Below are 115,343 nucleotides of genomic sequence, written 5' to 3'. Positions count from 1 at the left end.
TAATGTACCGTCAATGCGCCAACCTTTACCTTCTACAAGTTTCACTTTTATTTCGTGCACTTCATAGTTATCTGAACCTCCTAACGGAACTTTCAATGAATATGTTTTTTGAGTGTTCCCGTCCTTGATTAATGTGGCTATGGATGCATTCCAATCCCTATTGCTTCCACCATCGGCATTTGGTTGCGACAGTTTGCCCTTGATTTCGCGTAACATTCCGTTTTCGATTTCTTTTTTCCAATAAGCCGCTGATTGTTCTGGTGAAGTAACTTCTTCTAGATACGTAATTAACTTTTCTTTGGAATCCAAATCGCTACCCATCCACCGATAACTGTTATCTTCTACTTTAAAACCTCTTTCAACTAATTCAACGCCCGAACCACCATTTGCTATATGCCAGTAATGTCTTTGCGCAGCACCGGCTAATTGAACCGCTGCTTTTTCGTTCATTAGCTGATTATAAATTTCACTCTCAACAATGACGGTATTATTTCCTTGATCCCATATAACTTCCGCGCCAAGAGCTTCAGCCAAAGCACGTGCGGGGATCATGGTGCTTCCGTCTATAATTTGAGGCGGTACTTCAGAAGTGATTACCTTTCCGTTAACAATCATTTTTACAATTGCAGGAGCAGCAAAAGAAACGCTTGAGAATAGAGCAGAACCTACAATCATACCACATACAAATGTTTTCCAATTCATTTTCAATAGAATACCACCTTTAGTTTATAGTTACGTCCAATAAAAAAATGCGTTGGCATCCCAATTAAATAGTCTAACTCTTCAGGTCACAAGTACTGCAGTTATTGCAATTTATCCGAACCTCTAGAAGCACCTTTGTTTATTGCTAAAGCACTTTAAATGGCTCTTCTTCCAGTTCATTCGTTGTCGACTAGATACATCTTACTCCTTAAAGTCAACTCTAAGTCAAGCAGACAATACTATATTAAAATTTCGTTTACAATTTCGTGTTTTCTAAATTTTTACAACACAAGTTTGTACAGTTGGAATCAGTCGTTTGGCTTTAGATAACATCATTTGGTAATAGTAAATTAATGAGCAGTTCTGCCTTTTCATCTGCCCATATCTAAATCACCTCTAATCTATCATAATCAAACTTTTCTTTCAGGGGACTCGCTTCCTTAACCAACTTTTTGAAAAAAAGCCGCGAATGTGCATATTGACTTAACGTTATCTTCTAACTAAAACGTTGCTTTAAAATAATCAAAAATTATCATTTATACTAAGCGGTATGAATGATTTAATTAGGCGTGCTGTCCTACTTTTGCTTTGATTATCGTTGTGTGCTTCTAGTAGTTAAGAAATAATAGAAGAGATTCCCTAAATTATTACGATTTAATCGGACAACTTGACGATTCCCTATTTCTAGGCCTCTTCACAAGTTCTCCTCGACAATTTGGACATACATAATTCGTACTTTCTTTACTTCATGCGTACAAATATAATCTACCGAATTTTTATGAAGTTCTTTTGTACAGTTTTCACAGTCTCATTTCTAAAGCCATAAATAATTCCTCCCCTATACTACTACTTTGTTATTTTGTTCATTAGTGACCCCAGATAACAACACTAAGAACCAAGTTCAATGTTTCTTACTATTTGCCCAACGATATCAACATCTAAAGCTTCATTTATTATAATTATCTATCATCTGGTTCATCATATGCTTCCCTGTAATACCAGTTCGTAAATAACGATTGCTTCTTCTTTATAAATGCCAGTTAACAAATCCCATCAATCGTTCTAAAACTTCATCTTCTCAGTCTACAACTTTTTTAATTTATTTAGTTCTATGACCTTATTTTCGGAAGCCAACTGCATATGAAGAAGAAAAAAAGTTATCTCAATGATGCTAACATTTTCAATTACAATTAATAAATAATAGTATCCCCCGGAATAATATCATAAACAATAAGATCATGTACATCGGATAGTAAACTTAAAAGGTCGCTAGGTCTACCAGTTAAAAAATCTAGCACTCCAAAGTGCGTCGGTATTACTTTCTTTACGTTCAAAAGCCGTACAGCTTTAGCAGCTTCACGAGGAGACATTGTATACGCATCACCAATTGGTATTAAAGCGATCTCAGGCTCAGAGTAGCATATCCCAGAGCGGTTAATGCTGCAACAGTTGCGATTTCACGTGACTTTAGATCTAATCCTGGACGGCTATAAATGTCCCCAAACGGAAATTCTACTAACATTTTTTCGAATTCGGGGGCAATCTCCTTCAAAGATTCACGCGTATGACTGCCCAATTCCCCAACTACCTTATTCATAATATCTAGCCCGACTTCATACCTATTCTTGCACATTTTGTTCACTCTCCTCCACGATTTCATCTTCAGACTCCATGTAATGCTCGTAAAATGAGATTTTTTTATTAACGGAATGAAGCAATAACTCAATTTCGCGCTGTTGCTCCACTATGTGGTTCCGATGATTCTTTAAGATGCGAAGTCGGTCTTTTAACGGTGCCTTCGGCATTTCTCCCGACTCTATTCTTTCGAGAATACATCCATCTTTCGTGAAGTCTGCGATATCGTCCAAAGACATACCCGTTTTTTTTAGTGCAACCAAGAACATTAAAAAGCTAATGTCAGTGTCTGTAAATTCACGAATCCCGCTTTTGGTTCTTCTTATTTTTGGGAACAAACCACTTTTTTCTTAAAATCTAAGGGTATGTGCAGATATCCCGGTTTTCTCCGCTGCTTCTTTGATATTCATAATTATTTGGAGCTCCTTCTATTGTCGAATGGGTACATCTTACACCTTAGATTCAACTCTAAGTCAAGTCCATTTTTAAGTTAAATTAGCATACGGAGAAGACGAAATTATTCTGAAGGCCGAACGTCTATTAAATACCCCATCTATAACAATTTTCTAATATAGTTAGAATTTATTAGTCTTCTTCCAGAGGATTTAATTTTTTTGGATCCGCTTTCTTGTCCATTTTACCAAAAATGTCGACCGTAAGTTTTTACATGCGTAGTGATTTCCTCAGCAGGAGGTAGATGCCCCTCAAGCTCCCACGTTAAAAAATAGGACTGTACTTTTTCACTATAAAATACCCAGCTAAAAAATCTTCGTGTAATATTGTGGAAGCCTTTGGTCCTGAATTTATTCATACGCTTGCCATCTTTCATGACGGTCGTCGTTTGACCAACGCCTCCCTGTATTAGTCAATTCAGCATATAGAAGGTCTTCATTTTTAGTCATTGCTTTCATAATAAATTGATTTAACATCCCTTTTATCATCAATCGTGGAATATTAAAAAGTTCTCCTCTTGTTACAGAAATCACTGCACCTGGTGGCAACGCGACATTTCTGTCTCCCAAGGTAAATGTAGCTCCGTATTTATTAGTAGGGTCTTCATGTTTTGTCCATGTTTTCATTAGGTCTCCTCCTTCATAGTAATCACACTACATGAATTTGATGCTATTATCTCTCATTATGAATTGACAGACCGTCGGTTGGTTTGTACAATTGATATTAATATCCCTAGAAGAAGCAATTGCCTTACAATATATTCTTCTTCATTTTGACGGATATCTACTGAAGGGATATTTATATGTTATATTTTTTTGATAAGGGGATCGAAGTCATGAATATTATATTAGGTACTATTCAACATCTTAAACAAGTAAAGTACTTATACGCTGCGGTAACCCAGAATTTGAGATCTAGTGGAGTCTTTCAATGGGATCGCTATTATCCGAACCGCTGTGTAATAAGTAAGGATTTGAAACAAAAGCACATGTATACGATCATTCATGCAAACAATTGTATAGGCGCAGTTGTAGTAAATGAAGTACAGAGTCATAAATATACTGGTATTATTTGGAGTGATTTATCGGGGCGCCCTGCTGTTATTCATCGTTTGGCCGTACATCCTGATTATCAAGGTCAAGGTATGGGTAAAAAACTGCTTCAGTTTGCAGAACAAATGGCAAAATTGCAAGGTTGCACAAGTATTCGTTTGGATGCTTTTACAGGAAATCCAGCAGTAATCGGAATGTATAAACGCTTAGGATACACTATGGTTGGAGAGATTCGATTTCCTTTTCGTAAACTGCCTTATCAATGCTTTGAGAAATTAATATAGTATATCAAGACTACAAATATTGGAAGAAATTGCTTACTCAATCCTCTCATATTCTACTTTGCAATTTGTACTTGAGCAAATAACAAATTGGAGTAAATTTTTATTTTCAAACTGAAAAATGGAATATCTCCTTTTGGTAAATAATATGGAATAAAAAGTTTACAAAAGGGTATTCTTGTCTAAAAGGGTCAGTAATAAATGTATTTAGAAAGCTCAAACCAACACTGTTAAATTCAACAAAAGGATCTATTTCAAGACTTAGGGACGCTGGTTTCATCGGCGCCCCCAAGCCGGTTGGCGGATTACAACATCGACGATTCCAGCATCGAGCTCATGGCGGATAAAGCCATGATTTACGGCGACTTCGGCAACTTCCAGAAGCTAACTCGCGCGGATGTCGTGAAGATTTATCAAATATCGCTATAGGGATAGTGAGCATGAAGAGGCGTTGCACATGGTGCAACGCTTTTTTATGTGTAAGATTTTATTTATCGCTGCACAGACAGCACCGTATAGCAGCGGAGCATTCTTGCAACTTTTTCCACAGAAGTAACTGCGACAAGTGCAGTGGATTCTTTTGCATCGTATCCCATAGGTCATGAAAAAAGGTTGGTTTAGAAAATTTCTAACTGATTAGCTTGTAACTCTTCGTAGACTTCTCCACGCCAAATTGGCAAATCCTTGGGCGCATCTATTGCCAGGCGAAGATATCCGTCTTTATTTTTGATTATCCGAACTATTATACAATCACCGATGATGATATATTCCCCTGCTTTTCTTTTTAAAACTAACATCAATTTTTCCTCCTTTTATATTTACCGATGGGCCGATACCCTTTGCTTGATATGAATATGACAGATTTTTGTTGTTTCACTATTGTTTGTTCTCACGCTACCAATTTTGATTTGTATTCACTGGTAAAGTGGGATCGATAGAATCATTTCAACACATTCTTAATCACTGTAGAAAACCTTGTTACTTATAAGCTCTGTTTCCAAAAAGTTTAAGGGAAATTTTTTTTAAAAATTGCTATTAACTTTTTGCATCTTAATGTCGATATTATGAATGTAAGCAAGAATAATTAATTTAATATCAGTATGAGTCAAGGATGGCTTGATAGGCGTAGTCTTTCTCCGCAGGATGCGGAAGGAGATGCGTTTATTCAGCCATCCTTTTTTTGTTCAACTGGTAGCAAAGTAAGGAGGAGCGCATCATGCTGGTATTAGGCAGGAAACCTGGTGAATATGTAATGATCGGGCATAGTATCAAGGTTCAAGTTATCAAAAGCAAAGACGGCGACCTTCGTCTTGCGATTACCGCACCAAAAGAAGTCTCTATATTACGCGGTGAAATATATGACCCAGTTAATGACGAAATGACTTCGTCACCATTTTCTTATAATTTAGAGTAGTAATTGCAAGACTCAAGGACGAGTCTTTGACCACAATCATCCGGTAGGATACCGGAGTGAATGCGGACAAGGACTCGTCTTTTCCTTTTCGTTAATAGACCGCCTTTTCGGGGTTTGTTATATAAAACCATGGTCAAAATGGAAGTTGACCAAACCATTCCAAGGAGGAATTATCAATGAGAATCAATCACAACGTAACAGCTCTTAACACACATCGTCAGTTGTCTACCAACACGAACAACCAAAGCAAGTCCATCGAGAAGTTGTCTTCCGGTCTTCGCATCAACCGTGCAGGTGATGACGCTGCTGGTCTTGCAATATCCGAAAAAATGCGCGGTCAAGTCCGCGGATTGGATCAATCTTCTCGTAACGCTCAAGATGGTATCTCCTTGATTCAAACTGGTGAAGGTGCACTAAATGAAACTCATGACATCCTTCAGCGTATGCGCGAGTTGGCTGTTCAATCGAGTAACGATACCAATACTTCCGATGATCGTGATGCAATGCAAAAAGAAGTAGATCAATTAGGTTCTGAAATCGACCGCATTGCTAATACAACTGAGTTTAATACCAAGAAACTTCTTAACGGTTCAAGTGGCCTAAAAGTTGCAGATGGAACAATTGTAGGAAAAGCAAACTCTGCAGCTACAACTAAACAAGGCACGTACACTGTTGATGCATCTGGAGCAACACTGGCTGACTATGCGAAAACAGGAACTGCAACTGGTGCTACTGCTACTTCAACGGTCGTAGGTGCCGGTACATTAACAATTAACGGAGTAGATATTAACGCAACTGCAACAGATACCTATCAATCTCTTGCAGATAAAATTAACGCTGGTGTTAAAGGTGTAGTTGCCGATTTTGGTGGTGCTGGTAATACTTTCCGCATTCGAAGTACTGATGTTGGTGCGTCTCAAACACTATCTGTAACAGAAGGCGCTGATATTATTGCGACTGTAGACTATACTTCTGGTGGTACCCCTCTGAGCACTACTGGTACTAACGCAAGTGGCTTGACAGCAACAAACTTCGGGGCAGGGGCATCACTTACTTACGATGGAAATAATGTTCGTGTAAATGGTGGAAATGCAGATGGGTTAACTTTTACTCTTAAATCTACTTCTGCGGACACAAATATTACAGTCAACGGATCTTTGTCCATGCAAATTGGTGGTAATGAAGGTCAAACCATGAATATTAGCCTCAATGCTATGGATTCTACCTCTTTAGGAATAAAAGGCATTGATATAACAACTGCAGCCGGTGCTGCTAAAGCTATGACGAGTATTACTGATTCAATTCAGACTGTTTCGGGTGAGCGTGCAAAGCTAGGTGCTTACCAAAACCGCTTGGAGCACACTATCAACAACTTGAATACGTCATCTGAAAATCTGACTACTGCTGAATCCCGTATCCGCGACGTAGATATGGCGAAAGAAATGATGAACCAATCAAAATCCAACATCCTTGCTCAAGCAGCTCAAGCTATGTTGGCTCAAGCTAACCAACAGCCTCAAGGCGTACTTCAATTGCTTCGTGGTTAATATTAGACCTTAGGATTCCGTACACTGGTAGCCATAGTTTTGACTATGGCTGCCTTTTTATATATTCTAGAGTAAGCACGAGCGCAGGATGATGTGATTGCAAGATAGGATAAATGAAAATAAGGAAGTAACAAAAAATCCCTTAACACAAAGAAGTGTATGGGATACCTTTTGTAAGTACTTTAAGAATCTCTATCATTGACGCAATACTGCAACCTCCTAATGACGTTGCTTCCCTCATCTTCACGCTCTAGCCCTTGCCTTGCTGCACTAACAGCACCGTATAGTCGCGCCATTCCCTGGCAGCAAACGCTGATAAAAAAACTGCAGGTAACGGTCGTCGATCAACATCAGCACGCCGTGATCCGTTTCGGAGCGGACTAACCGTCCGCCAGCCTGCTGCACGAGCACGTTGAGCTGACTATCATCCTCCAGCTCACCTACAAAATCTGTAAAAGCCTCATACACACTGCTCATATATGCATACGAAAGAAAAAACACCAAATAATTACCCGATCACCCCGCTGATAGCTCGTAGATAGAACGAGCTATCAGCGTACGGCTGTGCTCCCGATCCTGATATCGGGTCGAAAGCGGCTGCACGAAAGAACCTCCAACTGCTCTTTCGCAAAAGGCGAAGGCACCATCACGGAATAATCATCCTCCCCTTGGGGTACCGCCAGCAAAATGTAGATTGACAGAAATAGATCCACTGGAAGAAATGAACTGTGGATCTATTTCTGTTTAAAATTCTACTTAACTGTTTTAATCCATACTCCGCCGGAACTATCGTAATTTCTGGCAAATGTGACCACTGGAGCCGCGCTATTTTTATCGACGATAAACACAACCCAACCCGTATGTGATGCGCCCGCGTAGAGTTTAGTGTCAAAAGTCGGATCAGGAGTTACTACAATTCATTTTTCATAATCCTTGCCTGTGGATGAAACAAGAGTGAAATTATATCCGCTTAGATCAGCACTTGCATCGTGTTTTGAATTCCTTGGTTATACTTGCAAGTATATACTCTTTACCGGTAGCAGGTACGCCATTAAACTGATTTGCTGACTTGATCATGGTCAAAGCGTTATCACCACGAATAATTTGATTTACAGATATATCTCCCTTAAAGGAACATGATATCTTCTTTTGTAAAGTGAAGTTTGGTGCCTATCTCCGCTGGATTCGTGCGAGATGAAAAAGCAGTTTGCACAGAATCACCGAGTATAACTGTATTCGTTTCTGCATCGTAGCCTATCTTTTAAATGCTTCTCCTACGGCTCGTACTGGAAGGTATGTAGATCCGTTATAAGTAATTGGTTCTAATACTGTATCGTCAGTATCCTTAGCTTGCCAATCTTTAGAACTATTGCAGCTTGAAGTGAATCATAGTGTCCTTGTATTCCAAATTTGAATCTTGGTTACGAAGTACTAGTAAGTTTCTTTGGCCTTTTAAGATAGGTAACAAAATCTTACCTTGGATTTCGTATGACTTGGAAGACCCTGGTGTAACTTCAGTGAATTCTACTTGCTCTTCTACATTAAGTTGTAATGCTCCATCGAATCCATAATCTGTTCCACCAATAATACTATTGCTACCGTCTAGGGTCTTGGATCCCCAAGTTTTAAGAACATAAGTTCTCAAGTAAGTATATTCTCTTTCGCCACTGTTTGTTCCATGTTTCATCGTAGCTTCAGTAGCTTTTACGCTTAGCTCTACCATAACATAATCTACAGTAGTACTTGCTTCTGGCTTTCTGAATCCTAAGTTCTCAATCTGTTCACGTGTAATAGGAGTAACCTTCTTAAGAGTTACAGCGTATTTTACGGATGTGCTGTTAGCTTTGCCTTCATTGTAGTTATATTTGTCTATATAAGTAAAAGTTGATCCAAAAGCTACAGGATCAGACAGGCTGCCACTATCACTAGATGTGCCCTTTGATGGCGCTGTTGTCGGAAGTGGTGCCTGTGTCGGTGGTGGTTTAACAGTGTTGTCTTTATCAGGTACACCGGATCTACTGTTGGCTCCATTACTGATCTCTACAGTTTGAGTGTCATTGTTCCACTTAACGGATGCACCTAATTTTTCTGCTACAGCTTTTGCGGAAACATAACTATGTCCATCATATACGATTGGATACATAGTACCGTCTTCGCTAGACATGTCTACTTCACTTCCATTGACCTTTACCTTTAGTTCCTGATTTTGATATGCTGAGATCTGACGCAATGTTGAGTCAGCGTAAGCTACAGCTCCTACAGATAAAGCCAGCGATGCGATACTGATAATAACGAGGGTTTTCTTAGTGGAAATGTTTTTCATTGTATTACCTGCGCTTTCATAATGTTTTGAGGATATTTGGACAACTCCCAATTACACTCTACTCAATACATACTGAGATTGATTAGCCATTCACAACTTGAAATCCTCTTCATCATATTTCCTTCAGTTCGGGCATTGCCAGCGCTACCGAAATACTGCACAGCACACCCCGGGCTAAGAAAACAACGTTCTTTCCTCTGCATTCGGAATGCCGGCTACGCGGAAAGCGTCCAAAACCATTCCACGGACTTCCCGGAATCCATTGCGCATCGCTTCCTGGATCGAGTATTCACGCATGGTCTGAGCCTGCATCTGGAGCAGAACTTCATTTTGATACATGTCCAGAATATCCTCATAGGCCTGGATTAGATCGGACTCCAACTGTTCCGGTGATGCAGATTCCACGACCTTCCGGAAGGAATCGATCACTCGCACCCATGATACCTCCAGAGCTGTCAGCAACAATGCTTCCTTCGTTGAGAAAAATTTAAAAATATACGGCTGTGATATTTTGGCCCGTTCCGCAACCTGTGCCGTTGTTGAACGGTAGAATCCTATTTCCGCAAACACCTCGATTGCCGCCGATATAATATCCGATTTGCGATTAACTATGGTCGTTTCCAATTTTCCCCATCAGATTGTCACCTCCTTTCTGTGAAACGTTCGGGTCCGTGCCCGTCCATGACGGCCGAGTGTGCTGCTCCAGCACGGTAAACTCGGCATCAATTCGACGGGACTCCCGAATGTAGGGAGCTTTTCTAACCCCTTCTCCGTTCTCGTTACATCGAGATCAAGACGCAGCCCTGGATAACCCATGCCTCTGTTAGGTCTCGGAGTTTCCGTTTGCAGCCAATAGCAATAAAGAGAGCTGCTTTGCCTGCTCTAGATGCTTGTTCCGATCTGATTCTTCCACTTCATAACGGGACCGATCCACTAATCGTTTTGCTGCCAATTGACGAGTGTGATGACTGTCAAAAGTCTCCTCTACAAAATTCGTACGGTCGATTACGCGCAGACAATCTCACCTTTATTCTCTTATAAAGGTTTCTTTTTAGTACTTCTGCTGCAAATCATGACTGAAATAATTGCCATCATGTATACGATAAAATATGGCAGATTCATCTCTGTGTTGGTGACTACTACAGAATAAATCGTACAAGTGGAGTTAAAAGTAAGTGAAGAGCCACAGAACGGCCCAATCGTCGAATCGCATTCAATCCCAGTATGCCTTTCATTACACTGTAGGAGTGAGACGGTTGGATTGTCTCTTCACTTTCGTCGCTCTCCTTCGTATCACCCATTTGATAACAGACTATTAGGTAACTATTCCAACTAGGCATATACCAGCAACTCAAAATTATAGATATTTTTCATAGCAATCGACTTCTATTTTGAGGTTGGAAATTTTTGTGTCGTAGTAAGTGAAACCGAGTGATTCCCAGAAGATTTTTGCCGGTTGGTTTGCTTTTAAAATGCCAATACGTACGGTGGAGCAACGCTGCTCATGTAGATACTTCTCTAAAAGCCTAAATGCCGCTTTTCCATATCCCTTCCTTTTGTAATTTTCATGAATCATAAGCAATCCGATCCAAGGAAAGCCGTCATTCGGATTTTTTTCTAGAAATAAAATGAAGCCTACTGTCTCCTCAACGTCATTGATTAAACGACAACACTGACTGGGAGAGTGTAGTTCCTCGATAAGTTCCTCACTGGTACGATGTTCTAGACCGTTCTCCATTTGATTATAAGAGGGATTAGAATTTACTATTTCTAATATGATTTTGAGGTTATCAGGCTGGAATTCTTCTAGTTTTAAAGAGGTATTCATTTGTTGCCGCCTTTTCACTGTGATAACGTTAATTATTCTGAGCCTTGCCTGCCATAACTGGAGGGTACATAAAATGTTACTAACCTGGTTTAAATAAGTTAAAAATGTAGTCGCATCAGTTAGGCAATAATAAGCGTAACAAATTCCCGATATATCATAGTAATTACACTACATGAGGATGCTATTATCTCTCATTATGAATTTACAGACCGTCGGTCGGTTTGTGAAATTGATATTAATATCCCTAGAAGAAGCAATTGCCTTACAATATATTCTTCTTCATTTTGACGGATATCTACTGAAGGGATATTTATATGTTTTATTTTTTTGATAAGGGGATCGAAGTCATGGATATTATATTAGGTACTATTCAACATCTTAAACAAGTAAAGTACTTATACGCTGCGGTAACCCAGAATTTGAGATCTAGTGGAGTCTTTCAATGGGATCGCTATTATCCGAACCGCTGTGTAATAAGTAAGGATTTGAAACAAGAGCAGATGTATACGATCATTCATGCAAACAATTGTATAGGCGCAGTTGTAGTAAATGAAGTACTGAGTCATAAATATACTGGTGTTATTCGGAAAGATTTATCGGGGCGCCCTGCTGTTATTCATCCTTTGGCCGTACATCCTGATTATCAAGGTCAAGGTATCGTTAAAAAACTGCTTCAGGTTGCAGAACAATGGCAAAATTGCAAGGTTTCAGAAGTATACGTTTGGATGCTTTTACAGGAAATCCAGAAGTAATCGGAATGTATAAACGCTTATAGTATATCAAGACTACAAATATTGGAAGAAATTACTTATGCAATCCTTTCATATTCTACTTTGCAATTTGTACTCGAGCAAATAACAAATTGGAGTAAACTTTTATTTTCAAACTAAAAAAGGGAATATCCCCTTTTGGTAAATAATATGAACTAAAAAGTTTACAAAAGGGGATTCTTGTCTAAAAGGGTCAGTAATAAATGTATTTAGAAAGCTCAAACCAATACTGTTAAATTCAACAAAAGGATCTATTTCAAGACTTAGGGTTGCTCAATCTAGTATTCTCATGCAGTAAGAAATCTTACAAAGTCCGAATTTATCCCATATCGCTTCGGTCGATCTAAATAATTGACTTGTTCTGATACTCTAAGCAAAGTTTGTCATATTATCGATTAGCGAATTATATGAAATCCCTAAATATTGATACGCTTGAAGTTTAGTTTCCATATAGCTTCCATTATAAAAATGCATTTCTATTTTATCCAAACCAATATCTTTTCCTATTTTTGTCATTTGAAATTTCATTGTTGCTCCACCTTGGATTACTGCAATTCTATCGTTCACATCCAAAATTTGAATGAACCATTTTTGAAGTTCTACCCATTTATCAGCAATTTTTTTTTCGAAAACTATTCCACCCTGAGTGCTTATATAAGAATTATCAACAATAATTTTTACTGAACCCAATTTCCGTTTAGTTAGTTTCACTGACTGAATCCTTAATGAGTTCAATCGACTCAGTTACTTCCTCATAAGATAGTTTTCCAATAATAACCCATGCAACAACATTCGCGCTTCTTTCAACAATAAATTTCTTGACCATAGCGATACTGTCTCCTGTCTTTATTGCCTCTCGGCATTTACCGAGGGTTGAGTTAAAAACCTTAAAACACAGTAATACTTTCCAAAGGAACTCATTGCTTAATTTATCCGATAACCACATAGGCATCTAGATGAGAAGGGTCTTCAGTCTTCAGTTTTCAGCATAACCATATGCCTTAATAAGATTAAGTACTTGTTGTTTGATTGCACTAGAAAATTCTCGGAGTAGGTTTATAGGTTGGGGAAATAACTACATTTGAATTGCTGACTAATTCAACAGTAGATGTATTAACGATTTAATTGTAGCTCTTAATGCACCCTTTTTAGGACGATCTGAGATCTGATACATCATACCATCTTCACTAGTAAGGTCGAGAAATGAACCATTCACCTTTACATTCAAACCAGAATTTTTATAAGCTAAAAAATTTGAACGTTGAGTCAGCGTAAACGACCGCCCCGATGGTAGTGGTTAACACAGTATTGCAACTGTAATTGGTAACACCTATATAGCAAAATATACATCCATGTGATTACTCCGTCTCCCATAGGTGGTTAATTGCTATTTAAATGTTCATGAACTATTTTCCAATCTCCGTAAGTGTTCTTAATAAATACATTCGTTGCTCTTCCATCTCCTGAAACAAACTTCCCCTTATGATAACCTTCCCAATGGTAAGTATAGATACATATAGCAGAATTACTATCTACAGCGATCCATTGAACATTGTTCACTGTATAAACTTCATTCTTTACTACATTCCAAGTATTCTCAAAATAATTTTGAATTTCGTTTATTGAAGTAAAGCTTTTGTCAGCGAACCAATACACAGCATTATTATCTAATATACTTCTGACATTACTAAAATCATGTGTGTTTGTTGCCTGAATGTATTTTTCAAATGCCTCATTATAATCCAAGAGATCTCCACCTTTTGAAAGATTTTTATCATCCATTGCAGGCATTGTCGTAACAGAAATAATTTGATCTAATTTTAATTCTTATCTAGTTTCATATAGATTTCGATTACACCAATCTCGGTCGCGATCGGAACAACCAAATACATATTAGGGGAATGAATTACAGAATTTCCTTCTTGAATTATGGGATGTGTAATATTAACCAGAATCCCTTGTGCAGAAAGCTCGGTGGCAATACCACTAGCAATCCAATTTCCAAACTCTTGAAATGCACTCCAACACATCTCATCCAATTGGTGCACTTCGATTCCCCCCATCATCCTACTAATCATTTGTTTGACAGTTTCTTTATCCATACTACATAGGACTTGTCCATACATTTGACCTATAATCTGAATTATGACCCCTACCTCGTTACTTTCAAATCTTTGTTGCCGTTCAAGATACGGAAGCGGCTCTGGCTGTAACCCTAGGTAACCTTGGAGAACACTATGACTTACTTTTCTTATAACTAAGGATTCATCAATCATATCGGCCTCCTACATGTATTCTTATTTGTTCTCAAATGTTGTTTTTTTTGATAGAGGAAAAACAAGCTACTTGATTTTTGCCATTTGACTTTGCCCATATCTCAGCCTTGTCCGCTTGGTCGATTAATTCAATCACATCAGACGGACTGTCATCCTTAAACGAAGACAATCCTATACTCGCTGTAATGTTAAACCCAAGCTTGATTCCCCTTATACCGGTTAGGATTTCATTTGCAATATTTACCGCGAATTCTTGACCGACATTTGGTAACGCAACGAGGAATTCTTCACCACCATAGCGACTAGCAATTCCGTTATGACCAAGTTTGTTTAGGATAACGTTCGAAACCTCAATAATTGCTTTGTCTCCAACCAGATGCCCATAGCTGTTATTAATATTCCTGAAGTTATCGATGTCAATCATTAAGCAGGTCAGATCCTTACATATTGCTTGACATGCATTAAAATCATTACGAATCTTATCCAATACGTAGTTTCGATTGTACATATTTGTTAAGACATCCTTGGTGTATAATTCCGAAATATTAAGCTCATGCAGGGAAAATTCAAAAGCTTGTATAATAAGTTGCAGCTTGTCTCTGGGTAACCTTAACAGATCACTCTCAGTCTCATATTCAAATTTAAGATAACCTTTTTCATTCAAAGTTGTAAATTCGATTTCACCTATAAAAGAATTACTCCTTATGGATGGTTCTCCGCTTTGGAACTTTTGTGACTGACTATCTAGGTTAACAGATATATGTTTCCAGCGGCAGATCGATTGTAAAACAACTGAAAGTCTCATCATCAATTCAAGAGCGCTTCTAGATGCTTGAAAATATGCTTGTACTTGGACAATTCTGCGATAGTGAAGGGCATTTTCAAGGTGTTTGCTTTCATCCGGACTCTTAATTGTGATCAAAGCATTTCTTTTAGAAATAAGTAATGCTCTACGCGCGCTTTCAAGTGACAACTCCGCATCATCTTCCATCCCTTGAATCAGCTCCAATTGGGAAGCATAATAATCTGCATATGGTTGATAAAAGTACAGACCATCTTCTCGTATCGAATCAAGCAATTTATTATAATATAGAGTAGCTTTCTCCACATTGTTTTGATCAAGTGTAACTTTCAATCCTATCGTATACATAAGTGAAAGTATGCCAATTTTCTTCTCATCCTGATTAGATCTTTCTTTATGAAGATTTTGCAATTCATTCAGCTGCTTCGGAGAATCTACCTTTGCAGATAAAGTATATAGAGTAGCTAAAAAGTATTCATCTAGATCCAAACCGGCTCCATGGTGATGTTGCAATTTGCCCCATAATCTGGAGGCTCTTTGCTTCTCTCCCATAAATACTAAGACTAAAACATAATGAGAAAAAACCCGTACTCTTAATTGATTAGTTTTATTCACACGGGTTATTCTGGTTAATTTTTTTATCCATGCATATGCCATATCATAATTTGATATGTGCAAGTAAAATTTAACCATTTCAAGAAGCAACTCCGATGAAAAATTAGACGGGTCAAATTGCTCAACCTTCGATATGTAATAATTCGCTGATAAGTAATCCCCAATTTCTAAACAAACCATTGCCATATTCATTATAGTTACTTCACAAGGCACATCTAATTCTTCCGCAATCTTCCACGACTTATAATAATAATTATAGGAGCGAAACAGGTTGCTTTTGTGATACCCGGTTCCTAAGCTGTTATATATGTTGACAAGACGATATTTCAATCCATTTCTTTCGGCTATTCCCTCTGCTTCAGATAGATAGCGTCCACTATATGCAAATGGAATCGTAGGTACGCGGGAAAGAAGATAGTGAATATTAACTAAAAGCCGCGTATACTCAGAAATGTTTGTAGTTTTAATTACTTCACAATTCTCCGTATAAAACTCTTCTAAGAAAGATATAAAGGAAGTATCATTATCTTCCAAATCTATTAGGCATTCAGCGATTACTAAGTCTATTTTTCTAACTGGCTCAGTCCGTTTATCACTAAGTTCTCGACGAATTCTATCCCTGATTTCGTATAATCCCGATACATCATTTAATAACGCGTGAGTGAGACAATACAGCGATAAATATTTGATGCAATCTCTTTTCTCAATAAGTTCCTTAGATAAATGTTTGGCGAATGATACATCCCCAGTTTTCAGGGCAATTAAGGCTTCCATGTACCTAAGTGTGATGGGAGGTAGTCTTAAAGGTTGAGTTATATAGATCGATAATATCTTTTCTAAGAATTTTTTTGCAGCTGAATATTTTCCTTCATTTAGAGATTTTTTCAATTCTCTATATGATATTGCTAGCTCATGGTTATCCACGTTGTATTCACCTCCGAACATTATCAACCTCCCGCTTTGATATTAATAAAAGCATCAACCGCTGGTTTCCAAAATTGGGTTCCTGAACCCTGTATAAGGACATTTATCGCTTGTTCATTTGTCATTGCCTTTCGATAAGAGCGAGTACTTGTCATAGCATCAAATGAATCTGCTACTGCCATAATTTTAGACCATATGGGAATTTGTTCTTCTGATAACCCCTTCGGGTAACCTTTCCCGTCAGGACGCTCATGATGATACAAAATAATATCTATTATTGTTGCTTTCTCATCTTCATTTAATAGGGGGTAATTCTGATAAACTCCCTTGATTAATTCTTCTCCAATCAATGGGTGTTGTTTCATAACCGAGTATTCCTCTTCTGTTAAAGGCCCCTGTTTATTTAACACATTGTCCGGAATACCGATCTTTCCGATGTCATGGAGCAGACCACCTAGATGGATTAGCCTTTGTTGCTTTGGGGCCATACCAAGTCCCAAGGCTATTTGCGCAGCATATTTAGCAACCCTTTCACTATGACCAGCTGTATATGAATCTCGCTTTTCTAGCGAAGCTGCGAAGGCAGTTAAAACATGGTTATTAGCCATAGACAATTTGTTGTTAAGGTCCTGTAACTCCTTCATAGTTTCAACCATTTGTTGCTTTTGAGAAATACTATTCATACGCGAAGCATACCGAAAAATGACAAAGATCATTAGACAAGTCTGAGATACCAATTGCATGTTAACATGACTCTCGATAGTTGGCAAAAATTGATTCATAAGTAAAAATAGAAATAGTGAAAAGGCATCTATCCATACTAGCTCGATGATTTTTTCCCTCCACCCTTCTTCTTCCCAAGGTACATCGAAAAGAAAGTGAAGGGAAATGATCGTAATAACTTGGGCAAAAAAAAGTGAAAGCATAATACTCAAGAATAAACCAGTAAATAAACTGAAAAGAATGAAATCCTTTGTTGTATAAAAAAGTATAACCATGATTGTCGCTTGAAATCCGAATAGAACAAAGTTTTTAGGATAGACGGGCATCCCTTTTTTCCTTCGAGTCCATAAATACACAGCCATATAAATAAATATGGAATAACAGAGTAATGGGACCCCTCCTACCCAAAGACTTGCTAGCCAAGCAAACAAATACCCATCCTCACGGAAGATCATTTGTTTGCTGATGTTTGATAAATAATGAATGGAGTACGAAAAGAAATTGATGACCCCAAAGGCTAGCAAAGTCACAAATGACCCATAAAAGGTCGTAGATAAAATATACTCAAAAGCCATAAAGGTCTCCGTCTAAAATATTTAAAATTGGCCAGTTATTTCCTGTAAGTCCAGTATCAATTGGAAGATGTATTATTAACGGATTGATTAGCTTATGAAGAGAAGAAGAAAATTAGTGAATACAAAGTAATATCTACAAGGAATCTCGAAATACTTTCAATACTGAATCCATATTAGGCTTAATACCAGTCTTAATGGAAACATTTTTCACCATCAATAAATATTCATAAAATTTTATTAATTTCGATGATTTGTAATATTTACTATCTTCTATGAACTCATCATTTTTTTTGCCAAAGACTTTTTTTATTCCTAATTTATGAGCTCTATCTCTAATAGCACGCTTATTTCGATCGATTGGAAGATGTTTCAGCAAATTGTCAATACTAACAGTTGGATAATACTTAATTATTAATTCATCTTCCCACTTTAACCAATATCTTCTATAATTTTGTTTATTCACGAAGCACTATTTTCCTTCCCAGACTCGACATCTTAATTCACTATGTTAAAAGATAGGCAATCTTTAAGTAAAAAAGTTTTTTCTAATAATTTAATGTACTCGCAAGTAAGCTGCTCCATCTCCATAACTATTTCGCGGAGAAATTTTATTCCTTCTTCTTCCTTTAATCTTCCTGAATTGACAAAAGTGACGACATCTTCAATCTCAGATTGAATTTGTTTAAATAATTTTGAGGTTTGAAATAAAGTTAACTCGGTTTCAACTCTAACTTCATTTATATTCATTAAAAATGTATCAACGTCTTCAACTCCGGTGTTTTTAACAGTATCTATTAATTTTACAGTCCGCTGAGCAACGTGTTGAATTTCTGAAATAAGTTGCTGAACTATACCATTAGTAATCGTTTTTAAATAGAAAGAATCGATTATTGTTTCAACAACTATACTTTGTTGCTTCAAAGTGAATATCCCCATTTCTAAATATTTGGTTTAGATCATATTCCAAATAATGAATTAATTTCAATCTCAATTTTCATCATTTCTATGCTTGTTTTTAACCACACCATATACCGACTATCGGTATATGGTGTTTATTTGTTTCCACAACTATACTTTGTTGCTTCAAAGTGAACATCCCCATTTCTAAATATTTGGTTTAGATCATATTCCAAATAATGAATTAAATTCAATCTCAATTTTCATCATTTCTATGCTTGTTTCTAACCACACCATATACCGACTGTCGGTATATGGTGTTTATTGTTTCCACAACTATACTTTGTTGTTTCAAAGTGAACATCCCCATTTCTAAATATTTGGTTTAGATCATATTCCAAATAATGAATTACATTCAATCTCAATTTTCATCGTTTCTATACTTGTTTCTAACCACACCATATAACGACTGTCGGTATATGGTGTTTATTGTTTCCACAACTATACTTTGTTGTTTCAAAGTGAACATCCCCATTTCTAAATATTTGGTTTAGATCATATTCCAAATAATGAATTAAATTCAAACTCAATTTTCATCATTTCTATGCTTGTTTCTAACCACGCCATATACCGACTGTCGGTATATGGCGATCATACTTTTTTAAAATTTTCCTGCAATATTACCTCTAATGCATTAACTGCTGGTGTCCAAAATTGCGTTCCCGAACCTTTTCTTAATATGTCTAAAGCTTTATCTTGAGTCATAGCAGGACGATATGAACGATTACTCGTCATCGCATCAAATGCGTCTGCTACCGCCATTATCTTTGAATGAATCGGAATTTTCTCATCGTTTAATCCCATTGGGTAACCCAATCCATCCGGACGTTCATGATGGTATAGCACTATTTCATAAATTATTTTTTTCTCGCCATCTGTTAAAATAGGAAGGAATTGATAAACACCTCGCAACAATTCTTCTCCTATTAATGGATGTTGTTTCATAATACAGTACTCGTGTTCCGATAGAGATCCTTCCTTATGCAAAATATAATCCGGTATGCCTATTTTTCCTATATCATGTAATAAACCACTTAAATGAATAATTCGCCTATAACTCGGTATTATTTTAAATTCACCTGCTATAAGGTATGCATATTTGGCGACTCGCTCACTATGTCCTGCGGTATATGCATCTCTTTTCTCAAGGGATGAGGCAAAAGCTGCCAATATGTTATCATTTGTAACTTCTAATTTGTGGTTTAATACATTTACCTCTTCTATAGTTTCAGTCATTTTACTCTGATGCAGGATACTTATATTTCTTAGGGCAAAACGAATAATTACAAATATTAAAAGAAATGTTTGGGCAATAATCTGATAAATTATATTTCCTTCAATAATCGGCAGTATTTTACTGATTAAAAGAAAAGTACATAGCGAGAAAGCATCTACCCATGTTAGGAGCAATATATTTCGTCGCCATTCTCGAAACTTCCAAGGGATTCGATTCAGTAAGTGAAAGACGAGGATTGTCGTAATCTGAGTGAAATAAAGACAGCTAATAACACTTAAATACATCCCGAGAAGAGGTATACTTAAAGTTATTAAATCATTCATTAGTTGGAAACTCATATATAAGCATATTGATTGCATAATGAGCAATAAAAAACTCCGTAAATACTCGGGCTTATTTCTTTTTCTGTTAAAAACCCAGAAAATTACTACATAAACAAATAGGGAGTAAAGAAATAAATATATACCACCTATCCATAAACTAGCCATCCATGCAAACAAGTGACCATCTTCCCGAAATCTTGTATTTTTATTAATATTTACTACGAAGTGTATAGGGTATGAACATATATTGATTAGAGTAAAGGATAAATATGTAACTATTACATCGATCATTACAATTAACGCTCCCACAATGGAATTATACTGATTTTATATAACATAACGCATTCTTGTAATAATATGTGAACTTGTAATGTTTATGTATAATTTGCCGGTGGTCGTGCTCAACAATTGATTTTAAAATAGGGGTGATTTCTTCCCCGTAATTTAAAGATAACGGAGAAGAAATTTTAGTTTGAAATAGTTAGATTTTAAACTTAGATATTTGATCTTGTAGATCCTGAACCATTTGAATTAATGACTTCGAGGCAGTTGAGATTTCCTCCATAGAAGCAAGTTGTTCTTGACTAGAGGCCGCCACGGATTGAGAATTATCGGATGCTCCTGCAGCTATTCTAGAAAGTTCTTCAACAGTAGCAGTCACCTGTTCAGAACCTGCTGACATTTCCTCCACTGAAGCTGATATTTCTTGAATTTGAGCTCCCATAGAATCGATATCTTGTAATATATGATTAAATGCTTCACCGGCTTGCTGGACTAGATTAGTTCCTCTTTCAACAGTTTGACTCCCAATTTGAATCGAATTTACTGCATCTGCCGTATCATTTTGTATTTCTTCAATTACTACTTTTACTTGCTCAGCGGACTTTCTACTTTGTTCAGCCAACTTTCGTATCTCAGTAGCTACTACAGAGAATCCTCTTCCATATTCACCTGCCCTTGCGGCTTCAATACTTGCATTTAGAGAAAGCAAGTTTGTTTGCGAACTGATCTCACTCATGACTTCTATTATGTTATTAATTTCCTTTGTTCGTTCACTCAATTTTGTAATGAGGTTCGAAGTTTCACCAACGGTTTGGTTGGCACGATTCATATCCGAAATTGCATTTTGAATGATCCCATTACCTTGGAAGGCCTTATCGGAGGTTACCAGTGATACTTCCCTCACAACCGAGCAAGACTCTGCAACCCTCTGAATCCCTAGTGCTAGCTCCTCCATTGATCTAGCACTTTCTTTTGAACCTAGCATTTGTTGTTCTGCCCCTGCAGCTACTTCTTGAATAGTCGCTGAGATAACTTCAGCTGCTAAACTTGATTGTTCCGCACTAGCTGTCAATTGCTCAGAGGTAGCTGCCACTGAATTTGCGTGATTAGAAATCTTAGTTAACATATGATTTAACATCTCCGTGGATTGGTTAAAGTTAGTTAACATCTTTCCAAACTCATCTTTGCTAGTTACAGGTATTATCTGTGTAAAATCTCCTTGTGAAAGAAAATATGAAAGATTATTTACTTTACTAATGTTCCTAGTAATATCACGGCTATAAAGAAGAATAAGAATAATGAATAGTATAATACTTACTAAATCAACATAAATTATTTTCTTAATAAGTGAATAAATGGGTGCTAAAAGTTCTTTGTCTGGTAAGGCTATTGCAATGATCCAATTAGTTCCTGGCATTTCCTGAAAATAAACTTGCGTACTCCCTGCATTTGAATTAAAAATTAAATTCCCTGTTTTACCCTCGAGTATTCTTTTTCCTAGATCAGCAAAAGAAGCATTTGAATCTTCTTGAAGCTTTTCTTTCATAATCTTATCCGTTTCAGGACCTGCGAGGTAAGTCCCATTCTTGTCTAACAAAAACGCCCATCCTGTATTTCCAACCTTTGTTTCGTTAATAATTTCTTTGATAGTCGTAAGAACAATATCTCCACTCGTGACACCAATAAATTGTCCTTGTGAACTATACATTGGGACGGTTGCGGTAACCATATCTACTTTTCTTACTTCATCGAGATAGGGGTCGGAGAACACTACATTTTTTTGATTTGCCGCACTTTTATAAAATTCCTGATTAGGATAATCAAAAGTGGGATCATTATACTCTTCTGATGTAGCAATATTATCCTTATCCCAGTAAGCATATGTAGAGAAATATTTCGTGCGAGACTTGTATGCATTAGGTTCAAAAAAAATCCCTACTCCAAATGTGTCCTTATTTATTTTTAAATCATTACTTGCAATAGTATGATACTCATCCAATGATAATTTATTGTATATATCTTCTACCGTCTTAGCAAAAACCTCTGGAACTTTGCTTGAAGCTGTTATTCGATTTTGTATTCTTGAACTGATGGTTTGAACTTGTTGATTCAGTTGGTCTTGGGATTGTTTAACTATGATTGACTTCGAATATACAAATGCCAATGAAGCAACAGCCACAAGCATAAGCGTAACTAAAGGTAAAATAATAAATAAAGTCTTTGCTCTCACACTTCTCAGATTAATAGTTGGCAATCTCATTTAAACACCCCAGTGAATAATATATTTTTTGACTTACATTAAGCGATTCCACGTGCGGATTTAGTTAGTAATAGTTATATGATCCTATATAATACAATACTTTTGACCTGCAATAGTTAATAACCTCCTAGATAATATATTACTTACGACCTATATAATCTCGAAAACTATCATTATATGTCGATAATCATAAACTATAAATTACTTAAGGTCAAGTTTATTAGAATAGTCAGACTATTTAAGTAATGGTTTTACTATTTAATCATATTCACGAAAATAAATAAGCCTACCATAATATTAATTGGTAAGCTTAGGAAAAAGATATTAAACCTCAATACCACTCATATAATTTCGGATAATCTCATCCATAGCATCAACTAAATTCCTATTAACTTCATCTAGAAAACTCCACTGCACAACAACACCAATATAGATAATTACTAAGTTTTCCGCAATATTTATTGCAGATACACTTTGTTTGATAACACCCTTTTCTTGACCATGCTCAATAACTTTATACATAATGTTCCCCATACTTTTAAAGGTTTCAGCTAAGAGTTTATTATAGATTGGGCTAATTGTACCTAGATGTATTAAGTTTCGTGTTATTATTTGGGTCTTGTGTAGATTTCTTGCCATTTCTACTATCGCTTCTTTTAACCTGGTCAACAATTGTTTAGGATCTTCCATACATATTGACATCTGTTGGTCAAATATTTTTAGTTGCTCTAGATCAAAATTAAATAATAGCTCTTCTTTTGAATTGAAATATGCAAAAAAAGTAGTTTTTGTGACACCCGCTTTTCTTGCAATTTCATCTATCGAAGTCTTTTGATACTCTTGAGTTGAAAGGAGTTCAAGCGCAGATTCTATTAGCTTTCTTTTTGTATATTCTTTGTTTTTTTCCCTATTCATAGTGATTCCCCTATTTTTTTTATAATTTCTTATTAATGCGAACTTATTCGAGAGAGCGCTTTCAATCAACTTGCTCTTAATTTTGGTACAGGACATCAGTAATATTATACTATATATTTTAATATTTTCGAAATTGTATGTTTTCATTTGAAAAGCAGGATGGAGTATTTAGTGAAACAATTGTAGGCATCCTTAGGACAAAGTAAAAACGCAAACATCGGCCTTATCTGTTCCAGCATTGAATAATGTCCCCTACCATCTACTCTAAGGAATAGATACTTTTGAAAGTACAATCTATAATAAAGGGATTCATCTTTTTCTTGTTCTTTTCGAATGAGATCCAACACTGATCATATCGCATTTATTGAAATACAATTCTCGAATTATTACTACGTATTATATTAGTTACTTGCGTAATTCAAATTAATTACCTACCACGTTATGATAACTTCAACCAATAGTCAAGTTTGACGAAATTATATAATAATTTAACCGATACATTTTTCTCATTATGAATTAATAACAGACTACAGGTATTTAACATAATGTAAAACTTTATGAAACCCAAAACTAAACCGAATCTGATTGCCACTTCTTATTTTTATATATATTGTTGTGAGAGTTACAAAAAAAGCAGTTTAGAACTCGACCTACGAGTTCTAAACTGCTTTTTTTTCACTTATTACACTTTAATAATTTCCGAAAACGTAAAGCAGCTAATGATTTTTTCTTTATCACCAACATCATCGTTAACTGGAGAATTAAGTTCAGGATTGTTAGGGCTGCTTCTGCACGTGTAGAGTTAGGAGTAAACTTGTGTGAGGAATGATTTCTGCTACAGCGACATCTTCTCAATTTCATCAATTTGATTCCAGAATTTGATTAATCATTCCCGCTGTAGTATATTATTTTGCTTAATACGGATGAATTTAGCGGCACTATACCGGCGGTACGCAACCGTCCACATCACGGCAGCACCTATGAAACCGTATAAAACGAAGTTAGACAGCGCTAAATAGACCTCTGTGGAAAACTGGTATACCATGACTACGCGGATAGACGCTTCCACTGTTAACATAATACCCCATACGAACGTCATGAGTCTCATTACGAAGCGGAAGTATGCATAATTCCAATTAACCGCAAACTCGTTATTACCAATGAAACGTAACGCCAGATAATACATGATTGGCCGACGGAATAACAACGAGCAGAGGAATACAACACCAACTGAAGCAGTAATAAGCGATTCTCTTACAAGCAAGATTTTTTCGTTTCCGCCCAACAGTACTAACACTAATGTCAGCAAAAACGTGAACAACATGAGCGATCCGAAAGCATCGAGCTTGCGGTATCTCGCCAGATGGATTACGTTATCAATCAACGGTACCAATGTGGCAATTGTAAGAGCAGCTATGCTGCTCATGTAATTAGATAACCAAACATATAATACCCAAGGTACAATACCGTTGATCAGAAGTGTAAAAATGATGTAATTGCGTTTCGACATATTAGGCACCTTCTTCAAAAGATTGGATAATATTACGGCTGCGCTTTTTGAGATACATTTCGGTTAGGATCAAGTTAAGTGCAATCGAAAGGTACACGGCGGTCGGGAATGTGAAGCTGCTTGGAGCATGAATTGATAATTGGACAATTCCAAGCACTAGTCGGAATGTCACAAATACGAATGTTATAGCATAGCTTCGAAGCATCCATGTCCGGTGACTCTCAACATTCTTATCTTTGATGTGTTTAATGCCAATAGCCGTTGTCCCTAACCAAAAGATGTCCAAAACCAAAAAAGCGATTGTGGATGACGTACCACCGGTGGCATACAGCGCTATATACGGTGCTATCAGCACGTTCAAGAGAATCGAATATCCATATATCCTGCCTAGCTTCTTGTGAAGCTTTAGGTTTTTACGGCTCCGTTTCGTTAGCTGAAATGCACCGATGAGTAGCGCGACTATACCGAGTACGATGTGCGGGTAGAAAAACAATTTCCATATTTCGTATGGAAATGATGCGTCCTTTAGCTTAGCAGATACCATACCTGATTGGCTCGGCTTGTAGATCAAATATTGGACCACCACATAGATAGTTAAAAGATAAGCAAGCACATACAAGACGGGCAAAATGATTTTTTTTTGTAACACTTAATCCCCCTTCTCCCTTAACGCAATGAGCGAGACAAGAATGCAATTATATCTTGCACTGTCATCTGGCTATGCTCCTGAATAATTGTGTTCTGCACTCGCATGCCGTACATGAACATAACAAGTGTCTCTGCAGTCTTTGTTCCGTCAAGCTCTACTGGAATCACTTTGTGCATTTTCCCTACTTCAACCCATCTCATGCAAGTCTGCAAGGTGTATCCGTACACTTCTTGGACTATTGCCGCTACCCTCGGGTTATCCATCTGGCTAAGCAGGTATATGAAAATTTGATTCGTAACATCTTTATGACTCGTTGAACGAATCATACCTTCGGCAATGAGCTTTAATGGATTATCAATGCCCGATGAATCCGGATTCGTTACCACCTCAGTGAAACGTGCATTAATATGCTCGACACGCGATTTAAGGACTAAGCCGAGTAGTTCGTCTTTACCAGATACGTAATGATAAATAGCGCCTTTAGACAATCCAGTGCGCTGGATGATATCTTGTAATGTTGTCTGTCTGCAACCCTTCTCTTGGATAAGCAACTCCGTTGCGTTCATGATCGTTTGAAAACTAGCACTTGCTACTGTCATATTCTTTTAATCCCCCTCCATAAAACCAACCGGCGGTTTGTTGTAAATTAATTATATCATACCGACTGACGGTTTTCAATAGAGTTTTAATTTCTTCGACACATCCAATAATCTCTTTTCTTAAATTGAGAACTTTTGTTCATACCCGATCAGTATCGAGCCTGTTCCTTGTTATCTTGACGAATTAACTGTTCTACCCGCTTGGCCACTCCCTTTCGATTATAAAGTACAGGATGGAATATCTAACATAATCAACCATTAAATAATATTTTTATCGAAATCCCTTCTTTGACAGCGCCCAGCCGGCGGTCAATAGCGAAGGCCCGTATCGGTCGCCGTCTGATCATTTATCTTATAATGTACCTACAATTATTAACGTTGAATTTTCCGCTAATGACAACTCTATTTGATTTGAAGTATTGCGTATATCCGGCCGCTGCATATGGCTTCCAATACGTGTTACAATTGCTTCCTGGCCATCATTTAATTGAATTTTTGTGCCTGGCGGATAAGGTGGGATTGACTTAACAAACGCTTGAACGAGTTGCTCCGCGTAGGTTCGCCCGTATTGACCCATAATCACCTCAATCGCTTCATGAGGTGAAAATTCCTCGTCTGAAATGAGATTGTCATACAAATTTGCAAGAGCACAAATTTGCGCGTAATCATGTACTGCTTGACCTTCTAATGAACGGGGATATCCAAGACCATCTATCGTTTCATGATGTTGAAAAGCTACATGTGCTGATAATAAGCTAATCTCACGAACACTCCTCAATATATTAAAACCTTCCTCAGGATGTTTCGAAGTATCATCTGTAACAGCTTTACCAATATCATGAAGCAGACACCCAACTGCCAAATCTCTAAGTTGAAGATCATTATATCCCATGTATTTTCCTATTTGCAGTGCCATGAGCGTAACGTTCACGGCATGAGCGTATGTCTTTAATTCACCGACTATAACAGTTATAGGTACTGGCAGCAGAATAGGCCGAATTTTCATCTCCACTATGAGCCTTCCCACACATTGAAGCAAGCTTTTCAGCGGAATCGGCTTCTGTATTTTTACCATATCATAGGATAATTCCACGGTTTTGATCACTTCAAGCCATGTTGGCATATCCAACAACTCTTCTAAGGTAATCCCTTCTGATATTTTGTCCTCAACAATAAGATGTGAGATTTTAACCTCTTTCAGCCGTTCCAAGTATTTAGTATGGATTGTATTGCCTGCAGCTAATAAAACTCTAAGCTTTGCATCATAAACAGGTTTAGCTAATTGCATACTTGTTTCGTCGTATTCATTAATTGATATCAAACGCAATTTCTATTCCACTCCTATAACTTATTTATCAATCTTCCAACCATTAATTTTTTCATAATACCAAAATGTATTGCAGTTCACCTAACGACTTCCAGTACTCGCACGTATTATTCCTCTTGGACTACAGCTCAAAGTACGATCAACTTTAAATAGTTTATCTTCACTGAATTAACAAATGTAAGAAGGAAGTTTATCGCATGCATTGTTAAAAATCTCAGTAAGATCCAACAGTTAATATCCATAATTACCCTTATCTTGAAGTGGATGCCAATAATTTCTTGATTGCTTCAAGCACCCTATCTGGTTGAAACGGTTTAACTATAAAATCTTTGGCACCTGCCTTAATAGCCTTTACAACCATCAACTGTTGCCCCATCGCCGAACACATGATGATCTTGGCATTTGGATCCACTTGCTTAATTTGTATCAAAGCATCAACCCCCTCTAATACCGGCATCGTGATATCCATCGTAACCAAGTCGGGCTTTAACTCGCTATATTTCTTGATGGCTTCAACACCATTCGCAGCTTCGCCTATAACGTGATGTCCTCCTTTCGTGAGGATTTCCTTTAACATTAATCTCATAAATGCTGCATCATCTACTACCAATATATTGGCCATATGTTATGCCACCTCTACATGATATAATAATAAATTGAGTTTAATACACCAGCATCAGTCTGACATCCCAAATCGGAAATCCTAAAATGCCGTACGTCATCTCATTCATTACCTACGCACTATGTCTCTTACATGGGTTAATGTTTATCCCGAGCGTACCGGTTGACAGCCCCAATGCACCATACGTTTTTCTTAGTATAGAAGACTGCCGATGTTACATCGGCAGCCTTCTGTATCATTGTTATTGGGCTAACTTTTATTAAAAACCATTTTCTACTTTCTTTGAAAAACCATTGTAGGCAAAAGGTTAAAGTTTTCATATAGGAGATCTAATTAACTTAGAAAGAACTTATATACTCTAGGGCTTTACCACTCAAGGATAAAGTGACTAGTATCTCCGCCTTGGGATTTATTCATCTTTGTCTCATCAAGTCTAATTTTTATAACAACAGCGTCTTTTGGTTTAAATCTATTGGCCATAGCAGTAATTAACCCCTCATCACATGCTTCTGGATAGGCTGAACTATTCGTTACAACAGATGATCTGGGACCAGTCCATTTAAATATAATCTCACCAATATTTAAACCTATGTGATTCGATTTGTAGGCTGCCCCGATTGAGCTCATTGCGATTTCAAAGCTACTTATCTCTGGTGGAAAGACTGCATTTTCTGGTATGGATTTACCAATCATGTATAGTGTCTTTTGGCCAACCTTGTTAGATATTTTTTCAAATGCATTCATAAATGACTGATAAGAGTACCAATTGCCCGGTATTGGGTTTTCAATTCCATTTTCGGATAAAAACTTCAATGCAGTATTTTTAAAGGCTCCCATTCCGCAAACCATTGCATTAATTGTTTCCCCATTAACTTCTGCATTCTGTTCATTTACTTTAAACTGAACCATATTTCTTTCTCTCCTTCCATCTAATAGGGTAATAGAAAATTTGATTCGTGACTTCTTGGTGAATCGTTTAATGAATTATAGTTTGACGATTAGTTGTAACATTTACCAAGTGAAACGTTCCCCTTTACTATCTACGTAATTAATAATAGAAGTCATTAGACAATCATGAGCGCTGAATGATATCCTGCAGCTTTGCCTGTCATCAGCCTTTCTCTTGAATAAGCACCTCCATTGCTTATAAATACAATTTCAAGATATCTTGCGCTTACAGTTGTCATATTCCTATATTATAAACCGACGGACGGTCTGTCAATAGGATATATAATGACTTAACAACGGGGTTATTCATTCTAAATTCGTTACTATTCCAAATCCCAAACTTTATATTTTCCTTCGCATAAATATAAGAAAACAGGAATATGAATCGGGTTTTCCTTTTGCTTGGAAAACCCCTTATTTTGTTTTCGTTGCGTTTGATAATAGTAAAATGGAGATTGACCTTAATTTTTGAAGATGTACCAATCTTGTCGCACTGTAAATTAGTTCCATCAAGAGATTAATACCATCAATACTACTGCTTCAATACCCCTCCCCTTTTAAACCTATTGATTAAATTCTCACACCATTCTATATATAAGCGTTCATAATTGACACCGAATTCAACTACAGAAATGCTAGAAAAAATCGGATCATCGTTTTTTAAAGTTTCTTGCAGCTGGGTAAGCTCCGTCACTTTATCTAAATAGGCATTTAATCTTTCTTGATGTTGCTTCTTTATGTCCTCTATTTGGGCGATCATCTTCTCAGGCTCTACAAGCCATGAATTGTAAGCTTTCAAAAGAAAATCATCTCGAAAATTTTCTACTCCCCCCGGTTCTATCGTCCAAAGTATTAAAGCCTCCCGTCCTTCTTCAGTGATTTCATACAATTTTCGTGCGGGACGATAGCTATGTTGTTCAATCACATGTAACTTTAGCAATCCCTCTCCTTCCATTTTTGCCAATTCAGGGTAAACTTGATTGCTACCAACTTTCCAAAAAGGACCTAATCGATTGTTCATGTGTTGCTTAATATCGTAGCCACTGAGTGGTTCGCGCGCCAATAAGGAAAGAAGAGCATATCGAATTGAACTCATGAAAACATCTCCTCCTCTTAAGATAATATTGTTATAAGTTAATTCTAACATATATTTTTTTGTAGAACAAACTTAGTACATAGGATAAAACTAACCTATATATTTTAGTTGACTTCAATAATTTTATAGGTTAATATGAACCTATGTTAAATGTGAATTATATAATACGAAATGAGGAAATATAATGAAAAAAGCAATAATAATGTATTTCAAAAAACCTCAAACCACTATTGCAGTGGTAGTAGCTTTGATGGCTCAACTAATTTTTTGTGTGGTTTGGATGACTGCTTATGACGGTGTACTAGATCGAGTCAATCATTTGAAAATTGCCATCGTAAATGAAGATGGTGAATTTGGTAAGACCATTGAGAAACAATTGCAAAGTAATTTCCCCTTTGAAATAATAACGTCCACTAAGGAAAAGGCTATGGATGAACTTATGCTACGTGATGTCCATTTAATTGTGACAATCCCAGAAAAATTTGGTCAATCTTTAACATCCCCTGGTACGCAAGCAAAACTATCTTACATAATGAATGAATCCAATCCCCAACTTACAAAAAGCGTAATGCAAACCATCGTTACAAAAGTTACGAATGAATTAAATCATAATGTTTCACTTCAAGGAACTGAAGTGGCATTACAACAATTAAAGCTACCAACAGATCAAGCACAAAGGACCGCACAAAACCTCTTAAATAAAGTTGGATCTGAAGTAGAATCTTTACATCCTGTGAATGGCATGCAAAATCAAATGGTTTCAATGATGCTCATATTAGCCTCTTACGTTGGTGCTATGTTAATGGCAATGAACGTTCACCAAGTTTCTGAAACGATTGGTGCGCTAATTTCCAAATGGCAACATTTTGCCGTTCGCTCCCTGCTTATTGTATTTGCAGCTTTACTCATATCTATAGTCGGATCTTCACTTATCGCCTCTCTCGGTGGGCAGATGGAGAGTGGCTTCGGTTCATTTTGGCTGTTTCATTTTTTAACTCTTTTAACCTTCATGTTTTTTGCTCAAATGTTCCTTATGGCAATGGGTATGGCTGGTATGTTTTTAAATATGGCTGTTCTTTCCTTACAGCTCGTAACTTCCGGGACAATTGTACCGAAACAAATGTTAAGTGGCTTTTATCAATGGCTAGGCCAATTTCTGCCTGCAACCTATGCGGTGGAAGGAATTATGAACTTACAATTTGGTGGAGTAAACACGGATAAAGATATATGGACACTTTTTGTTACTTCTCTAATTTGTGTAATTATTTCTTTGGTGGTTACTATCTTAAAGAAACAAGAGAAATCACTTAAAGTATCGGAAGCATCTAAATTAGCCCCCCTCTCTACAAACTAATAATAAAATAACTATATATAATGAGACAAAGTCAAAAGTATCATTTAATAAACTTAAAGAAAGTAAATTTTAAAACCGAAAAAGGAGTTAGGCAAATACAAATTGCTTAACTCCTTTTTTTTGATATCAACTAATGAATCTACTTAAGCTTGTTATGGGCATGAAAAGCAACCGACCTCCACACTCACTTTGGAAAAGCCTCGGAGTAGAAGTCTCTGAATACACGATTGTTATTTCTGCACCAAACATTGCCTTTGGATCTATCATACGTCGAATCCTAAGTGCATAACCATCTTCACTACGGAGTTTTTTTTCGTACTTGTTTTTTTCGCACAAATAGTTCATACATACTTTTACTTCGCGAATACCTTAAACTTTCGTACACTGCCTTTTAGCGGGCATCCTTATTGTATTTAGTTATATTTGATACTTGGTTTCGTCTTTTGGTTCTAAATTTTCGATAAAATGGTTCCAGTCTTCTGACCACGAGGAAATTTTTGTTTTTGTCTTCAGCATTAAGGCTTTTTCAAAATTTTCATCAAAATGAGAATCATTTGAGCGAATATAACCTATATCAAATAGATTTGCTGTTAGTTCTTTCGATTTCTTGACATACATCCGCTCAACTTCTGTGAACGCATGATCTAATTTTCCTTTGAATTGTTCACTAGGCTCGTTAACGATATTACCGATATTATTCACTATATTCTGAATGAGGCTACGATCAATACCACGCCCGAATGCAGTACTATTTTTAGCGATTGTATCTATTTTCGTCACGATTACTCGATCCAATGATCTAGTAAATGCGGTACGAATCGAATCTGAAATCTCGACATTATTGATCATCATCGCTGCTTTAGCCTTAGTCAAACCTAAGGATGCACCAAAGAATAATTCGTTAGCAAACATATCTTCTGGCTTCGCTGGTGTTTCGTCCGCACTGAATATGCCATCATTTGTTCTACGGATAATGTTTATGACTGCTGAGAGATCCTTTTCCCCTAGTAAATCAAGTTTATACGGATTCGTATTTACATCTGTACTTTCATGACTTACTATTTCGTTAAAAAAATTAATATTGGAGGCAGATATTCCAGAAACTCTATATTTGTTCCAATCCTCTTCATGGGTGTCAGTCATGTTTTGGAAAAATTCTCTTTTACTATCATAAATAGATTCTAAGTGCTGCTTGAATTTTGGTATGTTAAAATCACTACCTTTTAGAAAATTACCCATTTCGTCTGCTAAATCGTTTACTATGTTATTTTTAATTTCAGAAACAAGATCATTGAGTTTATTTAATTGATCATTTTGTTCGTCCCCAGACTTGAATTGTTTAATGTTATCCCGATATCTTGCCTCTAACTCGACTAGTTGATCTATTTTTTCAAGCGGATCCTGATATACAGATTCACTGAACTTGATTTGATTAAAATCAACATCTACGAATGCTTCCTTAAAACGGCCCAAATCAGTATCTGTAAGAGCAACTGTCCTAATATGCTGATCCAGTGGTAAATTCTTAAATGAATCCAATGCCTCTTGAGAGATAGTTACATGATCGACGGGAAGTCTTGACTTGATAGGTAGGTTACGATTGGCAATTCCATCTATAGGTATTGCATGTAGTAAATCCATCTCTTTTATTGCTTTGTTACGCGTGTCGTTTATCGCACCCAACAACCGATGTGAATTGTTAATGTACATGCTGCTACCTCCATAAAGTGTTATTTTTATTGAATCATACCGACGACTATTGGTTTTAAAATGAAACAAAGAATAAATTTTCCTACAAAATACCTATGTGTAAATTCTTGGTGGTCAGATTGGAAGCGGATTCGGTTCATTTACTCTTCATTACCTAATAAAAACAAGGCGCAGCTGCCGTGGCAGATTGCTCCTTGTTTTGGTTGAACTAAAGTTCTAGTGTTTACCTAGAATTTTTAGACTCTTAGATACCTTCACTTCTGATTTCCTCTAGTGTGTTTAAATAAAATGGATACGAGCATGTTGCATATACTCTAAAATATTAAACTGAATGTTCTGCGAGTTCTGTATGATTCCCGTAAGAGAACAGCCAACTACTTAACAATCCACCTAATATAATAATTACCCCTCCGCTAATTACAAGTGCTCGTAAAGGAATGAATTGATACATCCATCCTGAAGCTAATAGTGCTACAGTCAATGCCCCCATTAGAGCGGAATGCAAGGTCATCTGAACTCGTCCTTGATACGTATACTGCACTTTGGTTTGCATTAACGTAGCTATCCCTACATTCAAAGAAATTTGTCCTAAACTAAATACAAGGATACCTACTGCTGTAATGGCAAGATGCGGATACAGAACCATTAATCCAAGCCCTATACCCATGACAATCATCCCGTAGGTAATTAATTGAGCTGCCGATAACTTCGATCTTTGAACAAGAAAAGCACTAACTAACATACCTCCCCCTTGTATAGTGCCTAATACAGCCAATAATGTCTGGGGAAGCTCAAGAAAATCGGTAATAATAAAAATTTCCAAAACTTGAATGAGACCGGCACCAAACCCAACAAACATCGCAGAAATTAAAATGGGGCGTACAGTTGTATGTTGAAAAGAGTAGCGTATTCCAGTTAATAAATCATTCCAAACAGAGTAGATACTAAGTCCCTTTCTCTCAATGATTTCAGTTGTGAATATGGATTTTATGAGCATAACGCTTATTACGAACAAAAGGATGGTGATTGCAAAAGACCATTGTACGCTTAGATACATATAAATGGTTGTACCCACTACTGGTCCTAATAAAATCATTACACTACTAGATATCTGACGAAGGCTAGCTGCAGTTTTTCGATCTTCTTCTAGAACAAATTGCATGGTGAAAGCATTCCCTGGTGCTCGAAAAAACAAAGTCCCGACAGCAGATAGAAAAGCTCCGAGAAAAATGATCCACGAAGGTCCAAACCACACAGCCTCAAGTAATAACACAACCATTCCTGCGCGATACCAATTAGCAGCCATGATAGTCCGTTTACGGCTCCAACGATCAGCAAACACTCCTACAAGAGGTGCAAACAAGAAAATTGGTGCATACTCAACGAACATAATATAAGACATGGCAACAGAAGATTTATGAAAAAGATCAAGAACAGCATACATTAGCGCCATATTTCTTAACCAGTCACCTAACTCTGATAACCACGTTGAAACCCAGTATTTTCTGAACAAAGGATTTCTTTTCAAAAATGAGTACATAACTTCATGCCCCTTTCTATTGTTTCTGTGGGCTGTCATCATGATTCGAGTGGGCTCGTTTTGCTCTATGTAATTTCCACGATCTTACTCCATCTTTGAAAACATCAGTGATTTCGTTATTATAATTCGAGCTTGGGCTACTTGAGTTTCCTCTTCCATATCAATGCCCACAGCAGGATGTGAAGTGGTAATTCGTTCAATACGTTTTTGGTCCGTCTGATTTTTGCTTAAACTTCATAATAAGAGCGCCTCCTTGATGGTGTTGGGTATCTACCCGTCGACAAACCCATCATTCCGAGGCGCTCCATTTTTGACAAAGCCCATTTCTTAGGCTATATGGCAATGTTTAGTGCAATCTTATTAGAATCCAATAATTTCTTAACAACCATTTTATTCAACAAGCAATTTATCTTCTTGTTCATCCCACATCGCGAACAATGATTGCAATTCAGCCCCTGTATAGGCACCTACCACTCTTACATTTCGATGTACAAGCTGCACTGCAATCATAACCGAGACAAACTCATCTTCTACTCGCAGTTGGGCCACTGTCTCCTTGTCCCCTGTGATAAGGACGAAGCCGTTAAGATCACTGCCGTGAGGTTCAAGAACAACTACCTCAAAGCGGTCGATCTTTCCTTCTTGTTGCAATCGTATACAGTATTGCATTGCATTATTAAGCGTGGCCTGTGCTGCCTTCTCACGCCCTGGAATTATTTCACCCCAACCAACAATCAGCGAACCTTTTGCCATATCATTCTCTCCATTTTCATTTTTTTATAGGTTAAATTTAACTTATTACAAAAATAACACATTCTTTTTTATAAGTCAACAAAAATATAGGTTAAATTTAACTTATGTTTTTGTTGCTCTTCTTATAAAAAAAATGCAGATATATAATAAGATGAAACAACTATGAATTAAGGAAACATCCGCTTCATCTCTCAACACTTGAATCAAAACTCATTTTCCCACCACCATGTATGAAAGTGTATTCTTGTTATTTTTTTATCCTGAACGCGTATTCGTTATTCAAGTGAATTTTATGGATTTCAAAATAGATAATAACTATTCTGATTGAAAAATGATTCTGCAAAGATTAACTGGATCATCGACAAACCGTATTAATGAAATTGTTTTATAAGTAACCCAACTAATGTTCATTCATCTAGCGTCTATAGCGTTATTGTTTTTGAGGAAATATTTCAATTTAAAATTCGAAGAACAGTGCTTGGGCTCTGTTCTTTACAAATCAATTGAAAGAACAATCTACTGAGGTTGATATCTTCCGGGAGGTTATGGATCCATCAATGGAACTTATAATGGAATAGCACGAAGAAATTAATAGGAGATGTCCTGAAGTAATAACATAGTTGTAGAAATAAAAAATAAGTATCAGACAGACGCTATTATAGAAATGATGAACATGTTGCTTGGACAATTCCAACATTTCAAATTTATCCTGCTCCACGGAGGAAAACCGTTTCAGAAATTTATAATGGTGGGTTCTGAATAAAAGAAGCTGCAGTATTAAAATCGGCTAGTGGATGCAGATTATAAAATTCCGTAAAGGGATTCGCTTCGTATTTTAGCTCTGTTTCTTTTTGACTACGATCTGATCTTCGCTAACAGAAGAATTCCTACAAGGTAATGTGACGCATACGCAGGAGTCATTCATTCCGTTGATAGGTCTTCTAAGACTTAAATCTTCAAGGAAATACGAAACAATTGTAATTCTTATATCAGCATCCATTGAATATCCTTGTATTTTCAACTCTTGCTCTATAAACGAGATATATTCCTTTAACTCCATGTTCTCTAATTGGCTTAATTTTGTGAGTGCAATTTCCACTTCAGGACACTCCTCTATGTGATTTTTTGGGGGACCAAATATTAGACCTTGTTGAATGTGCTTAGACTATAATATATTATCAACGTTAACTATAAGTCAAGTTATTCTGAAATTTCTGACTATTAAATGCTATTTGCTACAATAACTCTATCCTCCACACGAAGGATTACAGGTTTTCGAAGAAAACCTTCAAGAGTTTCAATGAGGTGTAATAGTGATACGATAAGAGGGTGTTCCAAAAGCCATGAAAATGGCGAGGCGCCCTTTTTTTCAATTTCGTAAAACACAAAGAAACCGTTCTTTGGTAAAATGGAAGTGCGACCCACCATTTACGAAAGGAACGGTTTCTTTGTACATTCAATATACCATGGATCAACTTATGCTGCCAATGGATCTGGAAGAAGATATTCCTCATAATCACCTCGTTTGAGTTATTAATACAGCAGTAAATCGTCTAGATGACGCCATCTTTGACGCCGCTTATCCAGGTGGCGGTCGAGACAGCTACCATCCTAAGATGCTCACGAAAGTTATCATTTACGCTTACGCCCAGCGCTTGTACTCATCTCGTCAAATTACAAAAGCTGTTCGCAAAAATATCATGTTTATGTGGATCGCCGGCGGACAACGCCCAGACTTCCGTACCATCAACCGGTTTCGGTCCGAGCGAATGAAAGTTGTGCTAGAGACGGTGTTCACTGCGGTTCTGCAGTTTTTAGCGGACGAGAAATACGTTCAACTGGAGCATTACTTTGTTGACGGCACCAAAATCGAAGCGAATGCCAATCGGTATACGTTTGTTTGGGGTAAAGCTGTCGTGAAGCACAAGGCCAAACTCCAGGAGAAAGTACAGACACTTTTTGCCACCATTGAAGAAGCCGAAAATCAAGAAGAGCGGGCGCACGCCGGCCAAGACTTGAGCGAACTAAGTAAGGTATCAGAGATCACAAGTGAAAAATTAGAGACTGCCGTCAAACAATTGGAAGAAAAACTGCAAGCAAAACCAAAGGATAAATCGCTGAAGAAAGCTGTGCGCGCGCTCCGCAAAGACTTACTCCCTCGTCTTCAAATGTATGAAACTCACCAAGAAATTTTAGGAAACCGAAACAGCTACAGTAAAACCGACAATGACGCTACGTTTATGCGGATGAAAGAAGATCACATGCGAAACGGCCAGTTGAAGCCTGGTTACAATGTACAGATTGGCACCGAAAATCAATTCATCCTAGGCTACAGCGTGCACCAGCGGCCTACCGACACGCGCTGTCTTATCCCTCATTTGGAGAAAGTAAAGTCTGCTTTTGGCAAGCTACCAGCTACCGTCATCGCCGATGCAGGATACGGCGGCGAAGAAAACTACGACTATTTAGAGCGAAATGAAGTCGAATCCATCGTCAAATACAGTACCTACCACCGCGAGAAAAGTAACGCTTGGCAAAAGGATATTAGTAAAATCGACAACTGGACGTATAACACCGAACAAGACACATGGACATGTGCTGCGGGGCAAACCCTTATTTTCAGAAGAGCAAGCAAGGAGAAAACCGAAAGTGGATACGAAATCGAGCATCGCCATTATCGAAGCATAAACTGTGAAGGGTGTCCTTTGAAACCACAGTGTACGAAAGTGGAAGGTAATCGAGAAGTTAAAGTCAGTCTGAACTACTTGCGTTTGAAAAACCAGGCACGTGAAAAGCTCCGAAGTGAAGATGGTTACGCCCTTGCGGTTCGGCGTATGATCGAACCAGAGCCTGTGTTTGGTGACATAAAGAACAATCGCAGTTTCAAAAGATTTCTGCTTCGAGGCTTACCCAAAGTAAGTCTGGAGGTCGGGTGGCTTTCCCTTGCCCACAATCTGCTCAAGAAAGCAGCAGTAGACGCCAAGAAGAAAGGAGCTAAGCAAATACAAGCCGCTTAGCTCCTTTTTCATTTAAATATTCAACTTTTACAACGAATGAGTCTGTCCTGATTACCAACAATCGTTACTTTTGGGACAGCCTCTTAAGTGCTTGTGGGAGGGCATTTCAGATATATTTGAATGAAACCCTACGATTATGTTTGTAATAAGTACTTCTTAATTTGTTTATACTTCAGCCTTTGTTGATTCACTTAACCACTTCATAATTTTATTTGTATTCTAATTTAACTTCAAAACTTCATTGTTAACGAACAACAAAAGACCATAAGTTCTTGCCTTGAGATAAAAACAAGAACTTATAGCCATAAAAATAACAAATTGGTTTATAAACATATCACAATAAGAGTATGTTGTTAACCTTTCTACCTGATAGATATCTTAAGACTAAATAGAACAAATAATAAACCGAACAATCCAAGCAACATAAACCAATTTTAGGTTATTTATTGTTTTGTACTTTATATATTTGAAACTTTTTGCCTCCACGTTTTTCAAGAGAAAACAATGAAATATTTTGGAACCACTGACGAAAATAGTGTAGAAATAGTAATGAAAGCAGTAATAAAAAACTCTGCTACGCTGGGAACGACGCTTGCGTTAACCTTGCCTCACTTTATTTTCATTTGAAATGCTAGCTCGACTAAACCATCAATCCCATATCTTAGGGCGGTCAATCCCCATTGTTCTCATATAGTCTAACAATTGACCTGTGTGAACAGATTCGTGGTAAGCGATGCGTAATAACATATCTCTAAGTGTTCTTACATAGCCTACATCCGAACGGTCTATTTCTATATCTTCTAAATCGCTTATACTAATTGTTTTAATGTATTCCAAGAATTCTTCACGATATGGCTGTGCGGATGTAAGTTCATCATCTACCGTTTTGAACTCCTTTGTATTAAAAGGATTAGTTAAATTAGATAACGCTTTACTACTTCTCCCAATAAGAATTTGGTGATAAAGAAACTCACCTTCTAATATATGTCTAATCATTTGAGCACAAGTAAGAGCATCTTCATCAGGTTTCCAATTTAACATTTTTTCGGGTATTGATTTCCATACTTTTATACTTCTACGTCTTACTTCTTCAAAATTAAGTATTATTAAATTATTTACATTCATCTAAATATCCTCTCTTCTTCTTTTATTTTTACTTAGAAAATACCAAATTAATTTCGAGACGACTCACTATGTGCTTTGTTATTCGACCAAGAAGATTACATAGCATCGTCGTTGTCGCTTAGAAAAGAACTTTTCCCTAAAAACTAAAATCCATGTCTCTATAGTGTTAAGATTCGTAAGAACATAAATTCCAATAAACGTCAATGTATAAACGAAATACTTATATACTCTTATTTGCTTTGACGTAGTTATTGAATTTTCTTAACCAATTAACGCTTTAAAATTTTTACAGTTTAGCTCTATATTTTTTGCACACGTATACCGTATGACCCCTCGTTGATGCACATGACCTCATATTCGACAATTGTCGAGCTTCCCCCTTCCTCTAGCGTACTCATACAATTATTGGTTTGATATCAAAAAAAACAGCAGTCACGGACAAGAATATATCACTAGGCTACCGCTTTCGTGGATTTTAATCCGTCGATAAAACTGACCGCCCTCTTTTATTACAATTATTGCTGATGAAAAGGAGAAACCAATTCAACCTTAATTCTGTCAGGGTCTTCGAAAAATACTGCGTAATGTTGCTCCCCTCCAGCATACGGATGTTTGTCTTCGTACAAAATCTTTAAACCTCGTGCACGCAACTTTTTGGTGAGGTCATCGACTTGCTGATGAGATTCTGCGTTGAAAGCCAAATGGTTCAGCCCTACACGACATCTATGATAAACGGTGTCTAGGTACTTGTCCTCTGTTTGAACGAAGACAAGGTAAGTATCTTCATGCCTCCAACTTATTCCTTGACTCCATTTCTGAAACTCCTCATAACCAAGTTCATTTAGAAACCATCCCCAGAATTCTGAAGAACGTTCTAAATTTGAAACGTATATTTCAACATGATGAATTAGACCTGCTTTTTTGCTCAAAAAATTTCCTCCATTCAAACAATCATATACAAAGAAATTCATTCTCTTTATTGTTCTCTCCTGCCATTTCTTTAATAAACAAAAGTGGTGCTGCATCGAAGCAAGCCCCTCAACTATAATTTTTCATTTGTTTAATGCGAAGGGAACCACACAATATTTCAGTTAATTCTATTTTATATTTATAGGGATACTGGAATAGTCATTCGAGTTGTTTTTCGTAGGTTGGTCTCGTAGTTCTCTTGTGACCCAAAGTTAATTTCTATTCAGCACTAAAGGCAGGGAATTCCCGGATAAAATTGTAACTTACTGAATCAATCAGTTCTGTTCGTTTGTCGGTTTTAGGAAGGTCTTTTGCTGGTTCAAACCTTTGTTAAATTCGGTAATTTCTTACTCACCTTCAATTCATCCCTTTAACGATCGTGCATTATATTTTGGTTCTAAGAAGTGGGATTTAATAATGCTGACTAACTCCGATTTGTATAGGTTAATATCATAAGTAGAATTATTAATTCTCACCATCTTTATATTTAACTTATCGAGTATTTCATTTTCTAAGTCTGCTCTTGCTTTAAGTACTTGAATAGTTCCAGCTAATCCTGTATACCCTCGTTCTTTACCATACCCTTGATTCGTGTAGTAATTAATAAACCCAATTGACCATTCTATTGGTCTTTCTTTAACTGCTTTATTAAACGAAAATTCAATGTTAGTTTGCTCAATATAAATTAATAGTGGGTTTAATGACTCTATGATCGTTGCTAAATTGGTTACATGATTTATTACTTCTTCTTTCATAAAACCATATTTTATCATGCCAACAGTTACAGGGTTTTGTATAAAACAACATTCAAAAACGTAGACTTTCCCGCTATTTAGAGCACTACCAGTAAATTGACTCCATTTATCTGTTATCAAATTAATATTTTGGTGCAAGGGTAGTTCATAAATATCATTCTCTATAACTGTGGTTGAGATTTCATCTGGAAGTTTTAATCCCAGTTCATTTTCTATTTTTCGATATGGCAGGAGGAAATAATTATTATCATGTTCAAATACTCGTTTATTGAATAAGTCTCTAAATTCTTCATTACAAGAGGACAAAAACTTCCTAAATTCATTTTTTGTAAAACATGCAACTCCCTCATAATCAGCAGGATGTTCTAGATCACCTTCCATAAATAGTGCTGCTTCAAACTTCATTTCCTTCAGAATATCAGAAATAAGTTGAGCTGTAGTTGATTTCCCAAAACCAGGCAATCCTTCTACAATTATTAATTTTGAATCCATATAAAATAATCCTCCTACCAAAACATATTAACATTCGTAAAGTATGCAACTGCACTTTTGCTCATTGAAGCTATAGATCGATTTCACGTTAGCCTTGGAGTTTGTTATTCAGCCCTTGTTTTCCATTAGTTTAATCCCTTTGAAAAGTTAATTGGATGATCAGCTTTATTTATCGTTATGTGGCTCAAGGAGCCATTGATTGCTATAGAGACCATACATTGGTCTTCCTGTTGGTTCTCTGTTAGAATCAGTTTCTTGCATTACCCAGGTAGGATAATCAGGCAAGTTTTCAGCTGGCATTGCAAAATGGATTAAGGATTTTCAAGATGGAAACATCAAGATAGAAAATTAATAGAAATAGATATTGATGTACTCAAGGAAGACTACGTACTGAAAAGAAATACTGAAGCCAAACATAGAGACATTCAAAGCAAAAAAAAATGGTGAAAGCTACTCACCCATCCTAAAATATGGTATTTTACATCTAGAGTAAAAACTGACTAGAGGAGCATCAAAATGAATATTTCAGAACTTATTGCCATGGGTGAAAAAGCTGCAAGAGAGAGTTATGTACCAAGCCAAGGAGGGTACTATACGGGAGAAAAGTATCAGGATTGGCTTGCTCTTGCAATACGATTCACGGAAACCCAATTTCCTGGAGATAAAGATACATTACGATTTCGTGATATAGCTGTACGTGCAAATGGTTTTGGGGATAATAAATTTCGTCCACTTATCAGTATCCTTAGAGCATTTGAACAAAACCCGCCTGTACCTCCTAAAGTTGATATTATGCCTATTATTGCTAAGATTTGCAATAACTTTAATAGGTTCGATGTTAACATTAAACGCCGTTACGGTGGTCGTCCAACACTGACAATCAATGACGAGTACGATGTGCAAGATTGATTATTGGCGATTTTGAAATTGTTTGTTGATGATATCAGACCCGAGGATTATGTATCCAGTTATGCTGGCGCAAATTCAAGAGTTGACTTTCTCTTACCTCAATATGGCATCATCATTGAGACCAAAATGACAAATAAGAATCTAGCCGATAAGCAAGTCGGTGAACAACTAATTGTCGACTTTGAAAGGTATAAACAACTTCCAGGATACAATCAGCTAGTTTGTTTTGTGCGTTGAAATAATAATTCGGCTGCATCATAACGGCATCGAAGCCGAGCTCTTTCCAGAACGTAAATCCATTCGCTTGATAGAAGGGAATCCAGTACAGCTTCTGCTTTTCATGTCCAGTACTACCATGGTGTACAATTTCAGCTGATTTTTGGATAAATTCGGCTTCACTCGCGGAATTGTAACCAACCTCCTCCTTCATCCAGTAAAAGCCGGCCAGCTCTAATTGACCATAGTTCTCTTGTTTAAAACGAATTCTAGCATTTTGTATATACCAGTCGACAATTTTAACGCGGTTTGCAAGTGATGCCTTCTCCCCGACGACGGCAGGATTGAGTTCAAGACTCTTACCAGCCATAGTTCCCCATGCCACTTGGGAAATCGGATCAACGAAAGGAATTGGAAGAATAACCTGAATTTTATGCTGATCCTGTATCTTTCCATTACTCTCTAGTGCCGTCTTTGCCTCTACAGCCGCTTTGTCCAACGCTCCAAGATTGAATTGCTTATTGAAGGTTTGATCTAGAAGATATTCCCAATTCTCCTTCTTCGCATATTCCTCCATCGAGCCACCCGCCATAAATTGCACCGTGTCGAATAGCCAGCGGTCTGTCTCTCCTGCCGTATTTTTATGAGCAATGATCGGGTAGAAGTCATCTTTCGTCCACAAACTCATTTCGTCCGGATTGCGCCCCTTTTGGTATAGATATGCCAGATACATGTTGCTTACGCCACCCATCTGCGAGGATCCTTGTTCAGGGTAGCCTTCCTCATGGAACAGGATTTCCTTCGGCCCATTTAGACGTTTCGTCCCTTTCCCTCCAGCATCTTGCCCCAACACTTCGATTTCATCAATAAACGTAAAGGTACCGACTGCAAATACCACTTTGACATAGCGAGCTTCCGTTCTTACGCCGTCTATCTCCACCGTTGTTCTCGCCCCAGTCTGGGTTTGCGGATCCGACGGCTCTACAGATCCAGCGCGATACCAAGTGTCATTATCATTAGACAGATACAAATCTAAATAACGAGGAAGCCCAATACCTACGGTCCCGTGCTGCATAAAGTCAGCCTTTACGCTTTCGATAGATTTAACGGAACCGAGGTCTATCATGACGGAACGGGACACCTGCCGCAAATAGCCGATCCATTCAGGATCCATAAAATCGCTGTCAGTGCCGACTTGCCCATATTTTCCGTTCGTAAGCAGATTGGGTAATGAACGGTTATTCTCATAGCCCATGAGGCTGTCATCCCGATAACCCTGGTTTACGTTATAAGGAGCTCCAAGCGCCAAATTGCGGACTTCGGACGGCACGGCTTTTCTCTCTTCGGCTCCAACAGGCAGTGCGAACAGTGAAGTTACGATTGTTGCTGTAGTGATAGCAGCAGTTATTTGGATTGTTTTTTTTTTTTTTTTTTCATAAATTTCCTCCTCAGCATTAAATGGTAGCGCTTACGATAAAAGTGTAACATTGCTCCTATCGCTTCTCTATATCGAGTTCTTTGCAAATGTATCGAGAACCATACAGAAAAAGGAAGAGAGACACTCTCTTCCTTTTTCTGTATGGTTCTAAATTGTTGTCCCACTCTACTCATTCTCATGCATCATATACGAGAATACCGTCGATGTGGTTACTTCTGTATAGAATCGGCTAACGGTTGAATGCGTTCTGCTACATGATCCATAGCAGCCTGCGGAGAGAGCTTGCCCCTAAACGCCTTCTCCGTTTCCTCCGTCAGTGACTGCAAGTAGGATTTAATATAAACACTGTTAGGAAAACCCTGCAAATTTTGCCCTTTGGCCGCATCAAAATAGTATTGTACTTGCTTCATGTCGGCGGTATGAAGACGAGGATCGTCAAGCGCCCCTATTAATGTAGGTATGGTTTTTCTCTTAAGCGCAAAGGCAACTTGCGAATCCTGACTAACTAAAAATTTCATAAGTTCCCAGGCTTCCTTGGGATGAAGTGTCTTTTGGGAAATAAATAAGCCGCGCGGACTGACGATACCGGCTCCCTTCAAGTCAGGTCTTGCTTCGGGCTAAGGCAACGGAGCCACCCCTACGGGGCCGCCATCGGATCGATCTTCCGGATAGTCATACTCCCAACCTAAAATCATCGCCAGACTACCTGTCAGCAGGGGGTCACGAAGCTGTCCCCTTTTTCCCATACTGGTTTTGAATTTCGTCGATCGCATCGCTGCCGAGCTTCTGGATAAAACGGCTTTGGTAACTAATTGCATTTACATTTTCGATTTTATTAGGCGTAACTTTACCGTTCTTATCAAGCCAGGAACCACCGAAAACGACGGGCCAAAAAACATTATCCGTCCATGGATAGTTTGGAAGAAAGCCCACCAGCGTCAAGTTTCAATATGCATCTTTTTTAATCAGCTTCTTAGCGTAATCGAATAACTGTTCTGTCGTTTCTGGAGGAGCAGACAGCCCGGCTTCGGCAAAGTCTTTTTTATTATATAACAGTGTATTCAATATACTCATCGTAAAAGGCAACCCGTAGTAATGTTTCCCCACCTTCATGCGCTCTATGGCGGCGGGGATAAATGCATTCATGTCAAAATGCTCGTCATTCATTAGGGAGTCAAGCTCCAGGACGTTCCCTCCATCGGCCCACGGTCCGACGTTGTTCCAATATGCAAGCGCTAAATCCGGTGGATTTCCGCCCGATATAGCGACAAGCTGCTTGGTTGCATCTTGATTTCCGATCGTTTTCACCACAATACGGTTTTGCGATTGATTAAATGTCTCGATTAGCTCAAGAAGCGGTGCCGCTTCCTTGTCGGAGTATACGTGCCAGAAGGTAAGCTCTACTTTATCTTTAGCACTGTCCGCATTTTCGATAGGTAACTTCTCCAAACCTGTGTCCGTGCTAATGGAGTCCCTTCCACTCATGCATCCGCTGCCCAATACGAATAATGGGATAGCCATAAGAATAAGATTGATTATTTTTCGGCTCTCTATCAATGCTTTCCCCTCCCTATCGTGACTTGTCTATTATAAAAAGAATGAAGAATTTTTCCAATTAATTAATTCATATTTGGTTGATAATTTCATTCCGCGAAAAATCCAGTAATGAGAATTTTGCATACATATCGGCTTTATGCTGTTCTCCTTCCCCTCCGCAAAGGCATCGATTACAATGATAGATAAATCCATGGATGGGGGAAATTTAGATCATTATGAAGCCACTGCTCTCTTTTTGCGTTTCATCCGATATGCACTTTATGGCATGGAAGGAAACGAATGCACCCGTCGAATGGGTCCCGCAACTTGAAGCCTGTTTGCAAGATATCGCCTTGTTCCGGCCCGATTTTCTTGTTTCAAACGGCGACATGACAAATGGAAAAGAACGAGACTGGCGCCTAGTACTAGCTTATATGAAGGAGAATTGCCCATTTCCCGTTTACTTTACGATGGGTAATCACGAATATTACGGCTACTACGAGGATCTGAACTTTACACCCAAGTTAGCTCAGCAGCGTTTTCTTGCGTTCAGCGGTCATGATTCGATCTATTATGCAAAAATCATACACGGCTTCCTGTTTCTGTTTTTATCAACAGAGACTTATACACCGGATATGAATGACGCAGGCTGGCTCTCGGATGAGCAGCTGAATTGGTTGGAGCAGCAGCTTCATGTAAGCGACTATCACCTCCCCCTCTTTATCTTCTTTCACCAACCAGTGAACGGTACTGTAGCCGAATCGAAGCGTACATGTAACCAGTCCGAGAAGCTTATGGCTCTGTTGCGTCAAAGACCAAATATTTTCTTCTTTACCGGGCATACGCACTGCCCTATGGATCGACCCAATCAATTGATTCAGCAGGACGGTGTCATATTCGTCGGCGGTGGAGCTTTATGTACTGAAACACCCCAATCCCGCTGGGTTGAGCTTTACCACAATCACGTCAAGATTAAGTTGCGTGATCATAAGCATATTAATTGGGTAGAGGAATATCTTTATACATTCTCTTTTTAGTAAGTAATTCGTAAGCTTAGAGTTCGCTTTCGTTTTTAAAAAAGAAAAGCTCCCCTTTAGTATTCATCGGCTAACACTAACACCAGAGTGGGTGCTTTTCCTTTATTGTCAACGAACTATACTTCTCCAATAGCAGGCCAATACAACTCAATTCTTTCCTGCGTCAACAACAGTTGGAATTCACGCAGCTTGTCCGTGGACGTATCTTTTGGTAGAGCTTCACTATAAAGAAGAGTTCGAACCATTCAAAAAAAAGGGTGAGCAGTTACTTAATCTGCGCTATCTGACCGGCAATTTGAGTCTTTTTCTAAGATGTATGTGCAGACAAAGCTACAATTCCAAGCTGTTCTAGATCAGGTCGTCCCTGCATATAAAGGCGTGTATGGGGCTATGGTTATTTAGCATGCATACTTTTCACCATATCACACGAGTTCTATTGACTTTACTGGAAATATTGGGAAGCTATTAACTGGTATAGCTCAACGCCCAGCAGGACATATGTACAAACACCATTTTGTGATCATGTAACCAAGTCAGCTGCCAAAACCGCAAGGCTATTCGACCAACATGGATTTGCTGAACAGCTACACCAAGGTTGAGATCGGGGAACGCGGCAACATCCATATCGTGTAATGACGCATTTCGAAATCGAGTTCGGGAGTAAGCCGAAAAAATGTTATAACGCTGCTGACATACTGTTGCCAGTAGCGTTTTTTAAAAATCGGAGTAAGTAAACATAAAGGAGTGGGAGATAAATGAAAAGTATTCTGGTCCAAAATGATATGATACGGTATTGTATCATTTATTATAGGAAGGATGGTATCTCGTGAATTTTGCTTCTGTACGCATCATTACCGACGACGTGGATAACTTTCCTGTAATACGTCCGGAAAGAGATATTGAATGTTCTTGTCATCAGACATGAGTAAAAATTCTAAACAGTTATGTCTCGGTAATCAGTATATATTCTCGGCCTCATTCGGCAATCGGAACAAATTCTTGTCATTGAGAAATTACAAGAATTTGTTCCGATAAAATAAAAAATCAGCAATTTCTGCGGATCCTTAACGGTATATATTCTTATCACTCGACATTTATACAAATCTATTTATTTTATTATCCAACAATTCGATGATCATTTTTGCTGGCACCGGTTTGCTGATAAGAAACCCTTGAATCTGATCGCATCGGTATGTTTGGAGAAGATGAAGCTGCTCCGGCAGCTCAACCCCCTCTGCAACCACGGTTAACTGAAGCCTGTGTGCCATTTCGATCAATGTTGATACAACAACTTGGCTTCGAACGTTATCCGCGAGGTGATCGATCAGCGTTTTATCGATTTTCATACATTGGATGGGAAGTTGACATACATATTTCATCGAAGAGTAGCCTGCACCAAAGTCGTCAATGGAAATCATAAACCCCAAATTTCGCAATTCGACGAGGATGTTAATCACTTCTTCAAAGTTTTCGATTGCAAAAGTTTCCGTCACTTCCAGCTCGAAATGGCATGGCTCGACCTTTTCTTCTGCAAATATACCTCGAATCCGTTCAACAAAATCGGGCTGCAGCAGTTGAACACCCGATATATTGATGGCGATGATCAGCGACATGTCCTCAAATTGATTTTGCCAAGCGACATACTGCCGACATGCTGATCGCATGATCCATTCGCCAATCTCATTAATAATGCCGGAAGACTCAGCAATGGGAATAAATTCGTAGGGTGATACATATCCGAGCTGCCGGTTCCTCCACCTGAGAAGCGCTTCCACCCCCGCAATTTTATTCTCCACGAGATCCCATTTTGGTTGGTAAAAAAGGGTAAGCTCTTTGTTATCAATCGCACTTTTCAAGTATTTCTCCATTAGCATTCTTCTGGTCCTAATCTCCTCAATTGATTCGGAGAACAAGCGGTAATTATTTTTACCGGTTTCTTTGACATCCAGCATAGCCACATCGGAATGATGCAGCAGGCTTTCCGAATCGGTTCCGTGATCAGGATACAGGCTTATTCCTATGCTAGCGGAAATCGTGACTTGATAGCCATCCAGCTTATAGGGCTCGTTGATTGACTCGATAATAACCTTAGATAGTTGTTCGATTTGCTTGGAATCAAAAACGTCATTGGAAACGATACAAAACTCATCACCACCCAATCGGCAAAGAAATTCGCCATCCTTTAGACAAAGCCATAATCTCTCGGTAACCTCCATCAAAAGCAGATCACCCATATGATGCCCCATCGTATCATTGATCAATTTAAAACGGTCCAAATCAATAAATAGTACGGCAAAGCGTGACTGACGTTGGCGGCCTTGTTTAATCATTTTCTCAAGGTATTCGAAAAAGGCTTTCCGATTTGCGAGACCAGTCAAATTGTCATGATTCGCTTGATATTGAATCTTGTTTTGCGATTGCTCAAGCGACATCATCATGTGATTAAACGACTTCTCTAGCTGGGTTATTTCGTCTTTTCCGGATTCCAGAATGCGAATCGAAAAATCTTGTTTCGTCTTGATCACATTCATCCCGTTAATCGTATGGTCCAATCTAGTAAATATCGTTCGTTGAAGGACATATCTAATGATGAAAAAGAATACCAACCCGGAAAGCCCGAAATAGAGCAAGTAAAACATAATACTTTTCTGGGCTTCCTTATATAATACTCTCGGCTTTTTGAACTGTAAAAGGATGGAAGGTTTATTGTTGACATCCGGAAGTAGGGTGAAGCCTTTTATCGTCGATTTATCAGACTCCGCCCAAAACGGCAAGGTCCGGTTTCCTGTACCCGTAATGGTGACGGCATGTGCAGGTGGCTTAAAGGACGGATCCACAATAGAAATTGTCAAAGGCATGTCCGTTTTTTCGGAAATATACCGAATATAGTTCGCGTCCAAGAAACGTGCGAAAACCAAAGTTCCGTGAACAGGCCCTTCATTGTTGCTCGTTAAAATGGGGTATGAGGCAGCTATTAGCGGCTTATTGTCCACAATCAATAACCCCTGCTTTCGGAATGAAGCGTCCTGTTGTTCAAAGAAAGGTGCATACGCTTTCATTAATGCTTCGATCATTGAGCTTGGATAGGCGAGAGGGCGGTTATTGCCATAATCGAAAGCTTTTCCAAAGTAGATTTGCTTTTGGTTACTCATCAGGAGGGTAATATTAAGTCGGCTTGATACAAATAAAGAATCGGTATAATTGACAGTGAGATAAGGGTCGTTGTCCAGTGGGATCGTCGGTCTATTAATAAAGTTGTAGGTATCGTCCCAGCCTGCATAGTTGATTGCAATTGCTCCGAGATTTGTGTATTCATCAAAATATGAGAGCAGGTTTTGTTTCATATTTTCACGCAAACTGTCAAGCTCCATCCGCTCATAATTGTGCAGTAGCGCCCTCTCCGAAATCAAGTATAGAAGCGTTAGCAGGCAAAGCGTGGTCACCCCAACGTACATAATAATTTTCCTGCGAAGCAACATGGCAGTATCAACCTCCGGTGATGAGTTCTCTGATTGCACTAGCTTTTAGGTTGAAATTTTGATACAAGCGCCAGTCCTACAGCATGATTGTATTTTATTTCAATTCAAAAAACACATCAACTTATGCAGGATGTGTCTTTTCTAAATCGATTATATATAATAACCCAATATCTAGTAAACAAGAATTATATATTTGTTTGTGATTAGGTATAAATAACTAAACCTGAAATATCCATGAAGCCTTTATCTACTTGGTCGAATTGGTAAAATAAAGAAATTACTCATTCGGACATCATTCACATCTGAATTTAAGAGATACAACGGAGTTGGGCCGGAATACTTTTTGAATTTTCGCTAGATGACTCTAACCGTTATCCAAATCTAGAAAGTGATGGATTTTGTTTATGGTTTGGATGAATGGCTCTCGCTAGATACAGGAACTACACAGTTTCCATGTCCCGCAGGGTGAGACTACCTCCATCTCTGTTCCTGTATACTTTCTAACGACACATCCTAGCAAATCTGACTCTCTTTCATTCATCAACCAAAACTAATAGAGATGAAATCCTGCGAATACACAAGCTTGCGTGAGAGAATCAAATCATACTGAGGGAGCTGATTACGATTCATCATTTTCGTAAATACCTTTTGAACAATCGATTTTTCTTTCTAATTAGTGCTCAAATAATTGCATAAGTAAGTTCCTTTATCTAAGACTATTAAAATATTATACCACTATATTACCGTAGTTCTGTTTTGATTTATTCAACTATGCTGCCCGTTAGATTAGTCGATAAGCTCTCCACTCCCTACGTTCTGTCGGGAATGACATAAAGTTCTTGTCAAAATCGGGAATGGGATGAAGTTCTTGTCATTTGGTTTTGACAAGAGCTTTATCTCAGTAGAGTAGAGAACTGAATTTTCAGTGGAGGGCGAAAGCCCTCCTTTTACTTTTTCAGCTCCCCCTGCATCAAACCGGACGTGAGGTTTTCCCTCATCCGGCTTTCCGATGTTCTTCTTTCTTCCGCGTTACGGTTCTTTCCTAACCTACTAGTTTCTTTAGTCCAGAGCGTGTAGCAATGACGCCTGTTACTCTGAAGTTACTATGCTTCTTTCGACCATTTCGTTTCTTGTTCCAAAACAGCATTAGTCTTTTTCGAATGTACCAGTCGATCTTATTGAGAAATAGATCTGCAAAAGAGTCCATAGCATAGTAGTTTCTCCATCCCTGAATCTTCGGATTGAGTTCTTCGACCATCTTGTTCATTGTCCAGAATAGTCGGTTACGTGGCTCTGTGACTTCCTTTACCTTCTCTTTCATCTTCTTCATGGCTTTCTTCGAGGGGTAACTTCGCAACATATTGCGATCTTCTCCCTTAACTTGTTTTGGGATTTTTCGGTGATGCATGCCTAGAAAGTCGAAACCTACTTTGTCGTCCCATAGGTTGATCAATTTAGATTTCGTTGTATTCATCTGTAATTCGAGTTTGCCGAATACAGCTTTCAGTACGTCAATCGACTTCAAGGCTTGCTCTTTGGTCCTACAAAGGACGACCAGATCGTCCGCATAGCGCACGAGTGTACCAAGTTCAGTGAATTTGTTTTCCCAGACCGTGTCGAGGTAGTTCAGGTAAATGTTTGCAAGTAATGGACTGATGACCCCTCCTTGTGGGCTACCGAGTTCAGTTTCGTGGAACTGATTATCTTTCACGAATCCTGCTTTTAGCCATTTTCGTATGAGTTTGAGTATTCTTCTGTCACTAATTCTTTGCTCCACAAGTTTCATCAGTTTCTCATGCGGAATATTGTCAAAATACCCGGAAATGTCAACGTCTACTACCCAGTAAACACCTTTCCTTACGGCACGCCTTATGTGACGGATTGCTCCTTTGGCATCCCGCTTGGGGCGAAATCCATACGAAAACTCCTTGAAATCCGTTTCGAAGATCGGCTCTATTACCAGCTTCGTTGCCATTTGCGCGACGCGATCGCGGATAACTGGAATTCCCAATGGGCGAAGTTTTCCGTCCGGTTTGGGTATTTCTTTCCGCCTAGCAGGTAGCGGATGGTACGTGCCAGAGATTAATTGCTCTCGGATTTCTTCGACGAATTTCTCTTCCCCAAATAGGTAACCGTCTACGAAAAGTATGTAGAAGTTATCTTTAAGGTCACCGTTGTGGATTTGTTGTATGGAGGTGAGCCGTAGCTTGGCAAATCCACAATTCGCCGTCGTGTGATGCTGAGGATGTTCGGTGCGGTAGCGTAGTCCAAAAAATCAACTATAGTATCCATTCGCTAAACGGACCGTACCGGTCCATAACTTTGTTCTCAGTCTAACGGTTTTATCTTCCAATTACACTAAGATTGATCCTTGTTCTCACGGAAAATTTAAAAAATATGAAGATATCTCCAAAATACAGTATTATATGATTAGATACCTTAGAGGGGGGCGGCTTAACCATGGATACATACACAATGTCTGCGAAAGAGTTATTTGATACAATGATAGGGGTCCTTGGTGGTAATGATGACTTAAAAGAACTAAATAATATTTTTAAAATGCATTGTCAGTTTCTGACTTTTAGTTTATTTTCTACTCAAGAACATTACGATAAAAGACACACGGAATTTTTTAAATTTATGTTTGATTTTAACCTCGAACATCCGTGGCAGATAAATTCATTTATAACTAGTGATACCTTTGTCCAAAAAAAATCAAGGTTTATTATTAACCCTGAGCATTTTAAGTTTTTTAGTCAGATCGATGATGCCCTTAAGTCAAAGGGGGTTACCAACAGTTTAGGTCAAAGCGCTATACAATGCGTCGAAGTTGTAGGTACGGCGGCATGTCAAATATGTGATAACAAGGCAGTAATTGAATTACTAAACTCTCACATTTCCAAAATAAAAGAAATCATGGATTCTGAAAGAAAATCAATCGTCAATTCCGAGAAGCTCCCCTCTACTGTAACGATGGAAAGTATTCATAGAGATGTGGTTACTGAGCTTTTGGAGGAACTGAATGAGTTAGTTGGGTTACATCAATTAAAAGAAAGCGTCAATGACATCATTAATATTATTCGTGTCAGAAATCTCAGAATGGAACGTAATCTGCCAGTAGCACCCATGTCATTTCATCTTGTTTTTACAGGTAATCCGGGAACAGGAAAAACAACAGTAGCGCGGCAAATAGCCAAAATTTATAAGGAATTTAACTTACTCTCGAAAGGGCACCTTGTTGAGGTTGATCGTTCAGGACTTGTAGCAGGATATATAGGACAAACTGCTTTGAAAGTTCAAGAAGTTGTTCAAAGTGCTATTGGTGGTGTATTATTTATTGACGAAGCGTATTCCCTCGCTTCAGGCAACGACGGAATCGACTATGGTAGAGAAGCAATTGATACTTTATTAAAACTAATGGAAGACTTTAGGCATGATTTAGTTGTGATAACAGCGGGATATCCTGACAGAATGGAACACTTTTTAGAGTCTAATCCTGGCCTTCGTTCAAGATTTAATAGGTTTGTTCATTTTCAGGACTATAGTGCTGATGAATTGCTGCTCATCTTTTCCCAATTTTGTACTAAGACCGGTTATATACTTACTGAAGAAGCAGAAAGTAAATTACGGACCACTTTCAATTCACTTATATCTGTTAAGGACGAGACGTTTGGAAATGCAAGAACGGTTCGAAACATATTCGAACAAATGCTAACCCATAACGCAAACCGGATCGTGAAAATTAGTAATCCGACGGAAACCGATCTCTCAACCATTACAATTGAAGATATAAAATAAACTTTAATAGTAATATATATAAACTTTATTTCAGGGGTGTATCCATGTCATTTTTATCCAATTTGTTTTCTAGCAAAAAAAGTCAGCAAGAAGCCGCTAATCCCTTAAAATATGAGCAAGAAAGAGAAGAAGATGCAAAAAAATGGATGCGCGAGCAAACCCTTGATCGTCAGAGAAGATATCAGAAAATTCTGGACCAAGCCCCTGACTTCTTTGATCAATTAGTTAACATTATGGAAAGTGTTAAAACTGGTTTGATCAATCAGACTCATTTAACAAAGACTGATGTTTACGTTAAATTAAAAGAAGCTCTTAATATTTACGATCAAATTTTGAGTTATAAAGATAAAGAAGGTAATAGCTTCTTACAACAAGAATTATATGAAGTCATTTTTACAGTATCAAAGCAATTATATGAAGGCGGAAAATCAAATGAAGAAGAATCCGAATTTCTTTATAAAGCGGAGTTAATAGTATGGCAGAGTTTATACATAATAAATTCACTCCATTGGATTAAAAGCGGGGATCCTAAATATTATGTGGTAATGCAAGAGATGGTCGTTAACATTGACTATCATAAGAACAATAAGGGACAAGAAGTGTTCATGAAGACAGGTTTATATTTCGTACGAGAACTGAAGGTAAGTTCGTGGGTAAAATATAGAGAACAACTTTCAATTTGAGACAATACTGTAACTTTGATTGAAGGATTCTCCCTTCATTTTGATATGGAGGGCTTTTTATTTCTTAGTACTTACTTGAGCATGTGAGGAATAAGAGATTTATAAACAAAGCAGTCGAAACTCCATTCCGAGTTTCGACTGCTATTTGTTGAAATGCCATGGTTTTAATCAGTATTTTTCCGGCGTGCTTCTTTATAAATTAATTTTGGAAAGTTTCTTAATCTAATGGCCACAACCCACTATTCGAATTCTTAGCTTTCGCTAAATTCCATAACGGCGGTACACATCAAAAGAGTAACGACGCGACTGACGTATTGGACCAACTAAAATGGTATCAGCTGGTTGTCCTGGATGCATACTAAACCCCTGTCCAGTATTAATAGTTGTGGTTTTGTATGGACAAGGGTTCGATTTCCCGAGGTGAGTCGGACCCCTGAACATTTCTTCTTAATATCTTGCTGATCTACTTTTTAGTTCATTAGCTTCTAGCTTCATAAAGTGCCTTTTTCTTGCTCAATAATAAGCCGGAAAATATCATTCGATTGCACATAATCTTTACTTAAAAATAAGAAAAACGTAATGTCTGTATGTTTACCATTCGTTAATTCGAGCTTTAACAGTAGCTTCTGCACCTTGAATAGATGATGACGATATCTGAAAACTCTTAGCAGTTCATTTGGAAACAACTGTACAAATTGCTTCAAAGCAGCCTGAGATGTAATATTCTTCTGCTTAGAAATATAATCCATTGAATGATTAGGTGTTTAAATCGAAACAGTACCCACCACGCTGTCGCATTACAATTTTCTGATACAGATCCTGCGGATCAAGGATATAGCTTTATGTGCCAGAATATATATCCAAATTCTCGTATGGAACTATGTACAGATGTCGCTCTTGTAGGTCGGCCAGCGTCTTTGCGCTGCCATGAAACGAACCCTTAAAACTGATGCTTTCTAAAATAACTCTGAATTTGATTTTTTTACTTATCAATCTTAAAGCACCATCCTTAACAAAATTACTTAATTGAACGATGAAACATAATGTAAACAAACATAAACAATAGTAATGAGATAAAAGTAGAAAGCCAGCTGAGTAAATATGGTGGATTAGGTTGTATAATGAAAGAAAAAACACCATCACCACTTTTTCCAGAAACTCCAAAAAACAAACCATACACCATGTTCAAACCAAAGTGCATGCCTGCACTTGCCCAGATGGCGTTCGTTTTGTAATAGGCGTAAGTTAATCCTAAACCAAGCGCTAATGAAAAAATCGTATTTTGAGCATCGAAGCCCTCATACCATATATCATCTAACGCATAAACTATCAACGCAATGATGAATACGTACTTTGGAGAGACATTGTCTTTAAAATGATTAAACACCAATCCACGAACGACCATATCGCTAATCAAGGAACCAAATCCATAACCCAATATGATTGCAACAACTTTAAAAACTGTGTTACGGTCAATAATAACACCAGTGAATGTGTATTTAGATAATATAAAATAAAGCAGAAACAAGAGCGCCCATGCAATAAAGCCAAGTAAAAACCCTAATCCCAGATGTCTTTTCCATCCCTGTCTAAAAATGATACCGTACTGATCAATTCCTCTGTTATAAAGCTTCTTTGCAACTACAAAAGCAACAATGAAGAATGATAGAAGGTGAATAAAGCGCAGCACATCATTCATGGGAAATAGTTGCGGAATTAAATTAAAATAAGAAGCCAAGATGACATATGAAACAATAAATGTGATAAGGTGATATGGCAATTTCTTTTCCAAAGTAAGTTCAATCCCCTATTTCTATGAACTTGTAATTTCAGATTATTCATGTATTCAGGATACATGTTGTCTGTAAAGCAATTTATAGAAGATACCAAAAATGTACTAATAACATTTAGGTTATTCGTGTCGATATCTGGATTGAAGCCTGACCGTACAGATTGCAATCCTCTTGGGGTTAATGCGCGCAAAGCGATATAGTTATGTGCACTCTTGGATAAACCACTGTAGATCTGGTACATCAATTCTGATTCTACAAGGTTTTGTACTAATTTTTAAGTGACGCTGGACCACCAAATATAGCATACCATTTTGGATAGAATGTACCTTTCATTCTTTCAAACTCATCCAATATGGGCTTAAATTCCGGTTGGTTGATGATATCTGTATGGTGACGAATTGCTTCATTCATGAGCTGAGCATCTGTTCCAAGTATGTCTTTGGCATCAATTGCGTCAGTCGCAGCTTCAATCTGCTGCAGGTGATAACCTACCTTATAAGCACTAGCCCGTTCCACGGTTTTTTGAGGATCGCTAAGGATATATTTATAAGCCACATAAGCATCAAGAAAACTCCGATTATTTATTTCAGCAGGTGCACGCAAACCATTTTCAGCACAAATTTTAACACCATCACTTAATTCAATAATTCAACTTGATTTTTAGTATCGGTCAACCCTTTTTCTGTCTGAAAAGCTTGAAGTTCAGTTTGGCCAAATGCAATGGAATACCCTAAAAGACTATGTATATTTCGAATTACCATTTACTCCCAACTTCTTTTACGAAATTTAGATCCACTTGTGAGAATCATACTAGCAAAATTTTAGGTTATGAACAGGGCAAAACTATTACGAACTCGAAGTAGCGCTGTTCCTTGATGAAAATAGAACAATATAAAGGTCGAAGCGCAGCTAAATGCCCTGATACCCGCGACATTTTGCTGAAAACAACCGGTGAGACATTCGAGGGTAAAAGAGATCGATGAAAATGGCTTGAGTCGGTTTACAACGGCACACCTGGTCCTAGGATGCTCACCTTATACGTACTTAGTTCTCCGAAGGCGTATCTGGCACCATCGAAAGTGATGGATTCCCTTCCTGTTTTCAAAGGCACTCCAATTGTTCACGAGGGTTCATACGAGGTCACGACCTCTGATGATGGTTTTCGATAGTCTGCGTTGTTCTGTGGGCTGGACTTCTCCCCTGTTCACCTCTCCTTTTTTATTATGAAGAACGAATTCAGAAGAAAGTAAACAAGCTGACTCCGGTTGAGTACGGTCGCCATCTTGTTTACTAGGGTTATTAAAGTCTACTAAATTGGGGCTTGACCAAACAGGAATGAGTTGCTAATTGTATGATTTTTCTATTTTTGTAGTAGCAGCGTATTACATAAACCTACGTTAATTATTATTGTTGCGTTTACATATCAGAAGCCCGATTTAAATATGTTTTCATTAATCGATCTTTAAATGTATCTTGTTGCACTAAACATAAAAATAACTATTCATAATCGACTCCCAAATTTTCTAATTATAGACGATTTTGTAGAGAGTACGTTAGATGATAAAAACTCTTATTCAATTCTTTATCAATTTTTTTTGTTAATATGCGAATAATAGAAATTGATCATAACATCCAATTTCTCTGATAACTCTAATATAGGAACACTTGACATCGTGTTACCTATTAGAAACATCTGAACCATATCACTTCTAAGTATCTCAATTTCCTGTTCGATATCTGATAAGTTCAAAATAATACCCCTTACAATTTGAATTAATGGGACTATTTTACTATTACTTTTGAACTAATGCAATACATTTTCCAGTAATTCATAAACGCATTATAATGAAAGGGGATACAATTTGACTAGCTCGTTTTCTCATAAGAATATGGGTGAAAATAAAAAAAACACCAACAGTTAAGTTGATGGCTTTAGGTTGTTGCCTATTCAAACATCTTCGCTAAATCAGTCTTACATATTCCCTCATTAATTGTGCTTGCATTAAGGCGAGTTATGTCGAAATAAATCTCTACTTGTTTAGGCAACAGCATGATGTTGCTCCCATCACTGGTATTCCATTCAGTCTTTGTTCTTCCATCTATGTTCGAAATATAAATCATGTATACATGTATAGTTAAAGACAACGATGACTATAACACTAGTTTTATTTATACGCTGATTTTATTTGTCTCCTCGGTAACTGCTGTTTGCTCTTCAACTTCCTGCATTTGTTCGGCGACGACTGATACCGAGCAGCGAATGCTATTCAGATTTTTACGAGTTCTCTAATTAACTGTGTTCCCGTATGTAGATAAGTAAGTTCAGGAAATGAATTTAGTTCTGCTAAATCATGAAGTCTCTTATAGATTGTACGTAAAATGACGGAATCAATATCCTGAATCATGCTTTCATAAGCAACGTAATCTATAAAGCTTACTTTTACTAAATAATCAGTGTCCCTAAGAGCAACAACTTCTTCTTTTGAAAGATAATTTTTTTGATTTATTGCTTTCTGATATAATTCAACACACTTAGTGCTAACAAACTGTTGTCTTTCTCTTCCTGAAGAATCGGTTATCGTTAAAATACGTTTAATAGGTTCAAGTGATTGTTTTTTCAAATAAACAATTTCATGGACTTCAATACTTTCTAAAAATAAACGAATAATAATAGCATCTTGGGGATTACGGCACTGACTTTCAATTTGTATAAGTTTTTCGACTGACAAATCATTCATTTGTTTTTAAGTCATTCCCTTCAATTGTGTTAATTGGTGTAAGGCAGCAGAAACCATCTTACAGGAAATGTACGGAGAATCTTGTCACATAAATAGATGTATAAAAAAATATTTTTCGACATTAAAGCCGTTGTCAGCGTAATATCTATTCGTATTTCGATCAATCTATGGTAATCCAAACTACCATTTCGATTCCCATATCTATTTCTGCCATAAAGAACACACTATTCTTAACAGAAGAAACCACAACGAGCGAAAAGAGAGGCCCGTTGAACGTTAACTTCAGAACGGATGGTGGCCTCCTAGCAACGTGGCGTATCGTCTCATTGGTACTTTTCTGTATTCCTTCTTTCCACTGAAAGTGAACAATAGATGTTGTTTGTTTTATTCTCTCTCTGTTCTTCAATCCGCGAGGAAATCAAGGCTTAATATGGTGTTGGGATTACGTTGAGAATTGCGGCAAAAAAAACAGGAAGCCTGTTACGTTTTGTTATATAGTTATTGGTTGTATAACCACTGTTTTAAGTTGTTTTCCATTTGATTCGCTTTTACTATAAGTTCAGCAGAATGCATCCACATTTTCAATCACTTTATCTTTTATCGTAGATTATAAGTAAAATATTTTTTGCTCTGTAATGGAATGCATTAGCTCCTAGCTCTTCAGTCAGGAAATAAAATGATTAACTTTGAATAAATTGGTTATGGCATCAATAGTTATTATTCTCGAACTAACAGGAGTAGCTTTTGAAATGTGAAACATTTGTTCGTCACCACTACTAAGAAGGACCAGTATAGCTGACTTCTAAGGTGTACTCACTTTTCCACCTTAGGTGAATGCCGTCTTTTATATTTCTTTGTAAAACAAAAATGACACCTCTATTTGTTTAGAAGTGTCTTTAAGATGCAATTCAAAATATTATTTAGCTTTTACAATCTCTCTACCCTTATATGAACCGCTGTTTATGCAAACAAATTCGTACATTTTTTTCCATCATGTCAATTGACCGTAATGCTTTTGGTTATTTCGGCGCATCAAAGTTATGCGCCTTCGCCCAGTTGGCACCACCCGAACTGGTGGTGTACATCACGCTAGGCTGCGTATTGTCATTCGTGATCAGCCAGCCCTGATTCGCGTCTGCCATGCCCAGCAACAACTCGCCGTAGCCAGTGAACGTCTCTTTGCCGTTCTCCCAAGTTTTGCCGCCATCCTTCGTCAATCCGATGGAGTTCGGCTTGTCGCAGCTCAGGCACTGCCCGCCCATGAAAGCTACGTCGGGGCTTACAACGTAGAGTGGCCCGGGCTTCGCACCCGTGTTCTTAGGGCCTGTGTTGTCACCTACAGGGAAACCAGGGGCTATTCCACCTCCAGCGGTGCTGTTTGCCAACACTGTCTGCCAGGTTTTTCCGCCGTCTTTTGTATGGAATAAGGAATACGACGTTTGGTTCATCCCTGATCCGCCGATGAGCTCAATCCAGGCATCGTTCTCTCCCGCAGAACGAATCACTGTTCCTGTGAGTGAGGCTGCGTTTTTGCGGGACATAACTCTGTTCCATGTTTTTCCTCCATCCTGTGTGCGGAGAACATCCACGGTATCCTTGCCTGGCTTGACTGCCCATCCATTCTTGGCATCGCGGAAATAAGCATCTCCAGTGATGCCATCCGGCACCGGCAGATTTGTCCAATGTAACCCGCCATCCACGGTATGGGCGTTCCCACTGAACGCTTCCGATTTCGATATAAAATGAAAGAATGCCGCCGTATTCGGCACTCTGCCCGCGGATGTCCAGTGCTGGCCGCCATCCTTGGTACTAAGCAGCTTGCCCTCATCTCCAATGCTGGCCCATGCCTCTTGCCCATTCAGTGCAAACAACTGCTTGATCTCGCCGCTGCCCTCATATTGAACCTGCCACTGCTTCCCACTATCAGTTGTGTGGGCAATCCATCCATTGCCACCGATCCAACCGACCTTAGCATCCGCCAAGCGGATAGCCGTTACCCCGGTCATCGCCACCTTCGTCGGCTTATTGCTTGTTCCCGCGATTGGCGTTTTTGAGGGATTCGGCGATACGGTCACCTGCGGCGTTGCCGTTGCTGCCTCTATCGACTGTGGCGATTCTGACGCGTTCACGGCACTGTTCGTAGTTCCAGAAGATTTGCATCCAGCAAGTGTCATCATCAAGGTTAATGCCAATATCGGTACAATTTTTTTATTCATGTTCTGCACCCCTTCCACTTTGTCAATCATCTTTAATGACGTAACTTTCGGCCAAAAAGTTGAGGGTAAAATATAATAAATTTTCTCTTTAGGTTTATCGATTTTCCGCTTTATTGTCATGCAGTTCATTCATATAACGTTTTTTTATGAGCTATATAAATTCACCTTTATTGAATATTCGTGAAGTGAAGTAGTAACACAATGCTGCCTGTTTGCATGCTTCAATTGTTCCCCGATTGCTCACAAAACTCCGTCGGGAATATGATAATGTTCTTGTCATCCGACATGACTGCTACGTATGACTTGTGTCTCATAATCCATTGTTGTTAATGAATTGTTTTAAGTAAAGATTCTGGTGCTTGTTGGAATGTAGCGTATGTCATCTCGGACATTCGCGATCTGTCATCTATACCTTGAAATTTTTAAGCATTTCCTGAAAATCAACCGCCATCTTACTCATCGTGCTTGAAACTATGTTAATTTCCTGTATTGTAGCTAGCTGCTCTTGAGTTGCCGAGCTTACTACCTTGGCACTTTTGGAAGTCTCATTCGATATATTCGTCATCTCTTCCACTGATGCTGTAACTTGCTCAGTACTCGCCGACATCTGTTCAGCTGATGCTGAAATTTCCTGTACTTGACCAGTTACAGTTTGAATAGAGGAGCGAATAGAGCGGAAGGAGTCTCCTACCTTATCCATTAGTTTCACGCCAGATTCTACTTCTCTCGCTCCATTTCTCATGGCTTCAGTTACGCTTGCTGTATCCTGCTGAACCAATGTGATCAGTGAAATGATCTGGTTCGCAGAATCTTTCGATTGCTCGGCCAGCTTGCGAACCTCTCCGGCTACAACTGCAAATCCTCGACCATTCTCTCCTGCACGTGCTGCCTCTATCGCTGCATTTAATGCCAGCAAATTCGTTTGTGAAGTAATTTCCGTTATAGCACTTGTTATTTTACTAATCTCTTCCGACTGTCGAGTCAATTTATCAGCTAATTCCACAGATTGCACAACTCCGCGTTTAATCGTATTCATCTGCGTAATTGCTGCATCAACTGCCTTATTGCCTTCTTCAGCAGCCCTTAAAGTGTCTACGGAGGTCTCCGAAACTACTTGTGCAGACTCAGCGATGCGTTGAATGCCGGCAGCAGACTCCTGCATAGCAAGCGAGGATTCCATACTCGCTTGAGATGTAGCTTCCGCATTTTTCGTCATGCCTTGAATGCGATCCTTTACCTCAAGCGCCGTTTTACTGACCTCTTCTGTACTAACATACAATTCCTCAGCTGACTCTGCTACCTGATTCGCACTGTTATTGATTCCGGAAATCAATTCGAGCAGGTTTCTTTTCATTCTATTGAAAGATGTACCAAGCTCCCCAATTTCATCACGACTTTTCATGTATAGGTCGCCTTCTGTTAAGTCACCCCCAGCAATTTGGTTGGCCGCTTGTGCTATTCGGGAGACGGGGACGGAAACCATTCGGCTAATTATAATGGCTACGGAAATACCAATAGCAATTGCAGCTACGCTAATCCAAATCACTATCTCGATTGTTGTATTTACAGAAGAATCTGTCTGCTGACGTGTCTCGTCCAACAGCTTTTGCTGAACATCTATAATTTCGTTCGCTTTTTGGAAAAAGTTTTTACTTATTTCATTGCCCGTAGTAGAAATCAGATTACTGAGTTCAGCACTCTTGTTCTGATTTTTATACTCCTGCAATTGTTCCGCATACTTCAAATATTGCTCATTCAAGTCTTTTAAATCCTGAAGATTTTGTTTAACTGCAGGTAAATTCTCCATGCCTTCGAGTATTTTAAATTTTTCATCATAGATGCTTTTCGCATTTAACCAATTATTCATGCTCGATTGGTTTCCTGATAGCACAAAACCTCGCATTTCCTTAAATTGCTCCCTCAACTCCGAAACCATATCTTTGACGAGAATGATTTTCGTAACACGATCGTCAAGGAGAAACTGATAGCTATTGTTTACTGATTGGATTTTTAGAAGGCTTGTTGCGGATATTATTAGAAGTAATAGAAGCACCGAAGCAAACGACAAATACTGTTTTCTTGCAATAGTTAGTTTCATGAGATTAATTCCTCTCGATGTATAGTATGTGGATATTCCTCGAAGGTTAAAGTGTAAATGCACCAACATCAATAGATTGTACACATAGAATTTTAAATGCTCTTCGTCATGTAACGATTAATGTTTGCAGAAGATAAAAAGGTCGTGAGGCTGTTTGATTTTAGTTGTAGCTCCACCAAGCTTTAATCATTGCTATTTCCTTTGGTTTGCTATCCAGCGCAAAATCACCATAATTTCCGGCCATTTTTCTTTGAAACGGTAGTTTACTCAATACGACACATCAATACGCTCACTTTTGCAAAATGCGATAACATCCGATGGACAATCACAAACCCATCGCCACTTCCGAGAATAAGTTCAATGCTTACACTAATGGATCACAATTTGCTCTAAGTGTTGGAGAATCAACAAATGTATTGGCTCAATCAATTTTTTGTCAGACATATTTCCTTGTATAATTGTCTAAATGTTTAACTATCAATGCGAATTTTGCGGTATGCTTCAATAAACGAAATGACATCTACGCTTTTCCCCCTCTTTTTTGCGAATCTGGCCACTTGTACGAGTGTTTCCCAAAATTCATTTAGAACAGGAGATTCGAATTCGTTTTTTTCTTTGGGGGCTTCTAGTATATGGTTATCTTTCTTTTTGTTCAGGTTGCCCTCGTTATAAATATGATTTTGAAATTTGTTTTTTTTCCATTGCTCATCGGTCAGACTCTTTATTCCCAATTTACGCAATTTTAGGCGCACAGAAGCTACGGGACGAGATAATTCTCTAGCAATTTCAATAGGAGGATACACAGAGGAAAGGCTGATCATCTTTTCCAGCTCTTTTGTGGTCCAAGGCTTTATTTTCATATTAGTAACCCCACTTCGTGTAAGAATAGTTCCAGATTTTATGATTTTATTAGTGTTCGTATAATTTGTTTATGTATATAGCACCTCTATTTCTTAGCATACGAGGTCAAGGTAATTAAGTGCACATTGAAGCATTGGGAGTGATTTGTTTCTCACTCAGAACGAAGGTGTTTCTGTAAAAATTTATAAAGTGCTTTCAATTCTAAAGGTTTGGAAAATAGATAACCTTGTATGTAATCACATTGGAATGTTTCTAATACATTTAACTGTTCTTGCGTTTCTACACCTTCAGCAGTTACCTTTAATTCCAAGATCTGTGCTAAATTAATTATTGCTCTAACGATTGCTTTATCTTTCTCTAATATTAAGGAATTTGTTATAAATGACTTATCAATTTTAAGCCCTGCTATCGGAAACAATTTCAAATAGCTGAGTGAGGAATATCCCGTTCCGAAATCATCAATATACACTTGGATACCCATATTCTGAAGGTCTCTTAATATCTCAATTGTATTTTCGGTATCCTTCATTAAAAGACTTTCTGTAATCTCTAGCTTCAAATTTTCTACTTTGATAGGGATTTCTTCTAGAATGTTTAGGATTGTCCTCAAAAATCGATTTCTATGTAATTGTGGAGCAGAAATGTTTACTGTTACAAATAAATCTATTCCAAATTTTCCATTTAGGTGTACCACATCTAAAGAGGCTTTTTTTAATACCCAATCACTAATACTATCCATTAACCCAGATTCTTCAGCAATAGGAATAAACTCTATCGGTGATATATTTCCCCTAATGGGGTGATTCCACCTAAGCAAAGCCTCCAAACCTATTACATTATATGAACTGACACTAACTATGGGCTGGTAATATATTTCTAATTCTTGACGTTCAAAAGCATTTATTAAATCTTTTTCTAATGTAAATTGTTCGAATATTTGTTCACCCATCCCTTTGGAATAAGTTTTGTAACTATTTACTGATTGTTCTTTAGCTAAACCTTGATATACTTTTTCTTTTACTTCTTTTTTTTGTCCAGTTATTTTGCTTTTGCTATCTGAAATATCACGTGATATTACAACAAAATATTTTAAATGTCCATCATCATCAATTACAGCTTTAAATTCCGATGAAAGATATTTCGATTTTTTTGTGGAGCTTGTAAAGTGATAAACAGCCTTGAACCCCTTCAGTCGAAATAATAATTCTTCAATCTCATTTAACATTGCATGATAGTCTTCAGGGTGAACAAAAGACAGAATATCCTTTAGGTACTGTGGCATTTCTTTACCAAAATAATTTCCGTGTATTGAGGTGAACAAAATGAGACGTGCATTTTTATTCCATATACTTATCATTTCAGAGGAATTCTCTAAAAGAATGTTAAACATCCATGAGTATTCACTTCTCAGCAAGTCTCCACAGTTATCTTTGATATTAATTTCTTTTTCCACGACCATCTAAACCACACCTGTAGTATATATTTGAATAGACAATTATAAAGTTTTCTATCCAGAGGAGATATTTACTTTCTGAAATGAACGGAAATCACTAAAGCATTGTTTATTAGAATATGCGTCCATGTTCTCGAAAAAGTGTAGCGGAACAGGCAGTGGGGTTAATGGATTTCAGCGAAGTGTACGAGTGAAAGGAACCAGCGGGGCACGCCGACATCACTTAACATAGGATTAATCAGCATTTTTTGCTGTAAATGGTTAAAATGAAGTATCGTTTCAAATGTGTTGAATCAACATCGAGACCCGATGCTAAATACCGACCGGTCCGTATTAAATTAGCATAGTTCTGTGTTTGAGTCAAGAACGTTTTTTGGACAAGTATTGAAAGACCTTTTCTCTCGCATGCTTGGTATCTTCAGGATGTGTTTTATCTCAATTCCTTTTATAATAATTGAGCACAAAGTATACCTTGTTGAATTCTTTTTAAAGATAATGTCTACCCGTTCTTGCGCCGCGACCGACATGCTGATAATACTCTTTAATTGATTCAGGAATGTGGTAGTGAATAATGCCATCTATATCTGGGATATTCATCCCCATACCGGATGCTGATGTAGTGAATAGTAACGGGATTATACCTTTTTAAAGCTCTCTAATTTGTCTCATTTCTGCTCATAGCATAGATCGGCATGAAAATAACTACTTCCCGGATAGCTCCTCACACTTTTCTTTACTGTCATATAGACTAGCACCTTTTTTAGTCGATATTGATCAATGAAAGAAACCCATCTTGTCCCTTTTTCCTTCTTCCTCCTTCCCCCTTTAAATTGGATTCCCCATTGACTATGCAATGTGCTTCATCGATGGCAACTAGAGAGTTATCACAACCGGCAGCGAGCGGAAGTTCCAGCGCACCGAGCTGGTAAATGAGTGATTTCCCATTGATTACTTCGGGAAAATAAGTTTGGAGATTCCTACTCTAGTGGCTGTCGTGCTTTTCTCAATTTTTTAAGAGCGGATTTGTACTATAACGGGTCATATTGTCAATATTGGTTGGAAGTTGTGGTATTCAGCTCTATTCTATTTATTCGGTATGTTTTACCTTAGATGGAATTTATTTTACTTAAAAAATCAAAATAAATGAAAAAGAGAACCTTATTAAAGATCCTCCATTTAAACATTAAACTTCTGAATCATTTCCCGTATGACCGAGTCCAGCTCCTGGATCTGCGCTTGCAGTGCCGACCTCATTTCTGTCTGAACCATGGATCTCCATCAATATTAATAACAATAATTTGATATACGAAAGAATCACTTGCATTGTTTTTGAAAAATTTGATTATTTGACATCACGTCTCCTTAGTTTTGCCTGTGCCCGGTTTACGGATGACTAATTCGGCCACGGCCAGGTTAATCAACCAGCTCGTTCCCATCTGTAGTGCACCGCTGAGCTCGCTCGGCGGGCCAAAGATCAATAAACAGACCAACTGTGTCAGTATCTGCGTGCCTAAGCCAAGCCCGATTGCATAACCGCGAATCATCCAAGCTTTGTGCCGTATCACGTCCCCTCGCCGAATCGCGGCCAAGCCGAGGATGATGGACACGACCATGGCCACTCCAAACAAGAGCCGCAATGCGTAAAGTAGCTCACCTGTGCCAGGTGGGTAGGAATAGAACAAGGTCATCCAAAGCGCTGAAAGCCCAGTCAGCAGCCCGCATACGATCAGAATCCGCCCGGCTGCGCGATGCCAGCCGGGGCTGTACTGCCGAAAAACGGTTGGGAACTGGAACGCGCCTAAGATGGCATACACGCTAGCGCTCAGGATATGCAAGACAATCGGCAGGGGGGATGCAAGGAAACGTGCGTTCTCCGGCGTGATTTCCGCACCGCCGACCACCTCAGTTACGCGGAAGGCGCCGAAAGCGATTGGAATTGCACTAAGCATGAGCAGTGCGGCGGCCACGAGCCACCCAGTCAATAGTGCTTTTATCGGTGCTTTGGTTTTCTGAGAAGTAGGTTTCTCTAAATCATTGAGTCGAGGCACCTTGTGGGCTCGACCATTATTTTTGGAAATCACTTTCATGTTCAGCTCCTTGTATGCTTTTACGCGAGAAAAACGAGAACATACGTTTAGTTCGCCAAATTCGGAAATCTTACATATAGTACAAAAATAATTTTCACAAATTAATTTATACCAGTAACGTTTTTAAGAGTCCTTTCTACGATCTGATATGGCTGCCCGGGGAACGCGTCAGAAAGCATGAGCATGAAATTCTCCATTTGGAGCGGCATGCATGACACAATCCTTCACTTTGGCTGGAATGGGATGATTCGGATCCACAGGGATCTCTTCGAAGTTTTGTATCAGAACCAGCTAACCCGATAACGCCTCCTCATAAAAGGTAACTGCCTCTTTTCCATTGCCGTATGTAATAATATAAGGATTAAGCTGATTGACACTATGTTCATCTCCTTTGTAAGGGTGCCTACAATTCCACAGTATAAGTAGGAATAATGTAAATCTGATGATGTTTTAACATCAGATTTTCTTGTTTAACGTTATTTGGGTCATCAAGGGGAAATAGTGTTGTTAAATCTATAATGATGTGTGAATGAATCTGTTACGTTTATCGCGATCCGAATGTGCCAGCCGCTTGCGAATGACCCATTCGGCTACTGCTAGGTTGATCACCCAGCCCGCTGCCATCTGAAGCGCTCCGGTGAGTTCAGTCGGCGGGCCAGAGATAAGTAATCCAGCCAACGGAGTCAGCGCTTGCGTTCCTGCGCCAAGACCGATCGCGTATGCGCGCATCATCCATGCGCGATGTCGGATCACATCCCCTCGCCGGATCGTGGTAAAGCCGAGTATGATTGACACTACCATGGCCGACCCAAACAAGAGCCGGAATGCATAAAGCAAATCGCCGGTGCCGGGCGGGCGGGAATAAAACAGGGTCATCCAAACACCTGAAAGCCCCACCACCAGCCCGCATACGATCAGAATCCGCCCTACCGCGCGGTGCCAGCCGGGCCAGCGAGTCCGGAAGCCGTTTGCAAACTGAAACGCTCCTAGGATGGCATACACGCTTGCACTCAGAATATGCAGCACCAACGGCAGGGGCGACGCAAAGAATCGTTCGTTGTTCGGCGTGATTTCTGCACCGCTGACCAACTCAGTTATTCGGAAAACGCCAAATATGATTGGAATGGTACCGAGCAAGAGCAGTGCGAAGGACACGAGCAACCCTGCCGTTGCTTTTGTTGGCGATTTGGTTTCCTTAGGAGTAGTTTTCCCTACCTGATCTAGCCGAGGATCTTCACTGTAGATATTCACTCTCATTTCAGCTCCTTAGACAGATTTAGTAACCCTGTGTGCGTTTCACAATATGTTCAGAAGATACCGGGAGCGAAACTTACTCGATCTCGGTTTGGCGGAGCTGGGGGGGCTTCCCTTGCCAGATAAGGGGTACACGAAAAGAAATGTTATCCCCTACTCAAAGCTAGCATTTTATTAATATTTTGGTTTACTGAGCAATGCTAGAAATCATATTCACCGATGTTGCCGATTTCATTTGGTCGCTAAGACAATTAGAGTTTGACCAATGCTCCCCATCTGAGATTTAGTTATCACCCCAAAGTGATGACTACATTTCCTTTTTTGTGCCCTTGCTCGACATAGCGGTGCGCCTCGACCATCTGCTCTAGCGGGTAGCAGCGATCAATAATCGGTTTCAGCCTGCCCTTCTCCGTAAGTTCTTTGAGAAAAGTTAGATCTTCTTCGCGTGGGACAGCTGTCCCGCCGTTGACAGTATTTAGATAATATCCTTTGTTCTTCAGCGAGCTTTTACATTGTGATTGTGTAGTCTTACCTACCGTATCAAAAATAATTTCGTAGGTCTCGCCGTTTTTCGTAAAATCCTCTTGCGTGTAGTCAATGACCTTATCGGCTCCTAGAGATTTCACCATATCAACATTCGCAGTACTGCATACCCCGGTGACTTCCGCCCCAAAGTACTTGGCAAGCTGTATAGCAAAAGTGCCTACACTTCCCGATGCGCCATTGATGAGGACTTTTTTCCCGGGCTGGATGTTGCCTTTTCTGAGGAAAAACAGAGCGGTATTTGCTCCGATAGGAAGAGTAGCGGCTTCTTCATAGGTGAAATTGTTCGGTTTTGTTACCACTGCCCCATCCTCGGGCAGACATTTGTACTCGGCGTGTGCACCAAATTTTGCCTTGAAGGTGGATGCAAAAACCTGGTCACCTGCCTTAAACCGTGTTACTTTTTTACCTACCGCTTCAACTTCACCGGCTAACTCCATTCCGAATATCGGATTTCTTGGTTTCCTAAAACCTAATGCGATTCGAGCGGGTAGCCAGAACATGGGGGGAACTGTAAAACTTCGCATTCTACAGTCCCCGACGTTTACTGTTGTCGCATGCACTTTTACTAATATTTCATGGTCTTTAGGCGTAGGTTTTTCGATCTCTATGAGCCGGAGAACCTCCGGTGGTCCGTATTTGGTTGCTACAGTTGCTTTCATTTTAGAATCCATCCTTATTATAGGGTGTGTTGCTAGTAGCTCATCACTTTCATTTTGGTTAACAAGGAAGTAAGTACAGATAACTTGAAGCTTTTCACTTTAATATCGTATCACCGTTATCTTCAAGTAGAATGGTGAAGCCCCCGAACTAGTCGGTTTCTATTTGTCTGTGCAACCTGTTCAATTTACAAGTATCTTATCAATAATATGGTATTGACGATAGACACTTTAGTGTTAATTGAAGGTGTTGTTTTTACTTTTTGAAGGAAAGTATGTTGAGGAATAATGACTCTTTAAGCAACTGTGACCTGGGAGATGAAAGAAATGCCCATCTTACGGGTACTTTGCATATATAATCGAAGTTATCTAACAAGCATGAGAAAATGGAACTGGTATATGGAATATGAAAAAGTTAAAGAGCAACCCTAACAAATTTGATAATAATTAGACATAATTCTTCTTCATCCAATCCGTTATACCAAGTCCCTCTGATTCATGTAATTCCTCGACATCAGCTATTCTAATTAAAGAACCATTTGTGATTGCTATAAAGCTATCTAATATCGTTTCTATTTCCTTTATCTCATGGCTCATCAAGACTAGTGTCTGAGTTTCTAAGCCAACACAAGAAAAAAACTGCCCGGAATCTAACATAGGCAGTCTTAATTAAATATGTTGAGAAAGACCTCAAAATATGGTTTCCAAGAAGCCCTTCGCATGACGTATTACTTTCCTAAAAAGTATTTGTTCCACACTTTTTTAATATTTGTCAATATTGTTGATAGAAATTACAGTATTAGAGTGAGACAGAATTGTAGAACCTACGCGGAAATACGAAATCGACATTTTTAAAAATAACCTGAATAAGTAACGGAGTAGTGGTCTAGGATTTGAAATAAAATCCTAATTATGCTTACAGCATGACCGTTATCCATTTTTGAGTTGGTTTTTCATATTAATCATAGTTGTACGACTCCGAATTATCCGCAATTAGGTGATTTTCATTATATCTGCTTCCTTACGAATTTTTCGGAATGCACGGATGCTTTTGAGTGACTGACGGAGGAATAAGCCAGGAAAAAACCTATAAATGAATGTCAGTATACCGACATACGAAGGAAATGATATAATCGCTCGGTTTTTCGCGACTCCTCTCAGGACAAGACGAGCTGCCTCGTCCGGGTCAACCACTTTGACAGGAATTTGTGAGATGACATCCTGAGGACTCGCGTTAAAAGTACGTACATTTTCAATAAGTGAAGTTTGGATAAAGCCAGGACAAACGGCAGTAACTCTTATCCCTAAGTCCAAACCCTCATAACGAAGTGTTTCAGACAACCCGACCACACCGAACTTGGACATGACATAAGGCAATTGGGTCGGACCTGGCGCAAGACCAAGGCCGGATGCCGTATTTACTATATGACCAAACCCTTGCCGTACCATGGCTTGGTAAGCATAATGAGATCCATTAACCGCGCCTTTCAAATTAACGTTCAATACCTTCATGACTTCATCTAGTGGTAGATCTCGAAACTCGCCGATCACGGTAATACCGGCATTGTTAAACATAAAGTCCAATCTGCCGAGTCGAGCCATTGTTTCATTCACTAGCTTTTCTATCGATGTAGGTTCTGTTACGTCGACGTGGCATGAGGTCGCTTTACCACCCCGCTCGAGAATTTCCTGCATAACCCCTTTTGCGGCTTCCGCGTTCAGGTCTGCAACCGTAACGTCTGCCCCATAAGCCGCCAACTGCCTGCATAGCGCTCGACCCAGTCCAGAAGCTCCCCCCGTGACCACGCATACTTTTTCTCGAAAGATACTCAAAACGATCAACTCCTTGAGAGAATTTTGAATGTCGCCACTAATTCTATGACGGGATGATCACCTTTTGTCGACACCAGTTAATTTGACTTCAACATATGCTTCTAATCCTTCAATCTTATTAGAAATAATGAGACTTATGTCGGTAACAGTAATTTCTGTCACCGGCTGAATTAGTAGGATAAGAACCTGTCGACTTTCCTCAATTCAACCGTTCGTTGTTCTCTTTGTCAATTCACTTATATCTTTCTGTAAGATAGGCAGTATTCCACTTCCACAATCGAGCAAAATTTTGTGGATTTTTATTTCATTTAAGACACCTTTCGGGTTTAGGTACAATTTCCAAAAAAATTATTAAAATCCAGGCACTATATTTTCTTTAAATGTTCTGGGACACAATTAGGGTGAAAGTCAAATTTCAAAAGCGGGTACCTCTTAATGAACTCTCTATCCTCTTTACTTAAGACTAGAGAACACTTCTTACAAAAGACTTCCTCATCTTCCCCTACTTTTATGCCCTTTCTAACATAAATGTTGAGGTCTTCCCAGCCCATTTCGTAGCCATCAAATGCATTACGTACACTCTCACTAAAAGCTAAATCGACCGCGTTAGTAATCCCGTTCTCATCAATTTCTTTAAATCCATAACCGTCACGGAAGGACTCCCCGATATACACCCGAACGACGGTTTTAACAAAACCTTGATGCCGATCTACCTGGTATTCTCGAATTTCCTTACGGTATGCTTCGCCAGCAATCTCATTGGCGCGATGTTCATACCATTCGACAGGGATAAATTTTCGATCTTTATTATCTTTATGTGTTTTTGTAGTTCCAAATGGTTCCTTCAAAGCGTGCCAAATTTTTTTCCAGTCCATGCAAATCACCCACCTTACTTTGTTAAATCCATTTTCCCGAATTTCTTAACGTATTTATTAAGCGCTTGATAGAATTGAAGCGCATCGAGTACCTTGCTCTGTACCGAAAGTATGAATGTAGTAAAGTGCACAGTCCCCTTATCTGTAATTTTACAGTAGTAATTGTAGTGCTTATCTTCATCGTCCCAGTACCGCTCAAGAAATCCCTGTTCATGCATGGATTTGATTCTACGGCTCATATACGATAGATTCACGCCAACACGATTAAGCGTTGTTACCATGAGCTCATCTAATTCTCGTACGTATCTCGGTTCAGCCTGAACCTCGCCTAGTACAAAAAAGTCGATGAGTTCCTCGACTTTTAAAATGCGGCTTACTTTCGTAGGTGTCGTCTTAACAGATTCATTCAATTTCTTATGGGGGACATGGTCTGTAAATCTTTTCACGTACTTATCAAGTGATTGATAAAAATGAATTGCCTCTTGTACTTTACTAGGCACGGACAGCATCATTTTCTTAAAGTAGGCTAGACCATCATTTGAGATTCGACAGTAGTGATTGTAGCGTTTGTAATCATCATCCCAATACCGACCAAGGTATCCTTGATCATGCATGAAATCAATTCTACGGCTCATATAGGAAACATTCACGCCTTGTTTTAGCGTTGCCACCATGCTTTCATCAAGTTGGCGAACATAACGTGGTTCATCCTGTATCTCACCTAATACATAGAAGTCGATGAGCTCCTGGACTTTTAAAATCTGACTTACCTTTGTTCTTTTTTTTTCTGATTCAATCACTTTATTTCTAGCCAACTTGAAACTCCCCCTGGCTTAAAATCAAACTTAAATGAATTTAGTATCCGTGAACGTTAAATGAAATCAATTATCAAGATCATATGGCACTAATAAAGCGTCATTCGCTGCTTTAGCAGCCTCTATAAACCATTCATTCGATAGTCCATAAATTTTATTGGCTAATAATGTCCACATGGCCTCATCTTCCTTAGAAAGCGAGTTCCATTCCACACAGAGCTGCGGGTCTAACATACGTGCGTTTGTCACGGTATGATGGAACCAGACCGTACTTATGCCTTTATCCATAGCAACGCTGCAGCCGATCTGAAATGGATCGTCGCCTCCATTCTTCAAGGAAACAAAAAAGAAGAATTCTACTGAATTCGGTCTTGCTTCGATAATGCGATCCCACGCCCATTGTGTTTCAAGCAAAGTTTCACACAGTTCATGGGTTCCAAGTGCGTTAAGTAAAATACCGTACACCCTTTTATCGTCACCGACTAAGTAAGTGATTGCTTTCAACGCGGTTTCATCATCAAATCCCTGGCGAATGAGGGAAAAGATGTCTCCGAATTTATCATCACGTATCGCATAAATGATTTGTAGAAAAGTGTTCCCGTTCATTCGGATACTCCTTTGATAGGTATTTGCTAGTTGACCGATCTTAGTCTGAACATGGTGAGATGACCTTGTAGCTCGCCGCTCCTTGTAAACCAATAGCAGATATTTACGGCATTGTTACTTCTTTATATTTTTGATAGAGGATTTCATGTAATTTCATCTTCCATTACGGCACACACATTTCATTACCATTTAATGTTTCAAACACTTGCTATGGTTTTTTCTTACGCAGCCACTTTTTAAGACTCCAGGTTACATATTTAACGTCTTTAAGTTCGAAATTGTAGGAGGCATTCTTTCATCTTCTCTGCGGTTAATTACAAATGTATTTTTTTAACATACGACTTGTTCACCTACCCTTATGGTAAGTAATAAGAGAGATGCTTCCCAACTTTAATAGCTGGTTATTCTGAGAATAGGGGAGGCAAGAAACCTCTAAACAACCCCATTCCTGAGATTATGTACGAACTATAGTTCCTATTGTATCTCAAACAGGTAGAATTTGTAAACATGTATCCTAGAAACATGTATCTTAATACAAACGAAACTTAAAAACCTTATTCTGACCTTTTGCCTGCTCGCCCGCTAGTTTGCCTGTTCGTTCGCTCTCCTGATCCATCTTTTCGTTCGCCTCCTTACAATCCACTTATCACCTCTTTTATGTATGCATATTTACTCATACCTCTGATACTTTCATCAAATCCCTCCTACTCACTTCCTTTGTTACTAAAATACATTAAGCACCCTTGCTATCCTCACTAAATCCCTAACTATTTTTTTGCCTTTGATTTTATTGTATTTCCATTCAAACAATCTCTAAGCCAACGCTGCCGCACCGACACCCTACCAGACTATACGTACCTAGAAAAGTAAATTTAAACCGTGTTAGACTAGCGTCTTCTAAGTAACAACAAATAATGGAAATAGAAAAGGAAAAGGATCAGAATAAAATTATGGTATCAAAGGCCTCGAAATGCAGGGAGTAGCAGGCTTAACAGGCGTGGAAAGAAGAAGCGGTAGGGGTGGAGGGACGAACTGTTTAGTTTATTAAGCTTTGTTTGTAAAAAGATATATGTTTCTAGAATACAAGTTAGTATAAGGTAGTTGATGCTAGTTTAGTTGATGATGCAGGTTTTTCAAATGGTACAAATAGGGGTTTTAAACTGAGAAAATAAGTAAAGTATTAGATTGACTCAATCCATTAGAAGCTCCCTTGGCCAACCAGTTGAGTTGAATAAGATGGAAAGACGAAAAAGTCTTTTATTCTTCCAAAGTATGGAAATGCAAAAAAAGCACAAGATACAGGATCTTCTTTCTCCTGATCGCTTGCGCATTTTTGGGTGGCGGTTTTGGGAGGCCATACGGAAGTCTTATATGATATATTATCGGGATGAAAAGTGCTGAAGAATTTCTCGTACCAATTTTGTTTGATCGCCGGTACGAATACGTTCCACCATGTTTAAAAAAAGTAACGAAACCAGCTCTTCCAACTTTAAATGCAATGATGGATCAAACTGGCGAATATCCATGAGAAATACTTCTCCTCGTAAGGCAGATCTACGATGCATACGAACCTCAAGCATATATAATTTCGGTTGGTTGAACGTATTTCTTTTATGAAGTACTAGATGATCATCGGATACATCAACTAGCTGCGAAAACATGTTTGTGAAAGATAACTCATCTTTCAATTTCTTCACGTTCAGATAGATCGATCTTAGATCCTTTGTTTGACGAACTTTATAAATAAAATCTTCGTACAATAGGGCAATTAATTGATCCATTGATATTTCAACTTGACCTAATTCATAGATATCCTCAAGGAAAACCTCTGCTCGTAAAAAATCAATGTCTGCTGCACGAATCTTGAGTGGTTCGTACGCTTGTTTTGATTTATGACTAGAAAATAAACCACGAAAGCCTGAACTCTCTTCATCTCGATCCAACATCATTTCTTTCATCTTTCTCCCGATCGCATTAACCTGGCTAAAGCTAAAACTCATGATTGTCGAACCCCCATTCCGATGTAATTCATGATAAGCCTGTACACCATACTGCGGCGAGATGCTTCGTCCAGCTCAATATATAAGTTTTCAATTTCCTCGAAATATAACAACGTTGGTTTCGCATGCATATATACACCTGTATCCTGGTACTCGAGCGGAGGAAACGCATGCGGATTCAATTTATATTGTTGAAGAGCCTGAAGAAGAATTTTCGTATTGGATTCTGTTTCATTTTTAGCTTTATTAGCTCTCTTTCTTAACTCAATTCGCTGCTCTGAAGTAACAGGAAATTTCATATCTTTAATTTTATGGCTTGGTTCTCTGCGCTTTTGCTTTACCCTATTTTCCCCTCTTACCTCACTAACTAGTTCTGCATTTAACATCTTCTCCCCTACTCTCCTTCCGACCTGAAACCCTCCATTAACTCTAGGGCCATAAGTCCACATGTCCATGTTTCCACTATGGTACAAGCATATGAGGGAGGAGAAAAATTTAGACTATTATTTTACAGGTTTCGGAACAAATCTTATTCCGTTCTTATTTTGAGCCGCTTGTGCAAGCTTGCTAAACAAAATTGCTTCTGCTTTAGTCAATTTCTTTTCGGACATCTTGGATCACTCCTTTGATTAGTTTATGTAATTTCCTAGTATGTCCATCTTTACAGATTTTAAAAGGCAGGTTGCAGCTAAAGTATAATTTCCTGCCGCGCCGCCTGAGAGCTGCGGATCTGGACAGCTACCGGGTGAGCGCGGCCGATTTTCACTTCGTGATCCTTCCAGCAGCACTCATAAATATCATAAGGAGGTGCAGCGCACCTCCTTACCTTAAAGGCGTACAATCGTAGGCAGATTGATGATTATGAAAGCAAATGATGGAAGCAGCATTAAATTTCTCCGACGCTTATTCATGTAATTGAGCACTTCTTTATTATGTTGTGTACATCTTTAGGCGAACGAACGCACTTGCTTTCCAAGTTATATAAAGCACTTTTTTCTTTGATTTGCTTCACTAAATAGACATAAATTCTTACCATCTTGAACAGCTCCTTTGTGATGTTTGATTTCCCCTGCGCGAAAAACGCATCCAAGTTAACGCCGCTTGCAAGACTGAACGAATGACAAAAAGAGCCCTGTCACTGGGCGTAAAGTCCAGTACGGGATCTCCTTCTATGAATCCTCTTCGTTCACCGTTAGGCTGTCTTGCAAGAATAAGGCGCGTTGTGATAAGTTCGAGCGCAGGTCAATAAACAATCCATTCAAAGGGAGTTGATGCGCGGCTCCCTTTCTTACAGGTCTCTTCTCTCCTATTCCCCGAAAGCTTTAGCTGGATGGAACCTTCCCAATCAAAAGGAGCTGAGCATGCAGCTCATTACCATAGATGTCATCCACTCAATTTATTACCGTAGTATGGCAAGCACGAATCATGTGACGTTTTCAAAGCATGAATTCATTACGTTACCACAATTCTGCATATTAAAATCACGCCACTCTCCCCTTCCAGCACGAATAATGAGTCATCTATATTACCCAAATTCTTCATGTTACACTGGAAATAAGATACCAGGAGGTGCTGAAGATGCCAGAAATTTCTCTATCTATAGATGAACACTTGATGAAATATATCAACGATCCCAAAGTAATTAATAAACTCTTAGCTTACTTCGATAGGCATGAGAACATTGGTGAAGAAATATTTCCCTATCTAGGGGAAAAGGAAAACGAAATGTTCTTTCCAAATCACTCCCTCCCAAAAGAGACCTTCATTAGACGGATCCCCTTTTACTTTCATCGATCCAAAAATAAACATGGCCAAATAGGGGAGCTACATCACTACATATCAGGAATTATTCGGGAGGACAAATATTACGATCGAGCTTCAGAATATATTGAGCAGTTATTCGCAACACTGGAGGACATGCACTACTGTCATTTGCTGGATGTGGAGCAGATATTCAATTATCCCATCAAACAAACGGGGTATGCATGTCAGACTGAATTCCTCTTCCAATGGTCTCATTACCTGGAACTTATCCATACTCTCCCTCATAGTGATAAAATGCCGAAGCATTTCATTGTAGCTTACAATGAAGAATTGGAGAGAAACGGACTTCTGCCGATTATTTATCAATTAGCACAGCAATACAATTATGATTATATCCGCCGTGACGGCCAAAAATTTTGCGTCTCGGGTACGTTTCCGTGTGATGATTCCGGACATCCAATCCTTCGGTGGATTGGAATACAGATCAAAAACCCGGTGAAAGTCTGGGCAAAGGTGAACGGCCAGCTCAAAGGAGAACTGTTTATACAAGCAGGACCAAAAACTTCCATATGGGGCCTGAATTGCTTCGGTGAGCAAGATGACGGTAGTGATGCCTGGTATCCTTTACACATAGGACCGCAACTAATGAAGTTCGATAATGAAGAGCTTAAGCGGATCCGAGACCGTGAAGGATATACACAAAAAGAAATCGCAGATGCAATTGGCGCGTCAGTAAGGACTTATCAGAAATGGGAAGCCGGGGAAACGTCTCCAGATAGCCATAACATGCTACGTCTTTTGAATGTCCTCGATATTCGGGATACAAAAGAATTGACACGGTTCTTGGATGTGAAAGATATTAATTAGAAAATAGAGAAACGTTTATTGAAAAACACTGATCTTCTGCTGTTATAAAAAAACAATGCCGCCTCAGCATAGGCGGCATTGTTCTCATTTTTTACTTCGCTTGCCTCCGCCAATAGGACCGACGGAAGTCTGTGGCTGAATCTTGTCATTCAACTGCTCAATTTTATTGTCACTTCCAGAACTATCCACTATATTATATCGTCGAAAGGTTAATCCAGCTGCTGGTCTGCCTTTTCTCTCTTCTGTAATAATTCCTGCCCTAAGCACATCTCTAACATTAAATAACACACTACCTCTTGGTATTTTCTGTTGCGGAATTGTCATTGGCGAAGCAGATGACTTCGTTGTTACAGTCGCACCATATTTGTTACGAGTTCTTTCTATATGTTTTATCCAAGTAGTGGGATCTACACCATCTTTAAAATTTTTATATAGCATTTCAGCTTGTACTCTCGCCCCATCATGTTGTTCATTAAGCATACGAATGACGGGTAAGTAGTCGTCCATGATTACTCTAGCGATATCATCATCATTACAGAATCTCTTTAATTCATTAAATATCAGTTCCTCAAATCGATCCAGCACCATGTTCAATCCACTCCTTTCGAGTTTCATCGTATATAAAAAAACTTTCCATTTGTAGCATCTCACTCATGCCTTCATCACAAAAGGCAATTTGGTTCCCAAGCTGCAAAGCATCAAGCTTGCGATCTTGTTTATCTCGTGTAATTCGCTCATAAAACCAATCGTATTTATTCGCAATTGTTTTTGCATTCATTAGATAGTCATCACGGACAAGGTCCATTTTGTTGTCTGCCATCTGGCCAATAACAATCGCTGGATGATTATTACCTCCACAAGGATCCTTACCAGTTTCATCACAATCGTATCGATGGTCCACTATAAATCGAGTCCATTGTGGATCAGTTTCTCCTAAAAAAACAAGACAATTTATAAACCCCTTATACATTTCAGGATACGAGCGTATTTTTATAATACATCCGATGGATCCAATCCTCTTTTCCTCTGCTTTAATAGCCCAGTCCTTTTCTTGGTCAAAGCTAATTGTCGTGTGAACCGCAGCTCCAAAATCCCTATCTGTTTTTCTCCACCAGGATTTATCAAGAACTTTTTTCTTTAGAGCTGGCGCATACTCTTTTAGAGTAGCATGGAACACATATCTTGGGAGGACAAGCTGCCCACCTAATGAGTTATCCATTTCTATATGTCCAAAATTCACGATGCCTCTCCCCTTAATTATATCATAATATTCAGACAATTACTTATAGCCATTCCCCATCGTTATATTATAAAATTCAATTCTCAAAAGAGCCACCGATTTATTTAAAATAACCCCCACTCACTTTAACAATAAGAGCCCCTCAGTTAATTGAGGGGCTCGCTATTACTTCATTAACTTGTTTTTAAGTATACGATCGTTATCCCAAGAACGACGGTTTGCAATTTCGAACTCCTGGGCAACAATTGCCACCCATGCATCTCGTTCTTGCATTGCCTTTGGCAAGAATGTGGGATGTGTTAATCTTTCAAGTTGCTTTTGAGAGAACTCTTTAAAACTCTCCTCCTCGTTAGTTCCGTGGCGAAAATGATTGCATCACCATGACCGAAGATTTGCCTAGAAAAAACACAAACCTGACTACATTCATTTCAGATAGTAAGGCAGCCTAAATCCTACTTGTGATTCATTATGGTGCTGGCACAATTCTTTTATTGGATGGGTAGATCAACAGGTAAGTAAATATCTATAGTTGTGCCTTTACCTTCTACACTGGAAATATCGATGCTCCCGCCGTGAGCATGAATTATTTTTAGCGTTACCATCATCCCCAGACCAGTTCCCTTCTCTTTTGTCGTATAAAATGGATTCCCTATTTGGTTAAGAAACGCCTTGGGAATTCCACATCCTTCATCTATAACCTGTATCATTATCAGATTTAAGTTAGACTGTTTTCCAACAACTCTTATCGCCCCACCTCCAGGCATTGCCTCAACTGAATTTTTTATCAAATTAATAAATACTTGTTTCACTTGAGCCCCTATGCATTGGATCTGAGGCAATGACTCTAGGTTAAATGTTTTAATCTCAACTTTATTTATTAATGCTTGTGATCTAAGTTGCAGTGCAACATCGGTAATAATTTTCCCGACGTTTTCATATCGTAACTCATTTGCTTGAGGCTTTGCTAATATAAGCAGTTCACTTGAGATCATATCAATTCTTGCCAGCTCATCCAGCATAATTTCAAAGTACTCCTTCTTAACTTCAGGCATAATTGTTTGGATCAGCTGTAAAAACCCCTTGAGAGAAGTAAGCGGATTTCTTATTTCATGTGCGATTGAAGCTGCTAGTTGTCCTACAGCGGTAAGCTTTTCAGTTTCGAACAACTTTTTTTCATTCTTATTTTCTTTTGATATATCTCGGGCAACGACATATACACCCACAACTTCTTGGTTAACAATAATCGGCATATTGGTTACCTTAACATCAATGATATGACCCTTTTTATGTATAGTCCTTGTTTCATAATTCTGAGAAACACCCCTTGTTGCTTCTGAAAAAGATCTCATTGTCATATCTAAGTAACCTGAAGTAATTAATGAGATAAACGACAATTGTCGCAACTCATCTTCCCTATATCCTATTAATTGTTCGCCAGCAGAATTAACACTTAGATAATTTCCATCTAAATCTAGATAAAATACAGCATCAGGATTATTTTTAAAAAGTGATTCGTAGTGTTGATCTTTTTGTATAGTTATCCGTTTTTTCTCTGTAATGTCTTGAAAGTATACAGAAAGGCCATATGGTGAGGGGTAAGCCTTTATATCAAACCATGTTCCTAATGGAGGGAAGTACGCATCAAATTCAACTGTCACTTGCTCACGCATTGCCATAAGGTATTGATCATAAAATGCTAAATGAACTGCCTCAGGAAACTCGTCCCATATACACTTTCCAACAAGGTCTTCCTGACTGCGTAATAAGAGTCTTGTTGCCTCAGTGTTTGTATATGTAAATTTCCATGTCATATCTACCGCAATAAATGCAACAGGAATTCTATTTAGCATTTCATATACACTCAGTCCATGAATTCTGATCATGTTCTTACTCCCCCCGTCTTTAGTGATATTAGCGACAGTACAAGTACGGCCACCTCACCGTAATGCCTATGCCATACTTGGTTTGATTTTTAAAAATCCGATAGTACCATATTGTTGAGGTCACCATTCTTTAGCCTGGTTTTACAAAGAATTTGAGTTTATTATTGTAAGGATCATTTCACCTTTTATTAACAACGAACAAATGCAATCACATGGAATAACATGCGTTCTATCGGTTTAACCACGTGAAATAGTTGGTTGCTTTTGCGGGAGCTCTAAGCGATTGCGAAACGCCTTGTACCACATCGCTGTATTATAAATAATACACCAATTGGCAACTTAAAAAAACGAAAAAAAATGGACTTTCACTGAAAAGATTTTTTGTGCTTTAACGCAAAAAAAAGACTTTGGGCAGTAAGCTTTATTTTACAGTTGCATTTACAGTAATGTATTGGTTTTCTCGTTGGACGTTATCTTAAATCCCCTTTGAAGTTTTAAATTTAGAAAATTACCATATCTTTCTTAAGGTCGCTTTTGTCACTATACGTATTTCGAGTTTATGACAGAGGATACACTTGAAGATTATTTTGAATCAATCGTAATCTACTTAAAGACCAAGGATAAGATCATTCAAGAAGCCGCATTTTCTGCCTGGATCCTGTTTATTCAAAATATCAAAGTGAATCTCAACAGATGATCGAGCCCTCTTCTTAACGCTCCGTGAAATACACACAGAATAGGATTTTTGAAATTACTAATTTGCATAACGTGTCTATGATAACTGCTCCATTAAAAAACTCAGTATTAGTCCTTCTACAACTTGCTAAGCTAAGTAAAGTTTCAATAGATGTCCTAGATAGATTATTTAAATATTTCGGATGTAATATAGAGCAAATTCTTGAGTCTGGGCCGTCCCAGACGACGAATAAAAAAAGCACCCGATTATTTTCAGATGCTTTCTTTGTTTTTATAGTGAGAGTTGTTTGATTAGATTAATGAGGAAATCATAGTAGTTTTAGAATTTTCTCACCATTGAAGCTTAAATAAACCACATTGGTTTCTGGGAAGAAATAAAATTAGCCATATCCAGTACGTTCTATAAATACCTGCACATGATAAAAAATTGGTGTGTTACATGAGCTACGCTCTCTAAACGGTTTGGGAAAGCAGTGCAGTGAACACATTATTCTATTGAGCAGTCCAACCTCCGTCAATCATAAGAAGCGTGCCCGTTACCATATCTGCTGCAGAAGAAGCTAAATAAATGACTGCCCCTGCGACATCACGAATATTTGCTACTCTTCCGATCGGAATTTTGTTTACAACTTGCTCCAAATAGGCAGGATTGTCCAACCGTTCAGCTGTACCTGGTGTATAAGTGAATGTAGGACCGATAGCGTTGACATTTACACCACGCGATGACCACTCCAATGCCAAGGCGCGAGTCAATTGATTGACACCTCCCTTGGAAGCGCAATAAACAGCATGATCCCGTATTCCGACAGTACTGGCTTGAGAGCTCATGTTTACAATGCGACCGTAACCTTGCTCTAGCATGATTTTGCCAGCGGCCTGACAGCAGAAGAACAGCCCCTTCAGATTCACATCCATCATTCCGTCCCAGTCTTCCTCGGTAACATCCTCTGCAGGATGATTTGCGCCAAGTCCAGCATTATTAACAAGTATATCAATTCTGCCCAAATTTTCGGCAATCTGTCTCATGGTTTCCCGAATATTCGTCACGCTTGTCACGTCCATAATGACAGGGAACGCCTTACCCCCTTCACTTCGAATCTCCTCGCTTAAACGCTGCAGATCCTCTTGTTTTCTGGCCGTAACGACGACTGTCGCCCCGGCATTCGAGAGAGCCTTTGAGAGACCGTATCCAATACCCATGCTGGCCCCTGTAACTACTGCTATTTTCCCTGTTAGATCAAAGTTCGGATACATGTCGTTCATTCCTGAATACCTTCCCATCGTTCTTGATTATGTTTGTTATTTGAATCGTTTAATGAATATGAGTCGAATAAACTGCGAATCCGCAATTGCTGCTGAAATTCGCTTGACGTAATCAACTTTGGTAACCTCGACTTCAAGACGATGACTTCTTTCGTCTCCCCTGCCGACATATCAAAGAAATTGTCCTCAAAGTGCGCATTCATCTCTGAGAGTGCCAGTTCTACGTATTTAGCGAAAGAATGAGATATTAAGTTAATTTTAAAATGCTCTGATGTCTCAGTTAATTGAGCTGTAATATTCGGGGAGACCAGTGCAAAGTGTTTCGGTTTTACGAACAAGACTGACCCTTCACTGATGACTTGCCCTTCCACTACCAGTTTATACTGTAAATATGTCTCTTGGCGCCTAGACTCCGATCCAAGCTGAGAAGAAAAATCAAGCGAAATAGCCCGGATCGCACGACACGATGGAATCTCGACTTCCGTCTCCCCCTCATCCAACACATTGGACAGTGGATCTCGAAGCATCCAAATGATCGAGCCTGTTACATGAAGAGGGGAATCATTGGTAACATGAAGAGAAACACTCGTCTCCTCTTCGCAGGCAGACAGCAATACAGGGGCAAAAAACCGCTTAGCCGCGTAATGAAGAGCCTTCCAATTACCGAAGCAATCAATTCCAGACCAGGATACAGCCGGCCAACGATCATTTAATTGGAAGTAGTACGTTCCCATACACCTGCCTCTATGACGTCGCCAATGCTCGACCGCATATTTGACGGCCTCAGCTTGCAAGACTTGAGAAGTGTAAATCAAAGAATCCAGATCTTTGGGATGCAAATATTCTTCAGCAAGGTGTGATACGATTTTATTGTTACCTTGCGCACTCTTCTGATGCTGCTCCATGACAGCCGAAAAAACATGGCGATCGTCCTGATTCGTAAAGCTCTCCACCGTTTGCATTTTCGGAAATGACTGCATGCCGAACTCCGTACAAAAGCGAATGAAAAACTTCCGATAATCCCTGTACAAGTTTGGCCCATGCCAAACCTGCCAACAATAACCGTTGCCGCGATTCTCATCGTTCGGATTGAGAAAGGAGCCGCCAGACGAGGGGGATGAAGGCCAGTAAAATGTATGAGGATCTATGTCCCTCAATAGTTCAGGTATAAATTTCTCGAACAATTCTAGATAATCTTGAGAGAGCTTTGTCTCTACGTTAATATTCCAATCTGTCATAGCCCACTCGATTTCATTATTGCCGCACCATAGCCCCAGACTCGCGTGGTGACGTATTCGACGAACATTATCCTGTAATTCATGCCGTACTGTCTCCTTGAATGCTGGTGTCAACTCGTAGGCAGCGCAGTCAAACATCAATTCTTGCCACACGATTAATCCATATTCATCGCATAAATCATAGAACCAATCTGTCGGATAGTGTGTGCACCCTCGGACTCGAATGGAGTTGAAATTGGCGTCGATACAATCTTTGATGAGCCTTTCCGTCCGCTCCCGCGAGCCATTTTCCTCCATGCTGTCCTCTGGCACATATGTAGCCCCCATAGCGAATATAGGGATCCCATTCACTTCAAACCCGAACGATTCTCCCCATTCGTCAGGCTCTCTAAGAACCGTCAGTGTGCGAATACCGATACGAAATGACTTTGTATCGAGTAATTCTCCGGTTACCGCACAATAGAGCTTTGCATCAAATAAATAAAGCGGTTGTTTGCCAAATCCGTTTGGCCACCATAGCTCAGGCTTATTAATCTTCAACGACACTTGACCGTTTGTACAAAACCCATCAATCCTGCTCTGTCCATTTCTAATTTCCATTTTATCGGGTGATATTAATGTGCATTCAACCCGCATAGCTGCATCTGCAGTCCGATCAAGAACGACTTGAACATCCAGATCTACCTGACCTTCACTGTGCCGCTGCGTCACATAAACGTTATCGAATCGGGCCATTTTCATGCCGATCAAAGAGACAGATTTCCATATTCCGCAATCGGGAAAAGCTGGTGCCCAATCCCATCCGAACATATAATGTGCTTTACGCAAATGTGGAAATCCTTTGAGTGTTTCTGCCGAATGCCATAATGGTTTTTTAGCCTGCTGCTGGGTAATGAACTCAACTGGTGAACGAAATATAATGTGAAGTTCATTATTTCTCTCTCGAAGCAGCGACCTAACATCGAATTCATAAGTACGATGCATATTGTCCGTGCTTGCTAGCCACGATCCGTTAAGCGTGATATCTGCTAAGGTATCCAGTCCTTCGAATACGAGCAAAACCCGAGAATACGAAAGCATACTCTCCTCCACTTGGAAAGTAAGACGAAACTCATACGATTGTTTTCCGAGCTCAATTATCTCATCTTCATTCGCTCGCCAATATGGATTCTGAATGATTCCCTGCCGATACATATCGGTTATAACCGACCCAGGCACATCAGCCTGCAGCCAATCGTCTGTTTCTATTCGTTTAAACTGCCAACCATCATGTAAATTAACTTGTTGCATACGATATCCTGCACCTCACATAGTCATAACGTCTAACGTTTCTGATTCCTTGAATACAATCAAGATTACCATGTATGGGTGTCACATTATGGCACCTTTACATGCTATACTAAAAAAAAAGAAGGACAGGGGATTCCTATCTATGAACAAATCACAACGTCTACTGAATATGCTGATGTTCATCAATGCAAAGAAGAAATTCAATATTCGTGATTTGACATCCCAATTTAAGATTTCTAAGAGAACCGTACTAAGAGATTTACAGGAATTAGGTGAGTTTGGGTTGCCCATTTACTCTGAATTAGGAGTAACAGGGGGCTATCATCTCTTGAATGAAAAAAGGCTGCCACCGCTTTACTTTTCAGAACAAGAAGCCGCAGGGTTATTTTTCATTGCCGAGTCCTTACGGCATTACAAATACTTGCCTTTTGATACCGAAGTAGAGTCTGCCTTAAACAAGTTTTACCAATACTTGCCCACAGACAGTAAGCGCCGAATTGACCAACTTCGATCCAGTGTCATGTTTTGGGTACCGACTCGTGAACTGGAAACGCCCTTCTTATCCGATTTGTTTAACGCCACTTTGAATCATCAAATCGTGACCGTCACCTACGAATCAGAAAGAGGGGCTTCGGAAAGAGATATACAAAGCATTGGTGTTTACACGATGAATGGCTTTTGGTATTGCCCAGCTTACTGTTTCAAATCTCAGGGTTATCGAACATTTCGAGTAGATCGTGTGACGTCATTAAAAATTGCATCAAACCAAACTAGCCTTCTCGATTTCAGTGATCATCATATTCAAGACTGGGTATCTTCAGAAAATCAAATATCGGGGACGGATGAGCAAGCGGTAACCATCCTGATTAAGTTGAGCATCAGAGGTGTGATAAAATGTAGATCTAATTCATGGTTTTCTCGCGAACTCACAATTCATGAGGATGGTACTGGACAAATTGAGCGCGTCATACCCCCTACTGATGTGCCTTGCCTCATTGATACTGTAATCACTTATGGGGCAGATGCCGTCTTGATTAAACCTGATTCTATTAAGAACATGATTATGCATCGCATGGATGAGATTAGGAATCTATACTTGAACCAATCCTAGTTTGCTGAACAATTCGGTCAATTGATAAAGGAGAGTTATATGTGACGCTTTTGCGCAGCAAGTCTCTTCATCTCGTTCCCAATATCGGTGGTGTATTTTCTAATCCCACGTTCGAAATAATACATTATTTATTTGTCCAACAAGAAGCGAGAATACTAGATTTTTCTTATAGACTTTGTAACTATAACAAAGACCACGCTGAAGAGAATATATCAGCGTGGTCTTTTGGCATTTAACTATTCATTACCGTGCAATAGTATTTTCTTTAAAGCCTTTAGTTTTATGAGTACCGTCACAAAAAGGCTGTGTTTGCGAGTGTCCGCAACGGCAGAGGGCAATGGAATCTCCTGTAGTGAATACCTGCCCTGCTCCATCTACTAGCTCTACGCTGCCTTGAATAACGAAAGGACCTTCGTCATATTTTGTGATTTTCACCTTGCTCATGTACATCTACCTCCGTTTAATTGGTTCTGTCAAGCCAAATAGTTGATTACACAACTACATTATAACAAAGTTGTTGTTCAGTCAACTATAATTTGTTGCGCGATCAACTAAAATGCAATATATTTAATTAATATCCTCAATGATAGGAGAAATCGCATGGATAGATTATCAGAATTTGAAATTGGAGTATGGCGCGAATTTTTAAAAACGCATGCAAAAGTGATTGAGCGGATTGAACAAGACTTGGCTAATTATAAGCGTGTTCCATTATCTACTTATGATGTTTTAATCGCCCTTTATGAAGCAACGAATAAAAAGCTTCGTGTGAACGATATCAACAAGAAAATACTGTTAACCAAGAGCGGATTAACTCGATTATTGGATCGGCTGGAGAAGGAAGGGCTGATCCGTAGGGAGAAAAGCGAAATAGATCGCCGTGGATCTTATGCGATCTTGACATCGGAAGGGGAAACGCAGCTGCGTAAGGCTTGGCCAATATATGCTAACGGAATCAAAAACTATTTTGTATCTTCCTTAACGGAGCAGCAGTTGAAAATGCTTGAGGATTCGTTAAAAATTATACAACAAAAAATCTAAAATGAGTGATATTGAGGAGAAGGTGAATATGGATCTTATCAAGGTTAAGGCAGTCATGATTGCCGATGATGAGGGGAGTTTCCTTACACGCCAAGTACAAAGCTGTACAGTCGATTTAGGCGGGATACCGGGAGATCGTCATTACGGTTTGTTGCGACCAGCAGACGGTAGACAAAAAATATACCCGCGCGGCACCCCGATCGCAAATCGACGGCAGATCAGCATCGTTTCCCAAGAGGAGTGTGCGATCATTGCAAAAATCATGGGGCTTCCAGAAATTCGTCCAGAATGGCTAGGAGCTAATCTAGCTCTAAATGGTTATAGCGGATTAACCTGCTTACCTTTGGGTAGTAGGTTGATATTTTCTGAGGGAACTGGATTAATTTGTGAAGGTGAGAATTTGCCTTGTATTGGACCTGGTAAGATCATTGCAGATTTTTACGGTGAGCCAGAGCTTGCTAAAACTTTCGTCAAGGCAGCCTTTAAATTGAGAGGCATCGTTTGCTCTGTAGAACGAGAAGGTCCCATTGTACTGGATGACATTTGCACAATCATTCTGGTCCGTTAAATTTGCTTGTGAGTTTGTGGACCAAAAAGAAGGATTTTTTGTTAGGTCGAAACGAACGACTTTCTTGCCTGTTACCCACGAAAGGACAACTACTTTTGATGGTGAGTGGCTTCTGTCAAAAATATAAAAATAGAGGAATGATTGGGGAAACTCATTTGATACAAACGCTGCAGGAATATATCCGCAATATTCCTTAGCGACCAATCTTGGATCTGCGAGTATGCACCTTAAGTTCTGTCCTTTTCAAGCTCTTTCACCGAATCAAATGTAAGCCTCATTAAATTCCTGTTTAATAACATTAATCTTTCTTCGAGTGGTAAGAAAACATTTCCATCAGTATGTAAATATCGAAGATATTATTGAAATCTCTTCGTAACCTAATTTAATCCGATGTACTAAACGATCGCAGCGTTGAGACACCAGTAAAGCTTCCATCTTTACGCGACTGGACTCGTTGGATCAGAACAGAGCCCGTCCCGTCATCGTAAAAATGCGTTATGATATCGGAAAGAATAATAACAGCGTTGCCTTCTACTACCACTCCCCCCTCCCTGTTTGTCAAGCATCTCGGCAGCGTAACCGATACCTTTTTGGTAACTCCAATCGGTCGCCTGCCTTTTTTTACTACGTGGCTGGCTAATACTCGTTCTTATTATGGTCGGGAATAATGAGCGGGGTATGCAAATATTTAGAACGCGGCGATCGGCAGCTTTCGCCGATGATATTGGATTTACTGGTCGGGATCGGTGGCGGTATTTAACTTGATTAACTCGGATATCAACTAGATTTCCGCCAGCAATTTTTGCGTCTCTTTGATAAAGACGTCTACAATTGGGGTGACAATTTGCTGTGAGCGCAAAGCCAATCCTATTTCTCGAATAATTGGAGGATTCAACTGTTTAACCACAACATTCTCAGGATTAACCGGCAGTATCATGGAAGGTACGATTGTTACTCCAAATCCTGCCTCCACCATGGAGATAATTGTGGAATTCTCTGCAATCTCGAATTGCGTGTTTAGAATCAGCGCCTTTTCTTGAAACGCACTTATAACAAGACTTTCACAACCCGAATTAAGTAAAAGAAACGGTTCATGCTCCAACTGCTCGATGGAGATAACCTCATTCTTACTTAATGGATGAGTCGTTGGCAGTACTACAACTAACGGATCGCGAACTAGTTGCATGATTTCTAATCCATCGCAGGAGTTGGAAAGAAAACCAAGGTCAATGGCACTTGCCTTGATCCATGATTCAATCTCTGCATAACTTCCTTCAAAAAGAAGCAGTTCTACGCCCGGATATTGTTTACGAAAAGCTTGAAAAATACCTGGAATTACATTGATCGAGAAACTAGGAAAAGCACCGATCCGTATTGTCCCGCTCTGAATACCTATTGCCTCAGCAGCTAATTGATGAATCTGTTCCGTTTGGTTAACGATCTCACGAGCATGTACTGAGATTTGTTTACCCGTCTCAGTCAGTTTCACGCCGTCCCGGTTTCGTGTAAAAAGAAGAACCCCTAGTTCTTTTTCCAAACCAGCAATAATGTGGCTAATGCCCGATTGGCTTGCAAACAAAAGATCTCCTGCCTTAGTAAAGCTGCCCGTCTTCACGACAGCAAGGAAAACTTCTAATTGATATAGAGTCACTTTTGCATCTCGCTCCCATGATTTATTTTTCATGTATGGTATGGTAAACGTTCATTTTACGTAGGAATAGAACCCCACTATAATGAAACTTAAAATAGAGAACTGGAGTGATCGTTGCAATGAAGCAAATACGAGTTTACCATATTGATGCTTTTACCCAGTACCCGTTCGAAGGCAACCCCGCAGGTTTGGTACCTGATGCCAGTGATTTAACTTTAACGCAAATGCAGCAGATTGCCAATGAGTTAAACTTGCCAGAGTCGGCATTTTTACTGCCGCCTACCAATCCAGAGGCAGATTTTCGGGTCCGTTATTTCACACCGAAAGAAGAAATCAACTTCTGTGGTCACGCTACAGTAGGTGCCGCCTGGTTGCTTGCAACTGAGTACGGATGGGCTGAAAAAGCAGACCAGGTCGTCTTCGAAACCAATGTGGGTCTGATTCCGGTACATTGGGATAAAAGCGAAAATAAGATTAACATGGTGACCATGACGCAGATTTCGCCTAAAGTGAAGGAAATTGAACTTGATCAATCAGAGATTGCTCACTTGCTAGGCATACCTCCCGATCAATTGGACGACCAGGTTCCCATCAAACTTGCCAATACAGGTAACTGGCATCTCATTGTTCCTGTGAAAACGCATCAGGCGATCGATGCAGCCAAACCGAACTGGGATGAATTGGCATTGTTAAATAAAAAACATAACATCAGCACTACGCATTTATTTACATTCGACGCAAAACCAGGGTTTAACCTTTATACACGAGATTTTGCACCCGCAATTGGCATCTTAGAAGATCCAGTGACTGGAGCGGCAAACGGTGCAATGGCCGGTTACCTTGTATTGGAAGGTATACTAAGTAAAGATGAAACTCATCGACTGACTATCGGACAAGGTGATGCCATTGGACGCCCAGGAACACTCTTTGTAAACATCATACCGAGGGGATCAGATATCGTCATCAAAGTTGGAGGTTTCGCTCATGTGACGCTTGAAGGCATTCTGCGATTGCCGGTATGAAAGCTTTGAAATTTCATCCGGTCGCATGGGCAGTTATTATTGGAACGTTCCTTTCGCGTACAGGTTTTTATATGACGATTCCCTTTTTGGCGATTTATCTAGGAAAGGTAAAAGGGGTCGATCCCGCCACGATTGGGGCTATTTTGGCGGTAAGTTTATTTGTAGGAACATGGAGTAGTTTCATCGGAGGAGCGCTATCCGACCGATTGGGGAGATACCCCGTATTAATTTCATCGATGTTCGCATGGAGTTTTGTCTTTGTAGGATTCGCCTTCGCTGACGATACGGGCTTGTTCTTCTTATTGAGTGCTTTGAACGGTCTCTTTCGAAGTGTATTTGAACCAACCGCCCGCGCTCTGTTGGCCGATGTCACAGCAGAGGAACGTCGATCCGATGCATTTAATGCAAGATATTTTGCAATTAACATTGGTGGGTCGGTAGGTCCGTTGGTTGGATTGAAGCTAGGAGCTGGAGGGTCTTCCTCACTATTGCCGTTTATGGTAAGTGCCGGAATCTTTGCCTTATACGCTATGGCCTTGGTCGTTTTCATGGTTATGTTTAAGATGAAACGTCAAGAGAAATCGGACGCAGTTTCTATGAAAAAAACTGTGAGTATTGTTTTTAAAGATAAAGTATTCCTCTATTTCTTAATCGGAAATATATTCGTGGCCGGGGCTTATTCTCACTTGGATTCGACATTATCACAATTTATTGGCCATAATCGTTTGGACGTATATTCGTTTCTTTTTGTTATCAATACTCTTTCTGTCGTGACGCTTCAATATCCACTTACAAAGCTGATGAAGCGCTTCTCTTCCCTAACCTCATTAAAAGTCGGGTGTCTGCTCTTTGGATTAGGCTTATTCGGATTTGGATTATTTGATAATATGTATCTGTTAATTTTGTCTATGGTGGTATTTACGACTGGTGAGATTCTATGTTATGTAATCGGGGATGTGCTGATTGGTGAAATTGCACCCGCACACTTAAGAGGGGCTTATTATGGAGCTGGTGGATTTATGATCATTGGACAGAGTGCAGGTACTTGGATAGGCGGCATGTTGCTCAGTACATTAGGATTTGGGCAGGGGCCAATCATCTTCAGTATCCTCATGCTATTAGCATTCATGGCGTTCCCGTTCTTTCATAGAGGCCAGCAATTACGGGAAAAACAGCAAGGGGCTGCTATTACAATAGGTAGGAGCACTGGGATTAAGGTGGAGGAAAGTCAAAGTGTTTCTTAACGTGAAATATGTATGAAAATTCCGCAACCTTAATGGTTGAACTGTGACCTTTAATGTGGACGGTTTAAAGAGAGCACTATGCTGTCAGAAGATGACTCCTATATTCAATATTCATTAGGGGTCATCTTTTTTAATGTACACTGATAACGCTTGGTGTTGTAAAAGTGAATGCTTCGTTCTTCGTTTATCGTGCTCGTAACTTGTCAATGCTTGTGCAATTCCTGTACTCCAATTCATCTGTCATATGACCGAAAAATGATTCACTCCCGGTGAGAAAGTGGTTATTGTACAGGATGATCTCGCAGAAGAGTTTTCGCTCGAATCTTAATTCAGCTGATTTCTTTGCATCGTTTTCCTACAGTAACCTCAAGCGTGCAGTGGGTTAAGAAAGCAGCGCGCGAGTCGTCAAAACGGTAGACAAGCTCCTGCTGGGTATCAAAAATCCCATTTTCAAAGAATAAAAATAAAAGAGTCCCGTAGCGCGGCTGAAAGCCGAACTCTCGGGACTTTTTATCTAAAGGCATTGGATACCGTCGGAATGCATCTTATTTAAGCGTGTGAATCGGATGTCCAAGCGCACTTTCAGCTGCATCCTTGATCATTTCTGTTAAGGTTGGATGTGCGTGAATGGTAAGTGCGATGTCTTCTAGGTTAGCGCCCATCTCAACCGCAAGAGCAAGCTCCCCAATCAAGTTGGATGCTTCCGGACCTACGATTTGACCACCAAGCAGTTGGCCTGTTTCTTTATCGCCGACTAGCTTCACAAAGCCTTGGTTTGCATTCAAAGAGTTAGCGCGACCGTTAACGGCGTAAGGGAATTTACCAATCGTTACATTGATGCCTTGTGCTTTCGCTTCAGTTTCGCTCAAACCTACGCCAGCAATTTCCGGATCGGAGAACACAACAGCAGGCATTGCTTTGTAGTCCACGATGCTAGAGTGACCCGCGATCGCTTCAGCAGCAACTCTCCCTTCATAGAAAGCTTTGTGTGCAAGGGAAAGACCAGGTACAACATCACCAATCGCGAAGATATGCGGAATGCTCGTTCTACCTTGGTTATCCACTTCGACCAGACCGCGATCTGTCAGTTTCAAGTTAATGAGATCAAGACCAAGTTCGCCATCTGTGTTCGGACGACGACCAACAGTTACTAAAACGTAATCTGCTGTTACTTGCTTCACTTCGCCTTTTACTGTGAACGTTACCGTAACATCGTTCTCCGTTTTCGTGCAGGATTGTGCAAGTGCTTCGGTATGAACCTCTACGCCGACTTTCTCCAGATTGCGCGCTACAAGCTTCGTCAATTCTTTCTCGAAGCCTGGAAGTACGTGATCGGAGCCTTCAAGTACAGTTACTTTTGTACCGAACTTCGCGTATGTTTGACCTAGCTCGATTCCGATGTAGCCGCCGCCGATAACGACCATGCTTTTCGGAATTTCAGGCAAGTTCAACGCTTCCGTGGAAGAAATGATTCTTCCGCCGTAAGGGAATGCTTTCAACTCGATCGGACGGGAACCCGTCGCGATAATGCAGTGCTTGAAGCGGTAGCGAGGAGCTTCTGCATCATTGAACACTCGTGCTTCATGCTCATTGATGAACATCACTTCGCCTTGAAACGTTTGGATCTTGTTGCCTTTGAGCAGCGTGCTAACGCCGCCCGTTTGTTTCGCAACAATTTTGTTTTTCCATGCTTGTACTTTTGCAAAGTCCACTTTCACGTTCTCAACAGAGATACCAATTCTGTCTGCGTGCTGTGCATGCTCATACGTGTGGGCTGCGGAGATCAAAGCTTTGGACGGGATACAGCCTCGGTTCAAGCACACGCCGCCCCATTCCGCTTTATCAACAATTAGAACACTTTGCCCAAGCTGAGCAGCACGGATGGCAGCTACGTAACCCCCGGGACCTGCACCAATGACCAACAAATCAATATCTAAAGAAGCATCTCCTACTACCATGCTGTCACACCTCCAAGACTAAAAGCTCTGGATCAGCCAGAAACTGTTTGATGTAGTTCAGAAAACTTTGCGCTGTCGCTCCATCCACGATACGGTGATCGAAGCTCAAGGAAAGCGCCATAACCGATGCTGCAACGATTTGTCCATTTTTCACAACTGGTTTCTCTGTGATACGGCCTGCACCTAGGATTGCAACTTCAGGGAAGTTGATAACCGGTGTGAAGAACATACCGCCTACGGAACCAATGTTCGTAATGGAGATCGTACCGCCTTTCATTTCGTTTGGAGACAATTTGCCAGCGCGTCCGCGAACGGCAAGATCCTTAATCGAAGAAGCGATCGACCATATATTTTTGCGGTCTGCATCATGGATAACAGGAACGAGCAAGCCGTTGTCTGTATCTGTTGCAATCCCGATGTTGTAATATTTTTTGTAGACGATTTCTTGTTTATCTTCGTCGATCATCGCGTTGAGCGCTGGAAATTGGCGACATGCCGCTACCAATGCTTTCACGATGAAAGGCAGGTAAGTCAGCTTCACGCCTTTTTTCTCGGCAAGAGGCTTCGTGCGCTCACGCAGTGCAACTAGTGCTGAAACATCGATTTCGTCCATCAATGTCACGTGCGGAGCCGTATACACTGATTTCACCATAGCATTCGCGGTAAATTTACGGATTCCTTTGAATGGAACTCGTTCCTCAACGTGATAGCCTACGACAACCTGCTGCACAGCCGCCACAGATGCGGTACCGCCAGTTGCTTCAACTGTAGCTAGTTTTGCTGTTTCTGGAGCCGCCATCACAGCGCCCGCTCTTTTAAAACCGAGCACGTCCTCGCGTGTTACGCGGCCGTGCTTACCTTTAGGTGTCACCTCTTCTAGTGTGATGCCTTGCTCTCTTGCCAGCTTACGTACGCTAGTCATCGCAAGCACTTCACGGCTCGCACCAGCGCTTGGTGCGTCTGCTGGAGCAGCAACTGCAGGCGCTGCTGTAGATGCCGGTGCCGCCGCCTCTGGGACAGCAGTAGTTGGCGCAGCGTGGCTGAAGCCTGTGTGCATGGATTCAGCAGGTAGTTCGCCTGTCACTTCAATCATCATAACGAGCTCACCAATATTACAAACTTGTCCTTCTTTAACGGCAACTGCTACGACTTTACCTTCAACTGGACAAGGAACTTCAACGACTGCTTTATCGTTCTGTACTTCCATAATAATTGTTTCGTCTGTTATGATGTCACCCACTTTAACCAACAGCTTAACGATCTCGCCTTCATGAATGCCTTCACCAAGCTCTGGGAACTTGTATTCAAACAAAGCCACGTGCACAACCTCCTATTACCTTCGACTGTAATTAGAATTCGGCTAATTGATTAATGCCTGCAATGACACTTGCTTGACTAGGCAACCAAACTTCTTCGATTTGTGCGAATGGATAGATTGTATCTAGCGGAGCAATACACAACACAGGAGCTTCCAGATGCCGAATCGCTTTTTCATTAATCTGTGCAATTACTTCTACTGCACCAGATGTTTGTAGCGCCTTCGCCTCTATTTCCTCTTTCAACAGCTTCGGTAACAGTTTGAACAACAGCCAACACGTCCATTCTGTCAATTTGCACGCCTTTGATACCGGCAACAATTTAAATGACAGTCAACTTCAATGCTCCTGCTTGAATGCCATAGCTACTGCGGAATTTGTCCACCATGTTGATGACCATGGGAATACAAAAATGCTTGATAAATCGGAAGTCCGTGCCAAACGAGCTGTGGTAATGAAATCGTCTTTATTTAATGCAATTTCACAACCGATCAACGAAGTTCGGAAGCCGGAGCATAAAAACCAAGACGTCCTTGGCGACCTAGATTAGCTGCTCTTTCGTCCCATACACGAGTGAATACCAAACTTTTCATTAAATTCTTTTAAATGGTCGGTTTAAGCATTTGACGGAATTAACAATTGTGCCGTCTGAGCTAGAACCTGTAAAGGTTCAACCTTCTCTTCGTCACTTCATAATTCGCTTGGCTGACAAGTGGCTTACTCTTACCATTTCACCACTTATACCATTTTGATGCCAGCTAGCTTCTCTTCTGTTATAGTAATATTGTATACCTGTTTTAATAAATTGTACACTATAATCCCTGCCTTATATGACCTTTTCCACCATATTGAATAGTACAGCTCTCGAAAATATATAATACAGTTAGTATAAAAATTATAGCTGCTATAATACACATTATTATCTAGAGATAAGCTTACACTCGCTACACCAAATTAATGTCACTGACATATACAATGACATAGGTCATTAAGTTTTTGTAAAAGAAGCATTTCTCATCAAAAATTCAATATACATCACCGATCTCTATCTCAATTTATATAGCGTCAGAGAATAATAAAACATAATTTTATAAAGGAACTGTTTAATATTATGCCGAATGTGAATCTAACAATTATCATCTATTGGGAATGGCGGTTTGTCTCCCGAAAACTTTTGGACTAAGTTATGATTAATAAGAGCTATAATGCTAGCTACGTGAGGCAATACGACCGACTCCTCAGTCATCCGGGCCATTAAGTACCACGTTCGAGAGAAGTTTTGATAACACGCTCCATGAGTTACGCAGTAACTTTGCTTATCCCTACATCAAGAATTATACGTTGACCAAAACACAACCTTTGGTCCTTGAAGAAAAAAGAACTAGGCTGGAGAGTGACTTGTCTCCGACCTAGTTCTAACAAAAAAGTACGCAACATTCCGCATTTAAAATTCAAGATAAATGGCTGTTTTATCATCTGACTTTTTCACTCTTGGGAACTTCAAACAAGATGGATCAGATTCCTCCACTTGGATAAGCCACTGGATATAATTTTCTAGCCCCATCGATTTGACTCTAAAGACGATCTGCTTTAACTCCTGCTCAAGTGAATGCTCCCGCTGAGGATCAATTAGACCATCTGAGAATAGAAACAATGACTTTAATTGTGCTCTGCTAATTCGGCCATATTCCATATGATCTGCCAGTTCCGGTTCTCCATTTAAGACGGAATACCCATTTAAGGTATTCATTAATGCTCTTCCAACATGAATCTGCGGCTTTACAAGCTGCCATAATTTATCGCGGGAAGTGAGTCCTGACGCAACTCCCTCCGCCCAAAGCTGACGGGTGGGGCGGTCTACAACCTCCAACTGGTCTCGGGTTACAAGCCTAATCGTTCCATCTTCATACATGGCTATCAGCATACAATCACCTGCATGTGCGAACTCAACATAGGTGTCATTTATACGAACCAGTAATGCACAAGCGCTCCACAATTGTTCTTTACGATTCACATCCACACCTGCTTTGAGCATCTCGTTGCGAAGCTGATAATTGGCTTGAAGCAGCATAGTTGGAAGAGTCAACTTTTGCCCCACGTTATCCTTGGACATATTCATGATTGTTTTAGCTATTAGTTGTGCAGCCAAATAACCACCCGTCTCACCATCCAAACCTCTATAAGGCTCTAACGAAGTAGCCCCATCTATGACACCATAAAGTTGAATAGTATCGTTAACAATTAGCGAATCCTCGTTCCACATACCGTTCCCTTGCGTTGAGATTGTCTGTATCTTCATATTAACCCTCACACCGCGCTAAAGCGATTTTGGAATCGGCTGTTCCATAATATAGAAGCCAAGCGCCTTCGTGATAGACGAGACCTTCCACAAAGCACACATGATTGATTTGGCCATTAATTTCGTATTCTTTGTCAGGTATTAAAAATGGTTTAGTTGAGCGTGCGATTACGACGCTGGGATCTTTCAGATCGAACAGAACTTGCGCAGCGCAATAAGCGCCTGTCTCATAGCTTGGATCTCCGTGTTGACCATGATTTTTGCTATTATAAATAAGCAAAATCCCCTGTTCCATGATGATCGCCTGCGGACCAGGCTCTATGAGATCACTATCAAAATGATGCTTTCTTACTGACAAAAGCGGAAGCAGAAAAGGCTCGGCATGGTACCCGCGCGGATCTTCCGCTTCCACTGGTGTCCAGTGAATCAAATCCAATGAAGTGGCGGCATAAATGTTGGATTCTCCCCAATACATCCAGTACAAACCGTCAATTCGTTCAGCGATGAACTTCTCTCCAACACGTTTGGTGACAATGGCCCCTGATTTGCTCCAAATGTCTGCGTATTTGCCAGTTAACGCATGTCCAAATGCCAATCCATGCTTCGTCCATGAGGTTAAATCAACGGATGTCGCCACACAAAGTCTTGCTTTAATGCCATCATATGCAGTATACATCATATAATACGTGCCATTCGTATCCTCTGCGATACGCGGGTCCTCGCATCCCCCCTCCCATTCAAGCGTTCGAAATGAATCCTGTTCAGGATATAAGACGGGCTCCTGTTCCTTCTTAAACTGCAATCCATCTCTGCTCACCGCATGCCCGATCCGAGAAGTTCCTTCATATTTACCTACCTTATCCTCAGCACGATATAAAAGATGCACTTCGCCGTCTCTAAAAACAGCAGTAGGGTTGAATAAATCCTTCTCCTCCCAGTTCACCTCACCATCTCTAACCGGACAGATGAATGATGCTTCTGCTTCCGGAAGCAATATTGGATTAACCTCATCTGCTTTGATAAATGGACCCAGCTCCCATTCTAACTTACCATCTCTATACATGATTTTATTTTCCCCTCGTTTAAAAATGAGGCTACTCCATTTTTCTTTTGGAGTAGCCCACCGTATTTCATTTATTTTTTGGATGCTTTATAAGCATCTAACTGTTTTTGATACTCAGCTATTACTTTATCGATACCTGCTGCTTTTAGCTTATCAATAGCTGCTTTGCTCCTCTGATCATAATCAAGCACACCATCGTAAATAGGCATGATATCAGATGTATAGACAGCCTGAATATTAGACATTTCTGATTTAATTGTAGACGGATCGAAGAAGAAGTCTGCTGCGAAGAATGTTTTCGCATTCGGATCTGCAACGAACAAAGCTTTGTTAGCGCTTAACGTGTTTGGATCGGTACGAATGAACTTCAGGTTGCCGATCATCCAGTCTTCTTGCTTATACAGATCTGTCTTTCCATCCGTATCTTTCAAGCTCTCAATGCCATGGTCGCCGACTTTCTTGTACGTTTTGCCTTCAATACCGTACATGAACAAATCATAATTTTCCTGTGAGGTATATAACCAATTCAAGAACTTTACAGCTGCTTCAGGATGTTTGCTGTTTGCTGCTACGGCATTAATGTTTTTCGCGTTAAACATTCTGTAATGCGGTTTATCAGGATTTAATCGCTGAAGGGTAAAATCTTCGTCTTTCATGTTCGGATACGTCTTTTTCATCTCATTAACGTTATTAGGAGTACCGAATAAAAACGGATAAATAGCACTATTAATTTGCTTATCAATTTGCTCTTGCTTCACGACTAGAATATCTGGATTCGTAAGTTTTTTCTGATAAGCAGTACGGAAGAATGCCGCATCCTTCTTAAACTCCTCTGTTTCAGCCCAGCTCTTGACTTTGCCATCCTTATCAATGAAAGCAATCTTATCTTTTACTGCAAACGGATACGAATCATACGCACGGTGTAGCACATCTGACGCATCACGCAATCCGCCACGGATTGGAAGATATGGCTTGGTGGATCCATGATCTGTTGCCATTACCTTTTCCATAGCTGCAAGCATTTCTTCCTGCGTCTTAGGAACTTCCTTGACACCTGCTTGATTTAATAAGATGCGATTTGCCGTAAAAGAACCGTCTACGGCAGGTTCATACCAGTAGGATGGAATACCAAACGTTTTCCCGTCTTTTTGTACACCACTCCATACTGAATCAGGTATAGCTTTCTTTAATTCAGGCCCGTATTTAGCAACCTCCGTCCCAATATCTTTGACAGCTCCTCGACCAATATAATTGGCCAAAGAAATCCAGTCGTTCATGACATGGAACATGTCAAACTCTTCACCTGTGGAAAGCTTCAGGTTCAGCTTTTGTTCCCACGCTCCCCAGTCAATATGTTCTTTGACGATTTTCACATTCACACCGTCTGCTTGTAGCTTCTTATCAATTGCCTCTTTAACTATCGGCCAATCTTTCGGTTCATTACCGGGTAAAACATATTTCAACGTGACGACTTCTGCTGGTTTAACTGATTCTTTGACACTCTTATCATCTGTTTTAGAAGATACAGTAGTTGCTTGAGGCTTTTCATTTGTTGCTCCACAGCCTGCAGTAAAGGATACTGCTAATAGGCTAGTCAACGAAATCATGGATAATTTTCTCAATTTGACCTCTCCTTTTGATTTTATCTTATATAAACCTCTAATGAGGAAGATATCAACCTTTAACTGAACCTACAACAAGACCTTTGACGAAATATCGCTGGAGGAATGGATATAAAAACACAATAGGACCAAGTGTTATTACTACGGTTGCCATCTTCGCGGATTCTGCAGGAGCGGTATATTGACTGCTTGCACCAGCTGGAATCATGCTTAGCATTTCAATGTTGGATCGGATTTTAAATAAAACATACTGCAGTGGATATAAGTTTTTATTATCTACTAACATTATGGCATTGAACCAATCATTCCAATAAGCCAACGCATAGAAAAGAAGAATGGTAGCTAATACAGGGACACATAAGGGCAAGTAAATCTGAAAAGCAATTCGAACATCATTAGCCCCATCCATATAGGCTGATTCCCTTAGCGCATTGGGTAGTGCTTCCATAAAGTTTCGTACCAAAAACATATTAAATGCATTGAATAGCAGCATAGGAACAATAAGAGCAAACAGATTGTCTACCAGACCTAACTTCTTACACATGATATACCAAGGAACCAAACCGCCATTAAAAAGCAGTGTAATGAAAAAATATAAATTAAGACCTGCACGATATTTCACATTCGGATTGGAAAGCGTATAAGCGGACATGGCTGTGATAATCACTGCGGTCAGACTGCCGACTACCGTTACCGTGATCGTTACTAGATAGCTCTTGAGCAATACTGCTTCATTGTTGAGTAAAGTGCGATAAGCCTCTAGTGAAAAATGCTCTGGAATCAGCTGATACCCGTTCCGAATAATACTATTTTCATCCGAGATGGATACCATCACCGTTAGAAACATAGGCAAAATACATAGGAGGGCATAGATCGCCAGCACGATATAGATCGACATCCCCGCCGTATCAAAGCGTTTCAGTGTCTTCATCTTAATAAAGCGCTCCTTCCTTGAAATATCTGCGTGTAAACCAATTCGCAACGAAAACAAGAACTAAACCTACCGTTGATTGGAACAAGCCTACAGCTGCCGCGTTAGATGGATCTCCTATTTGACGAAGTGATCGAAACACATACGTATCAATGACATCTGTCGTGGGGTACAACACACCATTATCGCCGATGATGGCATAGATCATGCCGAAATCCCCATAGAAGATTTTGCCTAAGTTTAATAAGGTCAGTATGGCAATTGTAGGTGCCAAGAGAGGCATTGTAATTCTCCAAATTTTGTCCCATCTAGTAGCCCCATCAATTTCAGCAGATTCGTAAAGTGAATGATCGATTCCAGTAATGGCTGCTAAATAAATGATCGAGCCCATTCCTGCCTCTTTCCAAATCTTCATAGCCACGAGAATCCATGGCCAGGCCTCCGCTTTCGTGTACCAATTCACGGTTTCCATCCCGAAGAATGTAAGCGCCTGATTGATCATTCCAAAATCGGTAGAAAAAAGTCCGTACATCATGTAACTAACAATAATCCATGAAAGAAAATTCGGAAATATCATCGTTGTTTGTGTGAATCGTTGAAACAAACGGCTTCTGATCTCGTTAAATAAGATTGCGATGAATACCGCGCTAATGGTACCCGCGATTAGAAACATCACATTTAACTTCACCGTATTTACTGTGATTAGTAGCGCATCGCTTGTCTTAAAGAAAAACTCAAAATTTTTAAAGCCGATCCACTCACTACCAAATATACCCTTCTGGTAATTAAAATGTTGAAATGAAATCAACAAATATGGGTAAGTAGCATATGAGAAGATAAAAACATATAAAAGGGCAGGGACAATTAATAAGTAGGAAAAACGGTTTATGAAAAGCTCTTGCAAAATTCCCGTCTTTTTCTTAACTTTTAGAACATTTTCTTTCGGTAAAGATGTCCGTGTCTGCTGCATCGTTGCACCTCTCGCTTTCGGGTTGACCTTAAGCATAGGAGATTACCCTGGAACTGTAAATTTCGAGTATTCGTATTCCTTTTCAATAATTCGTGTTTCGGCCTATTAATATTAAGCACTGATATCAAAAAGGACGACTAAGCGCCAGTATGGGCTCCAATCGTCCTTTTTTTACGTATTCTGTTGATTTTGTTCTCGATAGAGAGATGGCGTAACTCCGTATTTTTTCTTAAATAGTGTTGAAAAATAAGAGACATTGTAAATCCCGACTCGTTCGCCAATCTGAGCGACCGTATCGCTCGTTCCTGTCAATAATGTTTTTGCCTGTTTCATGCGAATATGTGTGACATGATCATTAAAAGACGTACCAACCATACTTTTGAACATTTTACCGATGTAACCCGAAGTTAAGCCTACCTGATCTGATACGATTTCGAGTGAAAGATTAGGTTCGTGGTAATTCTGCTGTAAATATTGCTTTATCTCCTCAATCACCTTGGAGTTCTTCAAAGCTGCCAAACCTTTTTTATTTTCTTCAATCATACCTACAATTCGAATGCAAAAAAGCTGTATCATGGTTTGAATTTCATCTAGCGTTTCCTTCTGTGGAAGTTCATTCATAGCCAAATATAGCTCCTGGGGGTCTGTATCCCACCATTCCACAATACTTTCAAATTCTCGCGTGATTGCCAGATGTAAAAAGGTTGCATACTGTAACGTTAGTGACGGAGAACCACTGCGGGATAATAAGGTCGTCCATTCCGTAATCTCTTTTTGAATGGTTTTGGGCTGACAAAGTTTAATTGCATCGATGATCTTGCGTTCCATTGCTGCTGGATAACGTGTATGTTTATCAGGAAGAATCGATTTCGTCGCATCTAGCAGACTGCCATAACCCCAAAATAACTTCAAAGCCATATACCTTTGCGAAGAACGATACGATCTCTCTATGTCTCCAATAGCCGACACCACATCACCTATACTTACGGATATAGATGTCTTGTAATAGTCTTTTACTACCGCTTGTATTTCGTTCAGGATGTAATATAACTGCTTGTCTGGTGCAGACTGCTCCCATTGGATAATCATCGTTATTTCATTTTCCTCGTGAATGACCTCTTCATTTCGATAAATCTTGCTGATCATCTCTTGCGCAATATTGCTTATGGCGAAACGAATGAGCTCCCTATCAAGGATGCTATAGGTGTTCTTAAAAATATAGTATTGATCGATTTGAAACTGAATAACAGCAAAATACTGACCTTGCATACGAGAAAGTAACTGCTCTTCAATATCCGCCTTATATGCATATGATTGTGAATGTCCTTTCAGCATGTTATACATATAGCCATTTTGCAGTAAATCAGTAGAGCTGGATAGCTTCAATTCCATCGACTTGGTGACCTGTATGGAGTTAGAAAATGCCTCCGATAGCAATTTGTACTCATCCAGACGGAGAAGAGATTTGTTTTCCGAAGTTCCACTCTCTGTAACCTTGTCTACTAGTGCTTTAATCGGGTTGTACAGGTTACCTGTAACAATTAATGAAATGCAAGCCCCCATAATGAAAAGGAACAGCGCAATAAGGAGCGTCCAATTCCGCAGTTCATAAATACCCGAAAGCAATTGATCGTAAGGACGAACACTAACAAACACCCAATCTAGTGTTTCTGACTTCACATAAGTAGTGAGGAATTTATGATGGTCAAGCGATTGAACAAAGCTACCCTGACTTCCCTCATCTGATAAAATATGTTGAAAATAATTGTTTTCCGAGAAGTTCTTCATAAATTGTTCCGAATCCGAATGTGAGATTACGGTGCCTTTTGAATCCATAACAAAGGTACTCGTATCGTTAGACGAACTGCTAATACTGCTCATCGTATTTTGAATATATGTCTCTTTTAAATCAAGTACGATAGCTGACTTCGTTTGCCCAGAATAGACAGGTTCAGGAATAATTTTGAACGTAAGTAATTGAAGCGGATGCCCATTTCCATCTATGACTTTACGAGGATAAAAACCAAGATAACCGGTTTGTCTTCTTTCTCCCATTTGCGGGTCTGGAGGCAGAGAAATGACATCCGCATAAGTTTTATTCGTGAAATTATAAATGCTGATATTGGCTAAGAAAGGATATACGCTTTGCATCTTTGACAATAGAAGATTAGCGTTATAAATCGCGACTTTATCATCATCATTGGCATACATGAAGGTAATGATCTGGTTATCACTCATCAGTTGGTTCGTAATATTCTGCACTTGTTCAAACACGACATTTGCCGTATAGCTTACTTGCGAAAGCATTTCTCGAGAAGAGAGATCAATTTCTTTTACTGCTCTCGTTGAAAACATCGAATATAAAATGGTACATAATAGACCAATCGTTACCATAATTAAGAACAAGTAGGACAGTATTAGTCTTCTATATACGCGATAATGTTGAATACGCCTTAAAAATCCCATGATGTAGTCCCCCTTGACTCCATCATAACTTATTCGTCTTCAGTAATGTATCTTAAAAAAGATGACTCTATTTCAAAAATCAGCAAAAGGGCCCACCTGATCGATACTCAGGTGGACCCCTGTTTTTTATATATTCTCGTATTCCTCGAATGGATCATCGATAAGCAGTCTGTGTGCCTCTGCATCGCTTACACCTGCGTACAGCATCGCCTTTCCATCCTCCAAGCGGTGAAGCCCACCGCTAAAAATTACATCGACGAGATCGTTTCTCTTGGCAGGTCCTAGCGGAAATTGATCACGCGTTGCGATGATCTTAATTGGACTTCTTTCTGAAGTCGTAGGATCGAAAGCAAATGTCATAGCATGATAATGGCGAATCTCGCCATCTTCCATGTAAGAGATATGACCAAGAACACCCACAAGGCCGTTCTTTAACATGTGTGCTTCATTGACGCCTCCCCATTCATCCCTTTTAAACTGATCCGTGAATACAGGAGCTTCATCGATCACAGCTTTATTTAAATCTTCGAGCTTTTCAATTTCTGTATAACCAATCACAGCTCGGGCTCCTTCAACACAAAATGGTCGTGTAAATACACCTATTCGACCATTTGCATATGCGATTAGGCGGATATCTTTCATGTGATCAGGCCCACAAGCAAAGTAAGTTAAATCTTGTATACCCGCCCCCTTAAAGAACAAGGTGCGCCATGTTTTGACCTGCTTGGGATTCTCTGTATCAAACACAACTTCAACGCCACCGAAAACTAACTCCCCAGAGATAAACGTGATAAAAGGATCCTGTAAATCAAATTTAACGGCCCCTGCCCTCGGGATCCATGTGCCATCGTAATTCACGAAAAACATAACTTCTGAATGCTCTGAATCACGGGCCTCCACACGGCCAGCAATAACCATTTCACCACCGTCTATAAAAGGAGCAGAAATATTATATACATCCTTATCTCCAACACCAGTGAAAATAAGTTTTTCCGCTATGTATGCTCTCTTGTTAAATACTTCCAGCAGCTTCTTGGAGGACTTTACTTCATTACGCAAAGAAAGTGTCAATGTAGCTTCTCCTCATTCCTATTTGTTTTGTTTTTGATCATAAAGTAGGCAAAGAGAAAAGTAAATTTCGATTTTCAGGAATGAGTATTGAGAATTTGCAATGGTTGTTGAATAAGAAGTTACTATTTCTCTTTACTTAGCATCTCTTATCTATCAACTAATCAATCTTCGCAGTTGTTCCATTCTTTCGCAGCATTCAGTGCGAAAAGCTAAAGTATCAATTGAATTATGAATTTTAAATTTTTACATGAAGCAATTTAATAGTAGCCTCATTCTAATATAAACTTTTATAAGATAATTCTTATATAGATCTTATTATTCTTTTATAAAGATCTACGAGCCCAAGAGTACTCTGGGCTCGTGGCATTTTGAGTTTATAAAAACATAATCGTTTAGACCTACTTAAGTGTAAAAAACAAATAGTGCATTACAGCTTATTTTATAATTGCAAAGTAAAATTGGAAACGAAAATATATTTAAAAGTCCTTCTTTATATAGTCAATGGTTACCCCCAAAACAACTAGTTATTCAGTATTTTTAATTAATACACAATACAATATTTGGTTAATACAATTTAAGTTGATTATCATAGAAAAATAAATAAGTTCGATTGAATATAGTTGAAGTAACCACAATAATTATTTTGTTTTATACAAAGTATATAGCAAATAATGTAGCCTTATTTACCATACGCATAGGTTAAAATAAAGAATAAATTGGTTAAGCATACTGGTTTAGCCTTAGAAACTCTTCAAAGAGAGAAGATCAAAACTGATAGCACAACACAAATACCCCTTCTATTTTATAGGTAAGGGGTTTAGCCAACTAATTGCCGATTAATGGTATGGATCTCATCTTCCAATCGGAAACCGTCAGGTATGTGTGGAACGAAGCTGATCTCTGGAAGTTTCTTCAAGCCATCCAGCAGTTGCTCAACTACTTTCCTATCACTCACCTGGTTAGATCCTGTGTCCAAGTAATATTCATTTGTATAAGCACCGATATAAGCTTGCGCAGCAGCCCGCTCGAGTTCTAAATAAAAATATGGCTCCTTATGTTGCCGCTGCGCACTCATCCGGACAGCTATGATTCCAGTTACCCCATCAAGTCGGCTGTCGAAACGGTAGTTTAAAGATTTCTTTGATGCAGGAACCAAATACTGTTGCCGCAATTTCATGGATGCTTCAGCAAAGATAGCCTTTAATTCACGCTGACTGTATACAGACAAGGAGGAAGCAAAATCGTATTCACGCGTGTCCTTCTCACTTTCCGAACAGCCGGCTGTAACAAGGCGATCGATCCCATACTGATAAGCAAGGGCCATTGTGCGAACTTTCGTACGGGAGCGTATTTCATCTTGGATTAAAGGAACTACGTGATTGGGGTAGGCTTCTCTCATCGTTAGTTTATCATATAGCTTTTTAAGCAAATAGCGGATTTCTCCAGAACTAGATGTTTTAAGCAGCCTGACCATTTTTATAAATTCGCTACCTTCTTTATAAGTTTCAACCTCTCCAATGTTGTATTCTGACAGTACCTGGGAAACAAAGTTTGCTTTTCGTTTATAAGTAACTTTTAACGGAATCGGATCGTGGTACTCTGAAACTTGTTCCACTTCATACAGCTTTGGGTTAACAAGGATAAATACTTTATCAAAGGTTCGTCCTGACTTTTCATAGAAAACTTTTGAGAAGCAAGCTTCTTCACCTAAGATTTGTTTGCTTCTGAGCACTTCGATTGAATCACGGACATGTGTGGTGTTTGCGTGAAGAAAGCGAGTGATGTTCTGATACTGGATATCAGAACTATTTGTTGGTTTAAATACCCGAAAGGATATTTTTTGCGCTGTTGGTTTGACGCCCTGCTGTAAGTAGAATGATAGGAATATTTTTTGTTCTCGTAGAGACAAGGAACTAAATGATGAGCTAAACAAGAAGGGATGAGCTTTGATGTGATAACCAATGCGTCCAGTCCCTTCTTGCACATAGTGCTGAAGCTTAACAGAAAACAAGCCTGCAGCCGTGTTCTGCTCGACGGTTATAAGTCCAAGTATTCTAAACTTCTCAAAAGCTGCATAAAATTGACTAGGGCAAACTGGTTCTACAAAGTATTCCGTTAATCGATCGTAAATGTTGGCCAGCGCACTAATATCCGGTATGTGTCCTACCGTATTACATATTTTTTGCAGGATAATCGCCAGTTGTAAATCTGCTTGCGTAAGGTGGTGCAACAAGTACTCTCTTTCACCTTCCAAACGTTTGGTTTGAAGATAAAAAGTCTTCCCAGATGTATAAAGTAACTCCACATTAAATAGGGCATTCATAAATGAAACGGAAAGAACAACTGGTGCTGTCTTTAGTCCTAATTGAAGACCGCGTCTATTGGCTATAATCATCAAATTCACCTCCTACTGTCTAATTATCTATTGAAAAATGGCTGATATAATTGGTATAATAAAAAGGCAATAAGAAAACTAACCCTCCTATCCCATTTTGAAAAAATGGTTTTGAGAGCCTTGGTTTTTAGTTGCTTTGGTTGCCAGGCCAAACTGTATCCTACATGGAAACTAAAGGTGGTTCGCCAAAACCACTCCGTAAAAGTCAGAGCTTCCAATCGCCAAATTGGAGGCTTTTTGCTTTTTACTTAAGGGGTAAAAACTGGAAGACTTTACACCCATATTTCGACATTATCATGACTTACTTATTTCCGCAATTGGATTACAAGGTATATAAATCCGGATAACAAGGCATATTATAATGGATAACAAGGTATATTTCGGATAACAGGGTATATATCGGATAACAGGGTATATATCGGATAACAAAGTATTTTTTTTTGAATAACAAGGTATATTTTGAATAACAGGGTATTTTTTATGGGATAACAGGGTATATTTCGGATAACAAGGTATATTTTTTCGGATAACAGGGTATGCGGAGCATAATTTTTTTTCTATTCCTTAAAAATTTTTTATTAAAAAAGGCGATGAACTCCCAAATTAGAGTTGATCGCCTTTTACATTCTCACTTTCTATCAGTGTTGGTTCGCGTGACTGGGCTGGGTAGAAGTAAACGAAGTATTGATCACCAAGTTTTTGTAACTTAGGTTCAGAGATTACTTCATAAGCTGCAAACTCCTCAAATGCTCTCATGACGATTGTACGGGCTTTTGATGGATTATCATCGGATATATTGCAGTGTTGGATGAGTTTATCCATTTCAAGTACGTAGCGCTCATAGTAGCTCTGCAGAATAGACAAAATAAATGGATATAGCGCTTTTGTAGCATTATTCTCGAAATCATTAAGAACGAGTAGATTTACATTTACATACTTCCCTGCCATTAAATTATCGTGAATCACATCAGCAAATTTAATAGTCCCTGCTCGTTCGCGTCCTTCTTTACCATGTAAAACAAACTTCGAAAAAATGTGTTCGTATTCAATACCTTCTCGTATGAGACCCTGCTCATCCAAGAACGTCTCTGTTACGAATGATGTAGCGTAGAGATTTTTCAAGGAATTAAGTATGTTGGTATAATCCCCACCGGATGGTTCAATGATATACATCTCGGCAGCCAGTTCCTTAAAATCAAAAGGGATCTCTTGGAACCTGCCGTTTTTCTGCCACAGAGAGCCTAGACCTAGTAAGGTTAATTCATCAAAGGTAGATAGCAGTTTCCCTCTCTCATTGCGATAAGAAAGTCGATGGTAGCCATTTCGATATTGAAGCAGAACCCCTTCTTTCTTCATCGTTTCCAGTTTAGATTCACTTGGATAAGATGATGAGACAAATGGATATTGGACCAAAGTGTTCTCCAACGGATGATTCGTATTTCTCTTAATTGCCATTTTTTTCTTTGCCATCGCGTTGTTTAGAATGCGTACATTCATATTAAGTAAGCGAAGGTGATCCAAGTCAATTTGCTCGATAGGTTGATTGTTTTTTTGCATTTGCAGGAATTTTTTATCGAGATCCGTTTCTTCACGCTCTAATTCAAGTACCGCTTCTCGCAGATCCGATGTATATAAATGGATAAGTTTGCCCGTGCGAATGTCCATTTCATTAATAATCTGTTCTTCTATCTGATCGGAATTAAGACCCTTCATTCTTAGAATTTGTTCTTGTACAATGAGAAGAGGCCCTTCTTTCTCAATCACTTTTTCAATTTTCTTTTTCATTGATTTTGGTTTCACCTCAGCAAGGGTTATTCTCTTTATTGTACTCCTTCTAGGATGCATCGTCTATCTCACACCCTAGAAGTGGCATTCGGCAAAACAAAAATCTCTAAGAGATTTTGAATGGAGCGGCAAAACATACTTTGCCAATCTCAAATTAGTCACATTTAGCGGAGCGGATAAATTTAAACCCTTGGCTAAGTAAAGAGTAGATACATAATTAATGTGGATAAATAACCGAAAATTCATAGGTGATTAAGGAAAAATACGGGTACTATGAGGGATTAAAGTAATAACTAGATTTGCTGATATAAATACGCTTATAAACAAAACCAATATTATAGTTGCCTTTACATACATTGTTTATATTCGTATCTATTGTTATAAATTTTTCTCAAAAATGTTAACGTGCAGTATGACGACCATTTATCAACCATGACGGGTAATTAATAAGAAGGAGAAGAAAGAAAAATAATCCCCTATTGGGGGCACCCTTTGATTTTTTTGTTTTGAAAATATTCAATATTGTTTGCTTCGATTCATCATTCTTTGTTCATTGATAAATTTAACCCAATGCAAACTATCGATCTCTTGTTAAATGGCAAACTTGTTAGTGAACTAGAATAAACTAGTTTACTTTAGTTTAGTTTCCTTTACTTATTTCTCAGACAACTAAACAAGCCAAACATTTAATAGGCTTTCTTACTTTTAATAAAAATTGAGAAAAATTAATTATAACTTTATTTGAAGAGCTTAAACGTTGGGCGTTACCTTCTTTTTTTCATTGGAATACCAAATTTTTCCTGAAGTAATTGCTTTTTTGACTAAAGCATGGTGTTCAGATTTAGTTAATTTTCATAGGTCAGATAAGAAAAAGCGATCTCACCATATACAAAATGAAAAACGTTGAAATGTAATAATGATTCCATCTATTGTACTTTCCAATAATTATTTTCAGAAAAGTATTTCTGCCTAATTTGTGATAAATAGAGGACGAATGAGGGATCGCCAAGTTTTTCTATTTCAAGACCGAAATTGTTTGCGCAGGGCGAAAGGCAGGTGCAGTGGTTTTGTGGTTGATTTAGCTTGGAACAATTCTCTATGTTCAACATATCATTGAGACTTCAAATCGATTATATTGAAGATTGTATGCAACTATAGAATTTAGAAAACAAAAAGAAGTTGCCTATTTATGCTCGCGGCAACTTCTTTTATTTGGAATCTTATGCTTTTTTTAATTTCATCCCACTAAGTTCAGCTTGAATTTTTAGAAGCATAGCTTTTTGGCTGTCTAGTTCTACTTCGCTTGTTTTAGGAATTGGTAATTCTTTAGACTCGACATTGATTTGTTCATTGTTCTGAGAATGGTTATTTTTTTCGGAATCCTTAATAGGTGTAGAAAGAGTTCTATGCTCCTCATTATTGGAGTGAGGTTGTGCTTTATTTTGCTGCTGAAAGTGTTGTTCAGCAAACTCTTTCCCAAAAAATAATGTGGTATAATCTTGTAGTACTTTACGACCGACTGGGGTCTTAATAAATTCAATCTCCTGTGAGCTCATAAAGTCCAACTGTTCAAAACCACGATTCCTAGCTTGTAATCCTTCTCTAATGAGAACTTCGGTTAATTCATTTCTACTCTTTCCTAAATCTACCATGAGTGTATTAAACTCGTTGATCCAATCCGCATTAACGGTAGGAGTAAACGTCCTGCCACGGCCGGCTTCATAACCAGATATACCATATGAATTGGACATTTATCACACCACCTCATCTAAATCATTATATTAGCCCGCTAATTGACTAACATAATTCGCAATTAGATAAGCTCGGGAAGTAATAAATGGAGCTTCTTTAAGTAGTTCTTTTGGCGGCAAGATAAAGCTTTCAACATCTTTAAAGTAGTAGTAAGCAAACAATATACCTCCACCTACAAGTGGGAATGTTTTTACAGAACTGGCCTTATCAAACCAGAATATACTCAGTTCTTCGTGAACGGTATCGAAGTACTCTTTCATGTGTTTTAAAACAACATCTGTAACGTTTACATTTTGTACATTTGCCCATGAAACAAGGAATTTTGCTTCTTTTCCTTGAATAATTAGATCTACACCAGGGAAAATAACATCTCTTAAGAATTCCTCGCGATTGCTATAGCGTACTAGTTCAAGATTTCTAGATTTTAAAAGGTTTTTAACTGTATTAAACTCTGGCTGCTCGAAAATTTCTTTAATCATATTATCGATATATGTATTTGTTCCCAAATCTTTATTTGTACTCACGTAGCCATTAAGGCCATCTTTTTCATATAACGCTAAATCAGTTGTTCCTGCACCGAGATCACCAAGTCCATATTCATCCCCAAGTTCAATACCGCGCTCCAAATTTACTAGCATCTTATCTCTGATGTCATATTTCAATCCTAATGAACTTGTAACTCCCTCTACATGTACTTGGCCACCGTCAATGTTTAAACGAACAGTTTTACCTTTGAACTTTCCGTCAATGAAACTTACGATATGATTGCCTTTATAACGTTCTAAAACTTGGTTTGAATCTACACGCTTATGTTCCTCAATTGGTAGACCACCAGAATACTTCAATTGTGCTTCTTCCTTGCCAACTCGTAAAGCTGCGATAGCTAATCCTGTTAGAGTAGCTACAGTATGTAATTGGCTGCTGTGTTTCTCTGAATTTTCGTTGTTAGGTTGGAGCATACCCTCTTTATCGCGTGCCCAGTCACCAACAAAATAGTATCTGCTTTTTAAAGAATTACTTTCGATCTTTACGTGTAAGCGATCTATGTCAGCTAATTCTCTTTTTTGAGCATTCTCACTTAGAGGGTCTCCTTTTTCATCAGCTGGTGCGCAGATCGTGGGTAAAGAAAAACTTTGAATATTACCTTGATCATCCAAATAACTAACTTTCGTCCTTGTGTTACCTGGATCGATACCAGTGATCAAGTTTAAGTCTACTTTTACCATGAATGATAACCTCCAAAATGAATTTTCGAATAATAAACATTTACTAAGGATAATTATATCACAACTAACATCGGAAATAAACTACTCTAAACTAGTTTATTAAAAACTAGTTTAGAGTAGTTTTGTGGTTTCGTTTAACCCCATCATTTTTTTAGGGAAAATATTTGCGTGATCCCTTTCTCTTCTTGTACCCCCTGCTATATATATTTAGATTTTAGACCAAAAAAATTTCTATATTGTTGAGATAATTTGAGATAATATTTTTGATATTAATTAATATAAATTATATTAAATTTGAGATAATTAAATATAAATTATTGTAAC

The 115,343-nt window shown here is 39.0% G+C and carries 98 protein-coding genes and 8 pseudogenes (1 of these 106 only partly in view); 19 read left to right on the top strand and 87 right to left on the bottom strand.

What is annotated here, in order from left to right; translation table 11 throughout:
* From ACSQ8P_RS36140 to ACSQ8P_RS36120, 5 genes and pseudogenes are all read right to left on the bottom strand, one after another.
* Nucleotides 1-702 carry the 5' portion of a DL-endopeptidase inhibitor IseA family protein gene (locus ACSQ8P_RS36140; RefSeq protein ID WP_436239998.1) on the bottom strand. It extends 18 nt beyond the left edge of the window, so only the first 702 of its 720 coding nucleotides appear in the window; the start codon lies at nt 700-702; its stop codon lies beyond the left edge, outside the window.
* Nucleotides 703-1,349: 647 nt separating this feature from the next.
* Nucleotides 1,350-1,415, bottom strand: a pseudogene (locus ACSQ8P_RS36135) (hypothetical protein); the annotation flags it as partial.
* Between the two features lie 680 nt (nt 1,416-2,095).
* Nucleotides 2,096-2,335: a carboxymuconolactone decarboxylase family protein gene (locus ACSQ8P_RS36130; protein ID WP_436239808.1), complete on the bottom strand. Its 240-nt coding sequence runs from the start codon at nt 2,333-2,335 to the stop codon at nt 2,096-2,098.
* Nucleotides 2,322-2,675, bottom strand: coding sequence for a MerR family transcriptional regulator (locus ACSQ8P_RS36125; RefSeq protein WP_436239807.1), 354 nt, complete (start codon nt 2,673-2,675; stop codon nt 2,322-2,324). Before ACSQ8P_RS36125 ends, ACSQ8P_RS36130 begins: the two co-directional genes overlap by 14 nt.
* Nucleotides 2,676-3,140: 465 nt before the next feature.
* On the bottom strand, nt 3,141-3,416 hold the full coding sequence (locus ACSQ8P_RS36120; RefSeq protein ID WP_436239806.1) for a hypothetical protein: 276 nt from the start codon (nt 3,414-3,416) through the stop codon (nt 3,141-3,143).
* Between the two features lie 209 nt (nt 3,417-3,625).
* Between ACSQ8P_RS36120 and ACSQ8P_RS36115 the strand changes: the two genes are divergently transcribed.
* Together ACSQ8P_RS36115 and ACSQ8P_RS36110 are read left to right on the top strand one after the other, a co-directional pair.
* On the top strand, nt 3,626-4,126 hold the full coding sequence (locus ACSQ8P_RS36115; protein ID WP_436239805.1) for a GNAT family N-acetyltransferase: 501 nt from the start codon (nt 3,626-3,628) through the stop codon (nt 4,124-4,126).
* A 231-nt stretch (nt 4,127-4,357) separates the two neighbouring features.
* The gene (locus tag ACSQ8P_RS36110; protein ID WP_436239997.1) at nt 4,358-4,552 is read left to right on the top strand and encodes a hypothetical protein; all 195 of its coding nucleotides are present in this window, start codon (nt 4,358-4,360) and stop codon (nt 4,550-4,552) included.
* Between the two features lie 188 nt (nt 4,553-4,740).
* On the opposite strand, the gene ACSQ8P_RS36105 is transcribed toward ACSQ8P_RS36110, so the two are convergent.
* Entirely contained in the window at nt 4,741-4,920 is a 180-nt protein-coding gene (locus tag ACSQ8P_RS36105; protein WP_436239804.1) for a carbon storage regulator, read from the bottom strand.
* A gap of 419 nt (nt 4,921-5,339) precedes the next feature.
* Between ACSQ8P_RS36105 and ACSQ8P_RS36100 the strand changes: the two genes are divergently transcribed.
* The gene (locus tag ACSQ8P_RS36100; RefSeq protein ID WP_436239803.1) at nt 5,340-5,537 is read left to right on the top strand and encodes a carbon storage regulator; all 198 of its coding nucleotides are present in this window, start codon (nt 5,340-5,342) and stop codon (nt 5,535-5,537) included.
* A gap of 176 nt (nt 5,538-5,713) precedes the next feature.
* On the top strand, nt 5,714-7,084 hold the full coding sequence (locus ACSQ8P_RS36095; protein ID WP_436239802.1) for a flagellin: 1,371 nt from the start codon (nt 5,714-5,716) through the stop codon (nt 7,082-7,084).
* 270 nt (nt 7,085-7,354) lie between these two features.
* Here the strand turns inward: ACSQ8P_RS36095 and ACSQ8P_RS36090 are convergent, their stop codons facing one another.
* The 5 genes and pseudogenes from ACSQ8P_RS36090 to ACSQ8P_RS36070 form a co-directional block, all read right to left on the bottom strand.
* Nucleotides 7,355-7,561: a helicase C-terminal domain-containing protein gene (locus ACSQ8P_RS36090; RefSeq protein WP_436239801.1), complete on the bottom strand. Its 207-nt coding sequence runs from the start codon at nt 7,559-7,561 to the stop codon at nt 7,355-7,357.
* An 889-nt stretch (nt 7,562-8,450) separates the two neighbouring features.
* Nucleotides 8,451-9,407 carry a stalk domain-containing protein gene (locus ACSQ8P_RS36085; RefSeq protein WP_436239800.1) on the bottom strand — a complete coding sequence of 319 codons (957 nt, stop codon included), beginning with the start codon at nt 9,405-9,407 and terminating at the stop codon, nt 8,451-8,453.
* Nucleotides 9,408-9,519: 112 nt separating this feature from the next.
* Nucleotides 9,520-10,031 (bottom strand): annotated as a pseudogene (locus ACSQ8P_RS36080) (TetR/AcrR family transcriptional regulator).
* Between the two features lie 49 nt (nt 10,032-10,080).
* A pseudogene (locus ACSQ8P_RS36075) lies at nt 10,081-10,419 on the bottom strand (FAD-dependent oxidoreductase); the annotation flags it as partial.
* Nucleotides 10,420-10,764: 345 nt separating this feature from the next.
* Nucleotides 10,765-11,235: a GNAT family N-acetyltransferase gene (locus tag ACSQ8P_RS36070; protein WP_436239799.1), complete on the bottom strand. Its 471-nt coding sequence runs from the start codon at nt 11,233-11,235 to the stop codon at nt 10,765-10,767.
* Nucleotides 11,236-11,582: 347 nt separating this feature from the next.
* On the opposite strand from ACSQ8P_RS36070, the gene ACSQ8P_RS36065 reads away from it, so the two are divergent.
* Nucleotides 11,583-11,987, top strand: coding sequence for a GNAT family N-acetyltransferase (locus ACSQ8P_RS36065; protein WP_436239798.1), 405 nt, complete (start codon nt 11,583-11,585; stop codon nt 11,985-11,987).
* A gap of 387 nt (nt 11,988-12,374) precedes the next feature.
* Here the strand turns inward: ACSQ8P_RS36065 and ACSQ8P_RS36060 are convergent, their stop codons facing one another.
* The 18 genes from ACSQ8P_RS36060 to ACSQ8P_RS35975 form a co-directional block, all read right to left on the bottom strand.
* Nucleotides 12,375-12,716 carry a hypothetical protein gene (locus ACSQ8P_RS36060; protein ID WP_436239797.1) on the bottom strand — a complete coding sequence of 114 codons (342 nt, stop codon included), beginning with the start codon at nt 12,714-12,716 and terminating at the stop codon, nt 12,375-12,377.
* Nucleotides 12,703-12,957 carry a hypothetical protein gene (locus ACSQ8P_RS36055; protein WP_436239796.1) on the bottom strand — a complete coding sequence of 85 codons (255 nt, stop codon included), beginning with the start codon at nt 12,955-12,957 and terminating at the stop codon, nt 12,703-12,705. Before ACSQ8P_RS36055 ends, ACSQ8P_RS36060 begins: the two co-directional genes overlap by 14 nt.
* Before the next feature lie 428 nt (nt 12,958-13,385).
* Nucleotides 13,386-13,787, bottom strand: a complete 402-nt coding sequence (locus ACSQ8P_RS36050; protein WP_436239795.1) for a YybH family protein — start codon at nt 13,785-13,787, stop codon at nt 13,386-13,388.
* A 38-nt stretch (nt 13,788-13,825) separates the two neighbouring features.
* Nucleotides 13,826-14,281, bottom strand: coding sequence for a chemotaxis protein CheX (locus ACSQ8P_RS36045; protein ID WP_436239794.1), 456 nt, complete (start codon nt 14,279-14,281; stop codon nt 13,826-13,828).
* Between the two features lie 31 nt (nt 14,282-14,312).
* Nucleotides 14,313-16,643: a diguanylate cyclase gene (locus ACSQ8P_RS36040; protein ID WP_436239793.1), complete on the bottom strand. Its 2,331-nt coding sequence runs from the start codon at nt 16,641-16,643 to the stop codon at nt 14,313-14,315.
* A gap of 2 nt (nt 16,644-16,645) precedes the next feature.
* Complete coding sequence (locus tag ACSQ8P_RS36035) at nt 16,646-17,920, bottom strand: HD-GYP domain-containing protein (RefSeq protein WP_436239792.1); 1,275 nt, start codon at nt 17,918-17,920, stop codon at nt 16,646-16,648.
* Nucleotides 17,921-18,053: 133 nt separating this feature from the next.
* On the bottom strand, nt 18,054-18,383 hold the full coding sequence (locus tag ACSQ8P_RS36030) for a hypothetical protein (protein ID WP_436239791.1): 330 nt from the start codon (nt 18,381-18,383) through the stop codon (nt 18,054-18,056).
* 32 nt (nt 18,384-18,415) lie between these two features.
* Complete coding sequence (locus tag ACSQ8P_RS36025) at nt 18,416-18,841, bottom strand: hypothetical protein (protein WP_436239790.1); 426 nt, start codon at nt 18,839-18,841, stop codon at nt 18,416-18,418.
* 627 nt (nt 18,842-19,468) lie between these two features.
* On the bottom strand, nt 19,469-20,437 hold the full coding sequence (locus ACSQ8P_RS36020; RefSeq protein WP_436239789.1) for an HD-GYP domain-containing protein: 969 nt from the start codon (nt 20,435-20,437) through the stop codon (nt 19,469-19,471).
* Between the two features lie 481 nt (nt 20,438-20,918).
* The gene (locus tag ACSQ8P_RS36015; protein ID WP_436239788.1) at nt 20,919-22,949 is read right to left on the bottom strand and encodes a methyl-accepting chemotaxis protein; all 2,031 of its coding nucleotides are present in this window, start codon (nt 22,947-22,949) and stop codon (nt 20,919-20,921) included.
* Nucleotides 22,950-23,303: 354 nt separating this feature from the next.
* On the bottom strand, nt 23,304-23,894 hold the full coding sequence (locus ACSQ8P_RS36010; protein WP_436239787.1) for a TetR/AcrR family transcriptional regulator: 591 nt from the start codon (nt 23,892-23,894) through the stop codon (nt 23,304-23,306).
* A gap of 886 nt (nt 23,895-24,780) precedes the next feature.
* Nucleotides 24,781-25,404, bottom strand: a complete 624-nt coding sequence (locus ACSQ8P_RS36005; protein ID WP_436239786.1) for a VC0807 family protein — start codon at nt 25,402-25,404, stop codon at nt 24,781-24,783.
* 1 nt (nt 25,405) lies between these two features.
* Complete coding sequence (locus ACSQ8P_RS36000) at nt 25,406-26,053, bottom strand: DUF2306 domain-containing protein (RefSeq protein ID WP_436239785.1); 648 nt, start codon at nt 26,051-26,053, stop codon at nt 25,406-25,408.
* A 17-nt stretch (nt 26,054-26,070) separates the two neighbouring features.
* The gene (locus ACSQ8P_RS35995; protein ID WP_436239784.1) at nt 26,071-26,652 is read right to left on the bottom strand and encodes a TetR/AcrR family transcriptional regulator; all 582 of its coding nucleotides are present in this window, start codon (nt 26,650-26,652) and stop codon (nt 26,071-26,073) included.
* 352 nt (nt 26,653-27,004) lie between these two features.
* Complete coding sequence (locus ACSQ8P_RS35990) at nt 27,005-27,979, bottom strand: HD-GYP domain-containing protein (RefSeq protein ID WP_436239783.1); 975 nt, start codon at nt 27,977-27,979, stop codon at nt 27,005-27,007.
* A 250-nt stretch (nt 27,980-28,229) separates the two neighbouring features.
* Complete coding sequence (locus tag ACSQ8P_RS35985; RefSeq protein WP_436239782.1) at nt 28,230-28,601, bottom strand: response regulator; 372 nt, start codon at nt 28,599-28,601, stop codon at nt 28,230-28,232.
* Nucleotides 28,602-28,967: 366 nt separating this feature from the next.
* On the bottom strand, nt 28,968-29,510 hold the full coding sequence (locus ACSQ8P_RS35980) for a hypothetical protein (RefSeq protein ID WP_436239781.1): 543 nt from the start codon (nt 29,508-29,510) through the stop codon (nt 28,968-28,970).
* 571 nt (nt 29,511-30,081) lie between these two features.
* A complete protein-coding gene (locus ACSQ8P_RS35975; protein WP_436239780.1) occupies nt 30,082-30,645 on the bottom strand; it encodes a PadR family transcriptional regulator in 564 nt (187 codons plus the stop codon).
* Nucleotides 30,646-30,829: 184 nt separating this feature from the next.
* On the opposite strand from ACSQ8P_RS35975, the gene ACSQ8P_RS35970 reads away from it, so the two are divergent.
* Complete coding sequence (locus tag ACSQ8P_RS35970; RefSeq protein ID WP_436239779.1) at nt 30,830-31,999, top strand: YhgE/Pip domain-containing protein; 1,170 nt, start codon at nt 30,830-30,832, stop codon at nt 31,997-31,999.
* A 417-nt stretch (nt 32,000-32,416) separates the two neighbouring features.
* On the opposite strand, the gene ACSQ8P_RS35965 is transcribed toward ACSQ8P_RS35970, so the two are convergent.
* The 4 genes from ACSQ8P_RS35965 to ACSQ8P_RS35950 form a co-directional block, all read right to left on the bottom strand.
* Complete coding sequence (locus ACSQ8P_RS35965; protein WP_436239778.1) at nt 32,417-33,709, bottom strand: hypothetical protein; 1,293 nt, start codon at nt 33,707-33,709, stop codon at nt 32,417-32,419.
* A gap of 322 nt (nt 33,710-34,031) precedes the next feature.
* Entirely contained in the window at nt 34,032-35,237 is a 1,206-nt protein-coding gene (locus ACSQ8P_RS35960; RefSeq protein ID WP_436239777.1) for an MFS transporter, read from the bottom strand.
* 402 nt (nt 35,238-35,639) lie between these two features.
* Entirely contained in the window at nt 35,640-36,002 is a 363-nt protein-coding gene (locus tag ACSQ8P_RS35955; protein ID WP_436239776.1) for a hypothetical protein, read from the bottom strand.
* Nucleotides 36,003-36,837: 835 nt separating this feature from the next.
* Entirely contained in the window at nt 36,838-37,101 is a 264-nt protein-coding gene (locus tag ACSQ8P_RS35950) for a hypothetical protein (protein WP_436239775.1), read from the bottom strand.
* Nucleotides 37,102-37,450: 349 nt separating this feature from the next.
* Between ACSQ8P_RS35950 and ACSQ8P_RS35945 the strand changes: the two are divergent.
* Nucleotides 37,451-39,019 (top strand): annotated as a pseudogene (locus tag ACSQ8P_RS35945) (IS1182 family transposase).
* 648 nt (nt 39,020-39,667) lie between these two features.
* On the opposite strand, the gene ACSQ8P_RS35940 reads toward ACSQ8P_RS35945, so the two are convergent.
* The 3 genes from ACSQ8P_RS35940 to ACSQ8P_RS35930 form a co-directional block, all read right to left on the bottom strand.
* The gene (locus tag ACSQ8P_RS35940; RefSeq protein WP_436239774.1) at nt 39,668-40,144 is read right to left on the bottom strand and encodes a DinB family protein; all 477 of its coding nucleotides are present in this window, start codon (nt 40,142-40,144) and stop codon (nt 39,668-39,670) included.
* A 515-nt stretch (nt 40,145-40,659) separates the two neighbouring features.
* Entirely contained in the window at nt 40,660-41,073 is a 414-nt protein-coding gene (locus ACSQ8P_RS35935) for a VOC family protein (protein ID WP_436239773.1), read from the bottom strand.
* 402 nt (nt 41,074-41,475) lie between these two features.
* Entirely contained in the window at nt 41,476-42,360 is an 885-nt protein-coding gene (locus ACSQ8P_RS35930; RefSeq protein ID WP_436239772.1) for a hypothetical protein, read from the bottom strand.
* A 516-nt stretch (nt 42,361-42,876) separates the two neighbouring features.
* Here ACSQ8P_RS35930 and ACSQ8P_RS35925 point away from each other — a divergent pair.
* Nucleotides 42,877-43,269, top strand: a complete 393-nt coding sequence (locus ACSQ8P_RS35925; protein ID WP_436239771.1) for a hypothetical protein — start codon at nt 42,877-42,879, stop codon at nt 43,267-43,269.
* Between the two features lie 3 nt (nt 43,270-43,272).
* Nucleotides 43,273-43,440: pseudogene (locus ACSQ8P_RS35920) on the top strand (hypothetical protein); the annotation flags it as partial.
* Here ACSQ8P_RS35920 and ACSQ8P_RS35915 read toward each other — a convergent pair.
* The 4 genes from ACSQ8P_RS35915 to ACSQ8P_RS35900 all read right to left on the bottom strand — a co-directional run bounded on the left by ACSQ8P_RS35915 (nt 43,382) and on the right by ACSQ8P_RS35900 (nt 46,480).
* Nucleotides 43,382-44,218 (bottom strand): DUF4855 domain-containing protein, encoded by an 837-nt coding sequence (locus tag ACSQ8P_RS35915; RefSeq protein ID WP_436239996.1) that lies wholly within the window; start codon nt 44,216-44,218, stop codon nt 43,382-43,384. The pseudogene ACSQ8P_RS35920 and the gene ACSQ8P_RS35915 overlap by 59 nt on opposite strands.
* Before the next feature lie 914 nt (nt 44,219-45,132).
* Entirely contained in the window at nt 45,133-45,522 is a 390-nt protein-coding gene (locus ACSQ8P_RS35910; protein WP_436239770.1) for a hypothetical protein, read from the bottom strand.
* Nucleotides 45,523-45,643: 121 nt separating this feature from the next.
* Nucleotides 45,644-45,865, bottom strand: coding sequence for a hypothetical protein (locus tag ACSQ8P_RS35905; RefSeq protein ID WP_436239769.1), 222 nt, complete (start codon nt 45,863-45,865; stop codon nt 45,644-45,646).
* A 3-nt stretch (nt 45,866-45,868) separates the two neighbouring features.
* Nucleotides 45,869-46,480 carry an extracellular solute-binding protein gene (locus ACSQ8P_RS35900; RefSeq protein WP_436239768.1) on the bottom strand — a complete coding sequence of 204 codons (612 nt, stop codon included), beginning with the start codon at nt 46,478-46,480 and terminating at the stop codon, nt 45,869-45,871.
* 215 nt (nt 46,481-46,695) lie between these two features.
* On the opposite strand from ACSQ8P_RS35900, the gene ACSQ8P_RS35895 reads away from it, so the two are divergent.
* Both ACSQ8P_RS35895 and ACSQ8P_RS35890 read left to right on the top strand, forming a co-directional pair.
* Nucleotides 46,696-47,496 (top strand): metallophosphoesterase family protein, encoded by an 801-nt coding sequence (locus ACSQ8P_RS35895; RefSeq protein ID WP_436239767.1) that lies wholly within the window; start codon nt 46,696-46,698, stop codon nt 47,494-47,496.
* Nucleotides 47,497-47,698: 202 nt separating this feature from the next.
* A pseudogene (locus tag ACSQ8P_RS35890) lies at nt 47,699-47,883 on the top strand (IS110 family transposase); the annotation flags it as partial.
* Nucleotides 47,884-48,590: 707 nt separating this feature from the next.
* On the opposite strand, the gene ACSQ8P_RS35885 reads toward ACSQ8P_RS35890, so the two are convergent.
* The gene (locus ACSQ8P_RS35885; RefSeq protein WP_436239766.1) at nt 48,591-50,975 is read right to left on the bottom strand and encodes an EAL domain-containing protein; all 2,385 of its coding nucleotides are present in this window, start codon (nt 50,973-50,975) and stop codon (nt 48,591-48,593) included.
* Nucleotides 50,976-52,017: 1,042 nt separating this feature from the next.
* Nucleotides 52,018-53,124 carry a group II intron reverse transcriptase/maturase gene (gene ltrA / locus ACSQ8P_RS35880; RefSeq protein ID WP_436239995.1) on the bottom strand — a complete coding sequence of 369 codons (1,107 nt, stop codon included), beginning with the start codon at nt 53,122-53,124 and terminating at the stop codon, nt 52,018-52,020.
* A 311-nt stretch (nt 53,125-53,435) separates the two neighbouring features.
* Between ltrA and ACSQ8P_RS35875 the strand changes: the two genes are divergently transcribed.
* Nucleotides 53,436-54,773, top strand: a complete 1,338-nt coding sequence (locus ACSQ8P_RS35875) for an AAA family ATPase (protein WP_436239765.1) — start codon at nt 53,436-53,438, stop codon at nt 54,771-54,773.
* Between the two features lie 44 nt (nt 54,774-54,817).
* The gene (locus ACSQ8P_RS35870) at nt 54,818-55,456 is read left to right on the top strand and encodes a hypothetical protein (protein ID WP_436239764.1); all 639 of its coding nucleotides are present in this window, start codon (nt 54,818-54,820) and stop codon (nt 55,454-55,456) included.
* Between the two features lie 491 nt (nt 55,457-55,947).
* Here the strand turns inward: ACSQ8P_RS35870 and ACSQ8P_RS35865 are convergent, their stop codons facing one another.
* The 20 genes from ACSQ8P_RS35865 to ACSQ8P_RS35770 form a co-directional block, all read right to left on the bottom strand.
* A complete protein-coding gene (locus ACSQ8P_RS35865; protein WP_436239763.1) occupies nt 55,948-56,205 on the bottom strand; it encodes a hypothetical protein in 258 nt (85 codons plus the stop codon).
* 7 nt (nt 56,206-56,212) lie between these two features.
* Nucleotides 56,213-56,290 (bottom strand): arylamine N-acetyltransferase, encoded by a 78-nt coding sequence (locus ACSQ8P_RS35860; protein ID WP_436239994.1) that lies wholly within the window; start codon nt 56,288-56,290, stop codon nt 56,213-56,215.
* Between the two features lie 184 nt (nt 56,291-56,474).
* Nucleotides 56,475-57,248 (bottom strand): CPBP family intramembrane glutamic endopeptidase, encoded by a 774-nt coding sequence (locus tag ACSQ8P_RS35855; protein WP_436239762.1) that lies wholly within the window; start codon nt 57,246-57,248, stop codon nt 56,475-56,477.
* Nucleotides 57,249-57,516: 268 nt separating this feature from the next.
* The gene (locus tag ACSQ8P_RS35850) at nt 57,517-57,894 is read right to left on the bottom strand and encodes a DUF5677 domain-containing protein (protein WP_436239993.1); all 378 of its coding nucleotides are present in this window, start codon (nt 57,892-57,894) and stop codon (nt 57,517-57,519) included.
* A gap of 940 nt (nt 57,895-58,834) precedes the next feature.
* The gene (locus ACSQ8P_RS35845; RefSeq protein WP_436239761.1) at nt 58,835-58,999 is read right to left on the bottom strand and encodes an aspartyl-phosphate phosphatase Spo0E family protein; all 165 of its coding nucleotides are present in this window, start codon (nt 58,997-58,999) and stop codon (nt 58,835-58,837) included.
* Nucleotides 59,000-59,516: 517 nt separating this feature from the next.
* Nucleotides 59,517-59,987, bottom strand: a complete 471-nt coding sequence (locus ACSQ8P_RS35840) for a hypothetical protein (RefSeq protein WP_436239760.1) — start codon at nt 59,985-59,987, stop codon at nt 59,517-59,519.
* A 1,019-nt stretch (nt 59,988-61,006) separates the two neighbouring features.
* Nucleotides 61,007-62,203, bottom strand: coding sequence for a hypothetical protein (locus ACSQ8P_RS35835; protein WP_436239759.1), 1,197 nt, complete (start codon nt 62,201-62,203; stop codon nt 61,007-61,009).
* A gap of 406 nt (nt 62,204-62,609) precedes the next feature.
* Nucleotides 62,610-64,301 carry a methyl-accepting chemotaxis protein gene (locus ACSQ8P_RS35830; RefSeq protein ID WP_436239758.1) on the bottom strand — a complete coding sequence of 564 codons (1,692 nt, stop codon included), beginning with the start codon at nt 64,299-64,301 and terminating at the stop codon, nt 62,610-62,612.
* Nucleotides 64,302-64,771: 470 nt separating this feature from the next.
* Nucleotides 64,772-65,161, bottom strand: coding sequence for a hypothetical protein (locus ACSQ8P_RS35825; RefSeq protein ID WP_436239757.1), 390 nt, complete (start codon nt 65,159-65,161; stop codon nt 64,772-64,774).
* A gap of 152 nt (nt 65,162-65,313) precedes the next feature.
* Entirely contained in the window at nt 65,314-66,621 is a 1,308-nt protein-coding gene (locus ACSQ8P_RS35820) for an EAL domain-containing protein (protein WP_436239756.1), read from the bottom strand.
* Between the two features lie 480 nt (nt 66,622-67,101).
* Nucleotides 67,102-67,251, bottom strand: coding sequence for a helicase-related protein (locus ACSQ8P_RS35815; protein WP_436239992.1), 150 nt, complete (start codon nt 67,249-67,251; stop codon nt 67,102-67,104).
* Nucleotides 67,252-67,967: 716 nt separating this feature from the next.
* Nucleotides 67,968-68,702 (bottom strand): DUF2306 domain-containing protein, encoded by a 735-nt coding sequence (locus tag ACSQ8P_RS35810; RefSeq protein ID WP_436239755.1) that lies wholly within the window; start codon nt 68,700-68,702, stop codon nt 67,968-67,970.
* Between the two features lie 513 nt (nt 68,703-69,215).
* Nucleotides 69,216-69,953, bottom strand: a complete 738-nt coding sequence (locus ACSQ8P_RS35805) for a DUF2306 domain-containing protein (protein WP_436239754.1) — start codon at nt 69,951-69,953, stop codon at nt 69,216-69,218.
* A 293-nt stretch (nt 69,954-70,246) separates the two neighbouring features.
* A complete protein-coding gene (locus ACSQ8P_RS35800) occupies nt 70,247-71,161 on the bottom strand; it encodes an NAD(P)-dependent alcohol dehydrogenase (protein ID WP_436239753.1) in 915 nt (304 codons plus the stop codon).
* 990 nt (nt 71,162-72,151) lie between these two features.
* Nucleotides 72,152-72,991 carry an SDR family NAD(P)-dependent oxidoreductase gene (locus tag ACSQ8P_RS35795; protein ID WP_436239752.1) on the bottom strand — a complete coding sequence of 280 codons (840 nt, stop codon included), beginning with the start codon at nt 72,989-72,991 and terminating at the stop codon, nt 72,152-72,154.
* 365 nt (nt 72,992-73,356) lie between these two features.
* Complete coding sequence (locus tag ACSQ8P_RS35790; RefSeq protein WP_436239751.1) at nt 73,357-73,866, bottom strand: hypothetical protein; 510 nt, start codon at nt 73,864-73,866, stop codon at nt 73,357-73,359.
* A 14-nt stretch (nt 73,867-73,880) separates the two neighbouring features.
* The gene (locus ACSQ8P_RS35785; protein WP_436239750.1) at nt 73,881-74,681 is read right to left on the bottom strand and encodes a hypothetical protein; all 801 of its coding nucleotides are present in this window, start codon (nt 74,679-74,681) and stop codon (nt 73,881-73,883) included.
* Between the two features lie 66 nt (nt 74,682-74,747).
* Nucleotides 74,748-75,287, bottom strand: a complete 540-nt coding sequence (locus ACSQ8P_RS35780; protein ID WP_436239749.1) for a hypothetical protein — start codon at nt 75,285-75,287, stop codon at nt 74,748-74,750.
* Nucleotides 75,288-76,666: 1,379 nt separating this feature from the next.
* On the bottom strand, nt 76,667-77,287 hold the full coding sequence (locus ACSQ8P_RS35775; protein ID WP_436239748.1) for a hypothetical protein: 621 nt from the start codon (nt 77,285-77,287) through the stop codon (nt 76,667-76,669).
* Nucleotides 77,284-77,673: a hypothetical protein gene (locus ACSQ8P_RS35770; RefSeq protein WP_436239747.1), complete on the bottom strand. Its 390-nt coding sequence runs from the start codon at nt 77,671-77,673 to the stop codon at nt 77,284-77,286. The genes ACSQ8P_RS35775 and ACSQ8P_RS35770 overlap by 4 nt, the downstream gene beginning before the upstream one ends.
* 1,192 nt (nt 77,674-78,865) lie before the next feature.
* On the opposite strand from ACSQ8P_RS35770, the gene ACSQ8P_RS35765 reads away from it, so the two are divergent.
* Nucleotides 78,866-79,918: a helix-turn-helix domain-containing protein gene (locus ACSQ8P_RS35765; RefSeq protein ID WP_436239746.1), complete on the top strand. Its 1,053-nt coding sequence runs from the start codon at nt 78,866-78,868 to the stop codon at nt 79,916-79,918.
* An 84-nt stretch (nt 79,919-80,002) separates the two neighbouring features.
* Here ACSQ8P_RS35765 and ACSQ8P_RS35760 read toward each other — a convergent pair whose 3' ends face one another.
* From ACSQ8P_RS35760 to ACSQ8P_RS35740, 5 genes are all read right to left on the bottom strand, one after another.
* Nucleotides 80,003-80,506 (bottom strand): hypothetical protein, encoded by a 504-nt coding sequence (locus ACSQ8P_RS35760; protein WP_436239745.1) that lies wholly within the window; start codon nt 80,504-80,506, stop codon nt 80,003-80,005.
* Nucleotides 80,487-81,158: a DUF3990 domain-containing protein gene (locus ACSQ8P_RS35755; RefSeq protein WP_436239744.1), complete on the bottom strand. Its 672-nt coding sequence runs from the start codon at nt 81,156-81,158 to the stop codon at nt 80,487-80,489. Before ACSQ8P_RS35755 ends, ACSQ8P_RS35760 begins: the two co-directional genes overlap by 20 nt.
* Nucleotides 81,159-81,646: 488 nt before the next feature.
* Nucleotides 81,647-83,041: a PAS domain S-box protein gene (locus ACSQ8P_RS35750; protein ID WP_436239743.1), complete on the bottom strand. Its 1,395-nt coding sequence runs from the start codon at nt 83,039-83,041 to the stop codon at nt 81,647-81,649.
* A gap of 1,188 nt (nt 83,042-84,229) precedes the next feature.
* Nucleotides 84,230-85,000, bottom strand: coding sequence for an SDR family NAD(P)-dependent oxidoreductase (locus tag ACSQ8P_RS35745; protein WP_436239742.1), 771 nt, complete (start codon nt 84,998-85,000; stop codon nt 84,230-84,232).
* Nucleotides 84,997-87,528: a beta-mannosidase gene (locus ACSQ8P_RS35740; protein ID WP_436239741.1), complete on the bottom strand. Its 2,532-nt coding sequence runs from the start codon at nt 87,526-87,528 to the stop codon at nt 84,997-84,999. Before ACSQ8P_RS35740 ends, ACSQ8P_RS35745 begins: the two co-directional genes overlap by 4 nt.
* A gap of 142 nt (nt 87,529-87,670) precedes the next feature.
* Here ACSQ8P_RS35740 and ACSQ8P_RS35735 point away from each other — a divergent pair, with 142 nt between their 5' ends.
* Nucleotides 87,671-88,639, top strand: a complete 969-nt coding sequence (locus ACSQ8P_RS35735; protein ID WP_436239739.1) for a helix-turn-helix transcriptional regulator — start codon at nt 87,671-87,673, stop codon at nt 88,637-88,639.
* A gap of 243 nt (nt 88,640-88,882) precedes the next feature.
* Here the strand turns inward: ACSQ8P_RS35735 and ACSQ8P_RS35730 are convergent, their stop codons facing one another.
* Nucleotides 88,883-89,083, bottom strand: a complete 201-nt coding sequence (locus ACSQ8P_RS35730) for a CDGSH iron-sulfur domain-containing protein (protein WP_436239738.1) — start codon at nt 89,081-89,083, stop codon at nt 88,883-88,885.
* A 156-nt stretch (nt 89,084-89,239) separates the two neighbouring features.
* On the opposite strand from ACSQ8P_RS35730, the gene ACSQ8P_RS35725 reads away from it, so the two are divergent.
* Nucleotides 89,240-89,680 carry a MarR family winged helix-turn-helix transcriptional regulator gene (locus tag ACSQ8P_RS35725; RefSeq protein ID WP_436239737.1) on the top strand — a complete coding sequence of 147 codons (441 nt, stop codon included), beginning with the start codon at nt 89,240-89,242 and terminating at the stop codon, nt 89,678-89,680.
* Between the two features lie 28 nt (nt 89,681-89,708).
* A complete protein-coding gene (locus ACSQ8P_RS35720; protein ID WP_436239736.1) occupies nt 89,709-90,248 on the top strand; it encodes an MOSC domain-containing protein in 540 nt (179 codons plus the stop codon).
* 382 nt (nt 90,249-90,630) lie between these two features.
* On the opposite strand, the gene ACSQ8P_RS35715 is transcribed toward ACSQ8P_RS35720, so the two are convergent.
* Both ACSQ8P_RS35715 and ACSQ8P_RS35710 read right to left on the bottom strand, forming a co-directional pair.
* Nucleotides 90,631-90,789 carry a hypothetical protein gene (locus tag ACSQ8P_RS35715; RefSeq protein ID WP_436239735.1) on the bottom strand — a complete coding sequence of 53 codons (159 nt, stop codon included), beginning with the start codon at nt 90,787-90,789 and terminating at the stop codon, nt 90,631-90,633.
* Between the two features lie 240 nt (nt 90,790-91,029).
* On the bottom strand, nt 91,030-91,932 hold the full coding sequence (locus tag ACSQ8P_RS35710; protein WP_436239734.1) for a LysR family transcriptional regulator: 903 nt from the start codon (nt 91,930-91,932) through the stop codon (nt 91,030-91,032).
* Between the two features lie 86 nt (nt 91,933-92,018).
* On the opposite strand from ACSQ8P_RS35710, the gene ACSQ8P_RS35705 reads away from it, so the two are divergent.
* Both ACSQ8P_RS35705 and ACSQ8P_RS35700 read left to right on the top strand, forming a co-directional pair.
* Entirely contained in the window at nt 92,019-92,921 is a 903-nt protein-coding gene (locus tag ACSQ8P_RS35705) for a PhzF family phenazine biosynthesis protein (protein ID WP_436239733.1), read from the top strand.
* Nucleotides 92,918-94,165, top strand: a complete 1,248-nt coding sequence (locus ACSQ8P_RS35700; protein WP_436239732.1) for an MDR family MFS transporter — start codon at nt 92,918-92,920, stop codon at nt 94,163-94,165. The genes ACSQ8P_RS35705 and ACSQ8P_RS35700 overlap by 4 nt, the downstream gene beginning before the upstream one ends.
* A 104-nt stretch (nt 94,166-94,269) precedes the next feature.
* On the opposite strand, the gene ACSQ8P_RS35695 is transcribed toward ACSQ8P_RS35700, so the two are convergent.
* The 17 genes and pseudogenes from ACSQ8P_RS35695 to ACSQ8P_RS35615 form a co-directional block, all read right to left on the bottom strand.
* Entirely contained in the window at nt 94,270-94,335 is a 66-nt protein-coding gene (locus ACSQ8P_RS35695) for an IS3 family transposase (protein ID WP_436239991.1), read from the bottom strand.
* A gap of 159 nt (nt 94,336-94,494) precedes the next feature.
* Nucleotides 94,495-94,689 (bottom strand): hypothetical protein, encoded by a 195-nt coding sequence (locus tag ACSQ8P_RS35690; RefSeq protein WP_436239731.1) that lies wholly within the window; start codon nt 94,687-94,689, stop codon nt 94,495-94,497.
* 21 nt (nt 94,690-94,710) lie between these two features.
* The gene (gene lpdA / locus ACSQ8P_RS35685) at nt 94,711-96,123 is read right to left on the bottom strand and encodes a dihydrolipoyl dehydrogenase (RefSeq protein WP_436239730.1); all 1,413 of its coding nucleotides are present in this window, start codon (nt 96,121-96,123) and stop codon (nt 94,711-94,713) included.
* 4 nt (nt 96,124-96,127) lie between these two features.
* Nucleotides 96,128-97,441: a dihydrolipoamide acetyltransferase family protein gene (locus ACSQ8P_RS35680; protein WP_436239729.1), complete on the bottom strand. Its 1,314-nt coding sequence runs from the start codon at nt 97,439-97,441 to the stop codon at nt 96,128-96,130.
* A gap of 31 nt (nt 97,442-97,472) precedes the next feature.
* A pseudogene (locus tag ACSQ8P_RS35675) lies at nt 97,473-97,664 on the bottom strand (alpha-ketoacid dehydrogenase subunit beta); the annotation flags it as partial.
* Nucleotides 97,648-98,041, bottom strand: a pseudogene (locus ACSQ8P_RS35670) (pyruvate dehydrogenase (acetyl-transferring) E1 component subunit alpha); the annotation flags it as partial. The pseudogenes ACSQ8P_RS35670 and ACSQ8P_RS35675, both read right to left, overlap by 17 nt.
* 842 nt (nt 98,042-98,883) lie before the next feature.
* Entirely contained in the window at nt 98,884-99,738 is an 855-nt protein-coding gene (locus tag ACSQ8P_RS35665; protein WP_436239728.1) for a PP2C family serine/threonine-protein phosphatase, read from the bottom strand.
* 1 nt (nt 99,739) lies between these two features.
* Entirely contained in the window at nt 99,740-100,801 is a 1,062-nt protein-coding gene (locus ACSQ8P_RS35660; RefSeq protein ID WP_436239727.1) for a glycoside hydrolase family 130 protein, read from the bottom strand.
* 71 nt (nt 100,802-100,872) lie between these two features.
* Nucleotides 100,873-102,423: an extracellular solute-binding protein gene (locus ACSQ8P_RS35655; protein ID WP_436239726.1), complete on the bottom strand. Its 1,551-nt coding sequence runs from the start codon at nt 102,421-102,423 to the stop codon at nt 100,873-100,875.
* Nucleotides 102,424-102,475: 52 nt separating this feature from the next.
* Nucleotides 102,476-103,354: a carbohydrate ABC transporter permease gene (locus ACSQ8P_RS35650; RefSeq protein WP_436239725.1), complete on the bottom strand. Its 879-nt coding sequence runs from the start codon at nt 103,352-103,354 to the stop codon at nt 102,476-102,478.
* 1 nt (nt 103,355) lies between these two features.
* A complete protein-coding gene (locus ACSQ8P_RS35645) occupies nt 103,356-104,360 on the bottom strand; it encodes an ABC transporter permease (RefSeq protein WP_436239724.1) in 1,005 nt (334 codons plus the stop codon).
* Nucleotides 104,361-104,495: 135 nt separating this feature from the next.
* Nucleotides 104,496-106,790 carry an AraC family transcriptional regulator gene (locus tag ACSQ8P_RS35640; protein WP_436239723.1) on the bottom strand — a complete coding sequence of 765 codons (2,295 nt, stop codon included), beginning with the start codon at nt 106,788-106,790 and terminating at the stop codon, nt 104,496-104,498.
* 126 nt (nt 106,791-106,916) lie between these two features.
* Complete coding sequence (locus tag ACSQ8P_RS35635) at nt 106,917-107,861, bottom strand: DUF1861 family protein (protein ID WP_436239722.1); 945 nt, start codon at nt 107,859-107,861, stop codon at nt 106,917-106,919.
* An 817-nt stretch (nt 107,862-108,678) separates the two neighbouring features.
* Complete coding sequence (locus tag ACSQ8P_RS35630; protein ID WP_436239721.1) at nt 108,679-110,256, bottom strand: hypothetical protein; 1,578 nt, start codon at nt 110,254-110,256, stop codon at nt 108,679-108,681.
* Nucleotides 110,257-110,859: 603 nt separating this feature from the next.
* A complete protein-coding gene (locus ACSQ8P_RS35625) occupies nt 110,860-112,041 on the bottom strand; it encodes a hypothetical protein (protein WP_436239720.1) in 1,182 nt (393 codons plus the stop codon).
* Nucleotides 112,042-113,261: 1,220 nt separating this feature from the next.
* Nucleotides 113,262-113,792, bottom strand: coding sequence for a hypothetical protein (locus ACSQ8P_RS35620; RefSeq protein WP_436239719.1), 531 nt, complete (start codon nt 113,790-113,792; stop codon nt 113,262-113,264).
* Nucleotides 113,793-113,822: 30 nt separating this feature from the next.
* Nucleotides 113,823-115,019 (bottom strand): ParM/StbA family protein, encoded by a 1,197-nt coding sequence (locus tag ACSQ8P_RS35615; protein ID WP_436239718.1) that lies wholly within the window; start codon nt 115,017-115,019, stop codon nt 113,823-113,825.
* Nucleotides 115,020-115,343 lie beyond the last annotated feature (324 nt).

Source organism: Paenibacillus sp. LjRoot153, from assembly GCF_964253085.1.
Lineage (GTDB): Bacteria > Bacillota > Bacilli > Paenibacillales > NBRC-103111 > Paenibacillus_E.
Note: the sequence above shows the minus strand (reverse complement) of the source record. Positions and strands in the feature narration are given on the sequence as shown.

Excerpts from the sequence above, each read along its gene's own strand:
- ACSQ8P_RS36050 (WP_436239795.1), bottom strand. The coding sequence starts at position 13,787 with ATGGATGATAAAAATCTTTCAAAAGGTGGAGATCTCTTGGATTATAAT.
- ACSQ8P_RS36065 (WP_436239798.1), top strand. The coding sequence starts at position 11,583 with ATGGATATTATATTAGGTACTATTCAACATCTTAAACAAGTAAAGTAC.
- ACSQ8P_RS35915 (WP_436239996.1), bottom strand. The coding sequence starts at position 44,218 with ATGTATCTGGCATATCTATACCAAAAGGGGCGCAATCCGGACGAAATG.
- ACSQ8P_RS35735 (WP_436239739.1), top strand. The coding sequence starts at position 87,671 with ATGAACAAATCACAACGTCTACTGAATATGCTGATGTTCATCAATGCA.
- ACSQ8P_RS36095 (WP_436239802.1), top strand. The coding sequence starts at position 5,714 with ATGAGAATCAATCACAACGTAACAGCTCTTAACACACATCGTCAGTTG.
- ACSQ8P_RS35840 (WP_436239760.1), bottom strand. The coding sequence starts at position 59,987 with ATGAATGATTTGTCAGTCGAAAAACTTATACAAATTGAAAGTCAGTGC.
- ACSQ8P_RS35665 (WP_436239728.1), bottom strand. The coding sequence starts at position 99,738 with ATGAAGATACAGACAATCTCAACGCAAGGGAACGGTATGTGGAACGAG.
- ACSQ8P_RS35940 (WP_436239774.1), bottom strand. The coding sequence starts at position 40,144 with ATGAATGTAAATAATTTAATAATACTTAATTTTGAAGAAGTAAGACGT.
- ACSQ8P_RS35775 (WP_436239748.1), bottom strand. The coding sequence starts at position 77,287 with ATGAGTTTTAGCTTTAGCCAGGTTAATGCGATCGGGAGAAAGATGAAA.
- ACSQ8P_RS36055 (WP_436239796.1), bottom strand. The coding sequence starts at position 12,957 with ATGCCTATGTGGTTATCGGATAAATTAAGCAATGAGTTCCTTTGGAAA.
- ACSQ8P_RS35730 (WP_436239738.1), bottom strand. The coding sequence starts at position 89,083 with ATGAGCAAGGTGAAAATCACAAAATATGACGAAGGTCCTTTCGTTATT.
- ACSQ8P_RS36120 (WP_436239806.1), bottom strand. The coding sequence starts at position 3,416 with ATGAAAACATGGACAAAACATGAAGACCCTACTAATAAATACGGAGCT.
- ACSQ8P_RS35640 (WP_436239723.1), bottom strand. The coding sequence starts at position 106,790 with ATGGGATTTTTAAGGCGTATTCAACATTATCGCGTATATAGAAGACTA.
- ACSQ8P_RS36010 (WP_436239787.1), bottom strand. The coding sequence starts at position 23,894 with ATGAATAGGGAAAAAAACAAAGAATATACAAAAAGAAAGCTAATAGAA.
- ACSQ8P_RS36100 (WP_436239803.1), top strand. The coding sequence starts at position 5,340 with ATGCTGGTATTAGGCAGGAAACCTGGTGAATATGTAATGATCGGGCAT.
- ACSQ8P_RS36045 (WP_436239794.1), bottom strand. The coding sequence starts at position 14,281 with ATGATTGATGAATCCTTAGTTATAAGAAAAGTAAGTCATAGTGTTCTC.
- ACSQ8P_RS35965 (WP_436239778.1), bottom strand. The coding sequence starts at position 33,709 with ATGTACATTAACAATTCACATCGGTTGTTGGGTGCGATAAACGACACG.
- ACSQ8P_RS35660 (WP_436239727.1), bottom strand. The coding sequence starts at position 100,801 with ATGTATAGAGATGGTAAGTTAGAATGGGAGCTGGGTCCATTTATCAAA.
- ACSQ8P_RS35720 (WP_436239736.1), top strand. The coding sequence starts at position 89,709 with ATGGATCTTATCAAGGTTAAGGCAGTCATGATTGCCGATGATGAGGGG.
- ACSQ8P_RS35870 (WP_436239764.1), top strand. The coding sequence starts at position 54,818 with ATGTCATTTTTATCCAATTTGTTTTCTAGCAAAAAAAGTCAGCAAGAA.
- ACSQ8P_RS35980 (WP_436239781.1), bottom strand. The coding sequence starts at position 29,510 with ATGGTTCAGTTTAAAGTAAATGAACAGAATGCAGAAGTTAATGGGGAA.
- ACSQ8P_RS35710 (WP_436239734.1), bottom strand. The coding sequence starts at position 91,932 with ATGAAAAATAAATCATGGGAGCGAGATGCAAAAGTGACTCTATATCAA.
- ACSQ8P_RS35995 (WP_436239784.1), bottom strand. The coding sequence starts at position 26,652 with ATGACAGTAGCAAGTGCTAGTTTTCAAACGATCATGAACGCAACGGAG.
- ACSQ8P_RS35750 (WP_436239743.1), bottom strand. The coding sequence starts at position 83,041 with ATGATCAGAATTCATGGACTGAGTGTATATGAAATGCTAAATAGAATT.
- ACSQ8P_RS35645 (WP_436239724.1), bottom strand. The coding sequence starts at position 104,360 with ATGCTTAAGGTCAACCCGAAAGCGAGAGGTGCAACGATGCAGCAGACA.
- ACSQ8P_RS35690 (WP_436239731.1), bottom strand. The coding sequence starts at position 94,689 with ATGCCTTTAGATAAAAAGTCCCGAGAGTTCGGCTTTCAGCCGCGCTAC.
- ACSQ8P_RS35760 (WP_436239745.1), bottom strand. The coding sequence starts at position 80,506 with ATGGTGCTGGATCGATTTGAGGAACTGATATTTAATGAATTAAAGAGA.
- ACSQ8P_RS35865 (WP_436239763.1), bottom strand. The coding sequence starts at position 56,205 with ATGGATTATATTTCTAAGCAGAAGAATATTACATCTCAGGCTGCTTTG.
- ACSQ8P_RS36040 (WP_436239793.1), bottom strand. The coding sequence starts at position 16,643 with ATGTTCGGAGGTGAATACAACGTGGATAACCATGAGCTAGCAATATCA.
- ACSQ8P_RS35650 (WP_436239725.1), bottom strand. The coding sequence starts at position 103,354 with ATGAAGACACTGAAACGCTTTGATACGGCGGGGATGTCGATCTATATC.
- ACSQ8P_RS35985 (WP_436239782.1), bottom strand. The coding sequence starts at position 28,601 with ATGGCCAATATATTGGTAGTAGATGATGCAGCATTTATGAGATTAATG.
- ACSQ8P_RS35885 (WP_436239766.1), bottom strand. The coding sequence starts at position 50,975 with ATGTTGCTTCGCAGGAAAATTATTATGTACGTTGGGGTGACCACGCTT.
- ACSQ8P_RS35810 (WP_436239755.1), bottom strand. The coding sequence starts at position 68,702 with ATGAAAGTGATTTCCAAAAATAATGGTCGAGCCCACAAGGTGCCTCGA.
- ACSQ8P_RS35615 (WP_436239718.1), bottom strand. The coding sequence starts at position 115,019 with ATGGTAAAAGTAGACTTAAACTTGATCACTGGTATCGATCCAGGTAAC.
- ACSQ8P_RS35800 (WP_436239753.1), bottom strand. The coding sequence starts at position 71,161 with ATGAAAGCAACTGTAGCAACCAAATACGGACCACCGGAGGTTCTCCGG.
- ACSQ8P_RS35620 (WP_436239719.1), bottom strand. The coding sequence starts at position 113,792 with ATGTCCAATTCATATGGTATATCTGGTTATGAAGCCGGCCGTGGCAGG.
- ACSQ8P_RS35780 (WP_436239749.1), bottom strand. The coding sequence starts at position 75,287 with ATGAACGGGAACACTTTTCTACAAATCATTTATGCGATACGTGATGAT.
- ACSQ8P_RS35895 (WP_436239767.1), top strand. The coding sequence starts at position 46,696 with ATGAAGCCACTGCTCTCTTTTTGCGTTTCATCCGATATGCACTTTATG.
- ACSQ8P_RS35705 (WP_436239733.1), top strand. The coding sequence starts at position 92,019 with ATGAAGCAAATACGAGTTTACCATATTGATGCTTTTACCCAGTACCCG.
- ACSQ8P_RS36035 (WP_436239792.1), bottom strand. The coding sequence starts at position 17,920 with ATGGCTTTTGAGTATATTTTATCTACGACCTTTTATGGGTCATTTGTG.
- ACSQ8P_RS35835 (WP_436239759.1), bottom strand. The coding sequence starts at position 62,203 with ATGAATAAAAAAATTGTACCGATATTGGCATTAACCTTGATGATGACA.
- ACSQ8P_RS35955 (WP_436239776.1), bottom strand. The coding sequence starts at position 36,002 with ATGGCAAAAGGTTCGCTGATTGTTGGTTGGGGTGAAATAATTCCAGGG.
- ACSQ8P_RS35770 (WP_436239747.1), bottom strand. The coding sequence starts at position 77,673 with ATGTTAAATGCAGAACTAGTTAGTGAGGTAAGAGGGGAAAATAGGGTA.
- ACSQ8P_RS35625 (WP_436239720.1), bottom strand. The coding sequence starts at position 112,041 with ATGAAAAAGAAAATTGAAAAAGTGATTGAGAAAGAAGGGCCTCTTCTC.
- ACSQ8P_RS36020 (WP_436239789.1), bottom strand. The coding sequence starts at position 20,437 with ATGAATGATTTAATAACTTTAAGTATACCTCTTCTCGGGATGTATTTA.
- ACSQ8P_RS35790 (WP_436239751.1), bottom strand. The coding sequence starts at position 73,866 with ATGGACTGGAAAAAAATTTGGCACGCTTTGAAGGAACCATTTGGAACT.
- lpdA (WP_436239730.1), bottom strand. The coding sequence starts at position 96,123 with ATGGTAGTAGGAGATGCTTCTTTAGATATTGATTTGTTGGTCATTGGT.
- ACSQ8P_RS35630 (WP_436239721.1), bottom strand. The coding sequence starts at position 110,256 with ATGATTATAGCCAATAGACGCGGTCTTCAATTAGGACTAAAGACAGCA.
- ACSQ8P_RS35700 (WP_436239732.1), top strand. The coding sequence starts at position 92,918 with ATGAAAGCTTTGAAATTTCATCCGGTCGCATGGGCAGTTATTATTGGA.
- ACSQ8P_RS35725 (WP_436239737.1), top strand. The coding sequence starts at position 89,240 with ATGGATAGATTATCAGAATTTGAAATTGGAGTATGGCGCGAATTTTTA.
- ACSQ8P_RS36090 (WP_436239801.1), bottom strand. The coding sequence starts at position 7,561 with ATGAGCAGTGTGTATGAGGCTTTTACAGATTTTGTAGGTGAGCTGGAG.
- ACSQ8P_RS36115 (WP_436239805.1), top strand. The coding sequence starts at position 3,626 with ATGAATATTATATTAGGTACTATTCAACATCTTAAACAAGTAAAGTAC.
- ACSQ8P_RS35875 (WP_436239765.1), top strand. The coding sequence starts at position 53,436 with ATGGATACATACACAATGTCTGCGAAAGAGTTATTTGATACAATGATA.
- ACSQ8P_RS35745 (WP_436239742.1), bottom strand. The coding sequence starts at position 85,000 with ATGAACGACATGTATCCGAACTTTGATCTAACAGGGAAAATAGCAGTA.
- ACSQ8P_RS35825 (WP_436239757.1), bottom strand. The coding sequence starts at position 65,161 with ATGAAAATAAAGCCTTGGACCACAAAAGAGCTGGAAAAGATGATCAGC.
- ACSQ8P_RS36070 (WP_436239799.1), bottom strand. The coding sequence starts at position 11,235 with ATGAATACCTCTTTAAAACTAGAAGAATTCCAGCCTGATAACCTCAAA.
- ACSQ8P_RS36105 (WP_436239804.1), bottom strand. The coding sequence starts at position 4,920 with ATGTTAGTTTTAAAAAGAAAAGCAGGGGAATATATCATCATCGGTGAT.
- ACSQ8P_RS35830 (WP_436239758.1), bottom strand. The coding sequence starts at position 64,301 with ATGAAACTAACTATTGCAAGAAAACAGTATTTGTCGTTTGCTTCGGTG.
- ACSQ8P_RS35765 (WP_436239746.1), top strand. The coding sequence starts at position 78,866 with ATGCCAGAAATTTCTCTATCTATAGATGAACACTTGATGAAATATATC.
- ACSQ8P_RS36130 (WP_436239808.1), bottom strand. The coding sequence starts at position 2,335 with ATGTGCAAGAATAGGTATGAAGTCGGGCTAGATATTATGAATAAGGTA.
- ACSQ8P_RS35925 (WP_436239771.1), top strand. The coding sequence starts at position 42,877 with ATGAATATTTCAGAACTTATTGCCATGGGTGAAAAAGCTGCAAGAGAG.
- ACSQ8P_RS35975 (WP_436239780.1), bottom strand. The coding sequence starts at position 30,645 with ATGAGTTCAATTCGATATGCTCTTCTTTCCTTATTGGCGCGCGAACCA.
- ACSQ8P_RS35930 (WP_436239772.1), bottom strand. The coding sequence starts at position 42,360 with ATGGATTCAAAATTAATAATTGTAGAAGGATTGCCTGGTTTTGGGAAA.
- ACSQ8P_RS35740 (WP_436239741.1), bottom strand. The coding sequence starts at position 87,528 with ATGCAACAAGTTAATTTACATGATGGTTGGCAGTTTAAACGAATAGAA.
- ACSQ8P_RS36085 (WP_436239800.1), bottom strand. The coding sequence starts at position 9,407 with ATGAAAAACATTTCCACTAAGAAAACCCTCGTTATTATCAGTATCGCA.
- ACSQ8P_RS35970 (WP_436239779.1), top strand. The coding sequence starts at position 30,830 with ATGAAAAAAGCAATAATAATGTATTTCAAAAAACCTCAAACCACTATT.
- ACSQ8P_RS36005 (WP_436239786.1), bottom strand. The coding sequence starts at position 25,404 with ATGTCGAAACGCAATTACATCATTTTTACACTTCTGATCAACGGTATT.
- ACSQ8P_RS35820 (WP_436239756.1), bottom strand. The coding sequence starts at position 66,621 with ATGGTCGTGGAAAAAGAAATTAATATCAAAGATAACTGTGGAGACTTG.